This is a genomic window from Frigoribacterium sp. CFBP 13712, assembly GCF_014842255.1.
Classification (GTDB): domain Bacteria; phylum Actinomycetota; class Actinomycetes; order Actinomycetales; family Microbacteriaceae; genus Frigoribacterium.
The window spans coordinates 1-85,688 of the sequence record NZ_JACYVH010000009.1; the positions used below are offsets into that span (position 1 = coordinate 1).

67 protein-coding genes are annotated in these 85,688 nt (G+C 72.1%); 25 read left to right on the forward strand and 42 right to left on the reverse strand.

Going from position 1 to position 85,688, the window contains the following annotated elements; translation table 11 throughout:
• Positions 1 to 532 precede the first annotated feature (532 nt).
• The 5 genes from IFT51_RS13085 to IFT51_RS13105 form a co-directional block, all read right to left on the reverse strand.
• Positions 533 to 1,549, reverse strand: coding sequence for a YeiH family protein (locus IFT51_RS13085; RefSeq protein WP_371740805.1), 1,017 nt, complete (start codon positions 1,547 to 1,549; stop codon positions 533 to 535).
• A gap of 12 nt (positions 1,550 to 1,561) precedes the next feature.
• Positions 1,562 to 2,332 carry a fumarylacetoacetate hydrolase family protein gene (locus IFT51_RS13090; RefSeq protein WP_192061534.1) on the reverse strand — a complete coding sequence of 257 codons (771 nt, stop codon included), beginning with the start codon at positions 2,330 to 2,332 and terminating at the stop codon, positions 1,562 to 1,564.
• Positions 2,329 to 3,456: a branched-chain amino acid aminotransferase gene (locus tag IFT51_RS13095; protein ID WP_192061535.1), complete on the reverse strand. Its 1,128-nt coding sequence runs from the start codon at positions 3,454 to 3,456 to the stop codon at positions 2,329 to 2,331. Before IFT51_RS13095 ends, IFT51_RS13090 begins: the two co-directional genes overlap by 4 nt.
• Complete coding sequence (locus tag IFT51_RS13100; protein WP_192061536.1) at positions 3,453 to 4,568, reverse strand: 3-isopropylmalate dehydrogenase; 1,116 nt, start codon at positions 4,566 to 4,568, stop codon at positions 3,453 to 3,455. The genes IFT51_RS13095 and IFT51_RS13100 overlap by 4 nt, the downstream gene beginning before the upstream one ends.
• A gap of 66 nt (positions 4,569 to 4,634) precedes the next feature.
• Complete coding sequence (locus IFT51_RS13105) at positions 4,635 to 6,164, reverse strand: MFS transporter (protein ID WP_192061537.1); 1,530 nt, start codon at positions 6,162 to 6,164, stop codon at positions 4,635 to 4,637.
• A 148-nt stretch (positions 6,165 to 6,312) separates the two neighbouring features.
• Between IFT51_RS13105 and IFT51_RS13110 the strand changes: the two genes are divergently transcribed.
• Positions 6,313 to 6,876, forward strand: coding sequence for a TetR/AcrR family transcriptional regulator (locus IFT51_RS13110; RefSeq protein WP_243215725.1), 564 nt, complete (start codon positions 6,313 to 6,315; stop codon positions 6,874 to 6,876).
• A 23-nt stretch (positions 6,877 to 6,899) separates the two neighbouring features.
• Here the strand turns inward: IFT51_RS13110 and IFT51_RS13115 are convergent, their stop codons facing one another.
• The 5 genes from IFT51_RS13115 to IFT51_RS13135 all read right to left on the reverse strand — a co-directional run bounded on the left by IFT51_RS13115 (position 6,900) and on the right by IFT51_RS13135 (position 10,765).
• Entirely contained in the window at positions 6,900 to 7,943 is a 1,044-nt protein-coding gene (locus IFT51_RS13115; protein WP_192061538.1) for a beta-propeller fold lactonase family protein, read from the reverse strand.
• Positions 7,944 to 7,947: 4 nt separating this feature from the next.
• Positions 7,948 to 8,319, reverse strand: coding sequence for a chorismate mutase (locus IFT51_RS13120; protein ID WP_192061539.1), 372 nt, complete (start codon positions 8,317 to 8,319; stop codon positions 7,948 to 7,950).
• Between the two features lie 88 nt (positions 8,320 to 8,407).
• A complete protein-coding gene (locus IFT51_RS13125; protein WP_279293206.1) occupies positions 8,408 to 8,827 on the reverse strand; it encodes an organic hydroperoxide resistance protein in 420 nt (139 codons plus the stop codon).
• A gap of 2 nt (positions 8,828 to 8,829) precedes the next feature.
• Positions 8,830 to 9,465, reverse strand: coding sequence for a GNAT family N-acetyltransferase (locus tag IFT51_RS13130; protein ID WP_192061541.1), 636 nt, complete (start codon positions 9,463 to 9,465; stop codon positions 8,830 to 8,832).
• Between the two features lie 13 nt (positions 9,466 to 9,478).
• Positions 9,479 to 10,765, reverse strand: a complete 1,287-nt coding sequence (locus tag IFT51_RS13135; protein WP_192061542.1) for an adenylosuccinate synthase — start codon at positions 10,763 to 10,765, stop codon at positions 9,479 to 9,481.
• A 123-nt stretch (positions 10,766 to 10,888) separates the two neighbouring features.
• Between IFT51_RS13135 and IFT51_RS13140 the strand changes: the two genes are divergently transcribed.
• A complete protein-coding gene (locus tag IFT51_RS13140) occupies positions 10,889 to 12,421 on the forward strand; it encodes a xylulokinase (RefSeq protein WP_192061543.1) in 1,533 nt (510 codons plus the stop codon).
• Positions 12,422 to 12,440: 19 nt separating this feature from the next.
• On the forward strand, positions 12,441 to 13,163 hold the full coding sequence (locus IFT51_RS13145; protein WP_192061544.1) for a metal-dependent transcriptional regulator: 723 nt from the start codon (positions 12,441 to 12,443) through the stop codon (positions 13,161 to 13,163).
• A gap of 86 nt (positions 13,164 to 13,249) precedes the next feature.
• On the opposite strand, the gene IFT51_RS13150 is transcribed toward IFT51_RS13145, so the two are convergent.
• The 6 genes from IFT51_RS13150 to IFT51_RS13175 all read right to left on the reverse strand — a co-directional run bounded on the left by IFT51_RS13150 (position 13,250) and on the right by IFT51_RS13175 (position 21,259).
• Positions 13,250 to 14,428, reverse strand: coding sequence for an ROK family protein (locus IFT51_RS13150; RefSeq protein WP_192061545.1), 1,179 nt, complete (start codon positions 14,426 to 14,428; stop codon positions 13,250 to 13,252).
• Between the two features lie 55 nt (positions 14,429 to 14,483).
• On the reverse strand, positions 14,484 to 16,817 hold the full coding sequence (yicI, locus tag IFT51_RS13155) for an alpha-xylosidase (RefSeq protein ID WP_192061546.1): 2,334 nt from the start codon (positions 16,815 to 16,817) through the stop codon (positions 14,484 to 14,486).
• A gap of 24 nt (positions 16,818 to 16,841) precedes the next feature.
• Positions 16,842 to 17,756, reverse strand: coding sequence for a carbohydrate ABC transporter permease (locus IFT51_RS13160; protein WP_192061547.1), 915 nt, complete (start codon positions 17,754 to 17,756; stop codon positions 16,842 to 16,844).
• Complete coding sequence (locus IFT51_RS13165) at positions 17,756 to 18,805, reverse strand: carbohydrate ABC transporter permease (protein WP_192061548.1); 1,050 nt, start codon at positions 18,803 to 18,805, stop codon at positions 17,756 to 17,758. Before IFT51_RS13165 ends, IFT51_RS13160 begins: the two co-directional genes overlap by 1 nt.
• A gap of 4 nt (positions 18,806 to 18,809) precedes the next feature.
• Complete coding sequence (locus tag IFT51_RS13170) at positions 18,810 to 20,105, reverse strand: ABC transporter substrate-binding protein (RefSeq protein WP_244637295.1); 1,296 nt, start codon at positions 20,103 to 20,105, stop codon at positions 18,810 to 18,812.
• A 137-nt stretch (positions 20,106 to 20,242) separates the two neighbouring features.
• Entirely contained in the window at positions 20,243 to 21,259 is a 1,017-nt protein-coding gene (locus tag IFT51_RS13175; RefSeq protein WP_192061550.1) for a LacI family DNA-binding transcriptional regulator, read from the reverse strand.
• 235 nt (positions 21,260 to 21,494) lie between these two features.
• On the opposite strand from IFT51_RS13175, the gene xylA reads away from it, so the two are divergent.
• Positions 21,495 to 22,688, forward strand: coding sequence for a xylose isomerase (xylA, locus tag IFT51_RS13180; RefSeq protein ID WP_192061551.1), 1,194 nt, complete (start codon positions 21,495 to 21,497; stop codon positions 22,686 to 22,688).
• 95 nt (positions 22,689 to 22,783) lie between these two features.
• Here xylA and IFT51_RS13185 read toward each other — a convergent pair whose 3' ends face one another.
• Positions 22,784 to 23,569 (reverse strand): GDSL-type esterase/lipase family protein, encoded by a 786-nt coding sequence (locus IFT51_RS13185; protein WP_192061552.1) that lies wholly within the window; start codon positions 23,567 to 23,569, stop codon positions 22,784 to 22,786.
• 306 nt (positions 23,570 to 23,875) lie between these two features.
• Here IFT51_RS13185 and IFT51_RS13190 point away from each other — a divergent pair, with 306 nt between their 5' ends.
• The 6 genes from IFT51_RS13190 to IFT51_RS13215 all read left to right on the forward strand — a co-directional run bounded on the left by IFT51_RS13190 (position 23,876) and on the right by IFT51_RS13215 (position 31,294).
• Complete coding sequence (locus tag IFT51_RS13190; protein ID WP_371740807.1) at positions 23,876 to 24,586, forward strand: TetR/AcrR family transcriptional regulator; 711 nt, start codon at positions 23,876 to 23,878, stop codon at positions 24,584 to 24,586.
• Positions 24,583 to 25,230, forward strand: a complete 648-nt coding sequence (locus IFT51_RS13195) for a hypothetical protein (RefSeq protein WP_192061553.1) — start codon at positions 24,583 to 24,585, stop codon at positions 25,228 to 25,230. The genes IFT51_RS13190 and IFT51_RS13195 overlap by 4 nt, the downstream gene beginning before the upstream one ends.
• A complete protein-coding gene (locus IFT51_RS13200; protein WP_192061554.1) occupies positions 25,227 to 27,398 on the forward strand; it encodes a YhgE/Pip family protein in 2,172 nt (723 codons plus the stop codon). The genes IFT51_RS13195 and IFT51_RS13200 overlap by 4 nt, the downstream gene beginning before the upstream one ends.
• A gap of 133 nt (positions 27,399 to 27,531) precedes the next feature.
• A complete protein-coding gene (locus IFT51_RS13205) occupies positions 27,532 to 28,767 on the forward strand; it encodes a glycosyltransferase (protein ID WP_206758088.1) in 1,236 nt (411 codons plus the stop codon).
• Complete coding sequence (locus IFT51_RS13210) at positions 28,764 to 29,849, forward strand: glycosyltransferase family 4 protein (protein ID WP_192061556.1); 1,086 nt, start codon at positions 28,764 to 28,766, stop codon at positions 29,847 to 29,849. Before IFT51_RS13205 ends, IFT51_RS13210 begins: the two co-directional genes overlap by 4 nt.
• Positions 29,846 to 31,294, forward strand: coding sequence for a polysaccharide biosynthesis tyrosine autokinase (locus IFT51_RS13215; RefSeq protein ID WP_192061557.1), 1,449 nt, complete (start codon positions 29,846 to 29,848; stop codon positions 31,292 to 31,294). The genes IFT51_RS13210 and IFT51_RS13215 overlap by 4 nt, the downstream gene beginning before the upstream one ends.
• A gap of 236 nt (positions 31,295 to 31,530) precedes the next feature.
• Here the strand turns inward: IFT51_RS13215 and IFT51_RS13220 are convergent, their stop codons facing one another.
• The 6 genes from IFT51_RS13220 to IFT51_RS13245 all read right to left on the reverse strand — a co-directional run bounded on the left by IFT51_RS13220 (position 31,531) and on the right by IFT51_RS13245 (position 38,115).
• Positions 31,531 to 32,709: a glycosyltransferase gene (locus IFT51_RS13220; protein ID WP_192061558.1), complete on the reverse strand. Its 1,179-nt coding sequence runs from the start codon at positions 32,707 to 32,709 to the stop codon at positions 31,531 to 31,533.
• Positions 32,706 to 33,977, reverse strand: coding sequence for a hypothetical protein (locus IFT51_RS13225; protein ID WP_192061559.1), 1,272 nt, complete (start codon positions 33,975 to 33,977; stop codon positions 32,706 to 32,708). The genes IFT51_RS13220 and IFT51_RS13225 overlap by 4 nt, the downstream gene beginning before the upstream one ends.
• Positions 33,978 to 33,982: 5 nt before the next feature.
• A complete protein-coding gene (locus tag IFT51_RS13230) occupies positions 33,983 to 35,215 on the reverse strand; it encodes a hypothetical protein (RefSeq protein ID WP_192061560.1) in 1,233 nt (410 codons plus the stop codon).
• Positions 35,212 to 36,351, reverse strand: coding sequence for a glycosyltransferase (locus tag IFT51_RS13235; RefSeq protein ID WP_192061561.1), 1,140 nt, complete (start codon positions 36,349 to 36,351; stop codon positions 35,212 to 35,214). The genes IFT51_RS13230 and IFT51_RS13235 overlap by 4 nt, the downstream gene beginning before the upstream one ends.
• A gap of 8 nt (positions 36,352 to 36,359) precedes the next feature.
• A complete protein-coding gene (locus tag IFT51_RS13240) occupies positions 36,360 to 37,616 on the reverse strand; it encodes a nucleotide sugar dehydrogenase (protein WP_192061562.1) in 1,257 nt (418 codons plus the stop codon).
• A gap of 91 nt (positions 37,617 to 37,707) precedes the next feature.
• Complete coding sequence (locus IFT51_RS13245) at positions 37,708 to 38,115, reverse strand: DUF3151 domain-containing protein (RefSeq protein ID WP_192061563.1); 408 nt, start codon at positions 38,113 to 38,115, stop codon at positions 37,708 to 37,710.
• 100 nt (positions 38,116 to 38,215) lie between these two features.
• Between IFT51_RS13245 and IFT51_RS13250 the strand changes: the two genes are divergently transcribed.
• On the forward strand, positions 38,216 to 40,273 hold the full coding sequence (locus IFT51_RS13250; RefSeq protein WP_192061564.1) for a glycosyltransferase: 2,058 nt from the start codon (positions 38,216 to 38,218) through the stop codon (positions 40,271 to 40,273).
• Here IFT51_RS13250 and IFT51_RS13255 read toward each other — a convergent pair.
• Positions 40,239 to 40,892, reverse strand: a complete 654-nt coding sequence (locus tag IFT51_RS13255; protein WP_192061565.1) for an RNA methyltransferase — start codon at positions 40,890 to 40,892, stop codon at positions 40,239 to 40,241. The genes IFT51_RS13250 and IFT51_RS13255 overlap by 35 nt on opposite strands.
• 116 nt (positions 40,893 to 41,008) lie before the next feature.
• Here IFT51_RS13255 and IFT51_RS13260 point away from each other — a divergent pair, with 116 nt between their 5' ends.
• Entirely contained in the window at positions 41,009 to 41,821 is an 813-nt protein-coding gene (locus IFT51_RS13260; RefSeq protein ID WP_192061566.1) for an HAD-IIA family hydrolase, read from the forward strand.
• Positions 41,822 to 41,849: 28 nt separating this feature from the next.
• Here the strand turns inward: IFT51_RS13260 and IFT51_RS13265 are convergent, their stop codons facing one another.
• The 5 genes from IFT51_RS13265 to pyrE form a co-directional block, all read right to left on the reverse strand.
• Positions 41,850 to 42,887: a ketoacyl-ACP synthase III gene (locus IFT51_RS13265; protein ID WP_192061567.1), complete on the reverse strand. Its 1,038-nt coding sequence runs from the start codon at positions 42,885 to 42,887 to the stop codon at positions 41,850 to 41,852.
• Entirely contained in the window at positions 42,884 to 43,555 is a 672-nt protein-coding gene (locus IFT51_RS13270) for a NeuD/PglB/VioB family sugar acetyltransferase (protein WP_192061568.1), read from the reverse strand. The genes IFT51_RS13265 and IFT51_RS13270 overlap by 4 nt, the downstream gene beginning before the upstream one ends.
• On the reverse strand, positions 43,552 to 43,779 hold the full coding sequence (locus IFT51_RS13275) for an acyl carrier protein (protein WP_192061569.1): 228 nt from the start codon (positions 43,777 to 43,779) through the stop codon (positions 43,552 to 43,554). The genes IFT51_RS13270 and IFT51_RS13275 overlap by 4 nt, the downstream gene beginning before the upstream one ends.
• 125 nt (positions 43,780 to 43,904) lie before the next feature.
• On the reverse strand, positions 43,905 to 45,920 hold the full coding sequence (locus IFT51_RS13280; RefSeq protein ID WP_192061570.1) for a hypothetical protein: 2,016 nt from the start codon (positions 45,918 to 45,920) through the stop codon (positions 43,905 to 43,907).
• Positions 45,917 to 46,468, reverse strand: a complete 552-nt coding sequence (pyrE, locus tag IFT51_RS13285) for an orotate phosphoribosyltransferase (protein WP_192061571.1) — start codon at positions 46,466 to 46,468, stop codon at positions 45,917 to 45,919. Before pyrE ends, IFT51_RS13280 begins: the two co-directional genes overlap by 4 nt.
• A 109-nt stretch (positions 46,469 to 46,577) precedes the next feature.
• Here pyrE and IFT51_RS13290 point away from each other — a divergent pair, with 109 nt between their 5' ends.
• The gene (locus IFT51_RS13290; protein WP_192061572.1) at positions 46,578 to 47,414 is read left to right on the forward strand and encodes an exodeoxyribonuclease III; all 837 of its coding nucleotides are present in this window, start codon (positions 46,578 to 46,580) and stop codon (positions 47,412 to 47,414) included.
• Between the two features lie 93 nt (positions 47,415 to 47,507).
• On the opposite strand, the gene IFT51_RS13295 is transcribed toward IFT51_RS13290, so the two are convergent.
• Genes IFT51_RS13295 through IFT51_RS13305 form a run of 3 tightly spaced genes read right to left on the reverse strand, consistent with a single transcriptional unit; the run spans position 47,508 to position 50,326 of the window.
• Entirely contained in the window at positions 47,508 to 48,428 is a 921-nt protein-coding gene (locus tag IFT51_RS13295) for an AEC family transporter (protein WP_192061573.1), read from the reverse strand.
• A 34-nt stretch (positions 48,429 to 48,462) separates the two neighbouring features.
• Positions 48,463 to 49,155: a sugar transferase gene (locus IFT51_RS13300; RefSeq protein WP_371740809.1), complete on the reverse strand. Its 693-nt coding sequence runs from the start codon at positions 49,153 to 49,155 to the stop codon at positions 48,463 to 48,465.
• The gene (locus tag IFT51_RS13305; protein ID WP_192061575.1) at positions 49,148 to 50,326 is read right to left on the reverse strand and encodes a DegT/DnrJ/EryC1/StrS aminotransferase family protein; all 1,179 of its coding nucleotides are present in this window, start codon (positions 50,324 to 50,326) and stop codon (positions 49,148 to 49,150) included. The genes IFT51_RS13300 and IFT51_RS13305 overlap by 8 nt, the downstream gene beginning before the upstream one ends.
• Positions 50,327 to 50,429: 103 nt before the next feature.
• Between IFT51_RS13305 and IFT51_RS13310 the strand changes: the two genes are divergently transcribed.
• The 4 genes from IFT51_RS13310 to IFT51_RS13325 all read left to right on the forward strand — a co-directional run bounded on the left by IFT51_RS13310 (position 50,430) and on the right by IFT51_RS13325 (position 58,287).
• Entirely contained in the window at positions 50,430 to 51,479 is a 1,050-nt protein-coding gene (locus tag IFT51_RS13310; protein ID WP_371740810.1) for a low specificity L-threonine aldolase, read from the forward strand.
• Positions 51,480 to 51,563: 84 nt separating this feature from the next.
• The gene (locus IFT51_RS13315; RefSeq protein WP_192061577.1) at positions 51,564 to 54,077 is read left to right on the forward strand and encodes a M60 family metallopeptidase; all 2,514 of its coding nucleotides are present in this window, start codon (positions 51,564 to 51,566) and stop codon (positions 54,075 to 54,077) included.
• 125 nt (positions 54,078 to 54,202) lie between these two features.
• The gene (locus IFT51_RS13320; protein WP_192061578.1) at positions 54,203 to 54,805 is read left to right on the forward strand and encodes a nitroreductase family protein; all 603 of its coding nucleotides are present in this window, start codon (positions 54,203 to 54,205) and stop codon (positions 54,803 to 54,805) included.
• Between the two features lie 92 nt (positions 54,806 to 54,897).
• Positions 54,898 to 58,287 carry a M60 family metallopeptidase gene (locus tag IFT51_RS13325; protein ID WP_192061579.1) on the forward strand — a complete coding sequence of 1,130 codons (3,390 nt, stop codon included), beginning with the start codon at positions 54,898 to 54,900 and terminating at the stop codon, positions 58,285 to 58,287.
• Positions 58,288 to 58,422: 135 nt separating this feature from the next.
• Here IFT51_RS13325 and IFT51_RS13330 read toward each other — a convergent pair whose 3' ends face one another.
• The 4 genes from IFT51_RS13330 to IFT51_RS13345 form a co-directional block, all read right to left on the reverse strand.
• On the reverse strand, positions 58,423 to 59,421 hold the full coding sequence (locus tag IFT51_RS13330) for a glycosyltransferase family 4 protein (protein ID WP_192061580.1): 999 nt from the start codon (positions 59,419 to 59,421) through the stop codon (positions 58,423 to 58,425).
• 32 nt (positions 59,422 to 59,453) lie between these two features.
• Complete coding sequence (galE, locus tag IFT51_RS13335) at positions 59,454 to 60,473, reverse strand: UDP-glucose 4-epimerase GalE (protein WP_192061581.1); 1,020 nt, start codon at positions 60,471 to 60,473, stop codon at positions 59,454 to 59,456.
• A 61-nt stretch (positions 60,474 to 60,534) separates the two neighbouring features.
• Complete coding sequence (locus IFT51_RS13340) at positions 60,535 to 61,887, reverse strand: hypothetical protein (protein WP_192061582.1); 1,353 nt, start codon at positions 61,885 to 61,887, stop codon at positions 60,535 to 60,537.
• Complete coding sequence (locus IFT51_RS13345) at positions 61,884 to 63,401, reverse strand: O-antigen polymerase (protein WP_192061583.1); 1,518 nt, start codon at positions 63,399 to 63,401, stop codon at positions 61,884 to 61,886. The genes IFT51_RS13340 and IFT51_RS13345 overlap by 4 nt, the downstream gene beginning before the upstream one ends.
• 124 nt (positions 63,402 to 63,525) lie before the next feature.
• Between IFT51_RS13345 and IFT51_RS13350 the strand changes: the two genes are divergently transcribed.
• Positions 63,526 to 64,929, forward strand: coding sequence for a polysaccharide biosynthesis tyrosine autokinase (locus IFT51_RS13350; RefSeq protein ID WP_192061584.1), 1,404 nt, complete (start codon positions 63,526 to 63,528; stop codon positions 64,927 to 64,929).
• Positions 64,930 to 64,963: 34 nt separating this feature from the next.
• Positions 64,964 to 65,581, forward strand: coding sequence for a phosphoribosylanthranilate isomerase (locus IFT51_RS13355; protein WP_192061585.1), 618 nt, complete (start codon positions 64,964 to 64,966; stop codon positions 65,579 to 65,581).
• Positions 65,582 to 65,624: 43 nt separating this feature from the next.
• Here the strand turns inward: IFT51_RS13355 and IFT51_RS13360 are convergent, their stop codons facing one another.
• On the reverse strand, positions 65,625 to 67,814 hold the full coding sequence (locus IFT51_RS13360) for an ATP-dependent Clp protease ATP-binding subunit (protein WP_192061586.1): 2,190 nt from the start codon (positions 67,812 to 67,814) through the stop codon (positions 65,625 to 65,627).
• A 153-nt stretch (positions 67,815 to 67,967) separates the two neighbouring features.
• Here IFT51_RS13360 and IFT51_RS13365 point away from each other — a divergent pair, with 153 nt between their 5' ends.
• The 4 genes from IFT51_RS13365 (at position 67,968) to IFT51_RS13380 (ending at position 76,398) form a co-directional block, all read left to right on the forward strand.
• On the forward strand, positions 67,968 to 71,765 hold the full coding sequence (locus tag IFT51_RS13365) for a hypothetical protein (protein ID WP_192061587.1): 3,798 nt from the start codon (positions 67,968 to 67,970) through the stop codon (positions 71,763 to 71,765).
• Between the two features lie 53 nt (positions 71,766 to 71,818).
• Positions 71,819 to 72,253 carry a DUF3060 domain-containing protein gene (locus IFT51_RS13370; RefSeq protein WP_192061588.1) on the forward strand — a complete coding sequence of 145 codons (435 nt, stop codon included), beginning with the start codon at positions 71,819 to 71,821 and terminating at the stop codon, positions 72,251 to 72,253.
• A 160-nt stretch (positions 72,254 to 72,413) separates the two neighbouring features.
• Entirely contained in the window at positions 72,414 to 75,797 is a 3,384-nt protein-coding gene (locus tag IFT51_RS13375) for an Ig-like domain-containing protein (RefSeq protein ID WP_192061589.1), read from the forward strand.
• Positions 75,798 to 75,900: 103 nt separating this feature from the next.
• Entirely contained in the window at positions 75,901 to 76,398 is a 498-nt protein-coding gene (locus tag IFT51_RS13380) for a pilus assembly protein CpaE (RefSeq protein ID WP_192061590.1), read from the forward strand.
• A 17-nt stretch (positions 76,399 to 76,415) separates the two neighbouring features.
• Here IFT51_RS13380 and IFT51_RS13385 read toward each other — a convergent pair whose 3' ends face one another.
• The 5 genes from IFT51_RS13385 to dnaK all read right to left on the reverse strand — a co-directional run bounded on the left by IFT51_RS13385 (position 76,416) and on the right by dnaK (position 81,789).
• A complete protein-coding gene (locus tag IFT51_RS13385; RefSeq protein ID WP_192061591.1) occupies positions 76,416 to 77,567 on the reverse strand; it encodes a methyltransferase in 1,152 nt (383 codons plus the stop codon).
• Between the two features lie 34 nt (positions 77,568 to 77,601).
• The gene (locus IFT51_RS13390) at positions 77,602 to 78,009 is read right to left on the reverse strand and encodes a heat shock protein transcriptional repressor HspR (protein WP_192061599.1); all 408 of its coding nucleotides are present in this window, start codon (positions 78,007 to 78,009) and stop codon (positions 77,602 to 77,604) included.
• A gap of 58 nt (positions 78,010 to 78,067) precedes the next feature.
• Positions 78,068 to 79,081 (reverse strand): DnaJ C-terminal domain-containing protein, encoded by a 1,014-nt coding sequence (locus IFT51_RS13395; protein WP_192061592.1) that lies wholly within the window; start codon positions 79,079 to 79,081, stop codon positions 78,068 to 78,070.
• 120 nt (positions 79,082 to 79,201) lie between these two features.
• Positions 79,202 to 79,900, reverse strand: coding sequence for a nucleotide exchange factor GrpE (locus IFT51_RS13400; protein ID WP_244637297.1), 699 nt, complete (start codon positions 79,898 to 79,900; stop codon positions 79,202 to 79,204).
• 8 nt (positions 79,901 to 79,908) lie between these two features.
• On the reverse strand, positions 79,909 to 81,789 hold the full coding sequence (gene dnaK / locus IFT51_RS13405; RefSeq protein ID WP_192061593.1) for a molecular chaperone DnaK: 1,881 nt from the start codon (positions 81,787 to 81,789) through the stop codon (positions 79,909 to 79,911).
• A gap of 203 nt (positions 81,790 to 81,992) precedes the next feature.
• Here dnaK and IFT51_RS13410 point away from each other — a divergent pair, with 203 nt between their 5' ends.
• Together IFT51_RS13410 and IFT51_RS13415 are read left to right on the forward strand one after the other, a co-directional pair.
• Complete coding sequence (locus IFT51_RS13410; protein ID WP_192061594.1) at positions 81,993 to 83,375, forward strand: MFS transporter; 1,383 nt, start codon at positions 81,993 to 81,995, stop codon at positions 83,373 to 83,375.
• 89 nt (positions 83,376 to 83,464) lie between these two features.
• Positions 83,465 to 85,688, forward strand: a 2,224-nt coding sequence (locus tag IFT51_RS13415) for a hypothetical protein (protein WP_192061595.1), incomplete at its 3' end; no start/stop codon positions are given.

The following is an 85,688-nucleotide window of genomic DNA, read 5'->3' on the forward strand; positions in this document are numbered from 1 at the left end:
CCCGACCTTATGAAGGCCATCGTCCGAGGCAGCTGTGAAACCTTAGCACCAGATTACAATCCGTAAAACCAGTGACAATCACTTCCTAAGAAGCAATCCGTTCCCGTGGGAACGAGGCACTAACCTACATCATGTTTTCCAGTGTTGCAACTTGCTTGGTCCGAGGCCGTAATGGCAACTCGAGGACTTGGAAGCCGGTCACACTTGAGTTCCGGTGAGCTTCGCTCCGCCGAACCTTTGGGGTGACAAGAAAGAACCTTACACGGACAATCCGCCACACGTCCAAACCTCCACGCATCCCGGGCGTGTCGCCGCCGAAAACCCCGGAAACATCACGATCCCGCCCCAGAACGCCGCACACGGCGTCTCCGACCCGGTCGACGGAGCCGACGGACGCCTCGACGAGGCCGTCCCCGCCGCACGTGTCGGCTCTCCAACCGGGCAGGCGGACACGCGGCTACCCGGCTACCCGGACACCCGGGACACCGGGACACCGGGACACCGGGACACGATCGAAGCGTGCGACCCGGGACTACGCCAGCGGCAGCAGCTGGACCGCGCCGAGCGAGACGACCGCGATGAACAGCCACGACGCGAGACCGACGGCGACCGCGCGGCCTCCCGTCCGGACGAGCTTCTCGAAGCGGATCCCGGTTCCGAGTCCGAAGAGCGCGAGTCCGAGCAGAACCGTCTGGGCCACGTCGGCCGCACCGACCACGGTCTCGGGGATCGGCAGGAACGTGCGGATGACGACGGCGATCAGGAACCCGACGACGAACAACGGGACGATCGGCGGTCGCGTACCCGCGCCTCCCCCTCGTCGGCGGATGACCACCGAGGTGATCGCGACCACGGGTGCCAGCATGACCACCCGGGTCAGTTTGACCACGACGGCGATCGCGAGCGCGGAGGCTCCGGCGGTCTGAGCGGTGGCGACGACCTGCCCGACATCGTGGACGCTCGCCCCGGTCCACGCGCCGAACTGCATGTCGGTGAGCCCGAGCGCCGCGCCGATCGGGGGGAGGATCGCGATCGCGGCGGTTCCGCAGAGAGTGACCAGGGCGACGGGCGTGGCCGCGTCGCGCCCTCGATCCCGGGTGACTGCGCTCATCGCACCGATCGCCGAGGCGCCGCAGATCGAGAAGCCGGCCGCGAGGAGCAGCGGCTGATCACCGGGGAGTCGCGCCCACCGGCCGAGAGCCCATGTCACGAAGAACGTGGCCGCGAGGATCGCGATGACCACGACGATCGTCAGCCAGCCCAGACCGGCGACGTCGACGAGGCTGAGCTTCAGACCGAGGAGCACCACTCCGATGCGCAGCAGTCGCTTGGCCGAGAGGGTCAGACCCGGAGCGAGAACCCCGTCGAGAGCCGATCGAGCCTGCGGGATCTGCGCCACCAGGATGCCGAGCAGCACGCAGACCGTGAGGATCGGCACCGCCGGAAGCACCAGATGCACACCCCACGCGAGACCCAGGGCGATCGCCGCGACCGCCACCCCCGGCACCCATGGCGCGCGTCGGCGCGAGATGTCAGGGGTCGAGGTCACGGGGAGTCCGAGTCAGACGCGGTTCTTGGCGGGGTTGATCAACGAGCCGATGCCCGAGATCGCGACCTCGACGGTCTGACCGGAGGTGAACGGGCCGATGCCGGCAGGGGTGCCGGTGAGGATCACGTCACCCGGCAGCAGGGTGAACACGTCGGTCACGTACTCGATCAGCTCGGGGATCTTGTGGATCATCTGCATCGTCGACTCGCGTTGCATGACCTCGCCGTCGACGCGGGTCTCGATGGTCGCGTCGCTCCAGTCGAACTCGTTCTCGATGTACGGACCGAGCGGCAGGAACGTGTCGTACCCCTTGGCGCGCGTCCACTGACCGTCGCTGTTCTGCACGTCGCGAGCCGTCACGTCGTTCGCGATCGTGTAGCCGAAGACGACGTCCTCGTAGTTCTCGGCCTTGACGCGCTTGGCGATCGAGCCGATCACGATGGCCAGTTCACCTTCGAAGTCGACCTGACCGACGTCCGGCGGCAGCTGGATCGAATCGCCGAAGCCGATGACCGTCGTGTTCGGCTTCATGAACAGGAGCGGCGCCTCCGGAGGGGTCTGCCCCAGCTCGTCGGCGTGGTCGTGGTAGTTCAAGCCGACCCCGACCACCTTGGAGCGGGGGATGACCGGCGCGAGGATCTTCGCCGACCGCAGCGAGATGCGCTCGCCCGTGGTCTCGTAGCCGCTGTACATCGGGTCGCCCGCGAGCACGATCAGCTCGCGCTCGTCGACGATGCCGTAACGGGGGTCTTCGCCGGGGGTTGCGAACCGTGCGATCTTCATGCGTCGAGCCTCGTCATCCATCCGTGAACATCGGGTCGCCGACCGTACTGGATGTCGGTCAGCTCGGCACGGAGCGACATCGTCAGCTCTCCACCTTCAGCTGCGGGAGAGCCGATGTGCACGCCCTCGCCCTTCAGTTCGGCGATCGGCACGACGACCGCGGCGGTGCCGCACGCGAACACCTCGACGATGTCGCCCGAAGCCACACCGTCGCGCCACTCGTCGAGGGTGACCCGTCGACGCTCGACGCGGTGCCCCCGCGCCTCAGCCAGTTCGAGGATCGAGTCGCGGGTGATCCCCTCAAGGATCGAGTCGCTGTCCGGGGTGACCAGGGTGCCGTCCCGCTTGACGAGCACGACGTTCATGCCGCCGAGCTCTTCGATGTAGTTGCTCTCGGACGAGTCGAGGAACAGCACCTGCTGGCAGCCGTTCTCGTAGGCCTCCTGCTGCGGGAGCAGGGACGAGGCGTAGTTGCCGCCCGTCTTCGCCGCACCCGTGCCTCCTTTGCCGGCCCTCGCGAAGTTCGTCGTCAGCCAGATCGAGACCGGCGAGACGCCGCCCGTGAAGTACGCCCCCGCGGGGCTGGCGATCACGTGGTAGGCCACCTCGTGGGCGGCGCGCACACCGAGGAACGCCTCGGTCGCGATCATGAAGGGCCGCAGGTACAGGCTCGTCTCGGGCGCCGAGGGCACCCAGTCGAGATCGGCGCGGACCAGCTGCCGGACGGACTCGACGAAGTCGTCGGTGCTCAGCTCGGGCAGGGCGAGCCTGCGCGCCGAGCGCTGCAGCCGCCGGGCGTTCGCCTCGGGGCGGAACGACCAGACCGACCCGTCGGCGTGACGGTAGGCCTTCATGCCCTCGAAGATCTCTTGCGCGTAGTGCAGCACCGAGGCCGACGGGTCGAGCTGCAGCGGGCCGTAGGCGTGGACGGCCGCTTCGTGCCACCCGCCCTCGAGGCTCCAGCGGATGGTGACCATGTGGTCGGTGAAGTGCTTGCCGAAACCCGGGTCGGAGAGGATGACCTCTCGCTCGGCCGCATCGCGTGCGGTCGACGACGGCCTGAGGTCGAACTGCAGACCGAACCCGGACGAGGTGCCGTCGGTCGGAGCGTCGGTGGTGGTCATGATGCCCTTCGAGCAGAGGCGGAGGAGGACGCGGACGGCGCGGGGCCGGCGGTCTGCAGACGCTCGGCGATCGCCGAGCCGATCTCGGCGGTGGTGCGGGGCGCCGCCGAGGAGGCGCGGGTCGAGCGGTCGGCGATGTCGCCCTCGACCGCCGTCGTGACGCGTGCCGCGGCGTCGGGCAGCCCGAGGTGCTCGAGCAGGAGGGCGACCGAGAGGATCGCCGCCGTCGGGTCGGCCTTCTGCTGCCCGGCGATGTCGGGGGCCGAGCCGTGCACCGGCTCGAACATGCTCGGGAAGACGCCGTCGGGGTTGATGTTCGCCGACGCCGCGAGACCGATGCCCCCGCTGACGGCGCCCGCGAGGTCGGTGAGGATGTCTCCGAAGAGGTTGTCCGTCACGATGACGTCGAACCGCGACGGGTCGACGACGAGGTGGATGGTGGCCGCGTCGACGTGCTGGTAGTCGACCGTCACGTCGGGGTACTCGGCCGCGACCGAGTCGACGAGCCGCTGCCAGAGGCCACCGGCGAACACGAGCACGTTGGTCTTGTGCACCAGCGTGAGACGACCGCGCCGAGCCCGCGCCTTCTCGAACGCGAAGCGGACAACGCGCTCGACGCCGTGCGCGGTGTTCACGCTGACCTCGTTGGCGATCTCGTGCGGCGTGCCCTGCCGGAGGACCCCGCCGTTGCCGACGTAGGGACCCTCGGTGCCCTCTCGGACGACCACGAAGTCGACCTGGCCCGGATCGGCGAGGGGCGACGGGACACCCGGGTAGACCAGCGTCGGACGCAGGTTGACGTAGTGGTCGAACGCGAATCGCAGCTTGAGCAGCAGACCGCGCTCGATGATGCCCCCGCGCAGACGCGGGTCGCGCGGATCGCCGCCGACCGCGCCGAGCAGGATGGCGTCGTGCGACGACAGCGCCTCGAGGTCGTCGTCGGTCAGGATGTCGCCCGTCTCGAGGTAGCGGGCCGCACCGAGTCGGAACTCGGTGACCTCGAACACGGCGTCGTCGCCCGTCGCGGCGTCGAGCACCTTGAGAGCCTCGGCCACGACCTCGGGGCCGATGCCGTCGCCGGGAACGGCGGCGAGTCGGACGGTGCGCGACATGGGACTCCTCAGCGTCTCGGGATGGACCGGCACCACTTTACCCGTGCGCACCGACACCGCAGACGGTCAGTCGTGGGCCGACGCGCGACGCAGGGACACCAGCGCCACCACGACGGCGACGACCATCACGCCGGCCCCGACTCCGGCGGTCGCGACGAGACCCTCGTCGAAGGCGTGGGTGGCCGCGTCGAGGAGGCGACCGGCGACGGAGGCGTCGAGGGACCCCGCTGCGGACACCGCGCCTCCCAGGGTCTCTCGGGCGGCGTCTCCGGCCTCGGCGGGCACCCCGTCGGGGATCACGAGGCTGCCCCGGTAGATCGCCGTGAGCATGCTGCCGAGCACGGCGGTGCCGAGCACGGCGCCGACCTCGTAGGCGGTCTCGGAGACGGCCGACGCCGCCCCGGCGCGGGCCGGCGGGACGGCCGCGATGATCTGATCGTTCGAGATCGTCTCGGCGGCCCCGACCCCCAGCCCGACGAGCGCGAACGCGACGACGAAGAGCACCACCGGCGCCTCGGCCCCCGACAGCCACACCGTCGCGTACCCGATCGCGGCGGACGCCAGCCCGGCGGCGACGATGACGCGCGGGGTCACCCTCCGGACGATCGGCACCACGATCAGACCGGCGACGATCATGACCGCGAGACCCGGCACGAGGGTCAGGGCCGCCTGGAGGGGCCGCAGCCCGACGACCAGCTGGAGGTGCTGCGTCGTGAAGAAGAGGAACCCGACCAGCGAGAGGATGGCCAGCAGGTTCACGACGATCGAGCCGGCGAACACCGGGTTCGAGAAGAGCCGCACGTCGAGCAGCGGGCGCTCGCGGCGCAGCTGACGGCGCACGAAGAGCCAACCCGAGGCGATCCCGAGGGCGGCGAGGGCCACGACGTCGACACCGGGGCCGTGCGTCGCGAGCAGTTTGATCGCGGCGACGACCGGCGCCATCGCCGTGAGCGAGAGCAGCACCGACACGGGGTCGAACGGCCCCGGCTCGGGGTCGCGGCTCTCGACGAGCAGGATCGGGGCGAGCACCAGCAGCGGCACGAGCACCGGGACCGCGATCAGGAAGATCGATCCCCAGGCGAAGTGCTCGAGCAGGATGCCCCCCACGATGGGCCCGAGCGCCGAGCCGGCGGCGAACCCGCTCGCCCAGATCGCGATCGCCAGACGACGCTGGTCGCGGTCGAGGAACGTGCTGCGCAGCAGCGAGAGCGTCGCCGGCATGATCATCGCGCCGAAGAAGCCCAGCACGGCGCGAGCGGCCACCAGCGTGCCGGCGTCGGGCGCGAAGGCGGCCCCGAGCGACACGAGGGCGAAGCCCGAGGCGCCGATCAGCAGCAGCCGCCGGCGACCGAACCGGTCGCCCAGGGACCCCATCGCCACGAGCAGCCCCGCGAGCACGAGCGAGTAGACGTCGACGATCCACAGCTGACCCGCCGCGCTCGGACGCAGCGCGGTCGAGATCTCGGGCAGCGCGAAGCTCAGCACGGTGTTGTCGATCGACACGAGCAGCACCGGCAGCATGAGCACCACGAGGGCCGCCCATTGGCGGGTGCCGGCCCGGGTGGGCGTGCCGACGGCGGAGGAGGCGCGGGTCATGGTGCGGGGTCGCTTTCGTGATGAGTGGCGGGGCGGGATGGACGGGGCCGCGGGCGGAGTCGGACGGCATGGTCCGGTGTCGACGCGTGCTCGGGACCGAAAACCGTCCAGGCGGTACAGTAAACCGTCTGGACGGTACAGTATCAGAATGAGTCCTCGACCGTCGGCCCGCGAGAAGATGCTCGACGCCTTCGAACTGCTCGTCGTCGACGGTGGCGAGCGGGCCGCGACGTTCGACGCCGTCGCCGCGTCGGCCGGCGTCTCGAAGGGCGGGCTGCTGTACCACTTCCCCAGCCGCGAAGCGCTCGTCGACGGCGTCGTCGACCGGCTCGCGGCACTCCTCGACGACGACGTGCACCGCATGACCACCGCCCCCGACGGGGCGATCGACTACTTCCTCCGCACCTCCTCGCCCCCGCCCGTCATCGCCGACGCGCCGTTCGACCGCTGCATCAGCACCGTCGCCCACCTCGCCTCGAGCGGTCAGTGGCCGCGTGCCGTCGACGCGCTCACCGACATGCAGCAGCGCTGGTACGACGTCGTGCTCGACGCGGTCGGCGACCCCGCCGTCGCGCGCATCGTGTCGCTCGTGTCGGACGGCCTCTACTTCGGACCGGGGCAGTCGACGGCGGCGTCGGGCGCGGTCGACCCGAACCGCGCCTCCATCGACGAGGTCATCGCCGTGCTGCGGCGCCTCTCCGACGCGCGCTGAGACCGGGACGGGTCAGCCTCGCGTCAGCCGACGACGATGCAGGCGGGGCTGCCGATCGAGAAGACGTCGACGGGCGCGCCGGGCAGACCGGTCTCGGGGTCGAGCGGGAGCACCGACACCGTGTCGGAGGCCTGGTTCGCGCAGTAGAGCATGCCGGGGGTGATGGCGAAGTGACGGGGCCACTCACCACCGCAGGGCGCCTCGCCGACGAGGGCGAGCCGGTCGCCCTCGACCGAGAAGACGCTGATCGTGTCACGACCGCGCGTCGCGACGTACACCCGACCGGCGTCGACCGCGACGTGCGACGGCAGGATGTCGGGAGTCGACGACGACCCCTCGAACACCTCGACCGAGTGGTCGACGACGAGCTTCCCGCCGACGCGACGGAGCACGTGCAGTCGCGCGTCGAGCTCGCCCACGACGACGAGCCGGTCGTCGAGCCACACGAGGTGCCGGGGCCCGGAGCCCGAGGGCAGGGGGTGGACGGCGATCTGCTCGGGGTCGAGCGTGATCGGGTCGACGACGTACTCGACGAGCCGGTCGGTGCCCAGATCGCTGACGACGATGGTGCCCCAGGGCGTCGGGGTGGCCTGGTGGGCGTGCGGGCGCTCCTGCCGATCGAGCACGGGGCCGTGCCCGACGGGCAGCGCCAGCGATCGGGTCACCCGGGCCGGGTCGGACGGGTCGCCGGAGAGCACGCCGATGCCGCCGGCGACGTAGTTCGCGACGACGAGGGCGCCCGACACCGGATCGACGACGAGATGGCAGGGAGAGGACCCACCCGAGGAGGCGCTGCTCGCGGCCACGAGGGAGCCTGCGGACACCGTGTACGACAGCACCCGGCCCTCGGCGGTCTCGGACGCCGCGTGCAGGGCGCCGTCGACCACGACGAGGAACGACGGGTCGTCGGCCTCGACGACCTGCGCGGCCTGCCACGGGACACCCGGCGCCGGGCGCTCGAGCACCGTGATGCCCGCGCCGCGGCCGCCGCTGGTCGGCGTGTACGAGCCGATGTAGAGGCGCTCGGGCGCGGGGACGGCCGTGCCGTCGAGGCCCGGGGTGCTCATCGCGTCAGCTCCGCCCGCCGGCCGCGGGGCCGGTCGGCTCGGTGCCGTTCGCGATGCGCTCGTGGTGGTGGATGACCTCGCCCACGATGAAGTTCAGGAACTTCTCGGCGAAGGCGGGGTCGAGGTGCGACTGCTCGGCGAGCTGTCGCAGCCGCTGGATCTGGACGCGCTCGCGTTCGGGGTCGCTGGCCGGCATGCCGGCCGCGGCCTTCAGATGACCGACCGACTGCGTGAACTTGAAGCGTTCGGCCAGCAGGTGCACGAGCGCCGCGTCGATGTTGTCGATGCTCTGCCGGATGCCGGTCAGTTCGTCGATCGCTGCCCGGTCGGTGCTGCTGAGGGGGCTGTCCGCCCCGAGAGGACTGTCGAGTGCCATTCACCGAGCCTAGCGAAGGCAGCCCCCACGAGACCGAGGAGGCGCGCCCCGGGATCTCGGGGCGCGCCTCCTCGGTGGGGTGCTCGGTTCAGTCGACCAGGGTCAGCGTGACCTCGACGTTGCCGCGCGTGGCGTTCGAGTACGGGCACACGTGGTGCGCCGCGTCGGCGAGCTCTTGACGACGCTCGGGCTCGACGTTCGGGGTGTAGATGTCGAGCTCGACGGCCAGGCCGTAGCCGCCCTCGCCGTTGCCGCCGATGCCGACGCTCGCGGAGACGGACGAGTCGGTCGTGTCGACGCCGAGCTTCTTGCCGGCGCCGTGCATCGCACTGAGGAAGCAGGCGGCGAAACCGGCCGCGAACAGCTGCTCGGGGTTCGTGCCCTCGCCGGAACCACCGAGTTCTTTCGGCGGACGGGTGTCGAAGTCGAGACGGTCGTCTTCGCTTCGGACGTGACCGTCACGGCCCCCGCCGGAAGCGTGGGCGATGGCGGTGTATGCGATTTCCAGTGTCATGGGAGCAAGCGTGTTCCACGAGTCTGGGCGCTTGCTGAGGAGGCCAGCCGCTGCTCGAGACCGGCCCGCACACCCGGCCATTCGTCGCCGAGGATCGAGTAGACGGCCGTGTCGCGCCACGACCCGTCGGCCCGACGCTGCATCCGCCGCTGCACGCCTTCGAAGGCCGCGCCGAGACGGAGGATGGCCGCCCGCGAGCGGTCGTTCAGCACGTCGGCCTGCAGCTGGATGCGGCCGAACCCGTGCTCGAAGGCGTGACCGAGCACGAGCAGCTTCGTCTCGGCGTTGACGCCGGAACCCCAGACCTCGGGCGCGTAGGCCGTCCAGCCGACGTGCGCCGACTCGTTCGTCAGGTCGAACAGCCCCAGCGTGGTCGTGCCGACGAGAGCCCCCGAGGAGGCGCTGCGCACCCCGAACACGCTCGCGGACTCCCACAGCAGGTAGCCCTCGACGAACCGCGCCCAGTCGTCGTAGTCGGCACGGTAGCCGGCCGGGCCGCCACCCCAGCCGCCCGCGAACACCTCGGGGCGGCCTATGGCGGCGTGCAGCTCGGGCAGATCGGAGGGTTCGAGCGGAGTCACCGTGACGAGAGAGCCGGACAGGGAGGCGGGGGCCGGGCGACGCGCGGTCATCGGACCGGCCGGGTCAGCCGAGCAGGTCGTGGCGGACGACGATCGCGTCGCGACCGGGGCCGACGCCGATGGCCGAGATGCGCGCGCCGCTCATCTTCTCGACGGCGAGGACGTACTCTCGGGCCGCCTTCGGGAGGTCGTCGAAGGTGCGGGCGCCGGTGATGTCTTCGGTCCAGCCGTCGAACTCCTCGTAGATCGGCGTCGCGTGATGGAAGTCGCTCTGCGAGACGGGCACCTCGTCGTGGCGGACGCCGTCGACGTCGTACGCGACGCAGACCGGGATCTTGTCGAGACCGGTCAGCACGTCGAGCTTGGTCAGCACGAAGTCGGTCACGCCGTTGATGCGCGCGGTGTAGCGGGCGATCGGGGCGTCGTACCAGCCGCACCGACGCGGGCGACCGGTCGTCGTGCCGAACTCGAAGCCGTTGGCCCGCAGGAACTCGCCCGAGGCGTCGAAGAGCTCGGTCGGGAACGGGCCGGCGCCGACGCGCGTCGTGTACGCCTTGACGATGCCGATGACGCGCTCGATGCGGCCCGGGCCGATGCCCGAACCCGTCGACGCGCCGCCGGCCGTGGCCGACGACGAGGTGACGAACGGATAGGTGCCGTGGTCGACGTCGAGCATGGTCGCCTGACCGGCCTCGAACAGCACGATCTTGTCGGCCTCGAGCGCCTGGTGGATCTCGAGCGCCGTGTCGGCCACCATGGGCCGCAGCCGCTCGGCGTACGACAGCAGCGACTCGACGACCTCGTCGACCTCGATGGCCCGACGGTTGTAGATCTTGACGAGCAGGTGGTTCTTCTGGTCGAGCGCCGCCTCGACCTTCTGACGCAGGATGCCCTCGTCGAAGATGTCCTGGATGCGGATGCCGACGCGGTTGATCTTGTCGGCGTAGGTCGGGCCGATGCCGCGACCGGTGGTGCCGATCTGGCGCTTGCCGAGGAACCGCTCGGTCACCTTGTCGAGGGTGCGGTGGTAGTGCGTGATGACGTGCGCGTTGGCGCTGACCCGCAGACGCGAGACGTCGATGCCGCGGGCGATCAGGGCGTCGAGCTCGTCGAAGAGGACCTCGATGTCGACGACGACGCCGTTGCCGATCACCGGCGTCACGCCGGGCGAGAGGATGCCCGAGGGCAGCAGGTGCAGCGCGTACTTCTGGTCGCCGATCACGACCGTGTGACCGGCGTTGTTGCCGCCGTTGAACTTGACGACGTAGTCGATGCGGCTCGAGAGCAGGTCGGTGGCCTTGCCCTTGCCCTCGTCGCCCCACTGGGCTCCGATGATCACCACTGCGGGCATGGTTGCCTCCTCATGTCGGGGGAACGCACCGGCTGAGGTGCACTTGAGTCTATCGACAGCCTTCTCACAGCTGCCCGGCGACTGTACTGGCGCATTTGTGGTCTCATACGACAAACTACGGGGATGAGTCTCGTCGCCGGGGTCGACTCCTCGACCCAGAGTTGCAAAGTCGTCGTCCGTGACCTGTCGACGGGCGAGCTCGTCCGGCAGGGCACGGCCAAGCACCCCGAGGGCACCGAGGTGCCGCCCGACGCCTGGTGGGAGGCGCTGATCGCCGCGATCGCCGCGGCCGGCGGCCTGGACGACGTCGCGTCGATCTCCATCGCCGGGCAGCAGCACGGCATGGTCGCGCTCGACGCCGACGGCGAGGTCGTGCGCGACGCGCTGCTCTGGAACGACACCCGCAGCGCCCCCGCCGCCCGCGACCTGATCGCCGAGATCGGCGCCGACGAGTACGCCCGGCGGACGGGCACCGTGCCCGTCGCCTCGTTCACCGCCACGAAGCTGCGCTGGCTGCGCGACGCCGAGCCCGAGAACGCCGCCCGGGTCGCGGCCGTGGCCCTGCCGCACGACTGGCTGACGTGGCGACTGCTCGGGTACGGGACCCGCGCCTCCTCGGCTCTCGGCCCCGACCTCGACGCCCTCGTCACCGACCGCTCGGACGCCAGCGGCACCTCGTACTGGAGCCCCGCCGACGAGGGGTACGACCTCGAGCTGTTCGAGCGCGCCCTCGGGCGGCCCGGGCGCGAGGCCGTCGGCAGCGATCGAGGTGACGCGTCCGGGGGCGTCGCGGCGGGTGACCGGACCGAGAGCGTCACCTCGGCGACCGATGGCCGCGTCGTGCTGCCTCGCATCCTTCAGGCCGAGGAGGCGGCGGGCACGACGATCGCGCACGGTGCCGTCCCCGCGGGGATCGTCGTCGGTGCGGGAGCGGGCGACAACGCCGGCGCCGCGCTCGGGCTCGACGCCACCGTGGGCGACCTCGTCATCAGCATCGGCACGAGCGGCACGGCCTTCGCGGTCACCGACTCCCCCGTCACCGACCCGAGCGGCACCGTCGCCGGGTTCGCCGACGCCGCCGGCGGGTACCTCCCGCTCGTCGCGACCCTCAACGCCGCCCGCGTGCTCGCCTCGATCGGCTCGCTGCTCGGCGTCGACCACGACGAGTTCGCCCGACTCGCCCTCGCGGCCGAACCCGGCTCGGGTGGGCTGTCGCTCGTGCCGTACTTCGAGGGCGAGCGCACCCCCGACCTGCCCGAGGCGACCGCCACCCTCTCGGGGCTGACCCTCGCCTCGACCACCCGCGAGAACCTCGCCCGCGCCGCCGTCGAGGGGATGCTCTCGGCCCTCGCCGACGGCGCCGCCGCCGTGCGCGACCAGGGCGTCGACGTGCGCCGCGTGCTCCTGATCGGCGGGGCGGCCCTCAACCCCGCCGTCCAGGCCGTCGCCGCCCAGGTCTTCGACGTGCCGGTCGTCGTGCCCGAACCCGGCGAGTACGTCGCCGACGGCGCGGCCCGCCAGGCGGCCTGGGCCCTCTCGGGGAGCCGGCCCCGATGGGGGCTGTCGACCAGCGCCTCCTTCGATGCGGAGCCTCGACCGGGCATCGGCGCCCGCTACCGCGCGGCCCAGGCGCTGGGGTCGCTCGCGCGCCCGTAGNGCCACCTAGAATCGGGGCATGCCAACGGAAGCCGGTTCGGCGCCCTCCACGATGACCGAGAACTACCTCAAGGTCATCTGGAAGGCAGACGAGTGGGCCGTCGACGGCGACGCCCCCGGCATCACGACGAACGAGATCGCGGCCACGCTCGGGGTCGGCGCCTCGACGGTGTCGGGCAACCTGCGCAAGCTCGAACGCGACGGCTTCATCGACTACGAGCCGTACCGCCGCATCGCCCTGACCGACACCGGTCGAGCCGTCGCGATCGCCGTCGTGCGCCGTCACCGGCTGATCGAGACGTACCTCGTCGAACGCCTCGGCTACGGGTGGGACGAGGTGCACGACGAGGCCGAGATCCTCGAGCACGCCGTCAGCGACCGTCTGCTCGAGGCCTTCGACGTCGAGCTCGGCCGACCGACCGCGGACCCGCACGGCGACCCGATCCCCGCGAGCGACGGCACCACCGTGCGCCCCGTCGCCCACCGGCTGGGCGAGTTCGCCGAGGGCGAGTGCGGCTACGTGGTGCGCGTCTCGGACGACGAGCCCGAGCTGCTGCGCTACCTCAGCTCGCTCGACCTGCGGGTCGGCGCCCACGTGCGGATCGGCGAGCGCCGCGACTACGCGGGGTCGATGCAGGTCGTCGTCACCGACGCCCACGACCTGCCCGTCGAGACGGTCGAGCTGGCCGGGCCGGCCGCCGCCTCGGTCTGGGCGAACTCCGAGCCGCACACGCACGTCTGACCCCGGGGCGGGTGCGACGGGCGGCTCGCGCACCCGGTCACGGGCCGGACCCGACCGACACGGGGGGGGGGGGGCCGGCGGGGCGGTCAGGGCAGACGGGTGCCGGCCGGGTCGGCGAGGAGGCGCGCGAAGGCGAGCTCGGCGGCCCCGATGGTGAGACGATCGGCTCCGAGCTCGGCCGGGACGATGCGCAGATCGTCGGCCGAGCCGGGCAGCGCCTGAGCGGTGACCCCGGCGAGCAGACGCTCCGGCTCGGCCGCGAGCAGCGACGCGAGGAACCCGCCCAGCACGATGAGGCTCGGATCGAAGACGTTGACGACGTTGCGGAGGGCGATCGCCAGGAAGTCGACCTGGCGCTGCACCTCGACCCGCGCCTCCGACCCCGGGGTCGACGCGACGAGCGCCGCGGCGAGCTCGTCGACCTGCGACCGGTCGAGACCGGTCACGGCCAGCAGCTCGGCCTGACCGACCTCGGTCTCGAGGCAGCCGGTCGCCCCGCAGTGGCAGAGTCGCCCGACCGAGTTCACGAGCGTGTGACCGAGTTCGCCCGCGTAGCCGCCGGCTCCGACGAGCGGGGCGCCGCCGACGAGGACTCCCCCGCCGACACCGCTCGCCCCGCCGTTGAGGAACACCAGGTCGTCGACCCCGCGCCCGGCCCCGAAGCGCCCCTCGGCGAGGGCCGCGGCCGACGCGTCGTTCGCCGCGCGAGCCGGCAGACCGGCGGCGTCGGCGACGAGCTCGGCGAACGGCTCGTCGACCCAGCCGAGGTGCGGAGCCAGCCGGACGAGACCTCCGTCGGCGCGGACGAGACCGGGCACGGCGAGGCCGACCCCGACCTCCACCACGCCGGGCGACGCGGCGCGCAGCTCGTCGATGACCGAGGCGGCGACAGCCGCCGCGCCCCGTGCCGTCGGGATGCCGTCGGTCTCGTGGCGGATCCGCGAGCGCACGACGCCGTCGAGCCCGACGACCCCGACGGTCACGGCGTCGATCTCGGGGTTGACGGCGTACGCGACGACGTCGCGGCTCGCGGCGACCACGGGGCTCGGTCGGCCGACCCGGGCGATGCCCACGGGGTCGGTCTCGATGACGAGTCCGCGCTCGGCGAGCTCGCCGACGAGAGCCGCGATGGTCGATCGGTTCAAACCGGTCGCCTGCGTCAGCGCCGAGCGCGAGCGCGGGCCTGCCGCATGCACGAGCCCGAGCACCGCCGACAGGTTCGTCTGGCGCACACCGTCGGCGCGCGCCCCGGGTTCGATCGTCACGTGGCCTCCTCGGCCGAGCGTACCGGCTCGCGGCACGGGGGCTGGAGGCGCCGTGTCAGTCCCAGCCGTTGCCGAAGCGCTCGAGCTGCGGAGCCACGCGCGTCGACCCGGACGAGGAGGCGGTGGTCTCGACCGACACCGCGCCTCCTCGTCTCGTCACGACGAAGTCGGCGGACTCGCCGTCGGGCGTCGTCACGGTCACCGTGCGCGCGCCGTCGCCGCCGGGGAGCACCCGCAGCACGAGGCCGTCGAGGTAGTCGTGGTCGGGGCGGTCGTCACGCCCGCCCATCGGGATGACGGCACCCTCACGGACGTACAGCGGCAGGGTCAGCACCCCGTGGGTCTCGGTGCGCCAGACACCCGCCCCCGCGTCGACGACCTCGCCCGTGAACCAGTTCGTCCAGCGCCCGGCCGGCAGGTAGACCTCGACGGTGCCGTCGGCGGAGAACACCGGCGCCACGAGCAGGTCGTCGCCGAGCAGGTACTGCGTGTCGATGTGCGCCGCACCCCGGTCGCCCGGGAACGCCAGCGCCATCGGCCGCATGACCGGCAGCCCGGTGCGGGTGGACTCGAGCCCCGCGGCGTAGAGGTAGGGCATCAGCCGCAGCTTGAGCTTCGTGAAGACCCGGGTCACCTCGACGGCCTCGTCGTCGAACGCCCACGGCACCCGCACCGAGCTGCTGCCGTGGAACCGGCTGTGGCTCGAGAGGAGACCGAACGCCGTCCAGCGCTTGTAGACGTCGGGATCGGGCATGCCCTCGAAGCCGCCGATGTCGTGACTCCAGAACGAGAAGCCGCTCATCGCGAGCGACAGACCGCCACGCAGCGTCTCCGCCATCGATTCGAAGGTCGAGGTGGAGTCGCCGCCCCAGTGAACGGGCAGCGCCTGGCCGCCGGTCGTCGCCGAGCGCGCGAAGACCACGGCGTCGCCCTCGCCGCGGACCTCCTCGAGGACGTCGAAGACGGCGCGGTTGTAGAGCTGCGTGTACCAGTTGTGCATCCGCTCGGGGTCGGAGCCGTCGTGCCAGACCACGTCGGTGGGGATGCGCTCGCCGAAGTCGGTCTTGAACGCGTCGACGCCCTGGGCCTGCAGCCGACGCAGATGGCCCTGGAACCAGGCCGTCGCGTCGGGGTTCGTGAAGTCGACCAACCCCATGCCCGCCTGCCAGAGGTCCCACTGCCAGACGCTGCCGTCGGGGTTCCTCACGAGGTAGCCGGCGTCGGCCGCCTCGCGGAACAGCGTCGAGCGCTGCCCGATGTACGGGTTGATCCAGACGCAGACCCGGAGGTCGCGCTCGTGCAGACGCGCCAGCATGCCCTCGGGGTCGGGGAAGACCCGAGGGTCCCATTCGAAGTCGCACCACTGGAACTCGCGCATCCAGAAGCAGTCGAAGTGGAAGACGCTGATCGGCATGTCGCGCGCGGCCATCTCGTCGACGAAGGCGGTGACCGTCTCCTCGTCGTAGTCGGTCGTGAACGAGGTCGAGAGCCACAGGCCGTACGACCAGGCCGGCACGTGCGCCGGGCGACCGGTGAGCCGCGTGTACCGGTCGAGCACATCGGCCGGGGTCGGGCCGGCGATCACCAGATAGCGCAGGGTCTCGCCCGCGACCGAGAACTGCACGCGTTCGACCGCCTCGGAGCCGATCTCGTACGAGACGTGCCCCGGGTGGTCGACGAGGACGCCGTACCCGCGGTTCGTCAGGTAGAACGGCACGTTCTTGTAGGCCTGTTCGCTCGAGGTGCCGCCGTCGGCGTTCCAGACGTCGACGGTCTGCCCGTTCTTCACGAGCGGACCGAAGCGCTCGCCCAGCCCGTAGACCAGCTCGCCGACGCCGAGCGACAACTGCTGCGAGACGTACGACGGGGCGTGGTCCGTCGCCGTGCCCGGACGCCCCGCGCCCTTCAGCACGGCGCCGACCATGGCGCCGTCGATCCGCGCGTCGGGGGCCACCTGGTGGTACCCGACCGACTTCGCACCCGAGCGCGTGAGCACGGTGTCGCCGTCGCGGAAGACGAGGTCGAAGGGACCGCCGCGACCCAGGGAGGCGGTGAGCCGCCCCGAGGACAGCGTCGCGCCTCCTTCGGTCACCTCGGCGACGCCGACCCCGGCCGGGCCGCCCTCGGCGCCGACCAGGTCGAAGCCGATCTCGTCGCGACCGCCGGCGAAGTGCGTGACCTCGACGGCGATCACGCCCTCCATCGGCGAGCTGAGGCCCACGGTGAGCACCGGCCGGTTGAGCGTGTCGCCGCGGTGCGCGATGACCTTGGTGGGGGCCGTGACGGCGAGCGAGCGCCCGTCGTCACCGGTCTCGACGTCGTGGACCTCCTGGCCGAAGAGGGAGGAGACGCCGGGACGCGTCTGCCAGAAGCCGTCGGTGAACTTCATGGGGTGCCTTTCGAGCGGTGCGCGCTACTTGACCGCACCGGCGGTGATGCCGCGGGTGAGGGTGCGCTGGAAGAGGAGGAAGAACACGAGGGTCGGGATCAGGCCGAGCAGCGCCGAGGCGCTGGTCGTCGTGACGTCCATCAGGCGGTCGCCCTGCAGCGCCGTGATGGCCACCGGCACCGTCTGGTTCGCGTTCGAGACGAGGAAGGTGAGCGGGATGAGGAACTCGTTCCAGGTCCAGATGAAGAAGAAGATCGCGAGCACCGACAGGGTCGGGCGGCTGATCGGCACGATCACGCGCCAGAGGATCTGCCACCGGCTGGCACCGTCGAGCGATGCGGCCTCGAGGACCTCCTTCGGGAAGGTCCCGTAGACGCTCGACAGGAGGTACGTGCCGAACGCGCTCTGGATCACCGTGAAGATGATGATGACCGCCCAGATGTTGTCGTAGAGCCCCACCTGCTTGAACAGGAAGTACAGCGGGTAGAGCAGGGCCTCCTGAGGCAGCATGTTCGCCAGCAGGAAGAGCACGATGATCCAGGTGCGGCCGCGCACCCGCCCGATGCCGAGCGCGTAGGCGTTGAACACCGAGATGACGACGGCGAACACCGCGACGAGGCCGGCGATCACGAAGCTGTTCCAGAGCTTCTGCGGGAACTCGACGCGGTTCCAGAAGTTCACGAGCCCGTCGAAGTAGAGCGACGTCGGCAGGCTCAACGGCCCGCCGGCCGTGTAGTCGGCGGGCGACTTGAACGAGTTGACGAGGATCAGCAGGAACGGCAGCGCGATCAGCACGCCGAACAGCACGGCCGCGGCGAGGATCGCCCAGTCGGCGGCCGTCTTCTTGCGCCCCCGCTGCTTGGCCTTCGGGAGGCGCGGGTCGGCCACCGCAGGACGGATGCGGTCGTCGTCGACCGGGGGTACGACGGTCGTGGCCATCAGCGGCCCCTCTCTGCTCGTTCGGCCCGGTTCTGGGCCTTGATGAAGAACACCGTGATGACGACGATGACGAGGGTCAGCGCCGTCGCGATCGTGGCGCCGTAGCCGACCTGCTGACTCTGGAAGAACTCGCTGTAGGCGTAGTAGCTCGGCACGATCGTCGAGTCGCCGGGCCCGCCGCGGGTCAGGGCGTAGATCGGACCGAACACCTTGAGCGCCGCGATCGTGCAGGTGAGCACGACGACGAAGATCTCGGGTCGGATGATGCTGACGGTGATGGCGCGGAACCGCTGGAACCAGCCGGCCCCGTCGAGCTCGGCGGCCTCGTACAGCTCGGGGTCCACCCGCTGCAGGGCCGCCATGAAGATGACCACGGGGTAGCCGAGCTGCACCCAGACCATGACCACCATGATGCTGAGCAGCGCCGTGTCGGGGCTGCCGAGCCAGTTGTGCTGCAGCGCACCGAGCCCCACCGCCTCGAGGACGGTGTTCAACGCGCCGTTCTCGGGTCGGAGGATCCAGCCGATCACGATCGCGGCGATGGCCACGGGCAGGATCTGCGGCAGGTAGTAGGTGGCTCGGAGGAACGACGCGAGTCGGCCGCCGAACTTGCGGCCGATCAGGTCGAACAGCATCGCGGCGAGCAGCAGGCCGAGCAGGGTCGGGACGACGACCATCGCGATGATCAGGAACACGCTGTTCTGGAACGACGTCCAGAAGCGCTCGTCCGACATCAGCTCGCGCCAGTTGTCGAGGCCGGCCCAGGTCGGCGGCCGGATGCCGCGGTAGTCGGTGAAGCTGAGGTAGACGTTCCAGACCAGCGGTACCAGCACGACCACCGTGAAGAGGACGAACCCCGGGATCAGATAGAGCCAGAAGCCCCGGCGACCGGAGCCCGGCAGCAGGCTCTCCTCCGGGGGGAGGGCGGGGCGGGCCGCGCGACCGGAGTCGCCGGCACCGCGGCGGGGGCGCCCGGAGCCCGGGAGGGCCGGCGACGTGGGCCGACCCTCCTGGGCGCGCTGCGCCTCCTTCGTGTCGACGGAGGTCATCGCGTCACTCTCCGGTGATGTCGTCGACGCCGCTCTGGTACTGGTCGCCGAGGGTGCTGAGCATGTCGTCGGGTGAGGTCGAACCGTTCACGAGCTCTTGTGTGCCGGCGACGAGCTGGTCGTAGAACGTGGGCGTGGGCCAGTCGGGGTAGAAGGCGAGCCCGTCGCGCTCGAGGAGCGTGTTGAAGTTCGCGATGAGCTCCTGGCTCTTCGGGTCGGTGATGTCGGCCGGGTCGGCCTTGACGGGCACGCCGCCGTTGTTGCCGATGAGGTTCTGGATCTCGGGGCGCATCGTGATGTCGATGAACTTCGTCGCGAGGTCCTTGTTGGCGGCGTTCTCGGGGACGACCCAGAGGTTGCCGCCCGAGCCCGGAGCCATCTCGCTGCCCGGGAACAGGAACGTGCCCCAGTCGAAGGTCGCCTCATCGGCGACACGGCCGGCCCACCAGCTGCCGGAGACCATGATCGGCGCGCCGCCGCTCATGAACGTGGTGCCCATGTCTTCCGCCTTGATGCCCGTGACGTCCTTCGAGATCCAGCCGTTGTCGACGTACTCCTGCAGCTTCTCGGCCGCGTAGGTCAGCTCGGGGCCCTGCCAGTCGACGTCGCCCTCGTAGAGCTGGTAGTCATCGACGAACGAGCGGTCGGCCTGCGAGAGGGCGAGCTGGTAGAAGAGCTGCCCCAGCGGGTACTCGGCACCGGCCTCGGCGAGCGGGGTGATGCCGGCGTCGGCGAAGGTCTGCAGCGCGGCCTCGAACTCGTCGTACGTGGTCGGCACCTCGATGCCCTGCTCGGCGAAGGCGTCCTTGTTGTAGAAGACCTCGACGTACTCGCCGTAGTTGGGGATGCCGTACCAGCTGCCCGAGCCCATGATGCCGCGCTCGTCGTACTTCGACGTCGTGGCGATCGACGGGGCGAGGTCGTCGTCCCAGCCGTACTCCTCGACGGCGTCGTCGAGGTTCGACAGCAGCCCCTGGCTGGCGAGCAGACCGGCGGTGGCGTTGCCCTTGTTGTACTCGAGGATGTCGGGGGCCTCGTCGGAGTTCAGCACCTGGCTGGCGGTCGAACGGATCTGCTCGAAGCTCTTCGCCTCGAACTCCACGGTCGCGCCGGTCTCCTCCTCGAAGGTCTCGATGGCCTGGTCCCAGGCGATGCCCATCGCGCTGGTCTCGCTCTCGAAGTGCCAGAGCTTCAGCGTGTTCGGGTCGGATGACCCTCCGCCGCCGGCGGAGCAGCCGGCGAGCAGTGCGGCGGTGGCTACGAAGGCCGTGCCGGAAGCGGCGATGCGTCGTTTGTTCAAGGTTCTACCTCCTCGTAGAGTGCCCATCGCCTTCATCGTCGAAGCGTTTCGACGATGAACAGGGGGCGACGGAGCGGGTGGTGATTCGGTGGTGGTGCTGTTGTGCTGCGGTGGTGCGGTGGTGCGGTCGGGTGGGTTCAGGAGGCGCGGGTCGGCTCGATGACCGACCCCTTCGCCAGATAGGTGGGCGCGATCAGCTCGACACCCGTGTCGACGCGGCCGTCGATGCGGTCGAAGGCGGCCTCGACCGCTCGCGAGCACATCTCGTCGATCGGCAGCGGGATGGTGTCGAGCGGCGGGTCGAGCTCGTCGGCGGGGTAGCTGGCGCAGGCGGCCAGCACCGAGAGGTCTCGAGGGATGTCGACGCCGAGCCTGCGCAGATGCTGCATCGCGGCCTCGGCGGTGGGCTCGCTGCAGTGGAGCACCAGTGCGGTCATGTCGGGCAGTCGACCGCGGAGCTCGTCGACGGCGCGGATCGCGGAGGCGCGACCGAGGTCGGTCGCGACGGTCAGGCTCTCCACGCCCCGATCGGCGGCGCGGGCCGCGAAGGCGTCGTCGAAGCGTCGGATGAAGCCGGTGTCGCGCTCGAGGTACGAGGCGGGGTGGCCGATGACCCCGATCGACCCGTGACCGTGGTCGGCGAGGCGGTCGACGACGAGACGCGCGGCCGACTCGAAGTCGAGATCGATGCAGGCGAGGTCGTCGACGTCGCGCGGGATCCCGATGAAGCCGGCCGGGAGGTCGAGCTCTCGCACGAGGTCGACGCGCTCGTCGACCGTCGCCACGCCGAGGGCCACGACCCCGTCGACCAGCGAACTCGAGGCGACCCGGCGGATACCCGAGACCTCGTCGTCCGTGGCGAGCAGCAGGACGTCGTAGTCGCGACGGCGCGCGGCCTCGACGACCGCGGTGACGAACCGCATCTGCGTGGGCTGGTGGTTGTCGGCGCGGATCGGCGCGCTGAGGGCGAGGATGTTGGTGCGCGCGCCGGCCAGCATGCGGGCCCCGGCGTGCGGGCGGTAGCCGAGACGCTCGACGACGTCGGTGACCCGCTGCCGCGTGCTCGAGGCGATCGAACGCTTGCCGGAGAGGGCGTACGACACGGTCGAGATGGAGACGCCGGCGGCCTGCGCCACATCGTGGATCGTCGCCATCGTGACCTCACCGTCTCGTCGTCGTGTCGTCCGACCCGTCGAGGCGAAGCGCTTCGACGAGGTTCGAGAGGAGACGATACGACAGCTCCGATCGATGCGCAAGATGTTTGTCGCCCCCGTCAACAAATGGCCGCAGCCCCTCGACCGAGCCGCCTCGGACGTATAAGTTGTAAGCGACAACAATCGCGACCAGCGCCTCCGGCGACTCGCGCCATCGACCATGAAAGGGACACCGATGTCCGTCACCCCCACCCGCGAAGACAAGTTCTCGTTCGGCCTCTGGACGATCGGCTACACCGGAGCCGACCCGTTCGGCGGCCCCACCCGCCCCGACCTCGACGTGGTCGAGGCCGTCGAGAACCTCGACCGCCTCGGCGCCTACGGCCTGACCTTCCACGACGACGACCTCTTCGCCTTCGGGTCGACCGAGGCCGAGCGCCAGAAGCAGATCGACCGCCTGAAGGGCGCGCTCGACGCGACCGGCATCGTCGTGCCGATGGTCACCACCAACCTGTTCAGCGCACCGGTCTTCAAAGACGGCGGGTTCACGTCCAACGACCGCGGCGTGCGCCGCTTCGCGCTCCGCAAGGTGTTGCGCAACATCGACCTCGCCGCCGAGCTCGGCGCCGAGACCTTCGTCATGTGGGGCGGCCGCGAGGGCGCCGAGTACGACAGCGCCAAAGACGTGCAGGCCGCCCTGTCGCGCTACAAGGAGGGCGTCGACATGCTCGCCCAGTACGTGACCGACAAGGGCTACGGTCTGCGCTTCGCCATCGAGCCGAAGCCCAACGAGCCCCGCGGCGACATCCTGCTGCCGACGCTCGGCCACGCGATCGCGTTCATCGACACGCTCGAGCGCCCCGAGCTGTTCGGCGTCAACCCCGAGGTCGGCCACGAGCAGATGGCGGGCTTGAACTTCACGGCCGGCATCGCTCAGGCGCTCTACCAGGGCAAGCTGTTCCACATCGACCTGAACGGTCAGCGCGGCATCAAGTACGACCAGGACCTCGTCTTCGGTCACGGCGACCTGCAGAACGCGTTCTCCCTCGTCGACCTGCTCGAGCACGGCGCCCCTCAGGGCGGCCCGTCGTACACCGGCCCCCGCCACTTCGACTACAAGCCGTCGCGCACCGAGACCATCGACGGCGTCTGGGAGTCGGCCGCGGCCAACATGCGCATGTACCTGCTGCTGAAGGAGCGCGCGCAGGCGTTCCGCGCCGACCCCGAGGTGCAGGAGGCGCTGGTCGCCAGCCAGGTCGCCGAGCTGTCGACCCCCACCCTCGCCGAGGGCGAAGGCTACGACGCCCTGCTCGCCGACCGCGCCTCGTACGAGGACTTCGACGCCGACGCGCACTTCGGCGGCCACGGCTACGGCTTCGTCCGCCTGCAGCAGCTCGCGGTCGAGCACCTGATGGGCGCTCGCGGCTAGATGCGAACGCGCCAGCGTTCGCGCCGCGAGCGCTGACGCGCTCCAGCGCGTCAGACGGAGCTAGATGCGGCTGAGGCCCATGACGGGTCGTCCACTCACCGGTGGGCGACCCGTCGTCGTGCGTCGACCCCGATCAGTGCCGCATGGACGCGCGGTGCGACGATCTCGGCCCACCGGCGGTGCAGGGTCGACCACGAGAACAGGTCGCGGACGGTCATGTCCGCGAGGGCCGCGAGCGGGAAGTCGACGTGGTCGACGCCGATCAGCTCGCGCGAGAGGCGCTCGGTGACCGCGTTGAGCCGGTCGACCTGCCCCGTGATCAGGCGGGAGGCGAGCGGCGGGATCGGTCGGAACTGGGCCATCGGCGGGATGGCGGCGAAGACCACGGCGCACTCCTCGCCGGCCTCCTGCCGGATGCGGCCGACTAGCAGCCGCAGATCGCGCTCCCACGCGCTGGGGCTCGTGGCCGACAGCACGTCCGCGATCCCGAGGAACACGACGGCCGCGCTGGCCCCCTCGGCCGAGAGCGACGACATGGTGACGGCGGTGCGCGCCGTGAGGACGGGCGAGGTGAGCTCCGACCAGGTGAGGCCTCGACCCCGGGAGTGAGCCACGCGCGAGGCGACCTGACTCGATGTCGTCATGCCGTGGCTCAGCACGCCCATGCCCGCGACGGCGATGCTGCCGATGAAGGCGATCCGCTCGGGGGACGGCCCGGTGATCGCCGGGCTGCGCTCGTCGCGGGGGAAGACGGCGGACGCGAGGTCGCGTCGGTACATCTCCAGGTGGAAGGCGAGCAACGGCCGCCCGAGGGTGACGAGGACGGCCATCGGCCCCGAGAAGCGGGTGGCGACGGTGCGGTCGGGGTGGGGCTGGGGCATGCGGTCCTGGTGACGTCATCGCCGCGGGCGGCGAGGGGATCTCCGAGCGAGACCGCTCACGAGTCTCTGGGGGGAGCGCCCGTCGATCCAGACGCATTCGCAATGGGGACAATGCCTGCGTTCCGCTCATCGTCCCCTCAAATGCGGACACGGCCGGACGAAGCGCTGATGAGAAGGTCTTTCCATCGAGGGGAGGCACTCGAGAGGTACGAGTGGACGCGGGAACGGCCCCACGAATTGGGGCCACGTCGTGACGACCCAGGGAGCCATGTTGCACACGACTGTGCAAGATCGTAAGATCGCACCGTGACCACGACTCCTTCGACCCGGCGAGCGCCCCGGCGCGACGCCACCGCCAACCGCGAGGCGCTGATGGCGGCCGCCGTGCGCCTCCTGAACACCGACCCGGGGGTGCCCCTCGAGGCCATCGCGGCCGAGGCGGGCCTGTCGCGGCGCAGCGTCTACGGGCACTTCGCGACCCGCGACGACCTCGTGCGCGAGGTGACGCTGCGCGGCGCGGCGCGCATCGGGGCCGCGGCCGTCGTGCAGCCGAGCTCGAGCGATCCGGTCGTGCAGCTCGCCGCCCTCGGCGCGCGCCTGTGGTCGGAGGTCGAGCACGTGCGGGTCATGGCCCAGTTGACCGTCCGCGGCCCGTTGATGCACGTGGTCGGCGAGGCGCTGGCGCCCCTGCGGGCCTTCGTCCGCGAGACCGTCCGGCGCGGCGTCGTCGAGGGGCGGATGCGCTCCGACATCGACGTCGACACGCTCGCTCACCTGGTCGAGGGTGCCGCGTTGTCGGTGCTGGACGAGGCCACCGCGCGCGATCTCGGTCGCGCCGAGGGGCACCGGCTCGTCATGCTGGCCGTGCTCGCCGTCGTCGGCCTCGGCTGGCGCGAGGCCCAGGAGCTCATCGCGGGCAGCCCCGAACTCGAGCTGGGCGCCCCGGCGGCCGGCGGCGCCCCCGCCGACGCCTCCGCACCCCTCGGCGACCCCGCCGACGCGGCGGTGTCCGCATGAGACTCGAGCTGCTCGACGCGGCCGTCGGCGACGGCCCCGGCGCCCCTCTCGCCCCGCTCACCGTCACCGCCGACCGGGGCCTCCCCGGCTTCGTCGCCGTCGAGACCGAGAACGGCCCGACCGTCGCGAGCCTCGTCGCCGGCGGGCGGATGGCACCCGAACGCGGCCGCGTCCTGCTCGACGGGAGCGACGACGCCGACGCGATCCGCGCCTCCTTCGCCCTCGTCGACACCCCCGGCGTGGCCGAGCCGTTCGCCTCGCTCACCGTCTCGCAGGTCGCCCGCGAGGAGCTCGCCCTGGCGGGTCTCCGCAGCGACCGCGCCTCCGTCTCCCTCCTCGTCGAGTCGCTCGGTCTCGACGAGCACCGGCGCACCCGCCTGCACGCGCTCCCCACCGAGCGCCGCGTGCGACTGCTCACCGAACTGGCCGTGCTGCGCCCCGACGTGCGCGGAGTCGTGCTCACGACGCCCGAGCGGCACGGCGGCGACGTGCACGCCTGGCTCGGCGTCGTCGACGACCTGGTCGCCCGCGACTACACGGTGCTCACCGTGACGAGCTACGCGGCCCTCGCCCAGGCCTCGATCCCCTCGCCCGACGTCGACGACGACGCCCCGTCTCCGACACCCGAAAGCGACCCCTCGTGAAGATCGTCACCCTCGTCCGTTCCGAGTTCCAGCGGCTGACCTCGACGGGGCTCGCCCGCCTCGCCCTCGTCGCGCTGATGACGGTGCCGCTGCTCTACGGCGGCCTGTACCTCTGGGCCAATCAGGACCCGTACGCGAAGCTCGACAAGGTCCCCGCCGCGCTGGTGGACGCCGACTCGGGCGCCGTGTCCGACGGCGAGACCGTCGACTACGGCGCCGACGTGACGAAGGAGGTGCTCGACGGCGGCGACTTCGACTGGCACGAGACGACCGCCGAGGAGGCGCGGGCCGGCCTCGAAGACGGGACGTACGACTTCACGTTCACGATCCCGACGGACTTCAGCGCCGACCTCGTGTCGGCGTCGAGCGACGACCCGCAGCGCGCGCAGATCGTGCTCGCGACCAACGACTCCAACAGCTATCTGTCGACCACCATCGCCGAGCAGGCCGCCAAGACGATCCGGGCGTCGGTCACCGAGCGGGTCGGCAAGGAGGCCGCGACGCAGCTGCTCGTCGGGTTGTCCGACATCCGCACCAGCCTGGGCGACGCGGCCGACGGCGCCGCGCAGCTGAACGACGGCCTCGGGACGAGCGTCGGGGGCGCGGATCGACTCGCCGCGGGTGCGGCCGACGCCCGTGACGGCGCCGACCGGCTCGCTGCCGGCGCCTCCGACGCCCACGACGGCGCCGACCGGCTCGCGACGGGGGCCGCCTCGGCCGACACCGGCGCTCGCACACTCGCCGACGGCGTCGGAGCGCTGAGCACCGGCGCGACGACGCTCGACGCCGGGTTGCAGCAGCTGCGCTCGAGCACCGCTGAGCTGCCCGCGCAGACGCAGGCGCTCGCCGACGGCGCCGCCCAGGTGGCGGCCGGCAATGATCAACTGGCGACGACCGTCGCCGGGGCCGCCGCCGACAGTCAGACCGCGGTCGACGCGCTGCCCGAGGCGCAGGCAGCCGCGCAGTCCGACATCGCCGCCGCTCTGGCGGCGCAGGGCTACGACGCCGATCAGATCGCGGCCATCGCGGCCACGTTCGCCCCCGTCACCGACGACCTCACGACACGACTGACCGGCGCGAACACGCAGCTGCAGGCGCTGAACGGCTCGGTCGCGCAGCTCTCCGCCGGTGCCGACCAGGTGGCCGCGGGCACGAGCACCCTCGCCGAGCAGACCCCGGCGCTGACCTCGGGCATCTCGTCGGCCGCCGACGGCTCGGCGCAGCTGTCGACCGGCGCCGCGACGGCGGCCTCGGGGGCGACCGACCTCGCGACCGGACTCGGCACGCTCGACTCGGGCGCCGCCTCCCTCGCCGACGGCCTCGGCACCCTCGACACCGGCGCGACCACACTCGCGTCGGGGCTCGACACGCTCGCCACCGGCACCGTCGATCTGCACGACGGCCTCGTGCAGCTGCGCGACGGCAGCACGACCCTCTCCGACGGGCTGCAGAACGGGCTCGCGCAGATCCCGGCGAGCACCGACTCGAGCCGTGACGACCAGGCGTCGGCGATCTCCGACCCGGTGTCCGTCACCGATCGCGCCCTGACCAGCGCCGGCACGTACGGCGCCGGGCTCGCCCCGTTCTTCATCAGCCTGGCGGCGTGGATCGGCATCTACGCGCTGTTCCTGATCGTCAAGCCGCTGTCGAAGCGGGCGATCACGGCCGTCAAGGCGCCGGGTCGCGTCGTGGCCGCCGGCTGGCTGGCGCCCGCGCTGCTCGGCCTGGTGCAGATGGTGGCGCTGTTCGGCATCGTGACCGGCCCGCTCGGCTTCGACGTCGTGCACCCCTGGGCCATGGTGGGGCTGATGGTGCTGGCCTCGGCCACGTTCGCGGCGATCATCATGATGCTGAACGTGCTGCTCGGCAGCGTCGGGCAGTTCCTCGGGCTCGTGCTGATGGTCGTGCAGCTCGTCACCGCCGGCGGCACGTTCCCGTGGCAGACCCTGCCCGCTCCGCTGGCGGCCCTGCACTTCGCCCTGCCGATGAGCTACGCCACCGACGGACTGCGCCAGGTGATGTACGGCGGCAGCCTCCCGACCGCTGCCGGAGACGCCGGCGTGCTCGCCTGCTGGCTGCTGGGAGCCCTGCTCGTCTCGTACCTGGCCGCCGCCCGGATGACCCGCCGACGGACCCTCCGCGACCTCCGACCGTCGCTGATCGGCTGACACCCGGCCGCCCTGGGCGGCACCGCCCGAGGCGGGGAACCGAGGAGGCGCGGGTCGAGACCATCCCGACCCGCGCCTCCCCCCGTGGCATGTCGCCTTGACGTGCCACATGCCGGTGAACAAAACTGTCGTGATGCACACGCACCGCGCGACACCCACGCCCGCCGTCCTGGCCTACCCGATGCACGGGCAGACCAAATTCACGACCGAGGGGTACCGGACGCGCGACGCCCACCTCGTCGAGTGGCTCGGGCGGCTGACGGGAGACCGCGGGGGCGTCGCCGTGGTCTCGCGACCGGAGCCTGCGGTGCTCGCGGTCGGGGCGTCGTGGCGGGGCGGGCGGCCGGGGCGGCGACGACCGGGCGGGCCCCCCGGTGTCGCGGCAGGGACGCGGCCGATCGAGACGACCACCTGGCGGCTGCCCGACCCGCGCGACCGACGGCGGTGGTGGGTCCGCTCCGCCGACGCCTACCCGGGGCTGACCCATGCCTGGTGCGATGTCCCCGCCGTGGTGTGGAACCCCTTCACGGCACTCGCCCTCCCGCACGCGAACCCGTTCGTGACCGGACGCACGACCGTGCTCGACCTGCTCGACGACTGGACCGTGCACCACGCGTTCGCGGGCATCCGATCCGACGTCGAGCGCGCCTACGCCGCCGCCTTCGCCTCGGCCTGCCAGGTGACGGCCAATGCCGAGGGCACGGTCGAGCTCGCCCGCCGCTTCGGCCGCGACGACGTCGTGCTGCTGCCGAACGGCTGCGACCCCGAGCGGTTCGACAGCACGTCGGCCGCGACGGGTCCGCTCACCGTCGGCTACGTCGGCAAGATCGGACGGCGTCTCGACCTGGGCGGCATCGTCGCCTGCGCCGAGGCCGAGCCCGACGTGCGCTTCGTCTTCGCCGGCCCCGTGCTCGACCGCGAGTACCACCGGCCCCTCGCGTCGCTGCCCAACGTGACGCTGCTCGGCGACGTGCACTACGACGACGTGCCCGCCCTGCTGCGGACCTTCGACGTCGGCTGGGTGCCGCACCGGGTGGGGAGCGGGGAGCGGGCCGGAGGCCGGGGCGGCGGGGTCGGGGCCGAGGCGGGGGGCGAGGTGGGGGGCGACATCATCAAGACCTACGAGTACCGGGCGGCCGGGCTGCCCGTGCTGACGACCCCGGTCGACGGCTGCGATCGCCGCGGCCTCGACGAGGTCGCCGTCCTCCCCCTCGATCGGCACGCCGACCGGATCGGCGCCTGGAGCCGGTCGGGCCCCCGCGTCGCCCGCCGCCCGGCCGCCATCCCCCGCGAGGCGACCTGGCGACTCAAGGCCGAGACCGTCCTCGGCGCCCTCGCCCCGGCGTCGGTCGCGCGGAACCCCCGATGAGGGTCGCTCTCGTCGCCGCCCCGCTGATGGCCCGGAGCGGCGTGCACCGCTCGGCCCACGACCTCGTCGCAGCCGCCCGGGCGCGGGGTCTCCCCTGGACCGCCCTCCTCGGCATGCGGCCCGACGCGGCCGGGGCGCCGATCGACGCCCCGGGGGTCACCGAGACCATGCTCGTGCGCCACGGCGTCGACGTGCTCCGCGAGGTGCATCGCGCCGTGCACGCCGACCCCGACGTCCGACGGGCCGACGTCGTGGTGTCGCTGGTGCCGCAGAGCGACATGGTGGTCGCGGCGTCGCGCGCCCTGCGCCACGCACCGCGGGTCGCCTGGGTGCGGGGTCTGCCCTGGCCCGCGGCGGGCGAGCAGCGTGGTCTCCGTCGACGGCTGCTCACCGCCCTCGAGTCCAGGGCGCTCCGCACCCTCGACGACGTCTGGGCGACCTCCCCGCTGCTCGCCGGCCAGGTGTCGAGGGCGCGGGTGCCCGCGATCGTGCCCGCCGGCGTACCCGGTCTCCCCCGCACGAGCCACGGCGATCAGGAGGGGCCGCTCGTCTGGGCGGGTCGGCTCTCGGTCGAGAAAGGGCCCGGCGAGTACCTCGATCTCGTGCGTCGCGTCGGGGGTCCGGCGCGCCTCCACGGCTCCGGTCCGCTGGAAGACGGACTCCGCCGTCGACGGATCCCCGGTCTCGACTGGGTCGGCTGGCTGCCGGCCGAACGACTCTGGCGCGACGCCGGCATCGCCGTGACGACCTCGTACCGCGACGCCTTCGGCCGCAGTCCGGTCGAGGCCGCGTCGGCCGGCGTGCCCGTGCTGCTCAGCGACGGGACGGGCGCGGCACCGGCCCTGTACGTCGATCCCGAGCTCCGGCGGCGATTCGTGCTGCCCCTCGGCGACCACGACGCGTGGGACTCCGCCGTCCGCGACCTCCGCGGCGACGCCGATCTGCGGCGCCGAGTCTCGGACCACGTGCACGCGAACGCCTCCGAGCTGACCATCGAGCGATCCCTCGACCACGCGCTGCAGCGGCTGCGCGCACTGGCACCGCACCTCCACCCCACCACCGAACGGACGACAGGCTCATGACGCTTCTCGACCTCGTCGGCGCCCTGCGCCGGTCCGCCCTGCTCGTCGTCGCGATCACACTGGTCGGCGTCGCCGCCGGCGCGGCCGTCGTCGCGCTGACGACCCCGCTCTACACGTCGTCGACCCTCCTCTTCGTGTCGGTCCGTTCTGCGGCGGCCACGACGGCGGGCGAACTCGTCCAGGGCAACGCCGCCGCCCAGCAGAGGGTGCAGTCGTACGTCGGCGTCGCGACGAGCCCGCGGGTGCTGCAGCCCGTCGTCGACGAGCTCGACGACGGGACGACCCTCTCGTCGCTCGCCCCGCAGGTGTCCGCCGAGACCCCGGTGAACACCGTGAACATCCGCATCACGGTCGTCGACGCGGACCCGGCACGGGCCGCGAGTCTGGCCGGGGCGATCGCCGAGAGCTTCCGCACGGTCGTCGTCGACGAGCTCGAGACCCCCGCGCCCGGCGGCACGAGTCTCGTCGGGGTCGAGACGCTCGCTCCCCCGGTGGTCGCGACGGCGCCGTCCAGCCCCGACCTCGCCGTCGACGTGCTGCTGGGCGGCCTCGCCGGCCTGGCCGTCGGCGTCGCGGCCGCGGCGCTCCGAGCCCGTCTCGACACGCGGATCCGCAGTCGCGCCGACATCGAGGCGGTCACCGGCGGCACCCTCCTCGGGGCGCTCGGCTTCGACCGCGACGCCGAGCAGAGACCTCTGGTCGTCGCCGCCGACCCGCGCAGCCCGCATGCCGAGTCGTTCCGCTCGCTGCGGACGAGCGTGCAGTTCATCGGCCTCGACCGGACGGCGCGCTGCCTGGTCGTCACGTCCGCACTGCCCGCCGAGGGCAAGACGACGACCGTGGCGAACCTCGCGATCGCCCTCAGCGAGACCGGGTCGCGGGTGATCGTCGTCGACACCGACCTGCGCCTGCCTCGGCTCGCCGACGTGCTGGGCCTCGAGGGGGTCGTCGGGGTCTCCGACGTGCTGCTCGGCAAGGCGAGTCTCGCCGACGCCGTCCAGCCGTGGGGGCGGGGCGGACTCGACGTGCTGCCGGCCGGGACGCTGCCGCCGAACCCGAGCGAGCTGCTGGGGAGCAACCGCATGGCCGATCTGCTCACCGAGCTCGCGCGGCACTACGACCACGTGCTGCTCGACGCCCCGCCGCTGCTGCCGGTCACCGATGCAGCCGTGTTGAGCCGCCTCGCCGACGGTGCGATCGTCGTGGCCGCGGCGGGCCGATCGACCCGAGGGCAGCTGACCGCCGCCCTCGAGATGCTGACGGCCCTCGACGCGACGTCGTTCGGCGTCGTCGCGACGATGCTTCCCGCGACCGGGCCGCAGGCGTACGGGTACGGGTACGGGTACGGGTACGGGTCCGCCGGGCCGCAGGGGCGGAAGCGTGCCGCGGTCTCGGAGCCGCGCCCACCCCGCGCGACCGAGGAGCCCAGCCCCGCGCCGTCCTGAGCCCGGCCGCACGCCCCGCCGCCTCCTCCACCTCGCCCCGTCTCCTCCGCCTCGTGCGTGCAAATCGCGACCAAGTCGGCGTCTGAAGGCGGTTTCGGGGGCGATGAGGAGCGTTTCGGCACCGTTTTGTCGGGTTCGGCACGCCCAAGCCCACCGGCGCGGTCGGGTTCGGCCCGCCAGACGCCAGCGACACAGCCGTCCCCGCCCACTCAGCCGACGCAGCCGACTCAGCCGACTCAGCCGAGGAGGGCGCGCAGCTCGGTCTCGTAGGCGGCGCAGACGTCGCTCCACGCGTAGTGCCTCCGGGCCCGCCGCCGCCCCGCCTCGCCCAGCTCGGCCCGTCGCCCGGCGTCGTCGAGCAGATCCGTGACGGCGAGGGCGATCGCGCCGGGCTCGGGGGCGACGAAGACGCCGGCCGCGCCGAGCACCTCGCGGTTGTACACGGTGTCGCGGGCCACGACCGGGGCGCCGCAGATCATCGCCTGCACGAGTGCCGGGTTCGTGCCGCCGACGCTGTGCCCGTGGAAGTACACGCCCGCGTTCCGCCAGAGGGCGAAGAGACGGCGGTCGTCGCGGAGGTGCCCGAGGTGCACGATCTTCGGCGAGCGCGCCGCCAGCTCGGCCACGCGGTCGTCGAGCTCGCCGCCGTAGCCGCTCGACCCGACGATCACCACGGTGTGCCGGCGAGCGACGACCTCGGCCGCCGCGACGAACTCCGCCACCGTGTTCTCGGGGACGAAGCGAGCGACGAACAGCGCATAGCCGCCCGGCTCGAGGTGTGCGTCGGCGATCGACAGCTCGGCGGTGGTCGGGTCGGGCTCGTCGGCTCCGTACGGCACGAAGACCCCCTCGACCCCGAACTCGTCGAGCCAGCGACGCTCGATCTCGCGGGCGTCGCAGACGATGCGGTCCGCCCAGCGCGCCGTCGCCATCGCCCCGCCACGGAAGACCGCGCGGGCGACGCGACCCCACTTGGCGCGCTCCCACTCGATGCCGTCGACGTTGACGAGCGTCGGCACGCCGCGCCAGCGCAGCAGCGGCAGCCAGAAGCCGTTCGCGCAGTTCATCACCAATGCGACGTCGGGGCGCCTCCGCACGGCGTCGACGATCGCGGTCAACCCGTAGGTCAATGTGCTGAGCGACCGGGTCTCGAGCCCTCGGGTCTCGCGGCGCAGGATGCGCGGGTCGGCGCCGTCGGCGCTCGTCGCCCCGGGTCGACCGTAGACGGTGACGTCCCACCCGGCGTCGGCGAGCGCGGGGGCGAGTCGGCGGACGGCCGTCTCGAACCCGCCGTAGTGGCTGGGGTAGCCGCGAGTCCCGATCACCGCGACTCGCGGGCGCCGCCCGGACGGGCCGAGGGGGCCGTCCGGGATCGCGGCGGCAGGACGACGGGACGGGTAGCGAGTGGGTGTCATGCGAGGCTCTCCGGTCGGCGGGGGTCGGGCACGGTCGGTCGGCCCGCGAGCGCCGTCGCCCCGGCGGCGAGGACGGTCATAGAAGGCCAGAAGACGTAGTCGAAGGTCACGAGCATCCCGACGAAGACGGCGCAGAGGGCCCGGGCGAAGGGATCGCGCGTCGCGAGGGCGACGACGAGCACGGCGATCATCAGGGCGACGCCGACCACCCCCTGCGTGGCGAGGGTGGTGACGAGCTGGTTGTCGAGCACCCAGAACCCGTCTTGGGGGAACAGCCCCTCGTCGTAGAGCCGCTCGACCGTGCCCACACCGCTGCCGAACAGGACCTCGGCGAACGGGCGACCGAGGAGGCGCGGCACCGATCGCAGCGTCCCGGCCCGGTTCTCGTACGAACCGGACGACAGGAACCGGTCGGACGCCACACCGAGCTCGTCGACGAACACGACGACGACGACCACGACCCCGAGGAGCGCCGCCGCGGCACGGACGACCCCGCGCCCCTCGGTGGCCGACACGATCAGCACCGCGACGGCGAGCACGGCGGCGAGCACGATGCTGCGACTGCCCGAGAGGAGCATCCCGGCGACCAGGGCCGAGCCGACGAGCACCCTGACCGGGCCGGGGACGCGGCGCCGCGCGGTGATCGTCACCACGAAGGCCACGCAGAGCACGACCCCGTAGGGGATGGGGTGCCCGAGCGTGCCCTGGACCCGCTCGAGCCCGCCGGGGAGGAGCGTGTTCACCAGCACGTACGCGTTCACGTCGCGGTGGCGCAGCCCCCAGGGCACCGGGTCGCCCGTGACGAACTCGACGAGACCGAGCGCGACCTCGAGCAGGCCGATCACGACGACGCCGACCCCGAGCACTCGGAGGTCGGTCTCCGTCACGCGCAGCAGGCACCAGGCGGCGCCCACGGCGAGCACTCCCACCCGCAGCGTCAGACCGATTGCCTCGGGGTAGCCGATGGCGGTGGTCACGAGGGCGAGGCCGAACGACAGCCCCGTCAGTCCGACGACGACGCCGCCTCGCCGCCTGACGGGCGCCCCCGGCAGCACCGCGGCGACGGCCAGCAGCACGATCGCGCCGTGGACGGCCCCGGTGCGGATGCTCTCAGGCGCCGCCGACGACGCGGTGCCGACGAGCAGCCCGAGCGCGACCACGAGGAGGGCGCCCCGGCGTGCGGCGGAGGGCACGAGCAGAGCCCCCACCACCATGACGGCCAGGACGATCAGCCCCGCCGCGATGGCGCCCGGACCGGTCGTCGACATGCCGCTCACGCGACAGCCCCCGAGGAGGCGCGGTGCGCGTGGACGAGGAGGGGCACCACCACCGCCGCCTGCACCACGATCGCCACGGCCTCGGCCGCGGCGAGACCCGCGAGGGCGCCGGTCGCGCCGCCGACCGCCCCGCCCCACAGCACGCCCGTCACGCCGACCACGGCGGCGGCCGTCGCCGCGGTCGTCGTCGTGCGGACCGCGTCGAGCGTCACGAGGGCGAGCCCGAACGCCCTCGACTGGCAGGTCAGGGCGACGAGCAGCGCCGTCGCGACGACCGCCGACCCCTCGACCGTGACGGCACCCGTGAAGACGACCGCCACGACGGGCGGCATGGCCGTCAGCACCGCGACGGCCGACGCCACGGCCAGGCCGGCGTTGAGGACGAGCGACGCGACCGTGCGGCGCGCGGCCACCGTCTCGTCGGGCGAGCCGACCCAGACCTGGAGTCGCTGGGGCACGACCGCGACGATGCCGAGCCCGGCGCGGGCCAGCCGGTCGACGGCGGCGAAGGCGGCCACGGAGCCGGGCGCGACTGCCTGCAGCAGCGCGGCCGGCAGGGTCTTGTACAGCGCGGTGACACCCCGCCCGGCGGTCACCACGAGCTGCCCGCGGACGATCGACGGCACGGCCAGCAGACGCTCGCGGGCCGGTGCGACCCGGACGCCCGCCGCCCGCGCGGTGGCGACCAGCGTGACCATCACGGCGAGCAGCGAGGCGAGGCCGTACGCCTCGAGCGGTCCGCCGAGGGCGATGACCCCGGCGGCCGCCAGGGCGAGGACGACCCGCGGCAGGGCCTCGCAGAGCAGCGTCAGCCCCGGTCGGCCGAGACCCACGAAGAGCCAGGTCGGGCTGAGCGCACCACCGGCGACGCCGAGGGTCAGCAGCACCGCCGCCCCGTGGTGCTCGTCGACGAGCAGCGTCACGGTGACGACCGCGACGGGGGCGAGGACGGCGAGCGCGACGAGGCGAGAGGCGAGGGCGTCGTGGTGGATCTCGGCGTGCCTCTGCGGATCGCGCGCGACGCGCTGCGGGCCGACGACCACCCAGCCGAGCTCGGCGACCACGGCGACAGCGGCCCCGACGGACAGGGCGACGGCGCAGACCGCCCAGCCTTCGGCCCCGAAACGCGTCGTCACGGCCGGCACGACGGCGAACGGGGCGAGTGCGACGACGACGGGCGAGGCGCCGTAGAGCAGCAGGGTCGTCAGGTGCCCGACGAGGCGCCTCACCGTCCGACGCCCGGGACGCCCCGGTGCGCCCGCTCGCCGAGGTGCGCGCCGAAGTGGGCGTCGAGTCGAGCGAACCCGCGTGCGACGAGGGCCTCGAGCGCCGGTGCGATCGGTGCGGCTCGCTCGTCCGAAGCGATCGCCGAGGCTGCGACGGCGCCGGTGCCGCTCGGGCGCCCGCGCCTCTCGGCCACGTCGATCAACGCGGCGGCCAGGGAGGCGGCGTCGCCCGGCTCGGTCTGGACGAGCAGCGGCCCCACCACCGCCTGCAGCTCGTCGAGCGCCGCGCTGCGCTGCGTGACGACCGTCCGCCCGCAGGCGAGGCCCTGCCAGACCTTGTTGGCGACGACCGAGAGCGCCTTGGGCGAATCGCCGAAGACGCCGAGCACCACGTCGCTCCGCCCGATCAGGGCGGGGAGCTCGCTCTCGGCGACGGGGTCGACGAACCGGCAGGAGGCGCGGAGACCGTTCCGCTCGACGAGCCGGCGGATGCCGTCGCGGCGGGGTCCTCCCCCGACGAGCATCAGCTCGACCGGGCGTCGCCGCCGCACGAGGGCGAGCGCCTCGACGACCCTCTCGGTGCCGTGCAGGGGGATGTAGTTGCCGTAGTAGAGCACCCGGAGGACATCCGAGGGCGGGGGCGGCGGCAGATCACGGGCCCAGGCGGGGGCCCCGACGGGGAGGGCGACGACGGGGGTCGACCCGGCCGCGGGGCGGAGCGCCTCGGCGCGGGGCTCCGTGTCGATGAGGACCACGTCGGCGAGCCGGACGGCGAGCCGATCGAGCAGCCGCAGCCGCAGCGCCCGTGCCGATCTCGGCGGGACGACCCCCCAGTCGAGCACCGCCGTCTCGTGCAGCCCGATGAAGCGGTCGACCACGAGGCGGGCGCCCCGTGCTCTCGCCACCAGCCAGGCCCACGGCGCATGAGTCGTCCGCATCTCGGCCAGCACCACGACGTCGGCGTCACGGGAGCCCTGCCAGAGACCCCGGGCGTCGGCGAGCGCCCGGGTGAGGCGCGAGCCGTGCCGCCGGCGGGCGACGACGGTGATCTGCGCACCGAATCGATCGGCCAGGTAGGCGCGGATGCGCGCGTTGCGGGGGTACGCGACGTCGTGGACGCCGTAGTAGAGGACTCTCACGGCCCGCCTCAGAGGGCGACGACGTGGTCGCCCGTCAGCACGTGGCGGGTGTCGAAGGTGGGCACGCCGTGCAGGAGCGACAGGTCGACGCCGTCGTGATCGGTGACGACGACGGCGGCGTCGACCTCGGCCACCACGTCGCGGACGAGATCGACCCGGCGGATGCCCGCGGGCCAGTAGCGCTCGTGCACGTGCGGGTCGACGGCGACGACCTCGGCGCCCTGCTGCAGCAGGGACTGGGCGATCTTCAGCGCCGGCGCCTCGCGCACGTCGCCGGAGTTCTTCTTGTAGGCCAGACCCACGAGCAGCACGCGCGACCCGCGGACCGATCGAGAGCAGTCGTTGAGCATCGATTGGACCCGCTCGACGACGTGGTCGGGCATGTGCTCGTTGACGTCGTTCGCCAGATCGACGAACCGGAACGGCTGACCCAGCTGGCGACGCACCTGCCACGACAGGTAGCTCGGGTCGATCGGCAGGCAGTGCCCGCCGACGCCCGGGCCGGGGGTGAAGCGCATGAAGCCGAACGGCTTCGTGGAGGCCGCGTCGATGGCCTCCCACACGTCGACGCCGAGGCGGTGGGCGAACACGGCGAGCTCGTTGACCAGCGCGACGTTGACGTGGCGGAAGGTGTTCTCGAGGAGCTTCGTCAGCTCGGCTTCGCGGGTGCCCGAGACCGGGACCGTGCGGAGGACGAGGTCGTCGTAGAACCGCGTGACGGCCGCCAGCGAGGCGGCGTCGATGCCCGAGACCACCTTGGGGGTCTCGACGAAGCCCCACTTGCGATTGCCCGGGTCGATGCGCTCGGGGCTGTACCCGACGTGGAAGTCCCGCCCGGCGCGGAGCCCGGAGCCGTGCTCGAGGAGGGGCACCACGAGCTCCTCCGTCGTGCCCGGGTACGTCGTCGACTCGAGGATGACGGTGGCGCCGTGCCGCAGTCGCCCCGACAACGACCTCGAGGCGCTCTCGACGAACGAGAGATCGGGCAGCCCGTCTCGGAGCGGCGTCGGGACGGTGATGACCGCGACGTCGAAGGCCTCGCCGATCTCGTCGTAGTCGGCGGTGACCCGGTAGCGACCCGAGTCGGAGGCCGCCCGCAGGGCCTCGTCGGTGACGTCGTCGACGTACGACGAACCCGCCAGGAGACCGCCGATGCGATCCAGGTCGAGATCGACGCCGACCACCCGGTACCCGACCTCGACCGCCCGCATGGCCAAGGGCAACCCGACGTACCCCTGCCCGACGACCACGACTGTGCTGCTCATGTCAACGCCCCTCTCGACGCCCCCTCGTGGGGAGTCTGGGACGATCTAAGCACAGACGATATAGCAACCGAAGAATATTACATGGGGCTGTTCATGACTCGATGCCGTCGACGGCCGCCGGGTCGGCGTCGTGCAGGAAGGTCGCGAGGCGCTCGACCTCGGAGGTCTCGCCGATGGCCGCCGCGCCCCGACGCAGCGCGTAGAGGGAGCGGAGCACCCCGCGGTTGGGCTCGTGACTCCACGGGACGGGCCCCTGACCGCGCCAGCCGGCGCCGCGGAGGGCGTCGAGTCCGCGGTGGTAGCCGACCCGTGCGTAGGCGTAGGCCTCGAGATGGGCCCCTCGCGCCTCCGTCTCGTCCGACAGGAGAGCCCAGGCCAGTGACGACCGAGGATGCGCGGCCGCCACCTCGGCGCGGCTCATGGTCTCGAGGGCGGCCAGCACCTCGGGCTCGGCGGGCAGGAGCGTCTCGGGCACACCGAGGAGGTTCTGAGAGGGCATGCGGATCAGGTTATCCGGCGACGGGGCTGATCGCCTGACCCTTCCGATCAGCAGTATTTCATGTAAAGTATCTCATGTTTGCCGATCCGACTGGAGAATGATGTCCGAGCCCCACGAGCCCCTCGTATCCGTCGTCATCCCCGCCATCGCCGTCGACGACCATCTGCTCCAAGCGGTCTCGTCGGCGCTCGGCCAGACGTGGTCGCGGCTCGAGGTCGTCGTGGTGCTCGACGGGGCGACGGGGGACGAGAGCGACCTGCCGGTCGACCCGCGCCTCCTCGTGGTCCGCCTCGAGCGACGGAGCGGGACGCCCGTCGCCCTGAACACGGGGATCGCCGCATCGCACGGCGAGTTCGTCGCCCGCCTCGACGCGGACGACCTGGCCGAGCCCCAGCGCATCGCGCGGCAGATGTCGGTCTTCGCGTCGCGACCCGAGCTCGTGGCCCTCGGGTCGTCCGTCACGGTCGTCGACGCCGACGGGGCACCCCTCCGGCACCTCGTCGCCCCCACCGGGCCCGATCTCCGACGCTTGCTGCTCACGCGGAACGCCCTGACGCACTCGGCCACGACCTACCGCCGCTCGGCGTTCGACCTCGTCGGCGGCTACGACACGCGCTGCACGCGCATGCAGGACTACGACCTGTGGCTCCGCCTTGCGACCGTCGGCCCGATCGACAACGTGCCCGAGGCGCTCATCTCCTACCGCGTGCACGACGGGCAGCACAGTCGGCGGACTCCGCCGTGGGGCCCGGCGACCCGCAGCGTGCTCGCCGGCCGACGCCGACTGGCGGCCGCGCTCGGCTCGCCGCCGGCGGCCCAGCGGGCCCGCGACGCGGTGTGGATCGCCGCCCAGTTCGTGCGTCACGTGGGCCTCCGCCGCCCCCGGTACCTCCCCTCCCGGCTGACGCGGGGTCCGCGCCGGGGCGTGCTGCTCGTCACGACCGCCGACGGCAGCCTCGACGTGCTCTACGCGGGTCAGCTGCGGCGCTGGATCGCGCGAGGTGTCGGCCCGCTCGCGGTCGCCTCCGCCGACACGGGCCGTCTGGCGGCGGTCGGGCGCCGGGAGCGCGTGGCGACGCACGCGCTCCCCCTCGTCCGCGAGCCGGCTCCCGTCGACGACGTGAAGGCGCTCGGGGCGGCGACGAGGCTGCTGCTGCGTCTTCGCCCTGCCGTCGTGGTCTACGGGACTCCCAAGGCCTCGCTGGTCACGGCCCTGGCGGCGACGATCGCTCGGGTGCCCCGACGGGTCCACGTGCTGCACGGGCTGCGGCTCGAGACCCAGACGGGTCTCCCCCGTCGCATCAGCCTTCTCGCGGAGCGCCTCGTGGCCGTGCTGTCGACCGAGACGGTGGCGGTGAGCCGCCCCCTCGTCGACGTCTGCCGCGAGCTCGGCATCCCGACCGGCCGCACGACCGTGCTGGGCCACGGCTCGGTGGGCGGCGTCGACGTCGAGCGCTTCGAGGCGGCGGGTCGCGACCCCGAGCGGCGGCGCACCGTCCGGTCGGCGCACGGCCTGGACGACGACGACCTCGTCGTGGGCTTCGTCGGGCGGGCCTCCGTCGACAAGGGACTCGTCGAGCTCGTCTCGGCGGTCGACCGGCTCCGCCGGGAGGGCCTCGCCGCGCACCTCGTGATCGTGGGCCCCGACGAGGGCCTGGCCGACCTCCCGCCCGAGACCCGTCGGCTGCTCGGCCAGGAGGGGTTCGCCCTGCACGGTCCCGTCGACCACGCGTCCGAGGTGCTGGCCGCGTTCGACGCGTTCTGCCTCCCCTCGCACCGCGAGGGGCTGGGCTCGGTCGTGCTCGAGGCGAGCTGCGCCGGGGTGCCCGTCGTCGTGAGCGACGCCCCGGCCCTCGCCGAGGTCGTGAGAGACGGCGTCACCGGGCTCGTCGTCCCCCGACGGGACGACGTCGCGCTCGCGGACGCCCTCCGCACCGTCCTGACCGATCGTCGAGTCGCCTCGGCCCTCGCCACGGCCGCCGCAGCCTCGGTGGCCGAGCGCTTCGATCACCGTGACGTCTGGGATCGGGCCGCCGAGCACCTCCTCGGGCACCTCAGTGCGGCGGGCGCCGCGGGCGCTGCGGACCCAGCGAGCGCCGCGGACCCAGCGAGCGCAGCGGGCGTCAGAACCGGTGCCGACGCACCCACGCGTGCATGACCACGGCGGCCGCCGCCGACGCGTTGATGCTGCGGGTCGAGCCGAACTGCGAGATCTCGAGCACGGCGTCGGAGGCCGCGATGGCCTCGTCGCTGAGACCCGGGCCCTCCTGACCGAAGAGCAGCACGCAGCGCTCGGGCAGGTCGAACGTCTCGATGGGCACCGATCCCTCGACGTTGTCGACCGCCAGGACGGGCAGCCCGGCCTCCCGCGACCACGCCAGGAAGGACGCGACGTCGGGGTGGTGCAGCACGTGCTGGTAGCGGTCGGTGACCATCGCCCCGCGCTTGTTCCACCGCCGCCGACCGACGATGTGGACGGTGTCGGCGGCGAAGGCGTTCGCGCTCCGCACGATCGACCCGATGTTCATGTCGTGCTGCCAGTTCTCGATGGCCACGTGGAAGGGATGGCGGTGCTCGTCGAGATCGGCGACGATCGCCTCCATCGTCCAGTACCGGTACCGGTCGATCACGTTGCGGGAGTCGCCGTCGCGGAGCAGCTCGACGTCGTAGCGTTCGTCGACGGGCCAGTCGGACTCGCCGCCCGGCCAGGGCCCCACGCCGTGCAGGGGCTGCAGGGCATCGGCCGGCGTCGGGTCGGAGGCGTCGTCCTGGGGCATCAGGCCAGGGTACGGGTGTCCGCGTCGAGGAGGCGCGCCTCCTGAGCTCCGGGAACGTCGCGTCGTGAGGGCGAGGACGAGGGCGGGAGCCGGGGGCACCTCAGTAAGGTGGCCGCATGGCTACCCGCGACGAAGTCGAATGCTGGCTCACCGACATGGACGGCGTGCTCGTGCACGAGAACCATGCTCTGCCGGGGGCGGCCGCACTGATCCAGCAGTGGCAGGACGAGGGCACCCCGTACCTGGTGCTGACGAACAACTCGATCTTCACACCGCGCGACCTCGCGGCCCGGCTGCGGGCCTCGGGGCTCGACGTGCCCGAGGAGCGCATCTGGACGTCCGCGCTCGCGACCGCCGACTTCTGCCGCTCGCAGATGCCGAACGGCTCGGCGTTCGTGATCGGCGAGGCCGGCATGACCACGGCGATGCACGAGGCCGGGTTCATCATGACCGAGACCGCCCCCGACTACGTCGTCGTGGGCGAGACGCGCAACTACTCGTTCGACGCCATCACCAAGGCCGTGCGACTGATCCGCAGCGGCTCGCGCTTCATCGTGACGAACCCCGACGCGACCGGACCGAGCGCCGAGGGGGTGCTGCCCGCCACAGGGGCCATCGCGGCGATGATCCAGGCGGCGACGGGCAAGTCGCCGTACGTGGTCGGCAAGCCTAACCCGATGATGTTCCGGTCGGCCATGAACCGCATCGGCGCGCACAGCGAGAACACGGCGATGATCGGCGACCGGATGGACACCGACATCATGGCGGGCATCGAGGCCGGCCTGCACACCATCCTCGTGATGACCGGCATCAGCGATCAGGCCGAGATCGAGCGGTACCCCTTCAGGCCGAACGAGATCCTGACCGGAGTGCACGAGCTCGTGCGGGCCGAGCCGGTCGAATCCGACGTCGTCCCGTCGGAGTTCTGACCCTCTGCTCGGCCCGCTCGACGGCGGATCAGAGGTCGACGACCACCGCCGCCCAGGACAGGCCGACGCCGAACCCGACGAACACGGCCTTCTGCCCGCGGGACACCTGCCCGCTCGCCAGCCCGGCTTCGAGCGCCAGGGGGATGGACGACGACGTCGTGTTGCCCACGTCGTGCATCGCGACGACGAACCGGGTCGGATCGATGCCGAGCTTCTTGCGCAGGGTCTCGAGCATGAAGGCGTTCGCCTGATGCAGGACGAACACGTCGATGTCGTCCATCGTGACGCCGGCCAGCTCGAGTGAGCGGTCGACGACCTCCGGGACCACCCGCAGCGAGAACGTGAACACCTCGGCGCCGTTCATGTACAGATCGCGACCCGACGGCACCAGGCCGCGGGCCTCGGGCAGCGACTTCGGAGCGAGCACCGACGGGTCGGCGAACCCGCCACCGGGGACGATCAGGTGCTCCACCCCCGACCCGTCGGTGCCGTAGGCGAAACCGGTGAGGGCCGGCGCCTCCGCCGACGCCGTCACGAGGGAGGCGCTGGCGCCGTCGCCGAAGAGCGACCGCAGCTGCCGATCGGCCGGGTTGATGAAGCGCGAGATCGTGTCGACGGTCACGAGCAGGATCGTCCGGGCCTGCCCCGACTCGATCAGGCCCTTCGCGACCCCGAGGGCGTAGACGTAGCCCGAGCAGCCCACGGTGAGGTCGAGCGCGCCCACATGGTTCCGGAGACCGAGCCGGTGCTGCACGAGGGAGGAGGTCGACGGCATGGTGAAATCGGGGCTCTGCGTGCAGAGGAGCAGGAAGTCGACGTCGTCGCGATCGACGCCGTGCTCGCGGAAGAGACGCTCGGCCGCGCCGACGGCCAGGTCGGACGAGGTCTCGCCGTCGACCACGTGGCGGCTGACGATGCCCGTCTTCGCCGCGAGGCGGTCGATGTTCTCGGGGGCGAATTCGCGGTTCAGCTCGTCGTTGTCGACGACCCGCGGGGGGACGAACGACGCGACCGGCCCGAGGGCGGCGTAGCGGAAGGGAGCCGAGGAGGCGCGGGTCGTGCTCATCGCGCCGCCCCCGGGAGCATCACGGCCGGCACCCCGAAGACCGTCGACCCGGGGCGGACCCGGCGGAGGACGACGCTGCCGGCGCCGACGCGGGCCGAGGCGCCGACCTCGACGCCCGGGCGCAGGATGGCGCCCGTGGCGACGAACGCCCGGTCGCCGACCGTCACCCCGCCGAGCAGGGCGGCCCCGCCGCTGACGGTGGCGACGTCGCCGACGACGACGTCGTGACCCAGGGCGGCGGACGTCTGGAGCCAGACGTGCGCCCCGACCGTCACATCGGTCGAGACCACGACGAACGGATAGACGACCGACCCCTCGCCGATGCTCGACCCCGGGAGGAGGACGGCGGTGTCGTGGACGAAGGTCGCGTAGACGACCCCGGCGGCGTCGAGCCGCTCGACCACGGACGCCCGCGACCGCGGCTCGCCGATCGCGCACAGCACGAGGTCGGAGGAGTCGGGGACGTACGCGTCGATCGTGGAGACGACGGGTGCCGGAGACCCGGGTCGTTCGCCGGAGTCGTCGATGAAGACGACCTCGTCGATGCGCTGGTCGGCGAGGAACCTCGGCGACGACCGCACCATGGCGAGCAGCTCGCGACCGGCCCCGCCGGCGCCGACGAGGACGAGGCGACGACGCGTCTCGACGGGATCGAGACCCCCGGTCACGCGAGAACGGGTGCGGTCAGGGCCTGGACGTCGGCCAGTGTGACGCAACGAGCCAGCGCCTCGGCGTCGACGACGACACCGCACGCGGAGTCGGCCTCGGCGATGAACATCGCGTTGGAGAGGGAGTCCCAGCCGATGTCGGAGAGGCGGTCGGTCAGTGCCACGGAGCCGGGCTCGGCGTCGACGAGATCGGCGGCGAGGGTGAGCAGGTCGGTGTCGTTCATGTGTCCTCACGGGGTCGAGGAGCACGGCTGTGCCCCGACCATCATGCTACCCGTGGTACATGTATTTCACAATATCAATCCTCACTTTCCGTGAGGCGCACCGGTCGGCCCGGAGGGCGGCCGGTTCAGAGCAGGGCCGAGACCACCGCCTCGGGTCGCATCATCGCGTCCGACGCGACGGCGGCCAGCACCGCCGGGCCGCCGGTGGAGGCCGCCTCGGGTGCGGCGAAGGCCGATCCGACGAGGAGGAACAGGACCAGCAGGGCGAGCACGACGACGACACCGGCCGCCACCCCCAGCAGGATCTTGCGTTCGCGAGGCCACGTCTCGATGCCGCCACCCGAGGAGGTGCGGCGCGGCCGGGTCTCGTCACCGCGCCTCCTCGGACCGGGCTCGTCGATCGGAGCCGACGACCCGGATGGGGCGGAGAAGCCGGCGAAGGGGTCGGACTCGGGCTCCGGCGCCGCCGAACCGCGACGTCTCGGCCCGGGCTCGTCGTCGTCGCCGAACAACGGGACGAAGGGCGCGTCGGACGGCGTCGACCGTGCCCGGCGAGGCAGGACCGAGGTCGCGGCGTCGTCGGCGGGCTCGTCGTCGACGACGTCGTGCTGCCCACGCTCGGAGGGGTCGTGGGCGCCTCGCCTCGCAGCGGACTCCGAGTCGTCGGAATCGACGGGGTCGACTTCGTCGGAGAGCGACCACGAACCGGCAGGCAGGGTCTCGGCGGAGTCCGGTTCGGCGACGGGCTGGCGGACGATGCCGAGGATCTCGGTGAACGTCGGTTCGTACTCGTCGTCGCGGTCGGAGGGCGACGGATCGCCTGCGGCGTCGCGCGGAGCCGGTTCGGGCGCAGTCGCCGCGGGCGCCACGGCCGGCGGGGGCAGCTGACCCGCCGCCTCGGCGAGACGTCGCTCGCGGCGCGTCATCTCGTGGTGCTCCTCCACCCACCAGGGGTCGGCCGACGAGGCGGCGGCCGGCGTCGTCGCGCCGACGGGGGCCGCGTCGGAGTCGCGGCCGGGGGTCTGGACGGACTCGGGACGGGATGCGGGCTCGGGCTCGGGCTCGGGCTCGGGTGTGGGATCGCGTGCGGGCTCGGGCTCGGGCTCGGGTGTGGGATCGCGTGCGGGCTCGGGCTCGGGTGCAGGTTCGGCCTCGGCCTCGGCCTCGGGTGCAGGCTCGGCCGCGGGCTCAGGCTCAGGTGCCGCCTCGGCCTCAGGCTCCGGCGGAGTGCCGGAGGGGGCCTCGGACACCGGCAGCGCCCGGGTCTCGTTCAGAGGTGCGGGCTCGGGTGGATCGACGACGGGAGGGGCGTGGTCGACGACCCGCTCCTCCTCGGGGCGGTCGTCGGCGGGGAGGGTGAAGGCCCGGGTCTCGACGTCGGAGGTCACGATGTCGTGCGCCTGCGTCGGCGGCAGGTCGTCTTCGAGGTGCGGCTCGGGCACCGGCTCAGGCTCAGGCCCCGGCTCGGGCTCGGGCTCGGGCTCGGAGGGCAGCGCGCTCCAGTCGAAGGTGCGCGGCTCGGCGGCGAGGTCGGAAGCAGTCGGAGTCGTGAGGATCGCGGTGAACGGGCCCGGCTCGTCCGTGGACGGAGAGCGCGGAGGATCGGCAGGAGCCGAGGGGGCCGGCGACGATGCGGGCGCGGGGGTCTCGTGCGGGGGCTGCTGCTCGCGAGACGGAACCGCGGGGGCCTCGCGCTCGTCGGCCGCAGCCTCAGAGGCGTCGGACGGAGGTTCGGTCGGGGTCGGCTCGGCCGAGGCGGCCCGGCGCAGCGCCGCGAGATCGAGCGCCATGGGGTGCCCGGAGCTGCGCGAGACGGTCGACTCGTCGGTCGGCGCCGGGGGGACGGGCAGGGACGGTGCGCGGCGCGGCACGACGGGGACCACCGGGACGGACGCGGCGACGGCGCTGGGCGACGAGGGCTCGGGGTCAGTCGCAGGGGTGGGGGACATCGCAGGCCGGATCTGCAGCTCGGGCTCTGACGGCTCCGTCACCGGCGCTGCCGCCGCCTCCGGAACGGGTTCGGGCTGCTCGGTGTCGTCGGGCTCGGGCTCGGGCTCGGGGCCACCGAACTGCGCGGCGAGCCAGTCGGCGGAGTCGCGCTCGGCGTCGTCGGCGTCGCGACCGGTGGCCTCGTCGGTCACGGCCGCAACCCGAGATCGTCGAGATCGATGGCGGCGAGATACGGGTAGCCGGCGGCCTCGATGACCTCGCGAGCGCCGGTGCTGCGGTCGACGACGACGGCCACGGCGGCGATCTCCGCGCCGACGGCCTCGAGCGCCTTCGCGGCCGCGAGCGGCGAGCCCCCGGTCGTCGACGTGTCTTCGAGCACGACGACCCGCTTCCCGGCGAGCTCGGGGCCCTCGACCTGCTTGCCCCGCCCGTGGTCTTTGGGCTCTTTGCGGACCACGAACGCGTCGTAGTCCTTGCCGAGGGCGACACCCTGGTGCAGCACGGCGGCGGCGATCGGGTCGGCGCCCATGGTCAGACCGCCGACGGCGAAGACGTCGGGGACCTCGTCGATGAGGTCGACCATGACCCGGCCGATCAGCGGAGCGACCCGGTGGTCGAGGCTGACCTTGCGGAGGTCGATGTAGTAGGTCGCCTTCTTGCCGCTCGTCAGAGTGAAGTCGCCGTGGAAGACGGCTTCGGAGCCGATGAAGTCGATGAGCTGTGTGCGTGCGTCGGTCACGCGCCCAATGGTACGGCAGACCCCTCCACAGGCACCGGCTCGGCCTCCTGGCGACCACGGGGGCGGCGGCACGGGACCGGCACCACGCCTCCCCGGTAGCGTGGTCGGCATGCGAGTCGCCACCTGGAACGTCAACTCCGTCCGCGCCCGAGTGGGCCGTGTCGTCGACTGGCTGGTGCGTGAGGACATCGACGTCGTCGGCCTGCAGGAGATCAAGTGCAAGCCCGAGCAGTTCCCGTTCGACGCGTTCCGCGAGGCGGGCTACGAGGTCGAGCTGCACGGCCTCAGCCAGTGGAACGGCGTGGCCTTCGCCAGCCGCCTGCCGATGGACGACGTCGAGATCACCTTCCCCTCGCAGCCCGGCTTCGCGAAGGGCCAGGAGGGCCCCGATCAGCCGAAGGAGGCCCGCGCCATCGGCGTCACCGTCGAGGGCGTCCGACTCTGGAGCCTCTACGTGCCCAACGGCCGCGAGCTCGGCGACCCCCATTACGACTACAAGCTCGACTGGCTGGCGAAGCTCGCCGCCGAGACCCGGGCATGGCTCGCCGAGAAGCCCGATCTGCCCCTGGCCCTGATGGGCGACTGGAACGTCGCGCCTCTCGACGCCGACGTCTGGGACATGTCGGTCTTCGAGGGCAGCACGCACGTCAGCGCTCCGGAACGCGAGGCCTTCGCCCGGTTCGAGCAGGTCGGCCTCACCGACGTCGTCCGCCCGCGGATCCCCGAGGGCTACACCTACTGGGACTACAAGCAGCTCCGGTTCCCGAAGAACGAGGGCATGCGGATCGACTTCATCATGGGCTCGAGCGCGTTCGCCGACCTCGTGACCTCGGCCGCCATCCACCGCGACGAGCGGAAGGGCGACGCCCCGAGCGACCACGTGCCCGTCGTGGTCGACCTCGACCTCGACACCGAGCTGGACGACGATCGGCCGATGATCTTCTGATCGGGGGCGCAGCCCGACTCCGGGACGCGGGGCCGGGCTACGCGGGACGCGGGCCGGGCACCGCGGGGCCGGGCGACGCGGATCGGGCGCGTGTTACGCGAGCAGCGCCGCGATGACGACGAGCACCGGCACCGCGACGATGGTCGTGACGAGCACCGTGTCGCGGGCGACGACCACCCCCGTCCGATAGCGCTGCGCGTAGTTGAAGACGTTCTGCGCCGACGGCAGCCCGGCCAGCACGACCGCCACGAACAGCTCGTGCCCCTCGAAGCCGAAGACGAACGCACCCAGCAGCCACGCGACGAGCGGCATCACGCCTAGCTTCAGCACGGTCGCGAGCACGACGTCGGCGCGACCCTCGCGGGCCTGCAGCGGTCGGGACCCGACGAGCGACATGCCGAACGAGATCAGCACCACGGGCACCGCGGCGCCTCCGACGAGCACGAACGGCTGCATCACGGCCTCGGGGATCTCGAACCCGGTCACGGCGACGACGACGCCGAGGGCCGACCCGATCAGCAGCGGGTTCGTGAACGGCCGCGCGATCGTCCGGCCGAGGCTGCTGCCGCGATTGGTGGCGGTGTCCATGACGGCGAGCACGATCGGCGTGAGCACCAGCAGCTGGAACAGCAGGACGGGCGCGACGAACGTGGCGCTGCCCAGCACGTAGGTGGCGACGGGCAGGCCGATGTTGTTCGCGTTCACGTACGCGCCTCCCATCGTCCCGATGGCGGTCTCGGCCGCCGACCTCTTCAGCACGAGCTTCAGCACCAGCACCGAGATCACGGCCGCGACGAGCGACGCGGCGGCGCTGACCACCAGGAGGCGCGAGAACAGCAGATGGACGTCGGCCTGCGAGATCGTGGTGAACAGCAGGCAGGGCGTCAGCACGAAGAAGACCATGCGCGACAGCACGTGGTGCCCCTGCGGCCCGAGGAGGTCGATGCGGCCGACGACGTAGCCGACGGCGATCACCGCCCCGATGATCCCGAACCCGATCAGCACTCCGCCCATGCACCCATCTTGGTGCAGACGGCAGGCGACGCGGTCAGGCCGTGCGCTCGGCCGCCCCCCGGAACTCCGTCATCGTCGCGACGCCGTCGGCCGAGACCCCCTCGCGCGACAGGACCACGCGCACCGTCCGCAGGAGGATCCGCGCGTCGAGCAGCGGGGACGCCTCGTCGACGTAGCGGACGTCGAGGGCGAGGCGGTCCTCCCACGGGATCGCATTGCGGCCGGCCACCTGCGCCAGCCCGGTCAGCCCGGGGGCGACCTCGTGCCTCCTCGCCTGCTGCGGGGTGTAGCGGTCGAGGTAGATCGGCGGCAGGGGTCGTGGGCCGACGAGACCCATGTCGCCCCGGACGACGTTGACGAGACCCGGCAGCTCGTCGAGGCTCGTCGACCGCAGCAGAGCACCGAACCGCGTCAGACGGTCGGCGTCGGAGACGAGCCCCCGGCTCGGATCGACGGGCAGCATGCTGCGGAACTTCCAGAGTCGGAAGACCCGGCCGTCTCGACCCGCACGGTCTTGACGGAAGAGGATCGGGCGACCGAGCCGCAGGGCGACCGCCGCGGCCGTCACGAGCAGCACGGGCGACAGCACGACGAGGGCGAGGGAGGCGGTGGTCGCCTCGAACGCCCGCCGCGCGACCCGCGCAGGACGTGAGCGCCAGCCCGCACGCGAGACCCCGGTCGGCCGGGTGGTCGGGGCGGCGCGACGCGTCGGCGCCCCGTCACGCACGGACGCCCGCCGCATCGAGAGCGACCGACAGGCGTGAGCAGACCCGGTCGAGATCGTCGTCGTCGAGCACGGAGCCGCTCGGCAGACTGAGGCCCCGGTCGAACAGCGACTCCGCAGCACCCGTCACCAGGTGCCCGTTCGACGCGAACACCGGCTGCAGATGCAGGGGCTTCCAGAGGCGGCGGGTCTCGATCGCATCCGCCGCGAGGGCGGTTCCGACGATCGCGACGGCGGCGGGGTCGTCGAAGACGAGCGACGTCAGCCAGGCGTTGTCGGCGTGACCGGCGTGGCCGGCGGTGAGGCCGGCGTCGGACCCGGCGTCGAGCCCGCCGTCGTGCAGCAGTCGCACACCGGGTCGACCGGCGATCAGCGATCGGTATCGCTCGCGGATCGCGTGCCGCCGGGCGATCATCTCGCCCAGTCTGGAGAGCTGCGCCCGACCGAGAGCCGCCAGGACGTTGCTGAGCCGGTAGTTGTAGCCGATCTCGTCGTGCTCGTAGTGCGCCACCGGGAGGCGCGCCTGACTCGCGACGCGCCGCGCATCGGCCGCGAGCTCGGCGTCGTCGGTCAGCAGCATGCCGCCGCCCGAGGTGGTCATGATCTTGTTCCCGTTGAACGACACGGCCGAGGCGCGGCCGAACGAGCCCGCCGCCCGCCCGTGGCGGCTCGCCCCGAACGACTCGGCGCTGTCGCAGAGCACCGGCACGCCGTGGGCCTCGGCGACCGCGCCGATGCGCTCGAGATCGGCCACCCGCCCGTAGATGTCGACCGGCAGCACGGCCGAGACGGCCTTCCCCGAGGCGGCGAGCGCCGTCAGGGCCTCGTCGAGCAGATCGGGGCACAGGTTGCCGGTCTCGGGGCTGCAGTCGACGAAGTAGGGCACGGCGCCGGCGTGGACGGCGGCGTTGGCCGTGGCGGCGAACGTGAACGAGGTCGTCACGACGAGCGAGCCCGGGAAGACGCCGAGACCGCGGAGGCCGAGATGGAGGGCCGCCGTGCCGGAGGACAGGGCGACGCCGTGACCCGCCCCGACCCGGTCGGCCACCTCGCGCTCGAAGGCGTCGACCTCGGGGCCGAGCGGTGCGACCCAGCCCGAGCGGAGCGCGCGGTCGACGGCGTCGCGCTCGGCCTCGCCGATGTCGGGTGCGGACAGATGGATTCGCGACGCCATGGGTCTCCTCGGTGTATGTGACATACGGATATTACACGTGACGGAGGCTCACGTCGAGGGCCGACCCGCGCCTCCTCGGCTCGCGGTGGTCGATGATGGAGGGGTGACGCGACTCCACGACCCCTCGGCCCACTCGTTCGCCTCCGACAACTACGCGGGGGCTCACCCCGAGGTGCTGCAGGCCCTGATCGACGCGAACGGCGGCCATGTCGGCTCGTACGGCGCCGACCCCTACACGCGGAGGCTCGCCGAGGTCGTCGTCGAGCAGTTCGGCGAGGGTGCCTCGATCGACCCGGTGCTGACCGGCACGGGCGCCAACGTGGCCGCGCTGCAGGCGCTGACGCCGCGCTGGGGCGCCGTGATCTGCGCGACGACGGCCCACGTCTACACCGACGAGGGCGGTGCGCCCGAGCGCCTCGGCGGCATCAAGCTGCTGACCGTGCCGACGCCCGACGGCAAGCTCACCCCCGAGCTGATCGACCGCCAGGCGCACGGCCGCGGCGACCAGCAGCGCCCCCAGCCGCTCGCGGTGACCATCACGCAGAGCACCGAGCTCGGCACCGTCTACACGCCCGACGAGCTGCGGGCGATCACCGACCACGCGCACTCGCTCGACATGCGGGTGCATCTCGACGGCGCCCGCCTCGCCAACGCGGCGGCCTCGCTCGGCGTGCCCCTGCGGGCGATCACCCGCGACGTCGGCGTCGACTCCGTCTCGTTCGGCGGCACCAAGAACGGCCTCGTGCTCGGCGAATCGATCGTGACCTTCACCGAGGAGGCGCGGGCCGGCCTGGTCTTCCTCCGCAAGATGGACGCGCAGCTGCTCTCGAAGATGCGGTTCGTCTCGGCGCAGTTCCTGGCGATGCTCGACGACGACCTGTGGCTGCGGTCGGCCACTCAGGCGAACGCCATGGCCACCCGGCTCGCATCCGGCCTGGCCGACCTGCCCGGAGTCACGATCACACAGGCGGTCGACGCGAACGCCGTGTTCGTGGTGCTGCCCCGGCACACGGTCGAGCCCCTGCGCGAGCTGCACCGCTTCTACGACTGGAACCGCGCCTCCGGCGAGGTCCGACTGATGTGCTCGTTCGACACGACGCCCGAGCAGGTGGATCGACTCGTGGCCGATGCGGCCGCGCTGCTGCGCCCATGATGACATTTCTGCATATGTAATATGTGATGTAACATGAGGTCTTGTTCAGATCCGGCGTCCCGACGCCCCGAACCGAGGACCCTCATGACATCGCTCCGCCTGCGCAACGCTCTGACCGCAGGGCTCGTGCTCGCCCTCGCCGCCCCACTGGTCGTGGCGTCGAGCCCGCATCCGGCCGCGGCCTCTGCCTCTGCCTCTGCCTCTGCGGCGGCGGCGGCGCTCTCGTCCGACGCCGTGCCCGGCGGCCCCCGCCCGACCTCGATCCGCCTCAGCGACGACGACGCGTCGACCACCGTGCTCGTCCACGGGCTGGGCTCCGCGAGCCAGGCGCAAGGCCGCGAGAACCGGTCGATGCGCCACAGCGACCGCCAGCCGACCGGGCGCTTCGCGTCGAACGGCGACACCCTGACCGTGACCGTCCCCGACGACGCCCCCGCCATGTCGATCGCCATCGGCCTGTTCGGGCCGCACGCGGCGTACAACGACGGAGCCGACCGCGGCCAGTGGTCGAGCGCGCTCACCCCGGGCGTGAACACGATCACCGCACCCCTCGACGGCATGGTGCACCTGACCAGCACCGTCGAGGGCGGTTCCGCCGACGTGATCGTCGAGGGCGGACGACCCGTCCCGGTGTTCATCGCCGGTCAGACCACGAACGAGGCGCTGCGAGCCGAGATGACGCGCCTCGCCGACGCCCCGTTCGTCCAGGTGATCGGCGACCGCTTCTTCGGGGACTTCCAGACCGATGCGACGGGCACGGTGATCGTCCGGGTCGACATGGAGACCCGGGTCGCCGAACTCGACCACGCCATCGAGGTCACGAACCGCACCTACGGTCTGCGCGACGACGGAACCGGACTCGCCCGCAAGTCCGGTCACCGCATCTACGTCGCGGCGCCGGACACCGGCGGCGGCTACGCGAGCGCGACGCACGAACGCGTGAACTTCCCCGTCCGGACGGGGGCCGCAGGCGACCTCTTCCGCGCCTCCGCAGACGACCAGTGGGGCTGGTGGCACGAGGTCGGTCACACCTATCAGACCCCGACCTTCAACTGGGCCGGTCAGGGCGAGGTGCTCGTCAACCTCTCGCCCCTCCACATCCAATCGAGCAACGGGTGGCCGAACCGACTCGACCGCATGGTGGGCGGCTTCGACTCGTTCTTCGCGCAGCCGGTCGAGGAGCGGGTGTACATGTCGGAGGGCAACGTCTGGACTCGGCTCTTCCTCTACGACCAGCTGCGCCGGGCGTTCGGCGACGACTTCTACCCCCGGGTGAACCAGGAGTACCGCGTCATGCGCGCCCTGGGCGAGCAGCAGCCCTCGGGCGCCGAGGCCCAGCGGCAGCTGTTCGCGGTGACGACGTCGCGCGTCGCCGACCGGGACCTCTCCGAGTACTTCCGACAGTGGGGCTTCGCTCTGGACGACGAGACGAAGGCCGCCCTCGCCGAGCTGCCGCCCCTGCAGAACCCGATCTGGGAGAACCGGCTGTCGACCGAGCCCGTCGTCGAGCGCGCGGTGCCCGCGTACACCGTCCCGGTGGGCGCGCTCGACGCCGTCGACGAGTCGGTCACCCTCGGTCAGCGCGCCCTCGTGACACCGCCGACGACGCGCGACCTCCGCGACTCCGACGGCGCCGGCGAGGTCGAGGTGCTCGGCACGAGCCTCGACGCGGCGGGTGTCGGCACGGGCGCGGGCGCGGCACGTCTCACCGCCGTGAACGACACCGGCGTCCGCGAGGTCCTCTCGACGCCAGTGACCGTCACCCCCGGCTCTTCCTTCCAGTTCAGGGGCCGGCAGGACCGCGTCGTCGCGACCCTCGCCCTCGAGCCGACGACCGACGAGCTCCGGATGACGGCGGGGACGACCTACACGGCGCACTCGGACTTCGGCGCCGACGAGTACGTCGGAGCGACCGTGTACGACGCCCGGGGTCGCGAGCAGGGGTCCTTCTCCGTCGCCGGGCGCGACACCGCCCATGCCGCCGCCGCGGCGTTCGACGGGACCTCCGTCGGCGAGGACTGGTACATCACGATCCGCCACCGGGAGGCGGGCAGCCGGCTGTCGCGCTGGGACGCCGACAGCCCCGTCGGGCGGAACGACGCGAGGACGCAGCACTACCGGGTGGTCGACGACCGCCTGACCGCCGTCGACTCCGTCCCGACCGCGCCCGACGGCTCGATCTCCGCCGTGCCGGCGAACGGCACGGTGCTGCTGAGCCGCGGTTCGTCGACCGCCGTCCCCGTCACGATCGAGGCGGTGGACCGGGTCACGTCGCTCGAGACCGAGCTCGTGCTCACGGCCCCTGCGGGCACCGTGTTCTCCGGATCGCAGGAGGCGCTGGTCACCGAACTGCGCCTCCCCGGCCGGTCGTGGGCCGCCACCGGCAGCGTCACCGCCACGGACGGCGTGCCGAGCGACGACGGTCGGACGCTGACGCTCACGGTCCGCGGGGCGAGCGGGCTCGATCTGCCCGACGGCGCGCGTCTGCGCTGGGCACCCGTGGTCGCCGTCCCCGACGAGGGGGCGCCGATCGGCGGCGGCCTCGACTGGACCCTGACGGGCACCGCCGGGGGTGCGGCGGTCGCGACCGGGAGCTGACGACCGGCCGTGGGCGGGACGGCGGGCGAGGAGGCGCGGGAATGACGGGTGCGCCCTGATGCGTTACAGGATCGGCGGCCCGATGACGCGCCTCCTCGCCCCGTCCCCCAGCAGAAAGACGCGCCATGTCGATCACCGAGACCACCTCGTCCACCGCCGCCCGCACCGCCGTCACCAGCGTCCCGATCGTCAGCGAGCTCGCCGAGCGCTGGAGCCCGCGCTCGTTCGACGCCGCCGCCACGGTCAGCGACCAGCAGCTCGACGCCCTGCTCGAGGCCGCCCGCTGGGCGCCGTCGGCCAACAACAGCCAGCCGGCGCGCTTCGTCGTCGCCCGACGTGGCACGCACCACTTCGACACGATCGTCGACGCCCTCGTCGGGTTCAACGCCGGCTGGGCCGTGAACGCGTCCGCCCTGATCGTCGCGATCGCCGAGACCTCGTCGGTCGAGGGCGACCTGCGCCCCACCGCCGAGTACGACCTCGGCCAGGCCGTCGCCCACCTCTCGGTCCAGGCGCAGGCCGAGGGTCTGCACACCCATCAGATGGCCGGCGTCGAGTTCGAGCGCATCGTCGCGGCGTTCGACCTCGCCGAGAACCTCAAGCCGATGACGGTCACGGCGGTCGGCGTCGTCGACAGCGCCGACAAGCTGGCCGACGCCCTCGCCGAGCGCGAGACGGCGCCCCGCACGCGCCTGCCCCTCGGCGAGCTCGTCGTCGCCCGCAGCTAGGGCCCCGGCGAGGCCGCCCGCCTGACGGCGGCCCTGACGCTTTCTCAGGTGTGTGATATTCTATATGAGATTTCACTGTCTCAGGGAGCCTCATGCATACGCGTCTCGTCCGTTCCGCCCTCACGACCGTCGTCGTGGCGGTGTTGACCGCCCCGCTGCTCGTCGGGGCCGCGCCGCAGCAGGTGGCGGCGGCCGCGCCCGGCGACTCGAGCCCGTCCGCCGGGCCGTCGTCGAGCCACGGCGCGTCCGACGCCGTCGTCACGTCGTCGACCCCCGGCGGCCCCCGACCGACGTCGATCCGCCTCAGCGAGGACGACGCGACGACCACGGTGCTCGTGCACGGGCTCGGCGACGCGCAGACGGAGAGACAGCGCGAGAACCGCCGGATGCGGCACAGCGACCTCCAACCGACGGCCCGCTACGTCCGCGCCGGTGAGGAGCTGACCGTGGCCGTACCCGAGGGCGCGCCCGCCCTCTCGCTCGTGATCGGTCTCTACGGAGCCCACTCCGAGCACAACGGCGGCGGGGCGCGCAACCGGCAGAACGCGGCTCTCACCCCGGGGGTGAACGTCGTCACGGCGTCGCTCGACGGCATGGTCTTCCTGCGGAGCACCGTCGACGGCGGTTCCGCCGACGTCGAGCTCTCGGGCGGCGAGCCCGTCCCGTCGTTCGTGCTCGGCCAGACGACGAACGACGAGCTGCGCGCCGAGATGGGCCGCCTCCCCGACGCCCCGTTCGTCACCGTGATCGGCGAGCGCATCTTCGGCGACTTCCAGCGATCGCGCACCGGCGCGCAGATCCTCGCCGCGGACGTCCCCGCGCGGGTGGCCATGTGGGATCGCAGCGTCGAGATCACCAACGACACCTACGGCCTGCACGACGGCGCCACCGGTCTCGCCCGCAAGGCCCCGCACCGCATCTACGTCGCGTCGCCCGACAACATCCCCGGGGCGTACGCGACGGCCGGCGACGAGAGCATCAACTTCCCGGCGAACGGGGCCGCCCGCGACCTGTTCGTGCGCGACGAGACCCGCCTCTGGGGCTTCTGGCACGAGATCGGTCACACCTATCAGGCCCCGAACTACCTCTGGGCGGGGTTGAGCGAGGTCACGGTGAACATCTCGCCGCTGCACATCGAGTCGGCCCAGGGCTGGTCGAGCACCATCGACTCCCCCGGTCACCTCAGCACCCTCGACCGCTACTTCGCCCGCCCGGTGGAGGAGCGTTCGTACGCGTCGTCGGGCACGAACGAGATCGTCTTCGACCACCTGCGTCGGGGGTTCGGCGACGAGTTCTACCCTCGCCTCAACCAGGAGATGCGAGTCATCGCCGCCCGGGGCGAGAGCGATTCGCTGACCGACGAGGCGAAACGCCAGCTGTTCGCGATCACGGCGGCCCGGGTGGCCGACCGAGACCTCCGCGAGTTCTTCCGCCAGTGGGGCATCGCCCTGTCGCCGGCCACGTCGACCGCGATGGCCGAGCTGCCGGCTCTCACGGAGCCCATCTGGCGGAACCGGCACAGTCGCGACCGGATCCGCGAGTACACGATGCCGGCCTTCACCTACCCGACGGGATCGATCGACCGGATCGACGAGCAGGTCGCCGTCGGACAGCGACAGCTGGCCACCGCCCCCGAGGCGACGGGGCTCGCGAACTCCGACGGCGTCGGGTCGATCCGGGTTCAGGATCACACCGTCCGCGCGAACGCGGCGGGGGTCGGTGCCGGAACGGCGGGAGTGACGGTCGCGAACGAGTCGGGCATCCGCGAGATGTTCTCGACTCCGCTCACCGTGCGACCCGGCAGCATGTTCGAGTTCATCGGCATCGCGTCCCGCTACATCGGCTGGATGGCGCTCGAGCCCGCCACGCACGAACTGCGGTTCTCCGCCTCGTCCGGCTACCCCAGCCATGACAGCTTCCGCGGGCGGGAGTACGTCGGCGTGACGGTATACGACGACCGCGGTCGCGAACGCTCGTCGCTCTCCATCGAGGGCCAGGACACCGCCCACTCCGTCGCGAAGGCCTTCGACGGCAGTCGCGCCGAGGACGGCTGGTACGTCGTCGTCCGACACCGTGAGGCGAACACGCGCCTGACCTGGTGGGACGACGACGTCCAGCAGCCGCGCGATGCGGCGACCGTGCGCCTCCTGAAGGTCGACGGCACCCGCCTCGTGCCCGTGACGGCGATCCCCGGTCGCGGGGCCGCGGCGACGGTCGCTCGAGGCCTGCCCGGCGAGACCACCGACACCGCGCGGGTGGACGTCCGATCGCGTCAATCGGGTGTGATGACGGTCGAGGCGCCCGCCGGTACGACGATCGCCGATGTTCAGGTCCGTCGCACGAACGACGACCACGCGTGGCCGTCCATCGACTACGACTACGCCGACGACCGGCGTCGCGTGACGATCACGAGTCGGACCGGTGACGGCTCCATCGCCTACGGCCCCGGCGGCGACAACCACGTCACCGTCTCGTTCGACGTCGCGGAGGACGCCCCCGCCGACACCCTGCTCGGCGGCGGGCTCGCCGAGGTGACCGCGGTCGGCGGGTCGATCGCCCTCGCCGGGGCTCACGTGTCCGTCTCCACGTCGTCCGTCGAGCACGGTGCGCTCTCGCCGAGGTCCGCTGAGCAGGTCACGCTGACCCGAGGCGGCACCACCCGCGTGCCGTTCGAGGTCGCCGTCTCGACCGCGGCCCTCACGCGACCCACGGGGACGATCACCCTGACGGCGCCGACCGGCAGCACCTTCGCCGCCGGCCAGGACACGATCCGCGGCGCCTGGTACCGCGACGACCTCCCCGACGGAAGAGGCATGCGCCTGACCGGCACCCGCTCGGCCGACGGGACCCGGTACGAGTACTCGTGGGCGCCCATCGACGATGCGGCACCGAACTGGTCGTCGCCCCGGCACGAGGTGCTGCGCTGGTCGCTCGACGTCGTGACCGCCCGAGACGCCGACCCGGAGGCCGGCGCCCTCGGCTACGCCGTCACCGGCACCTCGGAGACCGGCGCCTTCGACGCCCGCGGTGGCACGCCCACCATCCCGGAGGGCGTCGCGAGCCTCGTCGCCGGCCAGGTCGACGAGACGGTGACCCTGCTGCGGGGAGGGTCGGCCCCCGTTCCGTTCGTCGTCCAGACCACGACCGCCCTCGACGGGCTCACCGGTCGCCTGGAGCTCATCGCTCCTGCCGGCACCGTGTTCACCGACGCCGAGGAGGCGCTGGTCACCCGGGTGCGCGCCCCCGGAGGCCGGTGGGTCGCCACCCCCGACCTGGTGGTCGACGACGCGACGCTCGGGCGCGAGGGGCGCTCGATGACCCTGTCGGTGCGGACGACCGGCGATCTCGGGCTCGAACCCGGTTCGGAGATCCGCTGGGCCGCAGGCGTCGAGGTCACGACCAGCGCGGCCCTCGGCGACGCCGACCTGCGCTGGGTCTTCAGCGGCGAGGCCGACGGACGAGAGGTCGCTGCGCGCGACTGACTCCTCGGCGCGCCGGCGGCGTCGTCCGCCGCCGGCTGCACGTCGACGACAGCCCGGACCGATCGGGCGGCACCGCACAGACGAGGAGGCGCGACCTGCCAGACAGGTCGCGCCTCCTCGGTCTCTCCGGTCGCGTCAGCCGGCCAGGCCGCGGTAGAGCTCGATGTGCGCCGCGACCATCCGCTCGATCGAGAAGCGCTCGCGCATCGGGGCCGCGTTGTCGGCGAAGCCCGCCGCGACGTCCTCGTAGTCGCGCATCAGGTCGAGCGTGAGCGGCAGCAGACTGCCGACATCGGCGACCTCGAGCACGGGGTGGGCGGCCGGCAGCTGCTCGACGACACCGCCGACCCGGAACGAGATCACCGGCAGCCCCGAGAAGCCGCTCTCGGTGACGACCGTGGGCTGCGCCTCCGTCCGTGACGCCACGACCAGGAAGTGCGCGTCGAGCAGGCGCCGCCCGAGCTCGGCGCGGGACTGCGGGCCGACGAAGGTCACGGCGTCGGCCACCCCGAGCTCGGCCGCGAGCCGCTCGAGCTCGGGCCGGAGGGTCTCGCGCTGCGACACGATGTCGAGCACGGCGGGGACCCCTTCGCGGCGCAGGTCGGCGATCAGCCGCACCGTGAGGTCGACCCGCTTGAGCTCGATCAGCTGCCCGACCGAGACGAACCGCCAGGGCTCGCCTCCGGCCGGTCGCCGACGGAGGCGCGACGGGAAGTGCGAGGGCTCGACGCCGTTCGCGATGACATGCATCCGCGCGGGGTCGACCCCGTCGACGATGTCGAGCACGAGAGCGCGCTCGGTCTCGCTCATCACCACCAGGGCGTCGCTGTGCCGATACGCGCCGGCGAGCACCCGCTGCTGCAGCCGCGAGGCGGGGGCCTCGGTCTTGTGCCGCGTGAAGACGACCTTCGACCGGGTCGGGGCGAGCAGACGCACGCACGACCGGGTCAGGTGGTTCAGGTGCACGAGGTCGTAACCACGCCAGCTGGTGTGCAGGCCGGGGGCGACGGGGGTGACGTCGATGCCGGCCGCGATGAGACCGTCGAGGAGGAGCGACTCGCCCGACTCCTGCAGGTTGCGAGCACGGAACTCGGGGGGTGCGCCGAAGATGGCGGCGTCGAGGAGGACGCGCATGATGATGACTCCTGTCGAAGGGGGCGGGACGGTCAGACGGATGCGACCGCGGTGGTGTCGTGGAGGCCGGATGCCCGCGCGGCGTCGGCCCAGCGCAGGGCGTCGGCGATGCCGTCGTCGACGGTCAGGCGCGCCTCCCAGCCGAGCAGGTCGAGGGCGGCCGAGACGTCGGCGAAGGCACCGGCCGTGTCGCCGACCCGCCGCCCCGCGACCTCGACCCGGGGGGCGTCGCCGACGACGCGCGCGAAGGCCTCGACCAGCTCGAGGACGGTCGTGCCCCGACCGGTGCCGAGATTGAGGGCCCGGAACGGCCTGGACGCGTCGACGACCTCGTCGAACCGGTCGACGACGAGGGCGTGAGCCTCGGCGAGATCCCAGACGTGCACGTAGTCGCGCACCCCCGAACCGTCTCGGGTCGGCCAGTCGAGGCCGGTGACGGTGAAGGGCGACCCCGCCTGCCAGGCGGAGACCAGTCTGCCGAGCGCATGACTCGGCGTCGGCAGCTGAAGACCGGTGCGGAGCGCCGGATCGGCCCCGATGGGGTTGAAGTAGCGGAGGGCGACGGCCCGGAGGCCGCCGGCCGTCGCGCCGGCCTCGAGCACGCGCTCGACGACGGCCTTGGTGTCGGCGTACGGACTGAGCGGCGCCAGCGGCGACCCCTCGTGCACGACGCCGTCGATCGGCGTCTCGTAGATCGCCGCCGACGAGCTGAAGACGACGCGATCGAGGCCGTTGCGCGTGAGGCTCGTCAGGAGGGAGACGGTGCGGGCGACGTTGCAGTCGAAGTAACCGAGCGGATCGGCGACCGAGTCGGGCACGACGATCTTGGCGGCGCAGTGCACGACGACGTCGATGTCGGGGTTCTCGCGGGCGATCCGATCGATCAGGGCCGCGTCGGCGATGTCGCCCCGGTAGAAGCGGTGGCGTTCGGCGAAGGCCGCGACACCCGTCGACAGATCGTCGAGCACGATCACGTCGTGCCCTCGGTCGGCGCAGGCCGAGGCGATGGTGCTGCCGATGAACCCGGCGCCGCCGGTGATGAGAACCGTCACGGCCTCCCCTTCGTCTGTCTTCGTGGGCCGCTTTGTAGAATATCACATTGCTGACAGATATTCAGAGATGCGTGACGGGCCCTCGGTCCGATCTCGGACGTCGGACGAGTCGCGCCGCCCTGACGAGGGCGCAGACGACCGCGCCGATGAGCACCGAGGCCATCAGCCACAGCTGCGGGTCGCCCACCCCGGGGGCAGACACGGCCACGAGGCAGACGGCGACCGACGCGGCCGTCGCCACGAGGTCGCTCACCAGCCAGACGCGCAGGTGCCCCCGAGCGGCGCAGACCATCGAGAGGGCCGTCGCCACGCCGCGGACGACGGCGGCGGCCAGCAGGACGACGCCCGCCACGACGACGCCCGGGTACCGGTCGGTCAGCAGCCCGGCGGCGCCCCACTGCACGACCCCGGCGATCAGCGCGCAGGCGAGGCAGACCGCGCCGACGATCGCGACGAACCGGTCGGCACGGAGGGGCGATCGACCCGACCGCGGGTCGATCACCAGACGCCCGACCATGTTCTTGCCCAGATAGACGGGCACGAGCAGCACCAGCGCGGCGAAGCGGTTGGCGACGGCGAAGGTCGCCACGGCCTCGAGTCCCCCGACCATCTGCAGCGCCCACAGCACGACCCACGGCCCGATCTGACCCGCCGAGGCCGCGGCGAGCCCGGTCAGCGTCACGCCTCGATCGCCGGTCGACGCCGCGGTCACTCCTGCGGTCACCCCTGCGGACGACGCCGGTCGCGACCCGAGGAGCGCCTCGACACCCGGCCGACGGGAACACCGGGCGATGGCCGCCAGGACCCAGAGAGCGACGACGGCGTCGAGCAGCACGAGACCGACGGCCGCGCCGAGGGCCCCCGCCCACAGCCCGCCGGCGACGGCCAGAAGACCCGAGACGAGACCCCGGGACCCGTCGACGACCGCGGTCGACACGGTGCGCCCCGACCCCGCCAGCACGCCGACGAAGGTCTCGGTCACCGTGATGCCGCCGGCGGCGAGACCCACCGCGAACGCGGCGAGCGCGAGCTCGGGATGCCCGTAGACGACCGAGAGACCGACCGAGACGACGGCGCCGTCGGCGAGCGCCACGACGCCGAACCAGCGCTTGCGACCGCGGACGGCCTCGGCGAAGGCGACGAGAGGGGATTCCCTCGCCGCGCCTCCTGCACCCTCCGTCGCGGTGCGACGACGGGCCGCCGAAGCCGCCGCCGACACGGCGAAGGCGGAGCTGCTCAGCGAGGCGACGCCGAAGACCGTCGCCTGCACGAGCGAGAACAGCCCGAACTCCGTCGGCGAGACGACGAGCGCCAGGGTGGTCAGCGCGACGAACTGGACGCCCTTGCCCGCCAGCCCGGAGGCGGCGGCCACCGCCGGGCCCGACCAGGAGGCGCGCGAGGGTCGGGCGGTCACGGCGCCGCCACCGCAGGCACGGGCTCCGTGGCCGTGGCCGTGGCCGAGGCCGTGGCCGGGAGCCTCGCCGCACGGTCCGCCGCCTGCTGGACCGCCCGCTCGGCGGATCGATGGCGGATCGAACCGAGCCAGATGGAGAAGACCACGGCCGCGAGACCGAGCAGGATCGTGGTGACGGTCGTCGTGGAGGTCGACCGCACCGTGGCGAGCAGCGCGGAGAAGACGACGCCGTAGACCGCCGCGTCGACGGGACGACCGAGGCCTCGGCGGTCCCATCGACCGAAGGTCATGCCGAAAGCGACGAACAGGAGGGCCGAACCTGTGGTGCCGAAGTTCAGGAACGACTCGGCCACGATCGAGTAGCCGATCGCGTAGTGCTCGACCCTGTCGCGCAGCAGCGTGCCCACGAGGCGCGGATCGACCGCCGAGTACTCACGGTCGACCCCGGCGAGCAGCTCGACGAAGCGGATGGTGCCGACCGCGAAGGTCATGCCGTGACGATGGGCCTCACCCTGATCGACCCACGACACGGTCTCGACGACTGGTCTCAGGGTCGCGCCCATCTCGACGGTCGCCGCGAGCGGGGAGCCGAGCATCTCGCCGACGCTCGTGTCGGCGAGACCGTCGTCGCGGATGCGTTCGACGCTGCTGACGACGACGAGTCCCGTCACGACCACCAGCACCGCGATCACCTGACGCGGCATGGGACGGAGGCGCGCGAGGACGACCACGAGGCCGACGAGGGCGTAGAGCGCCGACGACCGCGACCCCATCACCAGGGTGCTCGCGGCGAAGACGCCGAAGAACACCAGCCCGACCGTCCGGACGGACGACCTGCGGCCCGCGACGACGAGCGACATGCCCGAGAGCGTGAAGGTGATGCCGGCGGTGAGCGACGGGTTGGCCGCGACGGTCGCGTCGTACAGCCGCTTGCCCCCCTGCCCGAGCAGCAGCCCGGGCTCGACGAGGGCGATCGTGCCGAGGACGTAGGCGACCGTGACGACGACGATGACCGTGCCGGTGAGGGTCATGGCCGCCTCCGTCTGCGCGCGCGCCCGCCCCGCCTCGTCGTCGAGCGCCTGCACGGCGGGACCGGAGCCGGTCGGCCGCCGTCGTCGTCGTCCGAGCAGGACGTAGCCGAGCGTGAAGGCGAGCAGAGCCTGGGCCACGAGCCAGACGGCCCGGAGGACCTGGCCGTTCGGGGTGAACCACAGCGAGAAGTAGTCGACGTCGTCGCCCGGGATGTCGGCCCCGGCGAGGGAGAACGCCACGAGCGGCACATGGAAGAGGACGAGCACGACGAAGAACATCGGCCCTCCGCTCCAGAGCCCGAGGGGGGCAGATCGGACGAGCAGACCGGTGCAGACGACCGCCACGACCACGGTGAGGCCGAACACGCGCATCTCGGCACCCACCCCGGTCGGGACCCCGGAGAGGAGCGACCACACCAGGACGATGGCGACCGCGAGGGCGGCGATCGCACGTGAGAGGCCGAGACTTCCAGGAGAGGACATGAGTGACATAGTAGAATATCATGTTGATATGGGCAACAGCAATCTGAGGGCCCATCACTCCCTTGTGATCGATCCTCAAATGTGTATAGGATGCTACATATCAATACTCAGCCCAGGGAGAACCGTGACCTCATCCACCGTCGGCGACGTGGCCAAGAAGAACTGGCTCCTCCTGATCGCGTCACTCGTGCTCGGCGCCTTCGGGGGTGTCGGCCTCGCCTCGATCCAGCCGCCGCTGTACACGTCGACCACGCAGGTCTACGTCTCGGTGGACCTCACCGTCACGCAGAGTGCGAACGATCTCCTCCAGGGCGGCAACGCCGCCGAGCAGCGCGTCCGGTCGTATCTCGACCTCGTGACGAAGTCGACGGTGCTCGAGCCCGTCGCCGAACACCTCGGCGTGACCCGCCAGTCCCTCGCGACGCAGGTGTCGGCCTCATCACCCTCGCGCAGCGTGCTCATCGACATCACCGCGACGGACCCCGATCCGACCCGGGCCCGCGACATCGCGGACGCCGTCAGCGAGCGCTTCCGGGACGTCGTCGAGAACGAGATCGAGCGCCCCGCCGGCTCCGACGCATCGTCCGTCACCCTGCTGGTCACCGAGCCGGCCGAGATCCCCTCCACCCGGTCGTCGCCGTCGCTGCGGACCAACGCGGTGATCGGCGCACTCGTCGGCCTCCTCCTCGGCCTCGTGGCGGCCGCCGCTCGCATGGTGCTCGACACTCGCATCCACGGGGCGGCCGACGTCGAGGCGTCGTTCGCCCCGCCGGTCGTCGGCTCGGTCCCGTTCGTCCGCGACACCGCGGAGCGCCCCCTGATCGTGCAGCACGCCAACCGCGGTCGGGCCGCCGAGGCCTTCCGCACGCTGCGCGCGAACCTCCGCTTCCTCGACAACGGCGCATCGAAGCGAGCGTTCGTCGTCAGCTCGGCCCAGCAGTCGGAGGGCAAGTCCACGACGGTGACCAACCTCGCCGTCGTCCTGGCCGAGACGGGAGCCCGGGTGGCGCTCGTCGACGGCGACCTCCGACGCCCGCGCGTGGCCGACATCATGGGGCTCGAGGGGGCCGTCGGCCTCACCGACGTCCTGATCGGCCGCTTCGAGCTCGACGACGTGCTGCAGCCGTGGGGCGCTCACGCGCTCAGCGTCCTGCCGGCCGGCAGCGTGCCGCCGAACCCCAGCGAGCTGCTCGGATCGGCGCAGATGCAGCTGCTGGTCGAGTCGCTGACCTCGCGCTTCGACTACGTGCTGATCGACGCGCCCCCGGTGCTGCCGGTCGCCGATGCGACCCTGCTGGGCGCCATCACGAACGGCGTGCTGATGGTCGCCGCCGCCAAGAGGTCGAAGCGCGCCGAGCTCGCCGCCGCCCTCCGGGCCTTCGACATCGCCGACGTCCGCTGCCTCGGCGTCGTCGTCACCATGACCCGCTCCAAGAAGGCGAGCGACGGCTACGGCTCGGGGTACTACGACCAGGGCGCGTCCGACGGTCGGCCCTCTTCGAGCCCGGCACCGCGCCTCCCGGTGTGACCCTCGCGGTCGACCTCGGGGCAGACTGTCCGTCATGCGCACCTGGGTGAAGATCTGCGGACTCACGACCGACGAAGCCGTCGACGCCTCCGTCGAGGCGGGCGCCGACGCGGTGGGGTTCGTGCTGGCCGCGGGCAGTCCGCGCACCCTGCAGCCGTCCGCCGCGCGACTGCTGGTCGGCCGGGTGCCGTCGTCGGTCGAGACGGTGGGCGTGTTCCGCGGTCAGGCCGTCGCGGAGGTCGTCGACCTGGCACGCGCCGCGGGGGTCGCGACCGTGCAGCTGCACGGAGACGAGTCGCCGGGCGACGTGGCCACGGTGCAGGCCGCGGGGTTCCGGGTCATCCGGGCCGTGAGCGTCGACGCGTACGCCGACGAGTCCGAGGAGGCGCGGCGCGGGTTCCGTGAAGACGCACTGCTCATCGACGCGGTCGCCCCCGGAGCCGGCGCCGCCTTCGACGGCGCCCCCCTGCTGGCCGCTCCGCCGCATCGCGACTGGATCCTGGCCGGCGGTCTCTCCCCCGAGACCGTCGCCGCCCGCATCGACGAGCTGCGACCCGCAGGGGTCGACGTCAGCTCGGGTGTCGAGTCGTCTCGCGGGGTGAAGGACGTCGGGCTGATCCGCGCCTTCGTGGCCGCGGCCCGAGCCGACTAGAACAGGTCGGGCCAGGTCGGGTCGGGTCTGCGGCCAGTCGGGTCTAGGGCAGGTCGTCGAGCACCTCGGCCTCGGGTTCGACCACGTCGAAGCGGGCGACCGTGAGCGAGTCGCCTCCCGGAGCGACCTCGACGCGGACGGTGTCGCCGTCGACGACGTCGCCGCCGAGCAGCGCCATCGCGAGCTTGTCGTCGATCTGCCGCTGCATCAGCCGGCGCAGCGGTCGTGCACCGTAGATCGGGTCGTGCCCGCGCTCCGCGAGCCAGGCGCGGGCGTCGGGGGTGACCGCCAGCGACAGGCGACGATCGGTCAGGCGGCGGCCGAGACGGTCGACGTAGAGCGACACGATCTGCCCGAGGTCGTCGGCGGTGAGCGTCGAGAACACCACGATGTCGTCGAGACGGTTCACGAACTCGGGCTTGAAGGCCTGCCGGACGAGCCCCTGCACGAGCTCCTCCTTCTCGGGGTCGCTCAGGGTCGGATCGGTGATGACCTGCGACCCGAGGTTCGAGGTCAGCACGAGGATCGTGTTCCGGAAGTCGACCGTGCGCCCCTGGCCGTCGGTCAGCCGGCCGTCGTCGAGCACCTGCAGCAGCACGTCGAAGACCTCGGGGTGCGCCTTCTCGACCTCGTCCATCAGCACGATGCTGTACGGACGGCGGCGGACAGCCTCGGTCAGCTGACCGCCGGCCTCGTACCCGACGTACCCGGGAGGCGCGCCCACGAGACGGGACACGCTGTGCTTCTCGCCGTACTCGCTCATGTCGATGCGGACGAGGGCCTTCTCGTCGTCGAAGAGGAAGTCGGCGAGCGCCTTGGCGAGCTCGGTCTTGCCGACGCCGGTCGGCCCGAGGAACAGGAACGAGCCCGTGGGGCGGTCGGGGTCGCTGATGCCCGCGCGGGTGCGCCGGACGGCCTCGCTGACCGCCGAGACGGCCGCGCGTTGACCGATGATGCGCCTCCCGAGCTCGCTCTCGAGGTGCAGCAGCTTCTCGGTCTCGCCGCTGAGGAGGCGCCCCACCGGGATGCCCGTCCAGGCCGCGACGACCTCGGCGATGTCGGAGTCGGTGACCGAGTCGCTGACCAGGCGGTCGCCGGACTTCTCGAACGACTCGGCGTCGTGCAGTCTCTTCTCGATGTCGGGGATGCGTTCGTAGCTGATGCGGGCGGCGTCCTCGTAGCGCCCCTCGCGGAGCGCGCGGTCGGCGTCGATGCGCGCCTCGTTGAGGTCGCTGCGGAGGGTGCCGATGCCCTGCAGGGCCGCCTTCTCGGCCTGCCAGCGCGCGTTCAGATCGTCGTAGGCGGCCTGCTGCTGCTCGATCTGCTCCCGCAGGGCGGCGAGTCGGGCCTTCGCCGCGTCGTCGGTCTCCTTCTTGAGGGCTAGCTCTTCGATCTGGAGGCGCACCAGGCCCCGGTAGAGCTGGTCGAGCTCGACCGGCGACGAGTCGATCTCCATCTTGAGTCGCGAGCCCGCCTCGTCGACGAGGTCGATGGCCTTGTCGGGCAGCTGGCGACTGGGGATGTAGCGGTTCGACAGGGAGGCGGCCGCCACGAGGGCGCCGTCGGTGATCGTGACACCGTGATGCGCCTCGTAGCGCTCTTTGAGGCCACGCAGGATGGCCACGGTGTCCTCCACGCTCGGCTCGCCGACGTAGACCTGCTGGAACCGGCGCTCGAGCGCGGCGTCCTTCTCGATGTACTGGCGGTACTCGTCGAGGGTGGTGGCGCCGATCAGACGGAGCTCGCCCCGGGCGAGCATCGGCTTGAGCATGTTCGAGGCGGCGACGGAGCCCTCACCGCCGCCGGCGCCCATCAGCGTGTGCAGCTCGTCGATGAACGTGATCACCTGGCCGTCGCTCTTGGTGATCTCCTTGAGGACGTCCTTCAGGCGCTCCTCGAACTCGCCCCGGTACTTGGCGCCGGCCACGAGTGCGGCCAGGTCGAGGCTGATGAGCCGTTTGTCTTTGAGACTGTCGGCGACGTCGCCGGCGACGATGCGCTGGGCGAGACCCTCGACGACGGCGGTCTTGCCGACACCGGGCTCGCCGATCAGCACGGGGTTGTTCTTGGTACGGCGGGTCAGGACCTGGCTGATGCGGCGGATCTCGGAATCGCGACCGATGACGGGGTCGAGCTTGCCGCTGCGGGCGATCGCGGTGAGATCGACGCCGTACTTCTCGAGAGCCGACTTCTGCTTCTGGTCGGAGGCCGGGGCACCCTGCATGTTCGCCATGGAACAGCCTTTCTCGAAACTTGAGTGGGACGGACTCAAGTTTACGCGCGGGCGCTCGAAACACAAGCGGTCCTCTGTTTGGAATTACAGATGTTTTAAGTAAGCATGTCATCTGCTGCGCCGCGTCCGACGGCGCCTCACGAAAGCGATCACATGAGAAGAACCATCCGGAGACTGCTGACCGGCGGGGTCGTCGCAGCACTCCTCGCCGGGGGCATGACCCTCCCCGCGTCAGCAGCGCCTGCGCCCACCTCGTTCAGTTCACCATTGGTCTTCCAGAATCCCACGGGCGGTTACATCGCCTACTCCCCCGGGCCACCTGTCGGCGACATCGAAATGCGGAGCTTCCGCGCGACGACCCACGCGACCTACTCTCAAGCCGCTGGGTCGGCCGTCTCGGTCTCTCTGCCGGACCCCGGCGCCGGCGACGCCATCGTCAAACTCGCCGGCGGTGAATGCCTGACCACCCTCGATGGGGCGGGGCCGGGTCGCACCCTCGTCGCATCGAAGGCCTACTGCGGCGGGTACGGCTACACCTGGTCCGTCACGCGGGATGGCCGCGTCATCTCGTTCTTCGGCTCCACGGGCATGGGGCCGACCCAGCCAGCTCAGACGGGATACTGGCCGTTCACCGGTCTGCGCCCTCTCCTCTCCGCCGGAGGCTATCCGCTCGGAGGCAGCCGATTCGAGGCCGACCCGCTCGTCGTGCGCGTCGACCGCGTGAACGACATCGCCCGCACAGCCGTCCTGTCGGGTACGGCGACGAAGAACGCCCAGGTCCGAGCTCAGGGTCGGACGACGACCGCGGACCCGACGACCGGCATCTGGTCGCTCGATGTCCGTGATCTCGCGGTAGGGGCCAACAACATCGATGTGATCCAGCGAGTCGGAGGCGTCGATCGGGACACCCAGACGGCACGCATCGACATCGTCGACGGCGGGCGAGTCGTGCCGGCGCCGGTCTCTTCGGTCGAGCTGGCGCGGGGCGGCGAGACCGAGGTGCCCTTCATCGTCTCGAACCGAGCAGCCCGAGCGAACATGACGGGCGTCGTCGAGCTGACGGCCCCCGAGGGGTCGACCTTCACACCGGGGCAGACACGCGTCACCGCAGGGGTCAACACCGCGGGCGAGGGCTCGGCCTGGACCCCGCTCCCCCGTCTCGACCTCACGAACGGCCGGGTCGGAGACGGCGGCCGGACGATGACCTTCGATCTGGCCAGCGGCTCGGGGACTCTGGCCGCGGGTCAGTACTACCGCTACGGGCTGTCCGTGACGACCCCCGCCTCCTCGGCTCCCCTCGAGTCGAGCATGAGCTACGTGTACCGCGGCGACAGCTCGGCCGGCGACTACCGGGCCGCCGGCAGCACCGCGACCACCGTCGTGGGCTCGGCGGACATCGACACCCGCGTCGGGGCCAGCACGCCCGGCGGCACCACGGACTGGGGACGCAGCGACGTCCAGGCGACCGAGGTGCAGGGGGCGATGACGCTGACCGCCCCCGAGAGCACCCGCTTCGCCGACGCCGAGGCCCGGCGCACCTCCGACGACACGGCCCGCGACGACCACCGCGTCGCCTACTCGAACGATCGACGCACGGTCACGATCGACGGGCCGACCGACGGCTCCGCGGTCTGGGGCTCCGCGCACCAGTACGCCGCGTTCCGTCTGGCCCTCGACGCCGACTCCGAGCCCGGTGCCGTGCTGACGGGCGGCGAGGTCGCCGTCCGCGGCGCCGGCGGTGCCACGCTGGCCGAAGGGGCATTCCAGGTCGCGGTCGACGAGGCCGTGCCCACCCTGACCGCCGAGATCACCCTGCTCGACGACGTCACACGACCCGCCACCATCGGCGGCGTCGGCGACGACGGAGGCACGGTGACCGTCCGTGAGGGCGACGCCGTGCTCGGTGAGGCGCGCGTCGTCGACGGTCGCTGGTCGCTCGACGTCCCCGTCTCGGTCGGACCCGGCCGCCACACCCTCACGGCCTCGCAGTCGGTCGACGGACGCCCGTTCGGCAGCGTCGAGGCCGCGCTCGACCTCGGCGCCGCCGTCGACGTCGTCGAACCGGCGAACGGCAAGATCGTCCCCGGCCGGACGACCGTGCGGGGCACGGGCGCACCCCGAGCCGAGATCACCGTCACCGCGGCGGGCACCACGGTCGACACGACCGTCACAGCGGACGGAGCCTGGGAGGCGCGGGTCGAGATCCGCCCCGGCCACACCGCCGTCGCCGTGACCGCATCGCAGCACGCCCGCGGTGACATCGTCACCACCGACACGGCGCAGGTCGTGCCGGACTCCCCGCAGGAGCTCCGCGAGGTGGTCGTCACCGAGCCGTCGTCGCACTTCTACACGCCGCTCGAGGGCACCACCGTCGAGGGGACGGCCACGCCGTACGCGACCGTCGACATCCGCGTCCAATGGGGCTTCACCATCGCCACGGTCGAGGCCGACGTCGACGGTCGATGGGCCTTCGACCGGGCGTTCGGGCCCTCGGCCCGGTACGAGCTGACGGCCACGCAGACGCTGGTCGACGGCAGGACGTCGTCCTCCCCCGTCTTCGAGCTGTACGCCGACGGCTCGTTCGTGCCCGTCGTCGTGACCAGCCACGAAGACGGCGGCACCTACGTGCCCGGCAGCGTGACCTTCACCGGCCGGGCGACGCAGGGCGCCTACATCGAGGCGCGCAATCAGTACGATCGCCTGCTGTTCTCGACCCGCGCCTCGCAGGTGGCCGGCGTCTGGACGGCCTCGACCGGACTCGGACCCGTCGCGACGTACGAGATCACCGTCACCCAGAAGGCCCCGGACGGCACGACGGGGCAGACCAGGCTGACCCTCTCGCCCGACCTGCCGTTCCGCGACCTGGCGGTGACCAGCCATGTCGACGGGGAGACGTACCGGCCGGGCCCCGTGCTGTTCACCGGCACGGGCACGCCGACCGGACGCGTCGTCGCGACGAACCAGTTCGGCGTCGTCGTCGGCGAGACCACGATCGCCACGGACGGCAGCTGGTCGTTCCGACGCGATCTCGGACCGGACGCCGATTACGACCTGACGTTCACCCAGCGGTTCCGTGACGAGGAGGACTCGGTGCGACTGCGCCTGCTCGCCCCCGTCTGGCAGCCGATCACGATGACCAGCCCGTCGATCGGCGACCGCTACACGCCGGGCGAACCGACCGAGTTCACCGGCCGGGCCACCCCCTTCTCGACCATCACGGCCACCACCGCGCTCGGCGGGACGCTCTTCTCGGTCGAGACGGGAGCCGACGGCGTCTGGCGGAGCACTCGGGTCTACGGCCCGGACAACGTGTACCGGATCGACATCGCCCAGGTGGCGCGGAACGGCCGCACCGACTCCCTCGACACCTTCGTCTGGGCTCCGGACCTCCCGTGGGCACCGCTCGCCGTGACCAGTCACGTCTCCGGCGAGACCTACCGGCCCGGCGAGATCGAGCTGCGCGGGACGGGAGCCCCCGGTGCCGTGGTCGAGATCACGAACCAGTGGGGGACCCTGATGGGCCGCCCCGAGGTCGGCGGCGACGGGACCTGGTCGATGCACCGGACTCTCGGACCGACCGCGGACTACGTGCTGCGCCTGGTCATGACGAAGGACGGACGACAGGACGAGATCGCGGGGTTCGAACTCCGCTCTCCCCGGTTCAGCGACATCGAGCTGACCGCCCCGAGCCCCGGCGAGGGATACATCGAGGGTCGCGACTACACGGTGACGGGGCGGGCGACGCCGTTCGCCACCATCCGCGCGACGACGTCCCTCGGCAATCCGCTCTTCGAGACCACGGCGGACCGCGACGGTCGGTGGGCCCACACCCGGCGCTTCGGCCCCACGCACGTCTATGTGATCGACCTCACGCAGGAGACGCGCGCTGGAGAGACCGGCGGGTACCCGCGATTCACGTTCGCACCGGCCGACGAGGCGGGCGCCTCCTGATGCGGGCCACCCGGCGCGCCACGACAGACGAGACGATCGAGGAGAGGAACACCATGACCAGACGACCGACGCGATCCCTGCGACTCCTCGCGGCCCTCGGGGCGGCGGCGCTCCTGACCGGATGCACCACCGGCGACGACGATCCGGACGGGGGCCCGTCGTCACCGACGCCGGCCGTCGCGACGACGGAGGCGAGCCAGACCGTCTACGGAGAGTGCGTCGACGGGGTGGCCACCATCCTCGCCGACGACCTCGACGGACGCTTCGAGCTCGGCGACTGCTCGACCGTGAGCGTCGTCGGGGTGGACGGCGACATCGTCCTCGGCCAGGTCGAGCGCCTCGTCCTCGAGGGCGACCGGAACACCGTCGTCGTCGCGGAGGTCGCACACGTCGCGTTCGGCGGGAACGGCAACGTCGTCGAGCACGGCGGCGCCGAACCCGAGGTCGTCGACGACGGCGACGAGAACCGGATCGCGCCGACCGACTGAGTCCGCGGAGCGGCACGACGCGCACCACCCAGAGGGGCATCGCCGCCGGCGGTGCCCCTCTGGCATGTCGTCCGTGTCGCTTATTCCGATGACATGTGTCATTAATGAGAGTCGTGATCCTCGACCGGGATCCTCCGACGACCAGAAAGACGACCAGCACATGAAACGACTCCCTCAGGCGGCGGGCGCTCTCGCTCTCGCCGCCGTCCTGCTTGGCGGGGTCCTCACGCCGCCGGCGGTGGCGTCGACCGTCACCCCGAATCCGTTCACGACCCCGCTGGCGTTCCGCTCGGCCGACGGCGGCTACGTGGCCTACCGGGAGAGCCCCGAACCCGACGACGACGGCCGGTACTCGTTCCGCGCCACCCGGCACGCGGAGCTGGCCGATGCGCTCACCACCGCCACGCGCGTGGCCCTGCCCGAGCCCGGCGCGGCGGCGGCTCCGGTCAGCCTGCCCACCGGCGACGCGTGCCTGACGTCCCTGCCGGTCGGATCCGACGCGCTCACGCTCGTCGCCGCGCCCGACGCCTGCGACGACCCCGCCGGGCTCTGGCTGGTGACGCGCGAGGGTCAGGTGCGGCCCTCGTCGGGCGACGTCGGACTCGGCGCGGTCCAGGCGGCCGACCCGTCGGTGTGGCCCAACACGGGCCTCCGACCCGCGCTGACGGCACCGGCGGCGCCCCTCGCCGACCGACGGTTCGATCGCCGCCCGCTCGAGGCCGAGCTGGTCCAGGTGAACGACATCGCCCGCACGGCCGTCATCACGGGAACGGCCACCTCGTTCGCCTCCGTGCGGGTCGGTGCCGTGCGGGCCGACGTCCGAGAGGACGGGACCTTCCGGATCACCGCGACGCGACTCGCCATCGGGCACAACGAGCTCCGGATCGAGCAGGTCGTGGCCGGCGAGGTCGTCGACGCGGTCGCCCTCGACGCCGACGTCGTCGACGGCGGCCGCATCCTCCCCGCGGCAGGCCCCACCGTCGACCTCGAGCGCGGATCCGACACCGGCGTGCTCCTCGGAGTCACGACGATCGACGACTTCGCCCGCCTCGAGGGCGTGGCCGAGATCACCGCGCCGAGCGGCACGACCCTCTCGGCGGGCCAGACGACGCTGTCCGCCGAACGTCGCGGCTCCGACGGGACGTGGGCGCCCGACACCAGGCTGGATCTCGTCGGCGGGACGACCGCGGCCGACGGTCGCCGCGCCTCCTACGATCTGCACTGGCGTGATGCGGCCGAGGCGCTGCCCTCCGGGAGCGAGGTCCGGTGGACGGTCGACATCGCCACGCCGGCATCGGCGTCCGCTGCGGCGGGTTCGCTCGGCTTCGGCTTCTCGGGGACGGGTGCCCCCAGCGACTTCCGCGCCGTCGGCTCGACGCCGACCACCATCACGGTGCCGCCCCGCGAGGTGACGGCCGAGGTGACGCTGCCCGACGCGCTCGACGAGCGTGCGGTGGTGTCCGGCGAAGGCCACGAGGGGGCTCGCATCGAGGTGAGCGTCGACGACGCCCCTCTCGGGACGACCGAGGTCGTCGACGAGGCCTGGGCGCTCGAGATCGACCCCGACCTCGGCCCGGGTCGGCACGTGCTCGACGTCGTGCAGAGCATCGACGGCGCACCCGCCGGACGCACGAGCGCCGAGGTCGACTTCGGACCGGCGGTCGACCTGGTCGCGCCCGTCTCGGGCCAGGTCGTCCCCGGCGTGACGACCGTGTCGGGCACCGGTGCGCCCGGGGCCGAGGTCACCGTGGAGGTCGACGGCCGCTCGGAGACCGCGGCAGTCGTGGACGGCGCGTGGTCCGTCGAGGTGGAGCTGCCGCCGTCGCACGACGAGGGCACCATCGAGGTCGCCCAGCGGGCGCGGGGAGACGTCCGGTCGGCCGACCGGGTGCGGGTCGTCGCGGACGCTCGACAGGAGCTCTCGCCGGTCGTCGTCGACGGACCGGCCGACGGCTGGTACCGCAGCGGCGAAGCCACCACCCTCTCGGGGACGGCGACGCCGTACGCCCGCGTCGTGGTCCGCAACCAGTGGACGAACGAGGCCGGTCGCGCCGTGGCGGACGCCGACGGCGCCTGGTCGTTCGAACGCGCGTGGGGGCCGACGGCCGCCTACCGGCTGACCGCGACGCAGACCCTGGTCGACGGCCGCACCTCGTCGTCGGCCGAGTTCACCCTGCTCTCCCTGGGCTCGTTCCGAGCACTTGAGGTCACCAGCCACGCGGCGAACGACAGCTACGTGCCGGGCCTCACGACCTTCAGCGGCGTCGCGACCCCCGGGGCGTGGGTGACGGCGACCAACCAGTGGGATCGACGCCTCTTCGCCACGCGGGCGTCGCAGACCACCGGCGAGTGGAGCGCGCCGGCCGAACTCGGTCCGGTGGCCGACTACGACGTGCGGATCTCGCAGACGGCGCCCGACGGGCAGCCCGACCAGGTCCGACTGCGCCTGACGCCCATCATCGGGTGGGTGCCGGCGACCGTGACCAGCCACGTCGACGGCGGCGAGTACGTGCCGGGTCCCGTGACGCTGGCCGGCGCGGGCACTCCCCGGGCGACGATCGCCATCACCAACCAGTGGGGCGTCTCGATGGGCACCACGACCGTCGGCACCGACGGGCGCTGGTCGGTCCGTCGCGACATGGGGCCTCGAGCCTCGTACGCGCTGACCGTCGTCCAGACCCGCGGATCGGAGACGAACACCGTCGAGCTCGTGCTGAACCCGCCGGCCTGGCGGGCACTGCAGCTGCTCAGCCCGGAGGTCGGCGACCGCTACGAGCCGGGTGCGCGGACCGAGTTCCGCGGAGTCGCGACTCCGCACTCGACCGTGACGGTGACGACCGACCTCGGCTCGGTGCTCTTCCAGGCGCCGGTCGCCGCGGACGGCACCTGGTCGAACACCCGGGCGTACGGCCCCGTCCGGACGTACACGCTGACGATCGAGCAGGCGGCGACGACCGACCAGGGCGACGCGCTGCGGTTCGTCTGGGCGCCCGACATCGCCCTGCGGCCGGTCGCCGTGACCAGCCACGACGACGGCGAGACCTACCGCCCGGGTCCCGTCACGCTCGGCGGCACGGGCACGCCAGGCGCCACCGTGCGGGTGACGAACCAGTGGGGTGCGGCCATGGGCACGTCGGAGGTCGATCTCGACGGCCGCTGGAGCATCCAGCGCGAGCTCGGGCCGCGGAGCGACTACATCCTCACCGTGCAGCAGGACAGAGCGGGCGAGGCCGACGAGACGCGCCTCACCCTCCTCGCACCCGTCTGGCAGCGCATGACCATCGACTCCCCGGTGGTCGACGACGGTTACGACAGGGACGTCGACGTGAGGTTCGCCGGACGCGCGACGCCGTTCGCGACGATCGACGTCTCGACGGCCTCCGGGGTGCAGCTCGCGGCCCCCACGGCCGACCGGAACGGCGACTGGTCGTTCACCCGCCGGTTCGGCCCCGAGCACGTGTACACGCTCGTCTTCACGCAGCAGGCCGCGGGCCACGCCGACGACGCGCTCGACCCGATCCGGTTCGGGCCGGCCGGGGGCTGATCGATCCGGCCGGCTCCGCGTCGCCCGCTCGGGGCGACGCGGGGCCGGCCGGCGCCCGAGGCGCGTCGGGCCGCATCGGCTCGGGCGAGCGCAGACTGGGACGATGCTCGATGTGACTCTGGCCCGCCGCCTCCACGACGCCGGGCTGCGCTGGCATCCGACCACCGGCGACCGGTTCGTCATCGATCGAGGCGAGTTCGTCGGCGACGTCTTCACCATCAGCGAGATGACCATCGAGGCCCACGAGTACCCGACGGGCACCGTCCTCGGCTTCAACGGGACGACCGAGTGGGCGCTCGACTCCGTCGCCGCCGACCAGTCGCTCTGGCTGCCCCGGGAAGACCAGCTGAGGGCCCTGCTGGCGCGGTCGTTCCGCTCGTTGACCCGCGCCTCCTCGGCCGACGGCGACGGCGACGGCGACGGCTCCGGCGACACGGCCACGGCCACGGACGTCGACGAGGCGGACCCGACAGCCGAGCGGATCGTCTACGAGGTCCGGGTCGACTCGTCGGGCGGAGAGCGCGTCTTCCGGGCCGCCGACCCCGAGGACGCCTACGCCGCCGCCCTGCTGGCCTACATCGACGCGTCGCTGAGCCTCTAGGCCGGCTCGAGCCGACCTCAGCGTCGGACGGAGACCGTCACCGTGAACTTGGCGGTGCGGGCGACCTGCCGCGTGGGGCCCACGGCGCGCTCGAGCGCACCGCGGTATGCGAGTGGCGAGTTCCACACGCACCAGAGCTCGCCGCCGGGGGCGAGCATCCGAGCCGCGGCGTCGAACAGCTTGTGCGCGATGCCGGCGTGCACCGTCGCCCCGACGTGGAACGGCGGATTGAGCAGCACCAGATCGGCCGACCCGTCGGGGATCGACGACCCGGCGTCGTCGCGCCGCACCTCCACCCGGTCGGCGACCCCGTTGGCGGCGGCCGTCGCCTCGGCAGACGACACGGCGGCCCACGACTGGTCGGTGGCGATCACCCGCCAGGCGGGGTGGTCGAGCGCCCACGAGGTGGCGAGCACACCCGTGCCGCAGCCGAGATCGACCGCGAGCGGGGTCTCGTGCGCAGGCGAAGCCCCGGGCCTAGCCCCCAGCGCAGCCCCGGGCTCCACCCCGCTGAGCGCCTCGAGCAGCGCCCGCGTGCCGATGTCGACGGTGGATCCGGCGAACGCGGCCCCGTGGGCGACGACGACCAGATCACCGTGGCGGGAGGTGCGCGGCCAGTCGGGTGCGCCTCCTCGGACCGGCCCGGACGCGGTGACGACGCGCGACTTCTGACGTCCGAGCCCGGCCGTCACCGACGCGAAGCGACGCGCGAGGACGTCGTTCATCGCGGTGGTCATGTGCTTGACGCGCCCCCCGGCGAAGACCTGGACGTCGGGGTCGGCGTGCCGGGCCACGAGCGCCGCGATCTCGTCGAGGGCGTCGAGCCCCCGGGGCAGCTGCAGCAGCACGACCCGGGCGCCGTCGACCAGCGCGGCGTCGAGCGCATGCCCGACGACCACGGCCGACGACCCCAGCCTCTCGGTGTTGGCGGCGAGCGCCAGTTCGCCCGAACGGGCGTCCTGGTGCGAGCGGATCGGGTGCGCGCCGACCAGGGCGGCTGCGCCGAGGGCGAGGGCGCCGTAGCGATCGCCGATCACCGTGACCCGGTCGGGATGGGCGACCAGCGCCTCCTCGGCGGTGTCGAGCAGCAGCCGGTCGGTGGCGTCGTGGGCCAGCAGCTCGGGCGCCTCGACGTCGGGCCATCGGCGGAGCCGGTCGAAGTCGATCACCCCGACACGGTACCGGTACGGCGGTGAGCCCGCGTCAGCGGAGCGGACGCCAGACGACGAGCGACGTCTGGCGTGCCGGGCGGGTGCCGTGCTTGAGCGGCACCACGCCGCTCTCGCCGGCGGCGAAGACGCGGCTCCCGGGGCGGTTGACGAGCTCGTCGGCGAGTGCCCGCTCGAGCTCGCGCACCCGCGAGTTCAGGGCGGTCACCTGGTTCTCGAGCTCGAGGATGCGTTTGATCCCTTCGAGCGAGACGCCCTCGCCGCCGAGGCGCGAGATCTCGCGCAGCTGCACGACGTCGCGCATCGAGTAGCGACGCGACTTGCCGGCGGTCCGCTGCGGCACGACCAGACCGAGCCGGTCGTACTGTCGCAGCGTCTGAGCGTGCATGCCGGCCAGCTCGGCCGCGGTCGCGATGGCGAAGATCGGCGACGACTCGTCCATCGCCCAGCCGGTCGCCGGGTCGGCCGGGTCTCTGCGCTCGGTCATCGTCGTCGTCCGATCAGGCCCGGGCGCGGGCGATCAGGTCGTCGCGCGGGTTCTCGGCCGGCAGCGCGGCGGCCAGCGCCTCGACGGCCTCGCGGGCCTTGTCGTTCAGGTGCGCGGGCACGGCCACCTGCACCGTGGCGAGCAGGTCGCCGGTGCCGTTCTTGGTCGCGACACCGCGCCCCTTGACCCGCAGCACGCGGCCGCTCGGAGTGCCCGCCGCGACGCGCAGACGCACCGGGTCGCCGCCGAGGGTCGGCACCTCGATGGTCGCGCCGAGCGCCGCCTCAGCGAACGTCACGGGCACGTCGACACGGAGGTTCTGGCCGTCGAGCTCGAAGACGGGGTGCTTCCGCACCGCGATCGTCAGCACGAGGTCGCCGGCCTCGCCGCCGTCGGGGCTGGGCTCGCCGCGACCGCGGAGGCGGATCTTCTGGCCGTCGTGCACGCCCGCCGGGATCTTGACCTTCATCGGCTTGCCGTTGGAGGCCTGCAGCGAGATGGTCTCGCCCACGATGGCGGTCTGGAAGTCGAGCGTGGTCGTGGCCGTCATGTCGCGGCCCTTCTGCGGCCCGCCGAACCCGCGGTAGCCGCCGCTGGTCTGACCGAAGCCGCCACCGCCGCCGCCGAACATGCCGCTGAAGATGTCGTCGAAGCCGCCGCCACCGCCGCCGGGCTGCCGGTACTGCGTGCGCTGACCGCCGCCGCCCTGCCCGAACATGCCGCCGAAGACGTCCTCGAAGCCGCCGCCTCGGGCGCCGGGGCCGCCGCTGCCGGCCGAGAAGCGGGCACCGCCGCCCATGGCGCGCACCTGGTCGTACTCTTTGCGCTGCTCGGGGTCGGCGAGCACCGAGTGCGCCTCGCTGACCTCTTTGAACTTCGCCTCACTGGCCGCGTCGCCCGGGTTGGAGTCGGGGTGGTACTTGCGAGCGAGCTTGCGGTACACCTTCTTCAACTCGGCGGGGGTGACGTCTTTGGAGACACCGAGGACGGCGTAGAAGTCTTTATCGAACCAGTCCTGACTCGCCATGCGGCACCTCCTTCCATGGATCTTGGCCGCCCGCGAGGGGCTGCCGGAGAGAATGTGGGAGGCGGTGGGCGCCTTCTCGAGGCGCCCACCGCCGGTCGCGACTCGCGTCGCGATGTGGTTCTACTGCGGTGCGTGCACCGCGACCTTGGCGGCCCGGATGACCCGGTCGCCGATCTTGTAGCCGGGCTCGATCACGTCGGCTACGGTGTTGACGGTCACGTCGGGGCTCGGCAGCTGCACGAGGGCGTCGTGCATGGTCGGGTCGAAGACGTCGCCCTTCGCGCCGATCTGCACGAGCCCGAACTTGTCGAGACCGCCGCGGATCTTCTGCGCGATGACGGTCATCGGGCCCTCGGCGAGGTCGCCGTGCTGCTCGGCGCGGACGAGGTCGTCGAGCGCGGGCAGCAGCGACCGGACGACCTCGGCGACGACGGCCTCGCGGTTCGCCTCGCGGTCGCGCTCGACGCGACGGCGGAAGTTCACCAGCTCGGCCTGCGCACGGAGCATGTCCTGGCGCATGTCGGCGACGAGATCGCGGCTCGCCTCGTCGAGGATGGCCTCGTCTTCGGCGCTCATCGCGGCCGCGGCCTCGGCCGCCCCCTCGGGCGCCTCGGCGTCGCTCGGCACCTCGACGTCGGGCGCCTCGACGGTCGGGAGGTCGTCGACCCCGTCGACCGCTGCGGTGCCGCCGTCTTCCGAGGGCACGTCGGCGCTCGCCTCGGGCCGGACCTCACCGGTCTCGGGGTCGAGTCGCCGCTTGTCTCGGACGACCGGCTCGGGCTGCTCGTCGTCGACGGGACGGTTCTGCTCGTCAGTCATGCGGGCCTCTACTTCTTGTCGTTGTCGTCGTCGTCCACGACCTCGGCGTCGACGATGTCCTCGTCGTCGGCCGGGGTCTGACCGTCGCCCTCCGAGCCCTCGGGCCCGGCGGCACCCGCGGCACCGGCCTGGTCAGCCTGGCCCTGCGAGTAGATGGCCTGGCCGAGCTTCGACTGGCTCTCGTTGAGCTTGTCGAAGGCGGGCTTGACGGCGGACTCGTCGTCGCCGGCGAGGGCCGACTTCAGCGCGTCGACGTCGGCCTGGACCTCGGACTTGACGTCGGCGGGGAGCTTGTCGTCGTTGTCCTTGATCAGCTTCTCGATCGAGTAGACGAGCTGCTCGGCGTTGTTGCGGGTCTCGTTGGCCTCGCGACGCGCCTTGTCTTCGGCGGCGTGCTCCTCCGCCTCGCGGACCATGCGCTCGATGTCGTCCTTCGAGAGCGACGAGCCGCCGGAGATGACCATCGACTGCTCGGTGCCGGTGCCCTTGTCTTTAGCGGACACGTGCACGATGCCGTTGGCGTCGATGTCGAAGGTGACCTCGATCTGCGGCACGCCGCGCGGCGCGGGGGCGATGCCGGTCAGCTCGAAGGTGCCGAGGTTCTTGTTGTCGCGGGTGAACTCGCGCTCGCCCTGGAAGACCTGGATGGCGACGGACGGCTGGTTGTCGTCGGCCGTCGTGAAGGTCTCGCTGCGCTTGGTCGGGATGGCCGTGTTGCGCTCGATGAGCTTGGTCATCGCGCCGCCCTTGGTCTCGATGCCGAGGCTCAGCGGGGTGACGTCGATCAGCAGGACGTCCTTGCGCTCGCCCTTCAGCACGCCGGCCTGCAGGGCGGCGCCCACGGCCACGACCTCGTCGGGGTTCACGCCCTTGTTGGGCTCGCGACCGCCGGTCAGCTGCTTGACGACCTCGGTGACGGCCGGCATGCGGGTCGAACCGCCGACGAGGACGACGTGCGAGATGTCGCCGACCTTGACACCGGCCTCCTTGATGACGTCGTTGAAGGGCTTCTTGGTGCGGTCGAGGAGGTCGCTCGTCCACTGCTCGAACTGCGAGCGCGAGATGGTCTCGTCGAGGTTGAGCGGGCCGTCGGCCGTCAGCGTGAGGTAGGGCAGCTGGATGCTGGTCGAGGTGCTCGACGACAGCTCCTTCTTGGCCTGCTCGGCAGCCTCCTTGAGGCGCTGCTTCGCGATCTTGTCGGTCGACAGGTCGACGCCGTTGTTGTCCTTGAACTTCTTGATCAGGTGCTCGACGATGCGGTTGTCCCAGTCGTCGCCGCCGAGGCGGTTGTCACCCGAGGTGCTGCGCACCTGGATGGTCGAGAAGTCGTCGTCCTTGCCCACTTCGAGCAGCGAGACGTCGAAGGTTCCGCCACCGAGGTCGAAGACCAGGATGAGCTCGTCCTCCTTGCCCTTGTCGAGGCCGTAGGCCAGGGCCGCGGCGGTGGGCTCGTTGATGATGCGGAGCACGTTGAGACCCGCGATCTCGCCGGCCTCCTTCGTGGCCTGACGCTCGGAGTCGTTGAAGTACGCGGGCACGGTCACGACCGCGTCGGTGACCTCTTCGCCGAGGTACTGCTCGGCGTCGCGCTTCAGCTTCGCGAGGATGCGCGCGCTGATCTCCTGGGGGGTGTACTTCTTGTCGTCGATCTCGACCTTCCAGTCGGTGCCGACGTGACGCTTGACCGACGCGATGGTGCGGTCGACGTTGGTGACGGCCTGGCGCTTGGCGGTCTCGCCGACCAGCACCTCGCCGTCCTTCGTGAACGCGACGACCGAGGGGGTCGTGCGCAGACCCTCGGCGTTCGCGATGACGGTGGGCTCGCCGCCCTCGAGGACGCTGACGACCGAGTTGGTGGTTCCGAGGTCGATTCCTACTGCACGTGCCATGTGCTGTTCTCCTTCGTGGTGCGCTGTTGCGGAAACTTGTGGGGCCGGCCTTGAGTCGGCCAGGCTCAACTTTACTCGCGCCCTCGCCGAGGTCAAGCTGTGAAGCTGAAAGTTGAGCCAGAAACACTCAAGTCTCGAACGGGGGTCGCCCCCGCAGGAGGCGCGGTGCCGGCAGGACACCCCCGCCGACTAGGTTGACCCCCATGACCGCAGCGCAGACGCTCGCCGACACCGCACCGATCCCCCGTGGCCGGGTGATCTCGTGGGCGCTCTGGGACTGGGGCTCGGCCGCGTTCAACGCCGTCGTCACCTCGTTCGTCTTCAGCACCTATCTGGCGAGCGGCGCGTTCGTCGACCCCGCGATCGTCGCGGCGGCGGGGGACGACACCCGCAACGCGGCTCTCGTGCTCGCCAAGGCCGAGAACGCGACGGTGATCTCGACCGCGCTGACGATCGCCGGCATCCTGATCGCCCTGCTCGCACCCGTGCTCGGTCAGCGGAGCGACGGCTCCGGTCGACGCAAGCTGTGGCTCGCGGTCAACACCGGCCTCGTCGTGGCGGCGATGGCCGCGATGGTCCTCGTCGCCCCGGTGCCGGGCTACCTCGTGTTCGGCGCGGCCCTGCTCGCCGTCGGCAACATCTTCTTCGAGTTCGCCAGCGTCAACTACAACGCGATGCTCGTGCAGGTCTCGACGCCCAAGACGATCGGCAAGGTGTCGGGATTCGGCTGGGGCCTCGGCTACGTCGGCGGCATCGTGCTGCTGCTGGTGCTGCTCGTCGCGTTCCTGCAGAGCTTCGGAGTCGAGGGCCGCGGCGGGCTCCTCGCCGTGCCGACCGGGACGGAAGGAGGCGCGTGGGACGTCCGCTGGGCCGTCCTCGTCTCGGCCGCGTGGTTCGCCGCGTTCGCGGTGCCGGTGCTGCTCGCGGTGCCCGAACCGCCCGCCACCGCGGCACGCGCGCGGGTGGGGCTGTGGGGTTCGTACCGCCTCCTCGGCTCCACGATCGCGAAGCTCTGGCGGACCAACCGCCAGGTGCTGCTGTTCCTGCTGGCCAGCGCGGTGTTCCGCGACGGCCTCGCGGCGGTGTTCACCTTCGGCGCGATCATCGCGGCGCAGGTGTTCGGCTTCACCCCGAGCATGGTCATCTACTTCGCGGTCGGGGCGAACTTCGTGGCCGGCATCGGCACGTTCGTCGGCGGCTGGCTCGACGATCGGCTCGGGGCGAAGACGATCATCGTCGGGTCGCTCGTCGGTCTCGTGATCGCCGCCTTCGCCGTGCTCGCCATCGGGACGGCGACGGATCTCTTCTGGGTCTTCGGCCTGGCGCTCGCCCTCTTCGTCGGGCCGATCCAGTCGGCGAGCCGGTCGTTCCTCGCCCGCGTCACGCCGCCGGGGCGCGAGGGCGAGATCTTCGGCCTCTACGCCACGACGGGGCGCGCCGTGAGCTTCCTGGCCCCGGGGCTCTTCACGCTGTTCGTCTCGGCGACCGGCGACACGCGCTACGGCATCGTCGGCATCGCGCTCGTGCTGCTCGCCGGGCTCCTGCTGATGCTTCCGGTGAAGGGCGTCCAGCGGTCCATCGACTGACTCCCACGGTCTCGATGAGGGCGATTCGAATGTAATATACGAGTCGGCCGCCCCGATCGGTCTTCCCTGCACCTCATCCGAGAGAAGACATGAAGAAGAAGATCACCACCGGGCTGGCCATGGCCGGTCTCGCCGCACTCACCCTGGGGACGGCCTCACCCGTCGCCGCAGAACCGGGCTCCGGGGCCCCCGTCGCGAACGAGACCACGGCCGCGGCGTCACCGTCCTCGACATCCACCTCGGCGACCGCCGCCGCAGCACCTCGCATCGCCTCCATCGAGCCGTCCGACCGCGACGAGCTGTCGGTCATGGGCATGGCCCCGGGCGCCCGCGTCGTGGGCATCCGCGTCGAGGGCGGACCGAGCGAAGGCGCCGGTGTCGTCGACGGCCGCTTCGCCGCCCTCATCGACATCGCCCACCTCGGCAAGAACGCCACGCTGATCTCGTACACCCCGCAGGGCGTGGTCGAGGTCGACTTCGTCCTCGAGCCCCAGTACGCCGAGGGCGAGAACGAGGCGCCCGGCACGCCCGTCATCCACGCCGTCAGCCAGTACGACGACGACAGCTTCGTCATCGAGGGCACCGTGGCGCACCAGCCCGATCTGTTCTCGAAGACCGAGGTGTGGGCCAACCGATCCGGGATGTCATGGGACTTCCCGTCCGAGAACGGGTCGTTCTCGCTCACCGTGCCCGCCTCGCGCGCCGGCGAGATCATCGACGTGACCGCCTACTACCGGGGCCACGCGAGTGAAACTGCCCAGGTCGAGCTCGTCGAGACCGAGCGCAACACCGCCTCCGAGGTCCACCCGCTCGAGGTCGAGTCGCCTACGGCGGGCGACGTGCTGGCGGCCCCCGAGGCGACGTTCACGGGGTCCGGGATCCCGAACTCGCAGATCGTCGTGAGCCGCGACGAGAAGACGAACCGCGCCTCCTCGACCCTGTGCGAGACCCGCGTGACCTCGCTCGGCGACTGGAGCTGCACCTCGCCGGCGCTTCCCGCCGGGAGCTACGACACCGTCGTGACCGAGACGCCCACCTGGACCACCGCGCCGAAGCAGACCGCGGGCACCGCGTTCTCCGTCGCCGACACCACGCCCGATCCCGGCGCGTCGAACACCGGCGGCCCCGCGACCCCGATCCTGTCGTCGGTGACGGAAGAGGCCGACGGCAGCCTGATCGTCCGTGCCATCGTCAACGGCGCGGGCCAGGCCCGCATCGAGGTCGGCGACCACAGCGAGACCCTGCCCCGCGGGCAGCACGGTCGATTCCCGTTCACGCTCGACGGATCGATGCTCGGCCAGACCGCGACGATCACGGGTGTGTCCCCTGAGGGCGATGGCGACTCCATCGAGATCGATCTGACCCCGACCGAGGCCCCGGCGGGCTCGCCGCTGGCAGCCCCGCAGGCGCACGGCGTGACGAAGTCCGAGGGCGAGCCGTTCTACGTCCAGGGCACGACCTCGTACTTCGACGACGAGTACTCCGTCCCGTCGGTGATCGCGCAGGTCGACGGCGAGTTCATCGGTGCGACGGGGGCCACCTGGAACGGCGCGTTCTTCATCGCCATCCCGGCCGAGTACGCCGGTCAGGACATCGACCTCATCACGGTCCGGAACGCCGAACTCTCCGAGGCGACCACGATCACGGTCGAGCCGACCGAGGGCAACACGGCCTCCGAGGCGTTCCCGCTCGAGGTGACCTCGCCCGCCGAGGGCGAGAGCGTCACCCCCGACCTGACCTCCCTGGTCGGCGAGGGCATCCCCGGCGCGCGGATCTCGATCGAGTCGTCGGCCACCGAAGGCGACGCGCCGCTCATCACGAGTGTGCTCGGCGACGGCAGCTGGAGCGTGCCCGTCACTGCTCCCCTGCTGGCCGGCGACCACGAGATGACCGTCACCGAGACGCCGTACTGGCCGGGCGTGGCCTCGGTCACCTCGGCCCGCTCGTTCACCGTCTCCGACGGCTCCGACGGCTCCGAAGACGGCGACGACTCCGAAGGCGGCGAGTCCGACGAGCGAGCGATCACCGTCACCACACCGGTCGACGGCAGCACCTTCGCCGCCGGCAGCGTCGTGACCTACACCGGCACGGCCACCCCTGAGGCCACCGTCTCGGTCCGTCTCGGCTACGGCTTGGCGCCCCTGGTCGCCGAAGCGGACGAGAACGGGAACTGGACCGTGTCCCGCTGGCTCGGCAACGCGCCCTACACCGCGACCATCACCCAGTCGAAGGACGGCAAGCAGATCGGTGAGCGTCACACCGGCCCGACCATCACCCCCGCCGCGACGACCGCACCGATCGTCGTCACCGCAC

What these genes read in the sequence shown, in the direction of transcription:
- IFT51_RS13090 (WP_192061534.1), bottom strand. Translation starts at nt 2,332, where the DNA reads ATGAAGATCGCACGGTTCGCAACCCCCGGCGAAGACCCCCGTTACGGC.
- IFT51_RS13095 (WP_192061535.1), bottom strand. Translation starts at nt 3,456, where the DNA reads ATGACCACCACCGACGCTCCGACCGACGGCACCTCGTCCGGGTTCGGT.
- IFT51_RS13100 (WP_192061536.1), bottom strand. Translation starts at nt 4,568, where the DNA reads ATGTCGCGCACCGTCCGACTCGCCGCCGTTCCCGGCGACGGCATCGGC.
- IFT51_RS13105 (WP_192061537.1), bottom strand. Translation starts at nt 6,164, where the DNA reads ATGACCCGCGCCTCCTCCGCCGTCGGCACGCCCACCCGGGCCGGCACC.
- IFT51_RS13110 (WP_243215725.1), top strand. Translation starts at nt 6,313, where the DNA reads ATGAGTCCTCGACCGTCGGCCCGCGAGAAGATGCTCGACGCCTTCGAA.
- IFT51_RS13115 (WP_192061538.1), bottom strand. Translation starts at nt 7,943, where the DNA reads ATGAGCACCCCGGGCCTCGACGGCACGGCCGTCCCCGCGCCCGAGCGC.
- IFT51_RS13120 (WP_192061539.1), bottom strand. Translation starts at nt 8,319, where the DNA reads ATGGCACTCGACAGTCCTCTCGGGGCGGACAGCCCCCTCAGCAGCACC.
- IFT51_RS13130 (WP_192061541.1), bottom strand. Translation starts at nt 9,465, where the DNA reads ATGACCGCGCGTCGCCCGGCCCCCGCCTCCCTGTCCGGCTCTCTCGTC.
- IFT51_RS13135 (WP_192061542.1), bottom strand. Translation starts at nt 10,765, where the DNA reads ATGCCCGCAGTGGTGATCATCGGAGCCCAGTGGGGCGACGAGGGCAAG.
- IFT51_RS13140 (WP_192061543.1), top strand. Translation starts at nt 10,889, where the DNA reads ATGAGTCTCGTCGCCGGGGTCGACTCCTCGACCCAGAGTTGCAAAGTC.
- IFT51_RS13145 (WP_192061544.1), top strand. Translation starts at nt 12,441, where the DNA reads ATGCCAACGGAAGCCGGTTCGGCGCCCTCCACGATGACCGAGAACTAC.
- yicI (WP_192061546.1), bottom strand. Translation starts at nt 16,817, where the DNA reads ATGAAGTTCACCGACGGCTTCTGGCAGACGCGTCCCGGCGTCTCCTCC.
- IFT51_RS13160 (WP_192061547.1), bottom strand. Translation starts at nt 17,756, where the DNA reads ATGGCCACGACCGTCGTACCCCCGGTCGACGACGACCGCATCCGTCCT.
- IFT51_RS13165 (WP_192061548.1), bottom strand. Translation starts at nt 18,805, where the DNA reads ATGACCTCCGTCGACACGAAGGAGGCGCAGCGCGCCCAGGAGGGTCGG.
- IFT51_RS13175 (WP_192061550.1), bottom strand. Translation starts at nt 21,259, where the DNA reads ATGGCGACGATCCACGATGTGGCGCAGGCCGCCGGCGTCTCCATCTCG.
- xylA (WP_192061551.1), top strand. Translation starts at nt 21,495, where the DNA reads ATGTCCGTCACCCCCACCCGCGAAGACAAGTTCTCGTTCGGCCTCTGG.
- IFT51_RS13185 (WP_192061552.1), bottom strand. Translation starts at nt 23,569, where the DNA reads ATGCCCCAGCCCCACCCCGACCGCACCGTCGCCACCCGCTTCTCGGGG.
- IFT51_RS13195 (WP_192061553.1), top strand. Translation starts at nt 24,583, where the DNA reads ATGAGACTCGAGCTGCTCGACGCGGCCGTCGGCGACGGCCCCGGCGCC.
- IFT51_RS13205 (WP_206758088.1), top strand. Translation starts at nt 27,532, where the DNA reads ATGCACACGCACCGCGCGACACCCACGCCCGCCGTCCTGGCCTACCCG.
- IFT51_RS13210 (WP_192061556.1), top strand. Translation starts at nt 28,764, where the DNA reads ATGAGGGTCGCTCTCGTCGCCGCCCCGCTGATGGCCCGGAGCGGCGTG.
- IFT51_RS13215 (WP_192061557.1), top strand. Translation starts at nt 29,846, where the DNA reads ATGACGCTTCTCGACCTCGTCGGCGCCCTGCGCCGGTCCGCCCTGCTC.
- IFT51_RS13220 (WP_192061558.1), bottom strand. Translation starts at nt 32,709, where the DNA reads ATGACACCCACTCGCTACCCGTCCCGTCGTCCTGCCGCCGCGATCCCG.
- IFT51_RS13225 (WP_192061559.1), bottom strand. Translation starts at nt 33,977, where the DNA reads ATGTCGACGACCGGTCCGGGCGCCATCGCGGCGGGGCTGATCGTCCTG.
- IFT51_RS13240 (WP_192061562.1), bottom strand. Translation starts at nt 37,616, where the DNA reads ATGAGCAGCACAGTCGTGGTCGTCGGGCAGGGGTACGTCGGGTTGCCC.
- IFT51_RS13245 (WP_192061563.1), bottom strand. Translation starts at nt 38,115, where the DNA reads ATGCCCTCTCAGAACCTCCTCGGTGTGCCCGAGACGCTCCTGCCCGCC.
- IFT51_RS13250 (WP_192061564.1), top strand. Translation starts at nt 38,216, where the DNA reads ATGTCCGAGCCCCACGAGCCCCTCGTATCCGTCGTCATCCCCGCCATC.
- IFT51_RS13255 (WP_192061565.1), bottom strand. Translation starts at nt 40,892, where the DNA reads ATGCCCCAGGACGACGCCTCCGACCCGACGCCGGCCGATGCCCTGCAG.
- IFT51_RS13260 (WP_192061566.1), top strand. Translation starts at nt 41,009, where the DNA reads ATGGCTACCCGCGACGAAGTCGAATGCTGGCTCACCGACATGGACGGC.
- IFT51_RS13265 (WP_192061567.1), bottom strand. Translation starts at nt 42,887, where the DNA reads ATGAGCACGACCCGCGCCTCCTCGGCTCCCTTCCGCTACGCCGCCCTC.
- IFT51_RS13275 (WP_192061569.1), bottom strand. Translation starts at nt 43,779, where the DNA reads ATGAACGACACCGACCTGCTCACCCTCGCCGCCGATCTCGTCGACGCC.
- IFT51_RS13290 (WP_192061572.1), top strand. Translation starts at nt 46,578, where the DNA reads ATGCGAGTCGCCACCTGGAACGTCAACTCCGTCCGCGCCCGAGTGGGC.
- IFT51_RS13295 (WP_192061573.1), bottom strand. Translation starts at nt 48,428, where the DNA reads ATGGGCGGAGTGCTGATCGGGTTCGGGATCATCGGGGCGGTGATCGCC.
- IFT51_RS13305 (WP_192061575.1), bottom strand. Translation starts at nt 50,326, where the DNA reads ATGGCGTCGCGAATCCATCTGTCCGCACCCGACATCGGCGAGGCCGAG.
- IFT51_RS13315 (WP_192061577.1), top strand. Translation starts at nt 51,564, where the DNA reads ATGACATCGCTCCGCCTGCGCAACGCTCTGACCGCAGGGCTCGTGCTC.
- IFT51_RS13320 (WP_192061578.1), top strand. Translation starts at nt 54,203, where the DNA reads ATGTCGATCACCGAGACCACCTCGTCCACCGCCGCCCGCACCGCCGTC.
- IFT51_RS13325 (WP_192061579.1), top strand. Translation starts at nt 54,898, where the DNA reads ATGCATACGCGTCTCGTCCGTTCCGCCCTCACGACCGTCGTCGTGGCG.
- IFT51_RS13330 (WP_192061580.1), bottom strand. Translation starts at nt 59,421, where the DNA reads ATGCGCGTCCTCCTCGACGCCGCCATCTTCGGCGCACCCCCCGAGTTC.
- IFT51_RS13345 (WP_192061583.1), bottom strand. Translation starts at nt 63,401, where the DNA reads ATGTCCTCTCCTGGAAGTCTCGGCCTCTCACGTGCGATCGCCGCCCTC.
- IFT51_RS13355 (WP_192061585.1), top strand. Translation starts at nt 64,964, where the DNA reads ATGCGCACCTGGGTGAAGATCTGCGGACTCACGACCGACGAAGCCGTC.
- IFT51_RS13360 (WP_192061586.1), bottom strand. Translation starts at nt 67,814, where the DNA reads ATGGCGAACATGCAGGGTGCCCCGGCCTCCGACCAGAAGCAGAAGTCG.
- IFT51_RS13365 (WP_192061587.1), top strand. Translation starts at nt 67,968, where the DNA reads ATGAGAAGAACCATCCGGAGACTGCTGACCGGCGGGGTCGTCGCAGCA.
- IFT51_RS13370 (WP_192061588.1), top strand. Translation starts at nt 71,819, where the DNA reads ATGACCAGACGACCGACGCGATCCCTGCGACTCCTCGCGGCCCTCGGG.
- IFT51_RS13375 (WP_192061589.1), top strand. Translation starts at nt 72,414, where the DNA reads ATGAAACGACTCCCTCAGGCGGCGGGCGCTCTCGCTCTCGCCGCCGTC.
- IFT51_RS13380 (WP_192061590.1), top strand. Translation starts at nt 75,901, where the DNA reads ATGCTCGATGTGACTCTGGCCCGCCGCCTCCACGACGCCGGGCTGCGC.
- IFT51_RS13390 (WP_192061599.1), bottom strand. Translation starts at nt 78,009, where the DNA reads ATGGACGAGTCGTCGCCGATCTTCGCCATCGCGACCGCGGCCGAGCTG.
- IFT51_RS13395 (WP_192061592.1), bottom strand. Translation starts at nt 79,081, where the DNA reads ATGGCGAGTCAGGACTGGTTCGATAAAGACTTCTACGCCGTCCTCGGT.
- IFT51_RS13400 (WP_244637297.1), bottom strand. Translation starts at nt 79,900, where the DNA reads ATGACTGACGAGCAGAACCGTCCCGTCGACGACGAGCAGCCCGAGCCG.
- dnaK (WP_192061593.1), bottom strand. Translation starts at nt 81,789, where the DNA reads ATGGCACGTGCAGTAGGAATCGACCTCGGAACCACCAACTCGGTCGTC.
- IFT51_RS13410 (WP_192061594.1), top strand. Translation starts at nt 81,993, where the DNA reads ATGACCGCAGCGCAGACGCTCGCCGACACCGCACCGATCCCCCGTGGC.